The sequence below is a fragment of the Streptomyces sp. NPDC104371 genome, from assembly GCF_055583785.1.
Window position 1 is genome coordinate 56,210 of the sequence record NZ_JBVJNF010000009.1, and the last position, 111,408, is coordinate 167,617.

A 111,408-nucleotide genomic window follows, 5' to 3' on the forward strand; every position below is an offset into this window, starting at 1 on the left:
CGAACAGGACCTCCACGAGCTGTACGAGGGCGAAGTCCGCTACGCCCGCGACGCGTTCGAGGGTCTGCGGCTGATGGACGCCCTCATCGGGGTCAAGCGGGGCGTGCCCGGCGCCAAGCTGCCCGAGCTGAGAGAGCGCCGGGTCAGGGCGGCCACGCCCGTGATCGAGGAACGGCCCGAGGAAGGCCACGTCCGCTCCGACGTCGCCACCGACAACCCCGTGCCCACACCGCCCTTCTGGGGCACTCGCATCAGCAAGGGCATCCCGCTCGGGGACTACGCGAGCTGGCTGGACGAAGGCGCCCTGTTCAAGGGCCAGTGGGGCCTCAAGCAGGCCCGCACCGGCGACGGCCCCACCTACGAGGAACTCGTCGAGACCGAGGGCCGGCCCCGGTTGCGCGGCCTGCTGGAGCGCCTCCAGACCGACAACCTCCTCGAAGCCGCCGTCGTCCACGGCTACTTCCCCTGCGTCTCCAAGGACGACGACCTGATCGTCCTCGACGAACAGGGCAACGAACGCACCCGGTTCACCTTCCCGCGCCAGCGCCGCGGTCGCCGCCTGTGCCTCGCCGACTTCTTCCGCCCCGAGGAGTCCGGCGAGACGGACGTCGTCGGCTTCCAGGTCGTCACCGTCGGCTCCAGGATCGGCGAGGAGACCGCCCGGCTCTTCGCGGCGAACTCCTACCGCGACTACCTCGAACTGCACGGCCTGTCCGTCCAGTTGGCCGAGGCGCTCGCCGAGTACTGGCACGCGCGCGTCCGCGCCGAACTGGGCTTCGCCGGTGAGGACCCGGCCGCCGTCGAGGACATGTTCGCCCTCAAGTACCGCGGCGCCCGCTTCTCCCTCGGCTACGGCGCCTGCCCCGACCTCGAGGACCGCGCGAAGATCGCCCGGCTTCTGGAACCGGAGCGGATCGGCGTCCACCTCTCCGAGGAGTTCCAGCTCCACCCCGAGCAGTCCACCGACGCCATCGTGATCCACCACCCGGAGGCCAAGTACTTCAACGCCCGCTGACCCCGCCCGCCGGGCACCGCCCCGCGCCCGGCACCGGGCCGGGCCCGACGTCGGCGGGAAGCCCCTCCCGTAACCCTCGCGGGTGCTTCGCCTCGCTATCAGGAGGCATCGCGTCCACGACGGTCGTAGACTGATCGGTCCACCGCAGGCCGGTTCCCTGTCCGGGAACCGGCCTGGTCGTCCCTTCAAGGAGGTAGGCCCGGATGACCACCACGGTCCCCGCCCTCAGCACCCGCAGCGGCAAGGGCTCAGCCCTGCAGGCCGTGCTCCTCGACATGGACGGCACCCTCGTGGACACCGAGGGATTCTGGTGGGACGTCGAGACCGAGGTCTTCGCGGGCCTCGGCCACACCCTCGACCCGTCCTGGCGCGACGTCGTCGTCGGCGGCCCCATGCAGCGCAGCGCGGGCTTCCTCATCGAAGCCACCGGCGCCGACATCACCCTCGCCGAACTCAGCGTGCTGCTCAACGACGGCTTCGAGGACCGCATCGGCCACAGCCTGCCCCTGATGCCCGGCGCCGCCCGGCTGCTGGCCGAACTGGCCGTCCACGAGATCCCCACGGCCCTGGTCTCCGCCTCCCACCGGCGCATCATCGACCGCGTCCTGACCTCCATCGGCCCCCAGTACTTCGCGCTGACCGTCGCGGGCGACGAAGTGGAGCGCACCAAGCCGTTCCCCGACCCGTATCTGCTGGCCGCCTCGGGACTCGGCGCGGAACCGGGCCGCTGCGCCGTCATCGAGGACACCACCACCGGCGTCGCCGCCGCCGAGGCCGCGGGCTGCCGCGTCCTCGCCGTGCCCTCCGTCGCCCCCATCGCCCCCGCCACCGGCCGCACGGTCGTCACCTCGCTCGAACAGGTCGACCTGCCGTTCCTCCGCGGCATGATGACGGAGCTGCGCTAGTCGTTCACCCAGCGTGCACCGCGCATGGTGTGCACGCTGAGTGGGCAGACATCCGAGGACTGTCCCGGCCGAGGGGTCGATACCGGCCTGACGGCTGAATTCCGCTACCCCCTCACCGAGTTGACCGAGTGACGTTGATCACGTAGAGGAGTGTCGACAGCCACCCCGGCGTGTGGTGTACCCACTCAATTCGGACAACCCCGCTGCACCCTTGTGTCCCGATTGGTGAGAGGCTGCACGAATCCTTCCCTGACCGGTTGTTCGGTGCGTCCGCGGCCGGTTCCGCAGCGTGATGGGCGCTCAACTCCGCTGTATGTGAGCCCCTGTGCAGGTGCGGACTAATCTCGTCGCGAAGAACGTCACCACACCCCCGTGATCCGCCGCACCACCCATGCCTGCCGGGTTCACGGACGCGACAGCTCTGGAGAAACGCGAGCATGAACCGTAAGACTTTGGTGCTGCCGGCCGTCCTCGGTCTGCTCGCCCCCGTCCTCGCTGCCTGCGGCGGGTCCGACAGCGGGGGCCAGAGCGGAGACGCCATCGTCGTCGGCACCACCGACCGGTTCATCGCCACCAGCGAGGCCCCCGCGCCCCTCGACCCGGCGTACGCGTACGACGTCGGCCCCTGGAACGTCCTCCGCCAGGTCGTGCAGACGCTGATGTCCCAGCCCCGCGGCGGCGGTGACCCGGAACCCGACGCCGCCGAGAGCTGCGGCTTCACCGACAGCGGCAACGAGCGCTACGCCTGCAAGCTCCGCAAGGGCCTCAAGTTCGCCAACGGCGACGCGGTGACCGCGGCCGATGTGAAGTTCTCCATCGACCGCGCCCGTTCCATCAACGCCGACAGCGGTGTCGCCGGTCTGCTCTCCACGGTCGACACCGTCGAGACGCAAGGTGACAACGAAGTCATCTTCCATCTGAAGACCGCGGACGCCACCTTCCCGTTCAAGCTGTCGACGCCGGTCGCCGGCATCCTCAGTTCCAAGGACTACGAGAAGAACAAGCTGCGCGACGGCTTCCAGATCGACGGCTCCGGCCCGTACACGATGAAGGCCGACGTCAAGGGCGACGAGGTCGACCGCATCACGTTCAGCAAGAACCCCAACTACAAGGGTCTGCTCACCCTGAAGAACGACCAGGCGGTACTGGAGCCCTTCAAGGACCCCGACGCCATGAGCACCGCCCTCGACAAGGGCGACATCGACGTCGCGTCCCGCGGCATGACGCCGGATCAGGTCAACAAGCTCCAGGACAACCCCAACGGCAAGGTCAACCTGGTCGAGGTGCCGGGCCTCGTCACGCGCTACCTGGGCTTCAAGACCACCGCGCCGGTCGTGAAGAGCAAGGCCGTCCGCCAGGCCATGGCGCAGGTCATCGACCGCGACGAGCTGGTCTCCAAGGTGTACGGCTCCCAGGCCCAGAGCCTGTACTCGCTCGTCCCCGCCACCGTCACCGGCCACTCCAACTCGTTCTTCAACAAGTACGGGACCCCGAGCGTCGACAAGGCCCGCAACCTGCTGGCCAAGGAGGGCATCACCACCCCGGTGAAGCTCACGCTGAACTACACCACCGACCACTACGGCGAGACCACCGCCGCGGAGTTCAAGGTCCTCGAGAAGCAGCTCAACGACAGCGGGCTGTTCGACGTCGACATCAAGGGCACCTCCTGGGACAAGTACCGTCCGGCCGAACTGAAGGGCCAGTACGAGGTCTTCGGCATGGGCTGGTTCCCGGACTTCCCGGACGCCGACACCTTCATCGCGCCGGTCCTCGACAAGAAGAACTTCCTCAACTCGACGTACGTCAACAACGAGATCCGCAACACCCTGATCCCCCAGTCCCGGCGCGAGGCCGACCGGCTCGCCGCGTCGAAGAGCATCACCCAGATCCAGGACATCGTCGCCGAGGACGTCCCGGTCATCCCGCTGTGGCAGGGCAAGCAGTACGTCGCCATCCAGGACGACATCATGGGCGGCGAGTACGCGATGAGCACCTCGTCCACGCTGCAGCTCTGGGAGCTCAGCCGCGGCGTGAGCGGCTGACAGCCCCGTACAGGCTGACACCCCCGTACAACCGAAGGCCCCCGGAGCCACCGGACGCACCGCGTCCAGGCGGCCCCGGGGGCCTTCGCCGCTTCCGGCCAGGTCTCCAGGGGGCGCTCGCTACTGCGCGCCCGGACGCACCAACCCGCTCTCGTACGCGTACACCGCCGCCTGCACCCGGTCCCGCAACCCCAGCTTCGTCAGCACATGACCCACATGCGTCTTCACCGTGGTCTCGCTGACGAACAGATCAGCCGCGATCTCCGCGTTGGACAACCCGCGCGCCACCAGCTTCAACACCTCGACCTCACGATCGGTCAACGTGTGCAGCGTGTCCGGGACCGGCTCCTCCCCGGACGGCAGATGCACCGCGAACTTGTCCAGCAGCCGACGCGTGATACTCGGCGCCAACAACGCCTCACCCGCCGCGACCACCCGGATCGCCTGCACCAACTCATGGGCCGGAGCGTCCTTGAGAAGGAACCCGCTGGCACCCGCGCGCAACGCCTCCACCACATACTCGTCCAGATCGAAGGTCGTCAGCACCAGCACCTTCGCCGGACCGTCCCGCCCAGGGCCGGTGATCTGCCGAGTCGCCTCCACCCCGTCCATGCGAGGCATACGAATGTCCATCAGCACCACATCCGGCTGAAGAACACGCACCTGATCGAGGGCCTGGAGGCCGTCCCCGGCCTCGCCGACGACCGCGATGTCCTGCTCGGCCTCCAGAATCATCCGGAAGCCCGTCCGCAGCAGGGGCTGGTCATCGACCAGTAGGACACGGATGGCCACGTAAGTCTCCTTCGGCTAGTCCGGCCCCATTCTGCCCTGCTCACCACCCCCCGACGCCCGCGCCCTGACCCACACCCCCCGCGCCCGCCCAGGCCCGCGCCCCTAGACCGCCCGCACCGGCAGCGGATATGGCGGGGGAGTGCCCCCGAACTCCGGGCAGACCGCCTGATGATCACACCAACCGCACAACCGGGTAGGACGCGGACGCCAGTCACCCGACTCCGTCGCCGACCGGATCGCCTCCCACAACGCCAGCAGCTTGCGCTCCACCCGCTCCAGATCCGCGACCACCGGGTCGTACGTCAGCACATCACCACTGCCGAGATACACGAGCTGCAACCGCCGCGGCACCACCCGCTTCAGCCGCCACACCACCAACGCGTAGAACTTCATCTGGAACAGCGCGCCCTCCGCGTACTCGGGCCGAGGCGCCTTGCCCGTCTTGTAGTCCACGATCCGCACCTCACCCGTCGGCGCGACATCGACACGATCGATGATCCCCCGCAGCCTCAGCCCCGACTCCAGCTCCGCCTCGACGAACAACTCACGCTCCGCCGGCTCCAGCCGCGTCGGATCCTCCAGCGAGAACCACCGCTCGACCAGCCGCTCCGCCTCCCCGAGCCACCGCGCCAGCCGCTCACCACCCGGATCCTCCGCGAACAACTCCGCGACCTCGGGCCGACTCTCCCGCAACCGATCCCACTGACCCGGCACCAACGACCGGGCCCGCGGCGCCGTCCGCTCCCCGGCAGGCGCGTCGAACAGCCGCTCCAGCACCGCATGCACCAACGTGCCCCGCGTCGCCGCCTCACTCGGCTTCTCCGGCAACCTGTCGATCACCCGGAACCGGTACAACAGCGGGCACTGCATGAAATCGCTCGCCCGCGAAGGCGACAACGACGCCGGAGGCACGGCAGCCACAGCAGCCCCCTCCACCGCAGCAGACCCCTCCACAGCGCCGTCAGTACTGGTATCCATGACCACAGAGCCTACGGCCCACCACCGACAGTGACCCAGCCGCGCCCACCCCCGCGTGACGCCGCACACATCACAAGGGGTGCCGGGGCGGACCACGACACGAACGCCGCATACCATCGACCCACGGACCCTCCCACCCCGTACCACCGGGGCCGGGGAGACGCTTCGATCGAGGGGACAGCGTGGACGAGAGCGGCGAGAGCGGACAGCCGCGCCCCGACAACAACGGCGCGACCGCCCGCGAGGAAGCCCCCACGGCGCAGACCGCCGACCCCGCGGCCCACGAGGACCGGCGGACACCCACCCAAACCCCACCGTCACCGGCCGACGACAGCACACCGGACGCCAAGACCCCCACCCCGTCGGCGCCCCTCGCCGACAAGAGCGCCGACAAGAGCGCCGAGAACACCGAGAACGCCACACCCGCGGCCCCCCGGAACACCCCCGCCCCGCAGCGCCCCAAAGAACCCGGCGGCGGCATCCTCATGGGCCGCCCCTTCGGCGTACCCGTCTACGTCGCCCCGAGCTGGTTCCTCGTCGCCGCCCTCATCACCTGGATCTTCGGCGGCCAACTCGACCGCGTACTCCCCGAACTCGGCGCCGCCCGCTACCTCGTCTCCCTCTTCTTCGCCGTCGCCTTCTACGCCTCCGTCCTCATCCACGAACTCGCCCACACCATCGCCGCCCTCCGCTTCCACCTCCCCGTACGCCGCATCCAGCTCCAGTTCTTCGGCGGCGCCTCCGAAATCGAGAAGGAAGCCGAGACCCCCGGACGCGAATTCGTCCTCGCCTTCGTCGGCCCCCTCCTCTCCCTCGCCCTCGCCGGCCTCTTCTACCTCGCCCACCAGACCGTCCGCGCGGACACCGTCCCCGGCGTCCTCCTCGCCGGCCTCATGATCTCCAACCTCTTCGTGGCCGCCTTCAACCTCCTCCCCGGCCTCCCCCTCGACGGCGGACGCATGCTCCGCGCCGTCGTCTGGAAGATCACCGGCAAGCCCATGAGCGGCACCGTCGCCGCCGCCTGGATCGGCCGCGCCCTCGCCCTCTCCGTCCTCGTCGGCCTCCCCCTCCTCACCCAGTCCGGCGCCCTCGGCGCCCCCGCCGACGACAGCATCGGCATGGACACCCTCACCGACGCCCTGCTCGCCGCCATCCTCGCCGCGATCATCTGGACCGGCGCCGGAAACAGCCTGCGCATGGCCCGCCTGCGCGAACACCTCCCCGAACTGCGCGCCCGCGCCCTCACCCGCCGCGCCGTCCCCGTCCAGGCCGACACCCCCCTCTCCGAAGCCCTGCGCCGAGCCAACGACGTCGGCGCCCGCGCCCTCGTCGTCGTCGACCCCCACGGCCAGCCCCTCTCCCTCGTCCGCGAAGCCGCCATCGTCGGCGTACCCGAACACCGCCGCCCCTGGGTCGCCGTCAGCAGCCTCGCCCACGACCTCACCGACGGCATGCGCGTCTCCGCCGAACTCACCGGCGAAGACCTCCTCGACGCCCTCCGCGCCACCCCCGCCACCGAATACCTCGTCATCGAGGAGACCGGCGAGATCTACGGCGTCCTGTCCGCCACCGACGTCGAACGCGCCTTCGTCAAAGCCATGGCCCGCCCGAGCTGACCACCGACTGGTCAGCGGCCCCCTCCGCTGCCGGTAGGCTGGTCACATGTCCGAACCGACCGGTGCCGCCCGCAGGCGCGGGCCCTTCAAGGTCGGGGACCAGGTACAGCTGACCGACCCCAAGGGCCGTCACTACACGTTCACGCTCGAAGCAGGAAAGAACTTCCACACCCACAAGGGTTCCTTCCCGCACGATGAACTGATCGGCGCCCCCGAGGGCAGCGTTGTCCGCACCACCGGGAACGTCGCCTACCTCGCGCTGCGCCCCCTGCTCCCCGACTACGTCCTGTCCATGCCCCGCGGGGCCGCCGTCGTCTACCCCAAGGACGCCGGACAGATCCTCGCCTTCGCCGACATCTTCCCCGGCGCACGCGTCGTCGAAGCCGGCGTCGGCTCCGGCTCGCTCAGCAGCTTCCTGCTGCGCGCCATCGGCGACCAGGGCATGCTGCACAGCTACGAGCGCCGCGCCGACTTCGCCGAGATCGCCCAGGCGAACGTCGAGCGCTACTTCGGCGGCCCTCACCCCGCCTGGCAGCTCACCGTCGGCGACCTCCAGGACAACCTGAGCGACACCGACGTCGACCGCGTCATCCTCGACATGCTCGCCCCCTGGGAATGCCTGGAGGCCGTCTCCAAGGCGCTCGTCCCCGGCGGCATCCTGTGCTGCTACGTGGCCACCACCACCCAGCTCGCCCGGACCGTCGAGTCCATCCGCGAGATCGGCTGCTTCAACGAGCCGACCGCCTGGGAGACGATGATCCGCAACTGGCACATCGAAGGCCTCGCCGTCCGCCCCGACCACCGGATGATCGGGCACACGGGCTTCCTGCTCACCGCCCGCCGCCTCGCCGACGGCGTCGAGCCCCCCATGCGCCGCCGCCGCCCCGCCAAGGGCGCCTACGGCGAGGACTACAGCGGCCCCAACGCCGACGCGGGCACCGGCCGCTGACCCGGCCCACGCCCCGCCAACTCACGAGCGCCGTGGCCGAGTTCCCCCCGACAACCGGGAACTCGACCACGGCGCTCACGCGTTGAACCACCGGCACGCGATCACATGTGACGCACCGCCAGCAGCACGGACCCCACCGTTCCGCCGCCCTGTGACGTGTGGCACGATGCGGGACACCCCACCGGCACAGCCCTCACAGGAGACATCTCTCTCGTGCAGCACCCCGTTGTCCCGGAACTGGCCCACGCCACCACCCGGCCCCTCCACTGGATCATCACGGCCGCCGCCGTCTCCGGCGTGATCGCCCTCTCCTCGCTGTTCCAGCCCGGCCCGGCCACCGCCGCCCAGCCCTCCCACGGGGCCAAGACGCCCCCCGTCACCGCGGCGGCCCCCGACCCCGCCGACGCCGACTTCCCCCTCCAGTGCGGCACCACCGAGCCCGTCGTGAAGCAGCAGGCCAAAGGCGACCTCGACGGCGACGGCCGCCCCGAGACCGTGGCCGTGGTCCACTGCGACGCCGGCATGGGCACCCCACCCGACGGCATCTACGTCCTCACGCGCGCCGCCGACTCCCCGAAGCCCCGCGTCGTCGCCACCCTCGTCGACCCCAAGGACCGCCTCACGGTCACCGACTTCGCCCTCCGCGACGCGGCGGTCACCGCCACCCTCGTCGGCTACTCCTCGCCCGACGTACCGAGTTGCTGCCCCGACCGGAAGACCCCCGCCAAGTGGCATTGGAACGACGGCGCGTTCATCCGCTCCACGCCCTCCGAAGCCCGGAGCGTATGACCCCCCGCCCCACCCACCTCAGCGGCCCCGCACACCAGATGCGCCAAATCCAGCCACACATGGCGCGCCGTGGTCGTACGATCACTCCACGTCGGGACCGTACAGCTCCACCCCGTCCGCGACCCGACGCACATGAATGCACTCCCCGGGACACTCCCGCGCCGAGTCGACCACATCCGTGAGAAGCGGCAGCGGTACGGGCGTTGTGGCACCCCTGGCCTGGAGAAGCTCCTCCTCCGGGCCCTTCACGTACGCCAAGCCGTCGATGTCCAGCTCGAAAACCTCGGGCGCGTACTGGGCACAGATGCCGTCGCCGGTACACAGATCCTGGTCGATCCAGACCTCCAGCGCCTCGCCGTCCACTGAGGCCTGCTGCTGCACGGTCATCTCTCCTGCCGATTCCTGCGCGGAGCCGCCCGGGAATCAGGCCAGCTCTGACGGGTGTTGAACACTCCGACCCTACCTTCGGCCGCTTCCCAATCATGTTCGGTGGGTATTCCCCTGGCGTGAGGGAGAGCGCAAGGGTGAAGATCGGACACACCCCACAGTCTTTGTGATCTAGGGGTTTCAATCGCCACCCACCCAGGTAGGGTCTGGAAGCGTCCAGCTCCCCTAAGAGGAGGTGAGGACCGTGGCAGCCCACGACGACGACATGAACCGCGGCATCCGCCCGGGACGAGGGTCCGACGACCCGGCCGGGCAGATCGCCTACCTTGAGCAGGAGATCGCCGTCCTGCGACGCAAGCTCGCCGACTCTCCGCGACACACGAGGATTCTCGAAGAGCGGATCGTCGAGCTGCAGACCAACCTGGCCGGCGTGTCCGCCCAGAACGAACGACTCGCCAACACACTCCGTGAGGCCCGCGACCAGATCGTGGCCCTCAAGGAAGAAGTCGACCGCCTCGCACAGCCGCCCGCCGGCTTCGGCGTCTTCCTCCAGGCGAACGAGGACGGCACGGCCGACATCTTCACCGGAGGCCGCAAGCTCAGGGTGAACGTCAGCCCCGGCGTAGAGGTCGACGAACTGCGCCGCGGCCAGGAAGTGATGCTCAACGAAGCGCTCAACGTGGTCGAGGCCATGGAGTACGAGCGCATCGGCGACATCGTCACCCTCAAGGAGATCCTCGAGGACGGCGAACGCGCCCTCGTCCTCGGCCACACCGACGAGGAACGGGTGGTACGGCTCGCCGAGCCGCTGCTGGACGTCACCATCCGCCCCGGCGACGCCCTCCTGCTCGAGTCCCGCTCCGGCTACGTCTACGAAGTCGTACCCAAGAGCGAAGTCGAGGAGCTGGTCCTCGAAGAGGTACCCGACATCGGCTACGAAGCGATCGGCGGCCTCGCCGGCCAGATCGAAGCCATCCGCGACGCGGTCGAACTCCCGTACCTCTACCCCGACCTGTTCAAGGAGCACGAACTGCGCCCGCCCAAGGGCGTCCTGCTCTACGGGCCCCCTGGATGCGGCAAGACGCTCATCGCCAAGGCCGTCGCCAACTCCCTGGCCAAGAAGGTCGCCGAGGTGACCGGCCAGGCCGCCGGCAAGAGCTTCTTCCTCAACATCAAGGGCCCCGAGCTCCTCAACAAGTACGTCGGCGAGACCGAACGGCAGATCCGCCTCGTCTTCCAGCGCGCCCGTGAGAAGGCCGGCGAGGGAACCCCCGTCATCGTCTTCTTCGACGAGATGGAATCCCTCTTCCGCACCCGCGGCTCCGGCGTCAGCTCCGACGTCGAGAACACCATCGTTCCTCAGCTCCTCGCCGAGATCGACGGTGTCGAAGGCCTGCAGAACGTCGTGGTCATCGGTGCCTCCAACCGTGAGGACATGATCGACCCCGCCATCCTGCGGCCCGGCCGCCTCGACGTGAAGATCAAGATCGAACGTCCGGACGCCGAAGCGGCCAAGGACATCTTCGGGAAGTACCTCACGGAGAACCTCCCCCTGCACGCCGACGACGTCAGCGAACACGGAGGAGACAGGGGCGCCACCATCCACGGCATGATCCAGACCGCCGTGGAACAGATGTACGCCGAATCCGACGAGAACCGCTTCCTCGAAGTCACCTACGCCAACGGCGACAAGGAAGTCCTCTACTTCAAGGACTTCAACTCCGGCGCCATGATCGAGAACATCGTCGGACGCGCCAAGAAGATGGCGATCAAGGACTTCCTGGAACACAGCCAAAAGGGCCTCAGGGTCTCCCACATCCTCCAGGCATGCGTGGACGAGTTCAAGGAGAACGAGGACCTGCCCAACACCACCAACCCCGACGACTGGGCCCGCATCTCCGGAAAGAAGGGCGAACGGATCGTCTACATCCGTACCCTCATCACCGGAAAGCAAGGCGCAGACACCGGGCGCTCCATCGACACGGTGGCAAACACCGGTCAATACCTGTAAAACACAGGGCGGCTGCGGGTGGCCCCACCGGGCACCCGCAGCCACCTGCATTTCAGGGCGCATCACTACAGGACAAACAACCAAATTGATCTCCCCACCACCGCAAAGGCGTTCTAGGCTCGTTCGTACCGCCACGTCGCGCCGTGCGGGGACGGGCACCGCACGCGCACCGGAACACCAGCGGTAACGGAGCGCCGCCCCGACCAAGGGCGCCGCCTGGCAAGGAGGGCCGCATGACCGTACGGCGAGTAATGGGCATCGAGACGGAGTACGGCATCTCCGTCCCCGGCCACCCCAACGCCAATGCCATGCTCACCTCATCCCAGATCGTCAACGCCTACGCCGCGGCGATGCACCGGGCCCGCCGGGCCCGCTGGGACTTCGAGGAAGAGAACCCGCTACGGGACGCGCGAGGCTTCGACCTCGCCCGCGAGGCCGCCGACTCCAGCCAGCTCACCGACGAGGACATCGGCCTCGCCAACGTCATCCTCACCAACGGGGCACGCCTCTACGTCGACCACGCCCACCCCGAATACAGCGCCCCCGAAGTCACCAACCCCCGCGACGCCGTCCTCTGGGACAAGGCCGGCGAACGCATCATGGCCGAGGCCGCCGAACGAGCCGCCCAGCTCCCCGGCGCCCAGCCCATCCACCTCTACAAGAACAACACCGACAACAAGGGCGCCTCCTACGGCACGCACGAGAACTACCTGATGAAGCGGGACACCCCCTTCTCGGACATCGTGCGCCACCTCACCCCCTTCTTCGTCTCCCGCCCCGTCTTCGCCGGAGCGGGCCGCGTCGGCATCGGCCAGGACGGCAACGAACACGGCTTCCAGCTCAGCCAGCGCGCCGACTACTTCGAGGTCGAGGTAGGCCTCGAGACCACCCTCAAGCGCCCCATCATCAACACCCGCGACGAGCCCCACGCCGACGCCGAGAAGTACCGCCGCCTCCATGTGATCATCGGCGACGCCAACCTCTCCGAGATCTCGACCTATCTCAAGCTGGGCACCACCGCGCTCGTCCTCTCCATGATCGAAGACGGCTTCATCGCCGTCGACCTCGCCGTCGACCAGCCCGTACGCACGCTCCACCAGGTCTCCCACGACCCCAGCCTCAAGCACCTGATCACCCTCCGCAGCGGCCGGACACTCACCGCCGTCCAACTCCAGATGGAGTACTACGAGCTCTCGCGCAAATACGTCGAGGAGCGCTACGGCGCCGACGCCGACGAGCAGACCAAGGACGTCCTGTCCCGCTGGGAGGACACCCTCAACCGCCTCGAGCGCGACCCCATGAGCCTCGCCGGCGAACTCGACTGGGTCGCCAAACGCGAACTCATGGAGGGCTACCGGCGCCGAGACAACCTCGACTGGGACGCCGCCCGGCTGCATCTCGTCGACCTCCAGTACGCCGACGTACGCGCCGAGAAGGGTCTCTACAACCGCCTGGTCGCCCGTGGCCGCATGAAGCGCCTCCTGACCGACGACGACATCGAGCGGGCCCGTACGAAGCCCCCGGAGGACACCCGCGCGTACTTCCGCGGTCGCTGCCTCGAGCAGTACGCGGACGACGTCGCGGCGGCGTCCTGGGACTCGGTGATCTTCGACCTGCCCGGCCGGGACTCGCTGCAGCGCGTCCCCACCCTGGAACCGCTTCGCGGAACGCGCAATCACGTCAAGGCACTCCTCGACCGCTGCCGCACGGCGGAGGATCTGGTCAGGGTCCTCTCGGGCGGATGAGCGAGGGTGGAAATCGCGGCGACCGGGAATCATCGAGATGGTCCCCGTACGTTGGAGTAACTGCGGGGCCGATGTCGGACCTGGCGAGTAGGGTCTGATCATCACCGATCGACGGAATGCCGACCATGTCGGGCGAACTGAGCGGGGTGAGGGTTATGGCGACCAAGGACACCGGCGGCGGCCAGCAGAAGGCGACGCGCTCCACGGAAGAGGTCGAGGAACAGACACAGGACGCGCAGGGCTCCGAGGACCTCCAGGAGCGGCACGAGAAATTGTCGGATGACGTGGACTCGGTGCTCGATGAAATCGATGACGTACTCGAGGAAAACGCAGAGGACTTCGTTCGGTCATTTGTTCAAAAGGGCGGCGAATAGGGATTCAGTCGGGCGGAACACCTTTGAATCCAAGGTGGGGGCTGTGAGTGTCAGGAACTGAACTGGGGAAGTGCTGCGCGCGGTGCGGCGAGTACAAGCCGCGCGCAGCCTTCGGTCGTAAGCGGTCGAACCTCGATGGGTTGCAGCGGCATTGCCGGGACTGCTCCATGAACTACCGGGGGGAGCTTCCGGTCCTCGGTCCGGAAGACCAGATCCCTGCGGGGCACAAACGTTGCCGAGGGTGCGGTGAGGTCAAGCCACGCAGCGAGTGGCATCGAAAGCGTGGCGTTACCGACGGCTTGGCCAGTCGCTGCAAGGCTTGTCGAGCGGCTGCGGCGCCCGCACAGCGCCTACTGCGTAAGTACGGCATGACCGAGGCCGAGCGGGACGAGCTGATCGCTTCTCAGGGCGGTGTCTGCTGCATCTGTCTGTCGGCTCCTGCCACTCAGGTGGACCACTGCCACAAGACGGGTAGGGTCCGTGGCGTACTGTGCTTCAACTGCAATTCCGGCCTCGGGCTGTTGCGGGACAACCCCGAAGCGATGTACCGAGCTGCCGATTACCTGGAAGGAAACGCGTGGAAGCCAACCCTCGTAGCACCGGGCGTCTACCGGCTGCCTTCCTGACGCCTGGGTCGTCGTCCTTCATGGACTTCCTCGCCGAGCATCAGCCCGAGCTGCTGCCCGGCAAGCGACAGTTGCCCGCCCAGGGTGTGATCGAGGCCCCGCACGGCACCACGATCGTGGCCGCGACGTTCCCGGGGGGCGTCGTGCTCGCGGGTGACCGGCGGGCGACCATGGGCAATCTGATCTCGCAGCGGGACATGGAGAAGGTGTTCCCGGCGGACGAGTACTCGGCGGTGGGTATCGCCGGCACGGCGGGTCTCGCCGTGGAGATGGTGAAGCTGTTCCAGCTCGAGCTGGAGCACTTCGAGAAGGTCGAAGGCGTGCAGCTCTCCCTGGAGGGCAAGGCGAACCGCCTGTCGACGATGATCCGTTCCAACCTCGGTATGGCCATGCAGGGTCTGGCCGTGGTGCCGCTCTTCGCGGGCTATGACCTGGACCGTGACAAGGGCCGTATCTTCTCCTACGACGTGACGGGTGGCCGCTTCGAGGAGCGTGCCTTCGCGGCCACGGGCTCCGGTTCGCTCTTCGCGCGGGGTGCGATGAAGAAGCTGTTCCGTGAGGACCTGTCCGAGGAGCAGGCCATGACCCTGGTGGTCCAGGCCTTGTACGACGCGGCGGACGACGACTCGGCGACGGGTGGTCCGGATGTCGCGCGCCGGATCTATCCGCTGGTCACGGTGATCACCGAGGAGGGGTGCCGTCGGCTCACCGACGGGGAGTCCTCCGAGATCGCCCGCGCGGTCCTGGAGCGGCGCCTGGAGCAGCCCGACGGTCCGAGTGCCGCGTTGCTCTGATGACGGTGCTCCGATGACTTCGACAGAAAGGGACGGGTAACCGGTGTCGACGCCGTTCTATGTCTCCCCCCAGCAGGCCATGGCCGACCGGGCGGAGTACGCCCGTAAGGGCATCGCGCGCGGCCGCAGTCTGGTCGTGATGCAGTACGCCGACGGCATCGTGTTCGTCGGTGAGAATCCGTCTCGTGCGTTGCACAAGTTCAGTGAGATCTATGACCGGATCGGTTTCGCGGCCGCCGGTAAGTACAACGAGTACGAGAATCTGCGGATCGGTGGTGTGCGCTACGCGGATCTGCGGGGGTACACGTACGACCGTGATGATGTGACCGCGCGGGGTCTTGCGAACGTGTATGCGCAGACGCTGGGCACGATCTTCTCGAGTGCGGCGGAGAAGCCGTACGAGGTGGAGCTGGTGGTGGCCGAGGTGGGGGAGACCCCGGAGGGCGACCAGATCTATCGGCTGCCGCATGACGGGTCGATCGTGGATGAGCACGGTTCGGTCGCGGTGGGCGGTAACGCGGAGCAGATCAGCGGGTTCCTGGATCAGCGTCATCGGGACGGTATGACGTTGACGGAGGCGTTGACGCTGGCGGTGCAGGCGCTGTCGCGGGACACGAACGGCAGTGAGCGGGAGATTCCGGCGGAGCGGCTGGAGGTCGCGGTGCTGGATCGTACGCGGCCGCAGCAGCGTAAGTTCAAGCGGATCGTGGGTCGTCAGCTCGCCCGGTTGCTGGCGGGTGACGGTTCGGCTGCCGCGGAGTCCGAGGAGGAGGCCTCGGGGGATTCGGAGTCCTCGGGGTCGGAGAAGTGATCACTCGTTCGGGTGGGTGAGGAGCGCGTCCTCGCCTGTTGTGTGTGCGCCCCGGCCGTTCTCGGTCGGGGCGCACGCGTGTGTGGGGCCGGTGGTCAGCGGGGTGGGGCGGTGGAGCCGCGGACGACCAGGTGGACGGGGATGTCGGTCTGGTCGGGGGTGTGGCCGTCGAGGAGGGCGAGGAGGGCTTGCATGCCGCGTCGGCCGAAGAGTTCGGCGTCGAGGTGGACGGTGGTGAGTTCGGGGTCGACGGCGGTGGCGAGGGTGAGGTCGTCGAGGCCGGTGACGGAGAGGTCGTCGGGGATGCGGAGGCCGAGGCGGCGGGCGGCCTTGTAGGCGCCGATGGCGAGCTTGTCGTCGTCGCAGACGAGGGCGGTGGGGCGGGGGCCGGGGGTGGTGAGGGCGGCTTCGGTGGCGGTGCGGGCGCCTTCGATGGTGAGGGGGGCGCGGGTGGTGCGGAGGGTGGTGCCGGGGGCGGCGGTGAGGCGGGTGGCCAGTTCGTGGGCTCGGGTGGTGAAGGTCCAGGAGGGGATGTCGGCCGCGAGGTGGAGGAAGTGGCGGTGGCCGAGGGCCAGGAGGTGGTCGGCGGTCTGGCGCATGCCGTCGGGGATGTCGAGGTTGACGGTCGCGGCGCCCGGGGTGGCGTGGGGGTCGCTGTCGAGCATGACGAGGGGGAGCGGGGCGTCGCGGAGGGCGGTGAGGGCGTCCGCGGCCATGGAGGAGGCGATGATGCCGTCGAGTGCGGCGCGGGCGGAGTGGAAGGGGTTCTTGGCGGGGCCGGTGCCTTCGGGGGAGGGGTAGAGGACGACGCCGAAGCCGTGTTCGGCGGCGACGGTGGCGGCGCCGGTGTAGACGCCTCCGAAGAATTCGCTCGTCAGGGCGGGTACGACGAGGAGGATGGTGCGGGTGTGGCCGAGGCGTAGGTTGCGTGCGGCGAGGTTGGGGCGGTAGCCGAGTTCTTGTGCGGCTTGCCGGATGCGTTCGGCGGTGGTCTCGGAGACGCGTCCGCGCCATTTGTCGCCGAGGACCAGGGAGACGGCGGCTTGGGAGACGCCGACGGCTTGGGCGACGTCGCGGCTGGTGGGTCGCGTGCTCCCTCGTGCCACCGTTGACCTGCTCTTTCGTCTGGACGTGCGGTTAGCGCTCATGGTACGTATGGCGGGTTGGTTATACGTAAAACTTCTTAAGGATGGGGTATGGCCGCCGGGTACCTGGAGATCCTCAGGGCGAGGCATGCGGCTCGTCTGCTGGTCGGGACGTTGGTGGGGCGGCTGCCGAACGCCATCGCGGCGATCGCGGTGGTGCTGTTCGTCCGGGCCGAGGGGGGCACCTACAGTCTCGCCGGGGCGCTGGCCGCGGTGTACGGGGTGGCCAATGCGGTGGGGCAGCCGTTGCTGGGCCGGCTGGTGGATCTGCACGGCCAGCCGCGGGTGCAGTTGCCCGCGGCGATCGTGTCCGCGCTGGCCATGACGGTGTTCGCGCTCTCGGGTGTCGAGCCGCCGGCCCTGGCGTACGGGGCGATGGTGGTCTCCGGGCTGTTCACGCCGCCGCTGGAGGGCGGTCTGCGGGCGCTGTGGCCGGATGTGCTGCGCCGGGAGGAGCAGGTGCACACGGCGTACGCGATGGACGCGGTGGCGCAGGAGGTGATGTTCACCCTCGGCCCGCTGCTGGTGACGGTGTGCGTGTCCTGGTGGTCGGCGCAGGCCGCGCTGATCGCGCTCAACGTCGTGGGGGTGCTCGGCGCGCTCGTCGTGGTGGTGTCGCCGCCGTCGCGGGCGTGGCGTTCGGCGCCGCGTGAGGCGCACTGGCTCGGTGCGTTGCGTTCGCCGGGGCTGCTCGTGCTGCTCGGTTCGTTCCTGTTCGTCGGGATCGCGCTCGGTTCGATCGAGGTGTCGGCGGTGGCGTACGCCGACGACCACGGCGGGAACGCGGTGTACGGCTGGCTGATGGCGGCGTTGGGGCTGGGCGCGCTGGCCGGTGGGTCGGTGTACGGGGCGCGGCGGTGGAGCGGTGTGCCGGAGCGGCGGTTGCAGGTGCTGGTGGGGCTGTTGGCGTTGTGTTATCTGCCGTTGACGCTGTTGCCGGGGGTGGTGGCGATGGTGTTGCTCACGGTGGTGGCGGGGGTGTTCCTGGCGCCGTGTATCGCGTGTGCGTTCATCATCGTGGACCGGCATGCGCCGAGCGGTACGGTCACGGAGGCGTTCTCCTGGTTGGTGACGACGTTCACGGTGGGGGCGTCGGTGGGGACGGGGCTGGCGGGGCCGGTGATCGAGCGGGGTGGCACGGTGTGGGGTTTCGCGGTGCCGGGTGCCGCGGGGGTTGTGGCGTTGGTGGTGTTGTTGGCCACGGGGCGGGTGCTGGTGGCTCCTGTGGCGGTGGGGGCGGTTGCGGCTTCCTCGGAAAATGGTCCGAACCGTGCTGTCGAACCCCGTTTCAGCTCGGGAGATCGGGCGTAATGTTCAGTCATGGACCGCCGCATTTTCGGGCTGGAGAACGAGTACGGCGTCACGTGCACGTTCAGGGGACAGCGCCGCCTGTCGCCTGACGAGGTGGCGCGGTACCTCTTCCGCCGTGTCGTGTCATGGGGCCGTAGCAGCAATGTGTTTCTGCGCAATGGCGCCCGTCTGTATCTCGATGTGGGTTCGCATCCTGAATACGCGACACCCGAGTGTGACAACGTGACGGAGCTTGTCACGCATGACAAGTCGGGTGAGCGCATTCTCGAGGGGCTGTTGGTCGACGCGGAGCGTCGGCTGCATGAGGAGGGGATCGCGGGAGACGTCTACCTCTTCAAGAACAACACGGATTCGGCGGGCAACTCCTACGGGTGTCACGAGAACTATCTGGTGGCTCGTCATGGGGAGTTCTCCCGGCTCGCGGACATCCTGATTCCGTTCCTGGTCACCCGGCAGTTGCTGTGTGGTGCGGGCAAGGTGCTCCAGACGCCGCGGGGTGCCGTCTACTGCGTCAGTCAGCGGGCGGAGCACATCTGGGAGGGCGTCAGTTCGGCGACGACGCGCTCCCGGCCGATCATCAACACGCGCGACGAGCCGCATGCGGACGCGGAGCGCTATCGCCGGCTGCATGTGATCGTGGGCGACTCGAACATGTCGGAGACGACGATGTTGCTCAAGGTCGGGGCGACCGATCTGGTGCTGCGGATGATCGAGGCGGGGACGGTGATGCGGGATCTGACGCTGGAGAACCCGATCCGGGCGATCCGCGAGGTCAGCCATGACATCACGGGCCGCCGCAAGGTGCGGCTGGCGAGCGGTCGTGAGGCCTCGGCGTTGGAGGTGCAGCGGGAGTACTTCGAGAAGGCGGTGGACTTCTGCGAGCGCCGGGGTATTCGTACCGGCACGGTGGAGCGGGTTCTGGAGTTGTGGGGTCGCACGTTGGAGGCGATCGAGTCCGAGGATCTGGACCGGGTGGCGACCGAGATCGACTGGGTGATGAAGTACAAGCTCATCGAGCGGTATCGGGCCAAGAACAACATGACGATGTCGCATCCGCGGGTCGCGCAGATAGATCTCGCTTACCACGACATTCATCGGCGTCGTGGGCTGTACTACCTGTTGGAGAAGAAGGGGCAGGCCGCTCGGATCTGCAACGATGTGAAGATCTTCGAGGGCAAGTCGGTTCCGCCGCAGACGACTCGGGCGCGGTTGCGTGGTGACTTCATTCGGCGTGCGCAGGAGCAGCGGCGTGATTTCACGGTCGACTGGGTGCATCTGAAGCTCAATGACCAGGCGCAGCGCACGGTGTTGTGCAAGGACCCGTTCCGTTCGGTGGACGACCGGGTGGAGAAGCTGATCGCGGGGATGTGAGGCAGGGGTTCGTGGCCTTCGTGGCCGGAACGCGTGGTGGGCGTCGCACGGTGGTGCGGCGCCCTTCGCGTGCCGGTTCGTTCGGGGGGTGGGTGGCGGTGGGGCTCCTGGTGAAGATGTAACCCTTGCGGGGATGTGAGAGTGTCGGTGTTGCCGCTGTGGCCCCAACACGACTAGCAGGAGCTTTTGACGTGAGCATCGAGAAGCCCGAGATCGACTTCCCGGGCGGCGAGCCCCCGGCCGACCTCGAGATCAAGGACATCTGGGAGGGGGACGGCCCGGTGGCCAAGGCGGGTGACACCGTCTCGGTTCACTACGTGGGTGTGGCGTTCTCCACGGGTGAGGAGTTCGACGCGTCCTGGAACCGGGGCACGCCGCTGCAGTTCCAGTTGGGTGTCGGTCAGGTCATCCAGGGCTGGGACAAGGGTGTGCAGGGCATGAAGGTGGGCGGCCGTCGTCAGCTCACCATTCCCGCGCACCTCGCCTACGGTGACCGTGGCGCGGGTGGTGGCCGGATCAAGCCGGGCGAGACGCTGATCTTCGTCTGCGATCTGGTCGCGGTCTGAGCGGTCCGCGAGGCCTGATCGGAGACGATCGTGTGGGGCCCATGCCCGGCCGGGCATGGGCCCTCGGCTTTTGCCACGACACCTGTGGGGGGTACGGTCATCGGTCGTAAGCACCATAGGGAAGGCGAAGGGCGTCGATGGCCATTGCCAAGGCCGAGCGGCTGATGAACCTGGCGCTGTGTCTGCTCGGGACGCGTCGGCCGCTCAGCAAGCGCGAGCTGCGCGAGTCCATCGAGGCCTATATGGAGGCCTTCGGGGCGGAGAAGGGTGCCGCCGCGTCCGATGACTCGTTCAATCGGATGTTCGAGCGGGACAAGGACGATCTGCGCGAGCTGGGTCTGGTCATCGAGACCGTGGAGAACCTGGACGGCGAGGTCGGCTATCTGGCGCGGCGTGACAGCAATCGTCTTCCGCCGATCACGTTGGACGCGGAGGAGGCGGCTGCTCTCGGGCTGGCCGCGAAGGTGTGGCAGCAGGCGCGGCTGGCGGGTGCCGCGAGTGGCGCGTTGCAGAAGCTGCGTGCGGCGGGGCTGCCGGAGGACGTCGATCCGTACGAGGCGCACGGTGCGCTGGAGCCGCGTATCCCGGTGCACGAGGTCGCGTTCGAGCCGTTGATGCTGGCGTGCCGGGACCGTCGTCCTGTCGTCTTCGACTATCGCAAGGCGACCGCCGCGCGACCTGAGCCGCGGCAGGTGGAGCCGTGGGCGCTGGAGTGCTGGCGTGGCCACTGGTATCTGGCGGGCTGGGACCGGGACCGGGGTGCCGAGCGGGTGTTCCGGCTCTCGCGGATCACCGGCCGGGTGCGGACGCGTCCGGGGAAGTTCACGGCGGAGGTGCCCGATGTGGTGACGGTCCGTGAGACCGTCGCGGGTTGGGCGGGTGAGGGCGCGGACCGTTCGGCGCGGATCCGGTTGCGTACGGGTGCGGGGTACCCCTTGCGGGCGAAGGCCACGGCCGTGCGGGAACGGGGCGACGGCTGGGACGAGTTGGAGATTCCGTACGGGCACGGCCTGGATGCCTGGCTGGTCGAGTTCGGGCCCGATGTGGTGGTGCTGGAGCCCGCGGAGCTGCGTGCCGACGTGGTGGACCGGCTGCGTGCCGTGGCCAAGGGCTGAGCGGGGAGAGGGACGACAGTGGCAGCTAGACCGGCCAGGCCGGCGAACGCCATCGATCAGACCCGGCGGATGCTGTCCTTGGTGACGTATCTGCGGGAGCGCCCCGGTGCGCGGGTGGAGGATGTGGCGCGGGCCTTCGGGATCAGTGAGGACGAGCTGGTCTCGGATCTCGATGTGCTGCCCATGTGCGGGACGAGCTTCCGCGGTGGGGATCTGCTGGACATCGACACCGATGGTGAGCACATCTGGTGGCACAACCCGGCCGCGCTGGGCGCGGACGCGGCCGAGCCGTTGCGGCTGGCGGCCGATGAGGCCACGGCGCTGCTGGTGGCGGCGCGGGCGGTGGCCACGCTGCCGGGGCTGCGGGAGGGCGACCGGCAGGCGCTGCTGCGGGCCACGGCGAAGGTGGAGACCGCTGCCGGGGAGGCGGCGGGTGCCAGCTCTCGTCTCTCGGTGAGCTTCGAGTCCGAGGGCGGTGTCTTCGCGGACGTCGACCGGGCGATCTCCGAGCGCCGTCGTCTGTGGATCCGCTACTACTCGCCGGCCCGTGACGAGGTGACGGAGCGGGAGATCGATCCGATCCGTCTGGTCAGCGTCGGGCACACGTATGTGGAGGCGTGGTGCCGCCGGTCCGAGGCGCGCCGTACGTTCCGGCTGGACCGGGTCGCCGAGATTCGGGTCCTTGAGGAGCCGTCGGCGCCGCCGGAGGTCGAGCTGCGGGATCTGTCCGAGGGGCTGGTCCAGCCCGCGGCGGAGGATCCCGAGGTGGTGGTCGAGGTGGGTCCGGCCGGGCGCTGGGTCGCCGAGTACTACCCGCATGACAGTGCGGACGAGCTGCCGGACGGTGGCTTGCGGATCACCTTGCGGACGCCTGATCCGGCTTCGCTGCGGCGGCTGGCGTTGCGGCTGGGCCGGGACGGGCGGATCGTCGCGCCGTGTGAGCTGGCCGACAGTGCCCGGCGTGCGGCGGCCGAGGCCTTGGCGGCGTACGAGGAGCTGGGGCCCGCGGAGTCCGAGGCCGGGCGGGAGCAGGGGCGGTGAGCGAGTCGGTGGCGGCCGGGGTGCAGGAGATGTCGGTGGCGACGGCGTTCGCCGGGATGCGCAATGTGGTCCCGGTGGTGTTCCGGGCGGGCTGTCCCGACTGCCGGGCCCGTTTCGAGCTGGGGGCGAGCGCGCTGCGGCTGGCCATCGGGGCGAGCAGCCGGACGACGTTCTACTCCTTCACGTGCCCCGAGTGCGGTGCCGTGGTGCGCAAGCCGGCCGGTGAGCGGATCGTGGAGCTGCTCACGGGCGGTGGGGTCAGGACGCTGCGGCTCCACTCGACCGTCTAACCTCGGGGCATGTTCTGGCCGATGTTCGCGGTTGCCGCGGGGTTCCTGGGTCTTGCTGTGCTCGGTGTGTTCGCCGTGCGGGTCTTCGTGGAGGCGCGGCGCCTCGGGGTGCAGGTCTCGGAGTCGGCCCGGCGGATCAACCGGGCCGCGGAGGATCTGGAGCGGGCGGCCGTGAGTACGGCCCGTTCGGTGGAATCGCTGTGAATGCGGGCGAACTGCCCGGTATGCCCCTCGGTTGCGTGATGTGCGGAACCTCGCCCTGTCATCTGCCCGAGCCTGCCAGGTACGCTTCTGGTCGCGGCCCGGAATGAAGGCGCGGTCCGCAGGGCAGCAGTTCGCGCGGGGATTGTCTCGCATTCATCCCTGGGCGTTACCATCGCTGCCAGCACGATGGCCAACACGATGGTCAGACAACCGTCCGATCGGTCAGACCTGGCCCGCCGCCCCGCCTCAGTGAGAAGGTGAAGACTTATGTTCCGCAACGCACTTGAGCCGTGGCACCTGGTGCTCCTGGTTCTGGTGATCGTCCTCGTGTTCGGCTCGAAGAAGCTTCCGGACATGGCTCGATCGCTCGGCAAGTCCGCGCGGATCCTCAAGAGCGAGGCCAAGGCGATGAAGGACGAGGCCAAGTCCGCCGCGTCCGCTCCGGCCGACGAGCAGGCGCAGGCCCAGCGCACGATCCAGGCCTCCCCGGGCGACGTGACCAGCTCCCGGCCGGTCAACGAGCAGACGGACAAGACCCAGCGCTGACGCGAGGACCCGGGGCATCTCCGGGCCGCTGCACGAGATGAGGATGTGGGTTGCCCAAGTCTGCCCGCAAGAAGGAGAGAGACCCCGAGGGGCGTATGCCGCTCGTGGATCATCTGCGTGAGCTGCGCAACCGGCTCGCGAAGGCCGTGCTGGCGATCCTCGTCGTCACGATCGTGGCCGCCTTCTTCTACCAGCACATCATCAACTTCATCACCAAGCCGCTGCTGGACGCGGTCGGCTGTGCGCAGTCCTTCGGGGAGCTGGCGAAGAAGAAGGAAGGGCACTGCGCGCACGTCACGGTCAGCGGCCTGCTGACGCCCTTCACTCTGGCGCTGAAGGCCTCGCTGACCGCGGGTGTGGTGGTGTCGGCACCGATCTGGCTGTACCAGCTCTGGGCGTTCGTCGCGCCGGGTCTGCACCGTAACGAGAAGAAGTACGCCTACGCGTTCGTCGCGGCCGGCTTCCCGCTCTTCCTCGGCGGCGGCTATCTCGCCTACAACGTGCTGCCCACCACGGCGAAGGTCATGATCGACCTCACGCCCCAGGGTGCGGAGAACCTGCTCGAGCTGGACAAGATCCTCGACCTGGTCACGCGCATGGTGGTGGTCTTCGGTCTCTCCTTCGAGATGCCGCTGCTGCTGATCATGCTCAACCTCACCGGGATCCTGTCCGGACGCCGCATGCTCGGCTGGTGGCGCGGCATGGTCGTCGGCATCGCCGCCTTCGCGGCCGTGGCGACGCCCGGCGCCGACCCGATGTCGATGCTGGCGCTGGCGGCGCCGATCTGGGCGCTGTTCTTCGTGGCGGTGGCCTTCTCGATGCTCAACGACCGCCGCCGGGCCCGGCGCGAGGCGCAGGGGCCGTCGGACGACGAGGCCTCCGAGCTGGACCTCACGCCCGAGGAGATCGGTGAGGTCGAGGCGGTGAGCGCGAGCCGCGCCTCCGAGCTGCCGCCGCCGGACCATGTGAACGGCTATGACGACGTGACCTGAGGGTCCGGGCCGTGAGGCCGTAGTGACAACGAGAGGTGGTCGTGTCCCCCAGGGGGCACGACCACCTCTCGTTCGCGTCCGGAGGGGTGCGGATAATGATCGTCCTGTTGTCAGTGCGGCCCGGTACGCTCGAAAGCACGATGACAGAGGACCTCTCACCGGCCGAGCGGTACGCGGCGGCGCGCAAGCGCGCTGTCGAGCAGGCCACCGCGCTCGCCCCCTTCCGCGAGATGTACGACTTCGGCCTCGACCCCTTCCAGATCGAGGCCTGCCAGGCACTCGAAGCGGGGAAGGGCGTACTGGTGGCCGCGCCCACCGGCTCCGGCAAGACGATCGTCGGCGAGTTCGCCGTCCACCTCGCCCTGCAGCAGGGCAAGAAGTGCTTCTACACGACGCCGATCAAGGCGCTGTCGAACCAGAAGTACTCCGACCTGTGCCGCCGTTACGGCGCCGCCAAGGTCGGCCTGCTCACCGGCGACAACAGCATCAACGCCGACGCCCCGGTGGTCGTGATGACCACCGAGGTCCTGCGCAACATGCTGTACGCGGGCTCCCAGACCCTCCTCGGCCTCGGCTATGTGGTCATGGACGAGGTGCACTACCTCTCCGACCGCTTCCGCGGCGCCGTCTGGGAGGAAGTGATCATCCATCTGCCCGCGTCGGTGACGCTGGTGTCCCTGTCGGCGACCGTGTCGAACGCGGAGGAGTTCGGCGACTGGCTCGACACCGTCCGCGGGGACACGGAGGTGATCGTCTCCGAGCACCGCCCCGTGCCGCTGTTCCAGCACGTCCTGGCCGGGCGCCGGATGTACGACCTCTTCGAGGAGGGCGAGGGCAGCCGCAAGGCGGTCAACCCCGACCTGACCCGGCTGGCGCGCATGGAGGCCAGCCGCCCCTCGTATCCGGACCGCAGACGGGGCCGCGCGATGCGCGAGGCAGACCGCGAGCGGGAGCGCCGCCAGCGCTCCCGGGTGTGGACGCCGGGCAGGCCCGAGGTCATCGAGCGGCTCGACGCCGAGGGCCTGCTGCCCGCGATCACGTTCATCTTCAGCCGGGCCGCCTGCGAGGCCGCCGTCCAGCAGTGCCTGTACGCGGGCCTGCGGCTCAACGACGAGGAGGCGCGGGACCGGGTGCGCGCCCTGGTCGAGGAGCGTACGGCCGCCATCCCCACCGAGGATCTGCACGTCCTCGGCTACTACGAGTGGCTGGAAGGCCTGGAGCGCGGCATCGCGGCCCACCACGCGGGCATGCTGCCCACGTTCAAGGAGGTCGTCGAGGAGCTGTTCGTCCGCGGCCTGGTGAAGGCCGTGTTCGCCACCGAGACCCTCGCGCTGGGCATCAACATGCCCGCCCGGTCGGTGGTGTTGGAGAAGCTCGTCAAGTGGAACGGCGAGCAGCACGCCGACATCACCCCCGGCGAGTACACCCAGTTGACCGGCCGCGCCGGCCGCCGCGGCATCGACGTCGAGGGTCATGCGGTCGTGCTGTGGCAGCGCGGTACGAACCCCGAGCATCTCGCGGGCCTCGCGGGCACGCGTACGTACCCGCTGCGCTCCAGCTTCAAGCCGTCGTACAACATGGCGGTCAACCTCGTGGAGCAGTTCGGGCGGCATCGCTCGCGTGAGCTGCTCGAGACCTCCTTCGCCCAGTTCCAGGCCGACAAGTCGGTCGTCGGGATCTCGCGGCAGGTCCAGCGCAACGAAGAGGGCCTCTCCGGCTACAAGGAGGCCATGACCTGCCACCTCGGCGACTTCGAGGAGTACGCCCGGCTGCGCCGCGAGCTGAAGGACCGCGAGACGGACCTGGCCCGCCAGGGTGCGGCGCAGCGCCGTGCCGAGGCCGCCGTCGCCCTGGAGAAGCTCAGAGCCGGTGATGTCATCCACGTCCCCACGGGCAAGTACGCGGGGCTGGCGCTCGTCCTCGACCCCGGGGTGCCCGCGGGCCGGGCGGGCGGTCACCGCGGCTTCGATCACCACGACGGCCCGCGCCCGCTGGTCCTGACCGCGGAGCGGCAGGTCAAGCGGCTGGCGTCGATCGACTTCCCGGTGCCCGTCGAGGCGCTGGAGCGGATGCGTATCCCCAAGTCGTTCAACCCGCGCTCGCCGCAGTCGCGCCGCGACCTCGCCTCCGCGCTGCGTACGAAGGCCGGGCACATCCCGCACGACCGGCATCGCAAGAAGCGGTCGGGGGCCGCCGACGACCGGGAGATCGCCCGGCTGCGTACGGCCCTGCGCGCCCACCCCTGTCATGGGTGCGACGACCGTGAGGACCACGCCCGTTGGTCCGAGCGCTACCACCGCCTGCTGCGGGACACCTCGCAGTTGGAGCGCCGTATCGAGGGCCGTACGAACACCATCGCCCGCACGTTCGACCGCATCGTGGCGCTGCTCACGGAGCTGGACTATCTGCGCGGCGACGAGGTGACGGAGCACGGCAAGCGGCTGGCGCGGTTGTACGGAGAGCTGGATCTGCTGGCCAGTGAATGCCTGCGCGAGGGCGTCTGGGAGGGCCTCGGTCCGGCCGAACTGGCCGCGTGCGCCTCGGCGTTGGTGTACGAGGCCCGGGTCGGCGACGACGCGATGGAGCCGAAGGTTCCCTCGGGCATGGCCAAGGCCTCGCTCCGCGAGATGGTGCGCATCTGGGGTCGGCTCGACGCCCTGGAGGAGGACTTCCGTATCCGGCAGACCGAGGGCGTGGGCCAGCGCGAGCCGGACCTGGGCTTCGCCTGGGCCGCGTACATGTGGGCCAGCGGCAAGGGTCTGGACGAGGTGCTGCGGGAGACGGAGATGCCGGCCGGTGACTTCGTCCGCTGGTGCAAGCAGATCATCGACGTCCTCGGCCAGATCGCTGCCGCCGCCCCCACCGAGGGGTCGACGGTCGCGAAGAGCGCCCGCAAGGCGGTCGACGGTCTGCTGCGCGGGGTGGTGGCCTACTCGTCGGTGGGCTGAGTCCCGCCGGGCCGGTGAGTGTCCTCACCGGCCCATGCGCCGTAGGCCGACCAGGCCGTGAGGGCGCGCCCGCTGGTGAAGCGGTGGGCGCGGCCCGTGACCGGGTCGGTGAACTCCAGTGCCCGCGCGAGCAGTTGGAGCGGGCGCCCGAAGTCACCGGCCGGTCCGGCGGCGGCCACCACCGGATAGAGCCGGTCGCCGAGGATCGGCAGCCCCAACGCGTTCATATGGACGCGCAGTTGATGGGTCTGCCCGGTGCGCGGGAGCAGCCGGTAGCGCCCGCGGCCCTCGTGGTGCGCGAGGAGTTCGATCCGGCTGACCGCGTTGGGCTCGCCCGCCACCTCGTGGGCCGTCAGGACCCCGCGCTCCTTCACGATCCGGCTGCGTACGGTGCGCGGCAGGGCCACCGCGGGGTCGTACGCGGCGATGGCCTCGTACTCCTTGGTGACCCGCTTGTCGCGGAACAGCGACTGGTAGGCGCCGCGTTCCTCGGGCCGTACGGTGAACAGCACGAGCCCGGCGGTGAGCCGGTCCAGCCGGTGGGCGGCGGTCAGCGACGGGATGCCGAGGTCGCGGCGGAGCCGGGCCAGGGCGGTCTCGGCGACATGGCTGCCGCGCGGGGTGGTGGCGAGGAAGTGCGGCTTGTCGGCGACGACGATGTGCTCGTCGCGGTACACCACCTCGACGGGGTAGGGCACGCGCTCCTCGGCGGGCAGTTCGCGATGGAACCAGACGTACAGGCCCGGTACGTACGCGGCGTCGCGCGTGAGGGGCCGCCCGTCGGCGCCGACGATCTGCCCGGCGTCGATCATCTGGTCGATCACCCCGTGTCCGGCCGCGAGCCGCGCCACGAGATGGTCGCGCACGGTGGCCCACCCCTCGGTGAACGGCAGCCGCACCCGCACGGGGTCGACCCCGTCGCGCTGCGGCAGGGGAGAGGGCGGGATACGGGGGCGTCGTCTCATGGGGCTCCAGCGTACGAGGCGGGCGGCGCGGGGCCGATATTCGGTTGCCCGGTGAACTGGACCGCCTGAGAGCATGCGCGGCATGCCTCTTCTGATCAGTGATGTCGTCACGCCCGGCACCCTTGCCCGGCAGCCGCAGCCCGTGATCCCCGCCGCGGGCGGTCTGGTGCTCCGCCCGTGGAAGGACGAGGACGCCCCGGCCGTCCATGAGGTGTTCCAGGACCCGCTGATGCGTCGGTGGCACCACTACACGACCGAGTCGGTGACGGAGGCCCTCGGCATGATCGAGAGCTGGCGGGCCGCCTGGGCGGGGGAGGACAACGCGTACTGGGCGGTCGCGGACGAGGGCACGGACCAGTTGTTCGGGCGCGCGGCCCTGCGCCATGTCGAACCGGCCGACGGGACCGCCGAAATCGCGTACTGGACCGCGTCCGCGGCGCGCGGCCGGGGGGTCGCCCCGCGTGCGGTGACGGCCCTGACCGGCTGGGCGTTCGAGAGCATCGGCTTCCACCGCCTGGAGCTGACGCACGCAGTGCACAACGAGGCGTCGTGCCGCGTCGCGGAGAAGACGGGCTTCGCGCTGGAGGGCACCAAGCGCAGCGCCCTCCTCCACCCCGACGGCTGGCATGACATGCACCTGCACGCGCGGATCGCCGTGTGAGGTGCGTCGTCGGCGGCGGCCGTCAGGGGCTACGCGGTGGGTGTGCCCTCCTGCTCCGCCTCCACGCGGGCGTTCCACTCGCGCTTCGAGGACTGCCAGCCGTCCTCGTTGTGGCCGAGGCGCCAGTAGCCGGAGATCGAGAGATGCTCGCGGGGGATCTGACGCTCGACGCGCAGCAGCCGTCGCAGGTCCTTGACGAAGCCGGCCTCGCCGTGGACGAACGCGTGCATCCTGCCCTCGGGGAACTCCAGGGCGCGGACCGCCTCCACCAGGGCCTCGCCGACCGGTCGGCCGCCGCGGTGCAGCCAGACGACCTCCGTGTCGGAGTCGATCTTCTGCTCCTCCGCGGCGGAGGCGACCTCGACGAAGGCGCGGGCCTCGGCACCGTCGGGCAGCGCCTCCAGGGCCGCCGCGATCGCGGGCAGCGCGCTCTCGTCCCCGGCGAGCAGATGCCAGTCGGCGGTCGGGTCCGGCGCGTAGGCGCCACCGGGGCCCATGAAGCGCACGGTCTCGTCGGGCCGTACGCGCACCGCCCACGGTCCGGCGAGGCCCTCGTCGCCATGGATCACGAAGTCCAGCGTCAGCTCGCGGTGGACGGGGTCGAAGGCACGCACCGTGTAGGTCCGGGTCGTCGGCCACTGCTCGCGCGGGAACTCCTCGCGGACGCGCTGGAGATCGAACGGCTCGGGGTAGGTGACGCCCGCGGCCGGGAACAGCAGCTTCACATAGTGGTCGGTGCAGGTCTCCGCCCGGAAGTCGGCCAGTCCCGCACCGCCGAGCACCACGCGCTGCATGTGCGGGGTCAGCCGCTCCGTGCGGATCACCTGCGCGGAGTGAGTCCTGCGTGCCCTGCCTGCCGGGCGCTCTGCCATGTCGACCTCCCAGATGTACATGGTGAGGTTTACCTAAGTTAGCAGCTTGATCCGGCCACGGCAGCCTGTTGACGACAGCATGACCGGCGGGTGGTCCACGCCGTCACACGGCCAGCGTGCTCAGCAGCCGCCGCAGCGATCCGCCCAGGCCCCAGCGGTCCCCCAGCGCCTCCAGCGCGGCCGGGTCGCGGGGGGTGCGCGGCAGCGCCGTATCGACATCCGGCAGAGGGACGTCGCGGGCGACCCGTACGACCTCGGGGGCGACACTTACATACGCGCGCGCCTCGTCGAGCCGCTTGCGCTGCGAAGGGGTGAGCCTGGCCGCGGGGTCGTCGACGGCGGCCATGATGCCCGCCAGGTCACCGAACTCGGCGAGCAGCTTCGCGGCCGTCTTCTCCCCGATGCCCGGCACGCCCGGCAGGCCGTCGCTCGGGTCACCGCGCAGCAGCGCCAGGTCCGCGTACCCCCGGCCGTCGACGCCGTACTTCTCGCGCAGCACCGCCTCGTCGGTGAGCCGGAGCGTGCCGACCCCCTTGAGCGGGTAGAGCACGCGCACCCCGCGGGCGTCGTCGACCAGTTGATACAGGTCGCGGTCGCCGGTGACGATGTCGACCGGGCCCGCGGCGCGCGCGGTGAACGTGCCGATCACGTCGTCCGCCTCGTAGCGCGCGACGCCCACGCGCGCGATGCCGAGCGCGTCCAGAACCTCCTCGATGACCGGGACCTGCGGCGTCAGGGTGTCCGGCACCTCTTCCTCGTCGGGGCCCGGCTCGTGCTCCTCGGCCACGCGGTGCGCCTTGTAGGTGGGGATCAGCTCGACGCGCCAGTGCGGGCGCCAGTCCGCGTCCATGCAGGCCACCAGGTCGTCCGGGCGGTGGTCGCGGACCAGGCGCTCGATGAACTCGAGCAGCCCGCGCACGGCGTTCACGGGGGTGCCGTCCGGGGCGCGGACGGAGTCCGGGACGCCGTAGTAGGCGCGGAAGTACAGCGAGGCGGTGTCGAGGAGCATCAGACGTCGGGTCACGCTTCGCATCATGCCGTACGGCACTGACAGCGGATCGGCCGCGCAGCGTAGTCAAGCCTGTGACCTGCGTGAAGTGCCTGTGAACTGGGCCACGGAAGGTTTGCCCTGCCCGACTCCGGGCAGGCGCGCCTCGAAGTGATGCCAGTTGCAATGTCAACCGTTTGCAGCGGCTCGGAGGCTTCCGATCGAGAGGTACCTGTGTCATCCAGGCTAGAAGCCGAACATCTGTACAAGGTGTTCGGCAGACGACAGAACGAGGCGGTGGAACGGCTCCGGAACGGAGCGGACCGGGAGGAACTGCGCGCTGACGGCACCACCGCCGCCGTGATCGACGCGTCCTTCACGGTGGAGCCAGGCCAGATCTTCGTCGTCATGGGCCTGTCCGGCTCGGGTAAGTCGACGCTGTTGCGCATGCTCAACGGTCTGCTGGAGCCGACCGCGGGGCACGTGCGCTTCGACGGCCAGGACCTCACCGAACTCGGCGCCGCCGAGCTGCGCGCGGTCCGGTCCCGGAAGATCAGCATGGTCTTCCAGCACTTCGCGCTCTTCCCGCACCGCAGCGTGCGCGAGAACGCCGCCTATGGCCTGGAAGTGCAGGGCGTGCCCCGCGCCGAGCGCGAGAAGCGCGCCGACGAGGCGCTCGCCCTGTGCGGCCTGGCCGGGTGGGAGAAGTCCTGGCCCGACGAGCTGTCCGGCGGTATGCAGCAGCGCGTCGGCCTCGCGCGGGCGCTGGCCACGGACGCCGACCTGCTGCTGATGGACGAGTCCTTCAGCGCGCTGGACCCGCTGATCCGCCGCGATATGCAGGACCAGCTTCTGGAGCTCCAGAAGACCCTGAAGAAGACGATCGTGTTCATCACGCACGACCTCAACGAGGCCATGCGTCTTGGCGACAGCATCGCGGTGATGCGTGACGGCCGCATCGTGCAGATCGGCAGCGCCGAGGACATCCTCATGCGCCCCGCCGACGACTACGTGGCCTCCTTCACCCAGGACGTCGACCGCTCGCGCGTGCTGACCGCGGGCGCCGTCATGGACACCGCCGTACGCGGCGACGAGGCGGACTGCGGCTGTGAGACCGCGACGCCCGGCACGCCGTTCGTGGAGCTGTGCGCGCTCAGCGCCCGCCTCACGCACCCGGTGGCAGTCCTCGACGAGCAGCGCGAACTGGTGGGCGTCGTACCCCGCCAGCGCGTCCTCGACTTCCTCGCCGACGGGGCCAGTGATGCCGTCCCCTGCGACGCCCCGCGTGACGGGCAGGTGATCGCCCATGCCTAGAGTTCCGTTCGGCGACTGGATCAACTCCGCGGTCGACTGGCTGACCAACCACATGGCCTGGCTGTTCGACCTCTGCAAGACCGTCTTCCAGGGCACCTACGACGGCATCGACACCGTTCTCCAGGCCCCGCAACCCCTGCTGCTCGCGGGCATCTTCGCGGTGATCGCGTTCTGGCTGCGCGGCACGTCCGCCGGTGTCCTCGCCTTCCTGGGCTTCGCGTTCATCGACTCCCTCGGGCTGTGGGAGAACGCGATGGTCACGCTCTCGCTCGTCCTGGTGGCGACGATCATCGCGCTGGTCATCTCCGTGCCCGTGGGCATCTGGGCGGCGCGCTCCAGCCGCGTGAGCGGAGTGGTCCGGCCGGTCCTCGACTTCATGCAGACGCTGCCCGCGATGATCTACCTCATCCCGGCGATCCTGTTCTTCGGCACCGGCGCCCCCGCGGGCATCGTGGCCACCTTGATCTTCGCCCTCGCACCCGGCGTCCGCATGACCGAGCTGGGCATCCGCCAGGTCGACAAGGAACTGGTCGAGGCCGCCGAGGCGTTCGGCACCACCCCGCGCAACACGCTGCTGCGCGTCCAGCTCCCGCTCGCCCTGCCCACCGTCATGGCCGGTGTCAACCAGGTCATCATGCTGGGTCTGTCCATGGCCGCGATCGCGGGCATGGTGGGCACCGGCGGCCTCGGCGGTGACGTGAACGAGGCCATCGGCCAGCTCGATGTGGGCCTCGGCTCCGAAGCCGGTATCGCCATCGTCATCCTGGCGATCTACCTGGACCGGATGACCAGCGCCCTCGGCACCCAGGTCTCCCCGCTCGGCCGTCGCGCCGCCGCCCGGCTGCGTGCCGCGCAGGGCCTGAAGATCTGGTCCTACCGCCCCCGGCCCGCCGTGGCCGTGATCGGTGTCGTCGTGCTCGCGCTCGTCGCGGGCGGCATGGGGGTCTTCGGCGGCACCAAGAACAGCGGCGACACCACCGCCGACGCGCAGAACGTCGGCCAGGGCAAGCGGATCAGCATCGGCTACATCCCGTGGGACGAGGGCGTCGCCTCCACCTTCCTCTGGAAGGAGATCCTGGAGCAGCGCGGCTACAAGGTCGACGCGAGGCAGTTCGACGCCGGGCCGCTCTACACCTCGCTCGCCCAGGGCGACATCGACTTCGAGACCGACTCCTGGCTGCCCATCACGCACGAGTCGTACTGGAAGAAGTGGGGGAGCCGACTGGACGACCTGGGCTCCTGGTACGGCCCGACGTCGCTGGAGCTGAGCGTGCCCTCGTACATGAAGGGCATCGACTCGCTGGAGGACCTCAAGGGCAAGGCCGGTCTGTTCGGCGGGAAGATCACCGGCATCGAGTCGAGCGCCGGTGAGATGGCCCTGCTCAAGAGCAAGGTCCTCAAGGCGTACGGCCTGGACAAGGAGTACAAGGTCGTCGACAGCTCCACGCCCGCGATGATGGCCGAGCTGAAGCGCGCCTACGCCAAGAAGAAGCCCGTCGTCGTGACGCTCTGGTCGCCGCACTGGGCGTACAGCGACTACGACCTGAAGAAGCTCAAGGACCCCAAGGGTGCCTGGGGCAAGGGCGACGGCGTGCACACGCTCGCCCGCAAGGGGTTCGCGAAGGACAACCCCGTGGTCGGCAAGTGGCTGAAGGACTTCCGGCTGGAGGAGCAGCAGCTCACCGGCCTGGAGGCGGAGATCAACAAGGCGGGCAAGGGCCATCAGCAGGAGGCCGTGCGCGCCTGGCTGGCCAAGAACCCCGGCCTCGTCGACAAGCTCGCCCCGGTCCAGAAGAGTGCCGCCACTCCGGCCGAGGCCAAGCGCGCGGTGAACGTCGCCTGGTTCCCCTGGGACGAGGACGTCGCCGTCACCTACCTGTGGAAGAACGTCCTGGAGCGGCGCGGCTACAAGCTGAACCTGAAGCAGATGGACGTCGGCCCCGTCTACACGGGCCTGGCCGGTGGTGACCTCGACCTCAACTTCGACGCGTGGCTGCCGTACGCGCAGAAGAACTACTGGGACAAGAGCAAGGCCCACCTCAAGGACCTGGGGACCTGGTACCAGCCGACCTCGCTGGAGGTCGCGGTCCCCTCGTACGTGAAGGACGTCAAGTCCCTGGCGGACCTCAAGGGCAAGGCGAAGACCTTCGGCGGCCGGATCATCGGCATCGAGCCGGGCACCGGGGAGATGACCCTGCTCAAGGACAAGGTCCTGCCCGGCTACGGCCTGGACAAGGAGTACAAGGTCGTCGACGGCTCCACGCCCGCGATGCTGGCCGAGCTGAAGCGCGCCTACGCCAAGAAGAAGCCCGTCGCCGTCGTGCTGTGGTCGCCGCACTGGGCCTACAGCGAGTACCAGCTCACCAAGCTGAAGGACGACAAGAAGCTCTTCGGCGAGGGCAACACGATCCGCACCATCTCCAGCAGCGCCTTCCCGGAGCGGTACCCGCAGCTCACCGAGTGGATCAAGAACTTCACGATGAGCGAGAAGGAGCTGGGCAGCCTGGAGGCCGAGATCAAGAAGCGGGGGCACGGCCATGAGGAGGACGCCGTGGCCGCCTGGCTGGAGGAGCACCCGGACATGGTGGAGCGGATGACTCCGCAGTAGCCGCCGCGCCGCTGGTCACGGGACGGATCCGGTCAACCCCGTCCGTGCCGCGGCCACCCCCTTCCGCGCACCCTGCCGACGCCGTACCGAATGCTTGTTCGGTACAGGTCGTCGGCAGGGTGCGCTGCTCCGGGGGTGTGCCCGCCCCCGCCCCTGGGTACCGGGACGCCGACGGGAGGCCCTGAGGGACCTGCCGCCGCGCGCTGCCGCGAGAGCCCGCCCCGGACCTCACACGGCAGCACTGACCAGCCCTTTCGCCAGCGACGGGGACGGTACTCAAGGGACGGCGGGGCGACTTGTCCGGTGGCGCGAATAGTGACCTCCGCCACTCTGGTACGGGGCGGTGATGTGACGGGCCCATGAAACGGTTTGCCGAACATGCGTAGGGTGCAGAGAGCGCACCTTGGACCGACGAGGACGGGAGGGAGCGGGAGCGATGGGCGACCACAAGGAGCAGCCCCTTCGGGTCGGCGCGGCCATCCGGCGCCGCCGCCGGGCACTGGAGCTCACCCTCGCCGTCGTGTCCGAGCGCAGCGGACTGTCGGTCCCCTTCCTGAGCCAGGTCGAGAACGAGCGGGCGCGCCCCAGCAAGCCCTCCCTGGAGCGGATCGCCGACGCCCTCGGCACCACCGCCCCCGATCTGCTCGCCGCGGCCGACCCGGCGTGCAGTGTGGACGTCCTGCGCGCCGACGACGAGGCGCTCGAACCGGGACAGGCGCGGCTGCGCCCGCTGGTGCGCGGACACCATCAACTGCACGCGATGGAGTTCATCGGGGATCACGACGAGCGGCGTGAATTCCAGCACCGCAACGACGAGTTGATGTACGTCGTCGAGGGCGCCGTCGAGGTCGAGGCGGAGGGCCGCGCGCATCGGCTGGGGCGCGGCGACACGCTGTACCTCAGCGGGGGAGTGCGGCACCGCTGGCGGGCGACCGTGCCGGACACCCGCGTGATCGTGGTCGCGGTCGCCGACCACATCGAGGCGATCGAGGACCGCCCGCGCCGCCGCTGACCCGGTGGGCCGCCGGTGACCCGATCGGGGGAGCGGTGACGAAGTATCCGCGTACGTGTCCGCCCGCGCCCGCGTCCCGTATCCGCGCCTGCATCCCGTATCCGCGTACGTCAGCGGCGAGGTGCCGCGAGGAGCTTGCCGCCGACGACGCCCCGGCCGGTGTGGACCGCCGCGACGGCCCAGGCGGTGAGGAGCAGCAGATACAGGCCGACGGCGAGCGCGTCGAAGGCGGCGAGCCCGGTGCGCCGGGCCAGTGCCTCCGCGCCGGTCACACAGGTGCCGACCGGGAACGTGAACGCCCACCAGGTCATCGCGAACCCCATGCCCTGCCGCCGGGCGCGTACCACCAGCGCGGCGGCCAGGCTCAGCCACAGCAGGGCGAAGCCCATGACGGGGACGCCGTAGAGGAGGGCGAGGACGCCGAGGCCACCGGCATAGGGGGCCGGTACGACGTCCGGGGCGGCGGTCGCGATCGCGCCGACGGCGGTGGTGGACTGGCCCAGCGGGCCGAGGACCAGGAACAGGGTCGGGGTCAGCACGAGCGGCAGCGGGCCCGCGGTGATCAGCCGCCCGAGCACCAGCGGCAGCGTCACCAGCGTGGCCAGCAGGCTCAGGCCGAACATCGCGAGGCAGGCGAGCAGCAGGGTCTGCCGGGGCTCACCGGCGGGCAGATGCGGGACCAGCAACGGGCCCAGGGCCGCGGAGACCATGGGCGCGACCAGCGGCAGCAGCCACACGGGGGAGGCCTGGTCCGGCTCGATGCGGTGCCGGGCGACCATCAGATACGGGACGGCGACGGCGGCGACGAGACCGATGACCGTACCGGCCGTGAACAGCACCGCGTTCACGGCGACGGCCGGGCCCGTGCCGATCCAGTCCCGGCCGACCGCCATGGTGCCGCCGCCGACGGCCAGCAGGGCCATCGCCAGACAGCCGTAGAACGGGGCCATCGCGGGATCGAGGAGATGGGCGCGGGCCTGGTCGCGGTGGTGGACCCAGTGCAGGGTCCGGGCGGCGAGCAGGGTGCCGAGCAGGGCCGCGGACAGCGCCCAGACGGCCGCGGCGACCGTCCGCAGGCCGGGCAGGTGCGCGGCGCCGGGCAGGTGGACACCGGCCGTGGCCACGATCGCGGTGCCCATCACGGCGGCGTACCAGTTCGGTCCGAGATGCCGTACGGCGGCGGCGCGGGGACGGCGGGCGGGCGGGGCGAGGGGCTCGACTGTGACGACCATACGGACACGCTCGCGCCGGGCCGGGTTCCTCACCAGGGGGTATGGCTCTATGAGGGCATAACCTGGGCTTATGAGCAAGGGTGGTGACGGCGGGCCGCCGGTGGCCGGTCTGGCGCACCGGGTCCCGGATCTGGGTGCGCTGGAGCTGCTGCTGGCCGTGGCGCGGCTGGGCAGCTTCGGGCGGGCCGCGCGGGAGCTGGGGATCACCCAGCCCGCGGTGAGCAGCCGGATCCGGTCGATGGAGCGGCAGCTCGGCGTGGCGCTGGTGGAGCGCTCGCCGCGGGGTTCGCGACTGACCGACGCGGGGGCGCTGGTCACCGACTGGGCGCGGCGGATCGTGGAGGCGGCGGAGGCGTTCGACGCGGGGGCGCAGGCGCTCCGGGGGCGCCGGGACTCCCGGCTGCGGGTGGCCGCGAGCATGACGATCGCCGAGTATCTGCTGCCGGGCTGGCTGATGGCGCTGCGCGCCGAGCGGCCCGATACGGCGGTGTCGCTGCTCGCGGGGAACTCGGCGACGGTCGCCGAGCGGCTGCTCGCCGGTGAGGCGGACCTCGGGTTCGTGGAGGGGCTGGCCGTGCCGCCGGGCTTCGACTCGGCCGTCGTCGGCCATGACCGGCTGGTCGTGGTGACCGCGCCGGGGCACCCCTGGGCGCGCCGCCGCAGCCCGCTCCCGGCCGAGGAGCTGGCGTCGACCCCGCTGATCCTCCGCGAGGAGGGCTCGGGCACCCGGCAGGTCCTGGACACGGCCCTCGGCGGTCTGGCCCGCCCGCTGCTCGAACTGTCCTCGACCACGGCGGTCAAGTCCTCGGCGGTCAGCGGCGCGGGCCCGGCCGTGCTGAGCGAACTCGCCGTCGGGGAGGAGCTGTCGGCCCGCCGCCTGGTGAGCATCCCCGTCGCGGGCGTACGCCTGGACCGGACCCTGCGCGCGGTGTGGCGCACGGGCCACCGTCCGACGGGGCCGGGCCGCGACCTGCTCGGGCTGACACGGGGGTAGGGCCCGGCGTGTGAACGGCCCTCGCAGACCCGGGAGATGGTGGGCCCTGCCCAGCACCGCATAGAGTGATCAGAGTGAGCAGTGCGCCCCCACCCGGCTGGTACCGCGACCCCTCCTACCCGCTCACCGAACGCTGGTGGGACGGAGCGGCGTGGAGTGACCACCGACGCCAGCCCCAGACACCCGAGCAGCCCCTGGCCTCCCCGCCGCCCCCCGAGCGCGGCAACTCCCGGCGTACGAAGGTGATCGCGCTCGCCACGGCCGGTGTCGTCCTGGTCGCGGGCGTCGTCGTCGGCGCGGTCGTCCTCGGGCGCGGCGGAGGAGACGACGCGCATGCCGCGTCCTCGCCCACGCCCCCGCCGCCGGCCCCCACCGACACCACGGACTCGCCGTCCCCGTCCCCCTCCGGCAGCGGGGATCCGCATGTCGTCGTGGACCAACTCAACGGTGTCACCTACCCCGTGCTCAAGGGCTGGGGCCTTCCCAAGGACCCCGTGGACGACACCACCGTGCTGACCACGGACCCGGAGACGTTCGACTGCCCCGGCGACGCCGGTCTCTGCTACCACGGCCTCGTGTACTCGCGTACGGGCGCCACCGGCACGTCCCTGGAGAACCTCGTCAAGGACGACATCAAGGACGCGGCGGACGTGGCGTACGGCCGCAACGGGATGGACGCGCGGCCCTACGGCGACATCACCTCCCACCAGGTGGTGAAGTCCGGGCAGGTCGCGGTCGCGGGCCGCGCCGGGTACTTCGTGCGCTGGCGCGTCAACACCACGAAGGGGTCCGGAGGTTACGTCGAGTCGATGGCCTTCGCGTCCAGCACGGGCTCGCAGGCGCCCGTGCTCGTCCGCTTCGTCTTCCAGGCGGGCCCCGACGGGCCGCCGCTCACCGACATGGACCGGATCACCCAGGGGATCCGCTCGGTCGACGGCTCGGGGACGGGCGGGGGTGTGGGCAGCAGCATCGGCACCGGTCAGTGACGGTCCCGGCCAGTGACCGCACGGTCATTCGGTCACTCGGGCACTCGGTCATTCGGGCACTCGGTCAGAGGAAGGTCCGCCCCTCACCGCGGTACGTCGGCACCGTCGCCGTGACCGTGTCGCCCTCGACCAGGTGCAGCGCGTCGAAGCGTTCGCACAGCTCGCCCGCCTTGGCGTGCCGGAACCACACCTTGTCGCCGATGAGCAGGTCGTCGGCCGGTGCGCCCAGCAACGGCGTCTGCACCTCGCCGGGACCCTCCTGCGGGTCGTAGACCAGGCCTTCGGGCAGATACGGGACGGGCAGCCGGTCACGGCCCGCGGCCCCCGACGCCGGATAGCCGCCGCCCAGTACGGTCACCACCCCGACCCCCGGCCTGCGGACGACCGGCAGGGCGAACAGGGCGGCCGGACGGCCCCTGAACGACGTGTAGTTGTCGAACAGCCGCGGTACGTACAGCCCCGAGCCCGCCGCGACCTCCGTCACCGCGTCCTCGGCAGCCGTGTGCTGCACACTGCCCGTGCCGCCGCCGTTGACGAACTCGAGTCGCGGGGCCACGGCCCGTACGGCCCGCACCACCTCGGCACGCCGCCGCGCCAACTCCCGGCGCGCGGTGGCCTGCATCAAGCGGACGGCCCGTGACCGCAGCGGCTGTCCGGCCACCGAGTCCCCGACCCCGGCGACATGACCCTCGTACGCCATGAGCCCCACCAGTTCGAAGCCGGGCGTCCGCGCGACCAGGCGGGCCAACTCCACGATCTGGGCCGGGGAATGGAGCGGGGAGCGCCGCGCGCCGATCCGTACGCGTCCGCCGAGCAGCTTCAGCGAGGTGTCCAACTCCAGGCAGATACGGACGACTTCGGTACCGCCCTGGCGGGCGCCGTCGATCAGGCGGAGCTGGGCCGGGTCGTCGATCATCACGGTGACGGCGGCGGCGAGCTTGGGGTCGGCGGTCAGTTCGGCGAAGCCCTGCCGGTCGGCCGACGGGTAGGCGAGCAGGACGTCCTCGACGCCGGAGCGGGCCAGCCACAGGGACTCGGCGAGGGTGAAGGACATCACGCCCGCGAAGCCCTCGCGGGCCAGGACGCGTTCGAGCAGAGCACGGCAGCGGACGGACTTGCTGGCGACCCGGATCGGCTTGCCGCCCGCCCGGCGCCGGAGGTCGTCGGCGTTCGCGTCGAACGCCGCCAGGTCCACGATCGCGAGCGGGGCGTCGAGGTGGGCGGTGGCCCGGTCGTAGCGGGTCCGGTCCGAGGCACGGGCAGTCATGAACGAAGCCTGCCAGATGCGAATACCGCAGGGTAGAGGGATGTTCCGGGCAGATGCCCCGGCGCCGCGGACCGGGGTCCCGTTTCCCGCGGTTCTCCCCGTAGAGTGACGCGCACGCGAGGAGCGGGGGCTCGGCCCGGTGCGGACACCTGGGATGGGCGTCCGCCGCCACGGGTATGCCTGCCCGAAACGGGCGGCACGTCCCGACCGCGCCGGATCCGGGGTGGCCCGGCCACACGACGAAACGGGGGGTGCATGAGCACGGAAGCACGCCGCCCCTCCATCCCCCCACACCCCTCAGCCCCCCCACGCCCCACGACCCCACCACCACCGCCGGACGAGGAGACCACCGACCCGGCGCCGTCAACTCCTCGCGGCGAAGCCGCTGGTCCGGCCCCCTCAACTCCCCGCAGCGAAGCCGCCGATCCGGTTCCCTCGGTTCCCCGAAGTCGTCTCGGTGGCCCAGTCCCGCCCCCTCCCCAGCGTCCGCCCGTACCGGCGGGTGGGTCCGGGCCGCCGCCTCCTGTGGCCTCTGCGCGGTTTCCTGATGTGCCGCCGGTTGCGGGAGGGGCGCCCGAGGAGGCCGTGGAGACCACCGTGCGGCTGCGGGTGCGGGCCGCTGTGGTGGCTCGGCCTCGGGTGACTCTCGCGCAGCCCGATACCTCCGATGTCGACACCGCGCGTCCGCGGCGCTTCGGTGCGCGGTCCAGGGTGGTCGCGGCAGCCGCCTGTCTGGTGCTCGGGCTCGGGCTCATCGGTGGTGCCGCGGCCGGGAGTTGGCTCACCGAGGAGTCCGACGGCGGAACCCGGGACGCGTACGCCGTGACCGGCGCCCTGTGGCACAGCGTGCCCGTCGACCAGCTCTTCCCGCCCACCCTCCACGGACCCGGCGCGGGCCCCGGCGGCGCCGACCGCACCTGGACGCGGATCGCCGTCGCCCCCGACAGCGGCTGCAAGGACGCCTTCGACCCCCTCCTGAGCACGGCCCTCGCCCCCGCCGGCTGCCTGCGCCTGCTGCGCGCCACCTACCTGGACGCGACCCGCAGCCATGTCACCACCGTCGGGCTGCTGTTCACCCGCGCCGACGCCGCCGCCATGCGCGCCCTGCACCACCGCTTCAAGGACGAGGGCCTCGACCGGCGCACCGATCTGATGCCCCGCCCCTACGCCGTACCGGACACCGCCGCCGCCGACTTCGGCGACGCCCAGCGCGCCTCCTGGGCGATCTCGGTGCGCACGGACGCCCCCGTCGTCGTCTACACCGTCTCCGGCTTCGCCGACGGCCGCCCCGTCAGCGAACCGCAGCCCGCCGCGCAGGCCAGGAAGACCGGCGCCACCACGGCCCCCGCCCAGGCGGGCCTCGGCCACGAGGCGGCGGGCGTCGCCGACCGTATCGAGGCGCGCCTGAAGCGAACCGTCACCTCGGCCACGGAGAAGCCGTCATGACCCGCACGGCCGGTGCCCGGCTCCTCGCCGCCCTCCTCGTCGGCTTCCTCGCCCTGGTGCCCTCCACCGCCGCGCACGCCGACGGGATACGCGCCCAGCAGTGGGCCCTGGACGCCCTGCACGTCCGGGAGGCCTGGCGCACCACCGAGGGCCAGGGCGTCACCGTCGCCGTCCTCGACACCGGGGTCGACACCGGCCATCCCGACCTGGCGGGCAACGTCCTCGAGGGCAAGGACATGGTCGGCTTCGGCGCCCACAGCGGTGACCGCGCCTGGGCCCGGCACGGCACCGCGATGGCCGGCATCATCGCCGGGCACGGCCACGGCATCGGCGACGCCGACGGGGTCATGGGCATCGCCCCGAAGGCGAAGATCCTCCCCGTCCGCGTCATCCTGGAGGACGGCGACCCGGCCCGCGTCAGGGCCCGCACCAGCCGCGGCAACGCCCTGGCCGCGGGCATCCGCTGGGCCGCCGACCACGGCGCGGACGTCATCAACCTCTCCCTGGGCGACGACTCCGCCTCCGCGCACCCCGAAGCGGCCGAGGACGAGGCCGTGCAGTACGCCCTGAAGAAGGGCGCCGTGGTTGTCGCCTCGGCCGGCAACGGCGGCGAGAAGGGCGACCACGTCTCGTACCCGGCGGCCTACCCCGGCGTCATCGCCGTGACCGCCGTCGACCGCTACGGCACCCGCGCCTCCTTCTCCACCCGCCGCTGGTACGCCACGGTCAGCGCGCCCGGCGTCGACGTCGTCATCGCCGACCCGGACCGCAAGTACTACGAGGGCTGGGGCACGAGCGCGGCGTCCGCGTTCGTCTCGGGTGCCGTCGCGCTGGTCAAGGCGGCGCATCCGGATCTGTCCCCGGCGCAGCTCAAGCAGCTCCTGGAGAAGACGGCCCGGAACGCCCCGACCGGTGGCCGCGACGACTCCCGCGGATTCGGCTTCGTCGACCCCGCGGCGGCCGTCAAGGAAGCGGCGCACCTGCACCCGGAGGACCTGCGGACGACGGCGTACGGCCGGGAGTACTTCGGCCGGGGACCGGACCGGACCGACGGCCCGCGCTCCCTCGGCTGGGCGGGCCCGCTCGCGGGCGCCCTCGGCGTGGTGCTGCTGGCCTCGGCGGTGCTGCTGTGGCGCAGGCGCCCGGACAGGGGCGGCGCACGCCTGGTGGACCCGCCCCGCTAGGCTCGGTCACCGTGGCGAACTTGAACATTCCCGACCCCGGCTTCTCCGACGACGACGGCTCCGCCGACCCCCGGCTGAGCGCGGCGCTCGCCGCCTGGGCCGAGGACAGGACCGCCGTGGGGCCGGTCCTGGAGGCCCTGAAGGGCACGCGCGTCCTCGTCCCCGTCGTCGCGGTGCTCGGTGAGGTCTTCGGCGAGTCCGAGGACGGGCACCACTGCAAGGGCGCCGGGCTGCGCCGCGCGAAGACCAGCGAGATGGCCGTCCCGAGCCTCAAGGCGGGCGACCGCACGGCCCTGCCCGCCTTCACGTCCACCGACGCCCTGACCCTGTGGGACCCGGCGGCCCGCCCCGTCGCCGTCCCTCTGGAGCAGGCCATCCACGCGGCCATCCACGAGAAGGCCGACACGCTCCTGCTGGACATGTCCGGGCCCGTGCCCTTCGAACTGACCGGCACCGCGCTGCTCGCCCTCGCCGAGGGCCGCACCACGACCGACCCGCTCGCCGACCCGGCCGTCACCGACGCCGTACGCGCCGCGGTGGCCGCCGAGCCCGCCGTCCTGCGCGCCCACCTGGGGCCGGGCGAGGCGGACGGCATCCTGGCGCTCGTCCTGGACCCCGCCGCGACGGCGGCCGAGGCCGTCCGCGCGGTGGCGGGCCGCATGGCCGCCGACGACACACTGAGGGCCCGCCTGGTGCGCGGCCTCGACCTGGCAGTCCTGCCGGCCGAGGCGACGCCGCCGGGCGAGCCCCTGTTCGTACGCGCGTGACCCGGTGCCCCTTGCCGGGGCACCGGACGACGTCCTAGCCGTAGACCGGGCCGGTGTACTTCTCACCAGGGCCCTGGCCCGGCTCGTCCGGGACGATCGACGCCTCACGGAAGGCCAGTTGGAGCGACTTCAGGCCGTCCCGCAGCGGGGCCGCGTGGAAGGAGCTGATCTCCGTCGCGCTCGCGTCCAGCAGCCCGGCCAGCGCGTGCACCAGCTTGCGGGCCTCGTCCAGGTCCTTGTGCGCGTCGCCCTCCTCGGTCAGACCGAGCTTCACGGCGGCGGCGCTCATCAGGTTCACGGCGACCGTCACGATCACCTCGACCGCGGGGACCTCGGCGATGTCGCGGGTCATGCTGTCGAAGTCGGTGCTGTCGGGGGCGGCCGTCGCGGCCGGGCCCTGCGCGGGGGAGGTGTCACTCATGCTCCCCACGATAGGCCCCGGTGCGCGGCGCCCCGCGCCCAGGAGGCCGCGTGAGCACGCGGTACGAGCACCGGCGGACACCGGTTCGCACCAGCCCCGGTGAGCTGCTAGCCTTGTGTGACGACCGGCCGGACACGGCAGTGTTCCGGCCCACAAGTGGAGGCTCCGATCTCCCACCTGACCGTCCCCAGGACGGCGGGTCACCGGTCAGACGAACGTCACCTCTCCGTACGGACGGTGAAGTCGTCCGAAAGCGCGCCCCGCGGCTCACCGCGGCGGTGCTCCGGAAATCTCGGAGTCCCGCCTGTGTTCCGTCCGGGGCATTTTTCATGCGCCGAGATGGTTGGTCCCCATGTCAACCGGACATACGCGGCTGTCCAGCCAGGCGGCCGTATGGTGCTACCGAGGAGGATCCATCAGCGCCGAGCCCCGCATCAACGACCGGATTCGCGTTCCCGAGGTGCGACTTGTCGGTCCCAGTGGCGAGCAGGTCGGCATTGTGCCGCTTGCCAAGGCCCTGGAGCTTGCGCAGGAGTACGACCTGGACCTGGTCGAGGTCGCGGCGAACGCCCGTCCGCCCGTGTGCAAGCTCATGGACTACGGGAAGTTCAAGTACGAGTCGGCCATGAAGGCCCGTGAGGCGCGCAAGAACCAGGCGCACACGGTCATCAAGGAGATGAAGCTCCGGCCGAAGATCGACCCGCACGACTATGACACCAAGAAGGGTCACGTCGTCCGGTTCCTCAAGCAGGGCGACAAGGTCAAGATCACGATCATGTTCCGTGGTCGCGAGCAGTCCCGGCCCGAGCTGGGCTACCGACTGCTGCAGCGTCTCGCGGAGGACGTCCAGGACCTCGGTTTCGTCGAGTCGAACCCGAAGCAGGACGGCCGGAACATGATCATGGTTCTCGGTCCGCACAAGAAGAAGACCGAGGCGATGGCCGAGGCCCGTCAGGCGCAGGAGGCCCGCAGGGCGGAAGCGAAGGCCAACCCTGGTCGCTCGCAGAATGCCGCTGACGCCGAGATCGCCGAGGCAGAGACCACCGAGGCCGAGACGGCCGAGGCTTCCGCAGAGGCCTGATCCCGGGGCGAAGCCCCGGGGGAACGCCGGACGTACGGACGTACGACCGCCGCACAGCGGACGTACGCACCCCGGAAAGCCCGGGACGCCAGTCCCAGGTTGTAACCGAAACAAGAGCGACGCTCCATCGTGCCCGGTTCTCGTGACCGGGCACCGGAGCGCCACCGACGAGGAGAGAACGGCGCTATGCCGAAGAACAAGTCGCACAGCGGTGCCAGCAAGCGCTTCAAGGTCACCGGCTCCGGCAAGGTGCTCCGTGAGCGCGCCGGCAAGCGCCACCTGCTCGAGCACAAGTCGTCTCGTCTGACGCGTCGCCTCACCGGCAACGCCGAGATGGCCCCGGGCGACGCCAAGAAGATCAAGAAGCTTCTCGGCAAGTGACGCGGCGGCGCGTGAGCGCCCTGCGTCCGGACCGGGACCCAATCGTTTCCGGGCCGCGTGAGTACCCCCGCGGCCCCGCTACAAGGAGTTAACAAGTGGCACGCGTCAAGCGGGCAGTCAACGCCCACAAGAAGCGCCGGGCGATCCTCGAGCAGGCCTCCGGCTACCGCGGTCAGCGTTCGCGCCTGTACCGCAAGGCCAAGGAGCAGGTCACCCACTCGCTGGTCTACAACTACAACGACCGCAAGAAGCGCAAGGGCGACTTCCGTCAGCTGTGGATCCAGCGCATCAATGCCGCTGCCCGCGCCAACGGCATGACCTACAACCGCTTCATCCAGGGTCTGAAGGCCGCGAACGTCGAGATCGACCGCAAGATCCTCGCCGAGCTCGCCGTCAACGACGCGGGTGCGTTCGCCGCGCTCGTCGAGGTCGCGCAGAAGGCGCTGCCGTCGGACGTGAACGCGCCGAAGGCGGCGTGACGTCGCGCCGGCGCTCGCCGGACAGGAACGGACCCGCAGGCTTACGCGGCCTGCGGGTCCGTTCGCGTGAGACCCCAGATCCGTACGTTTCGAAGGTGACCCCCATGCCCCCCGCCACCCCCGAGCTGATCTCCCCCCGCTCACCCCGCGTCCAGGCCGCGCGCAAGCTGGCCAAGCGGAACGTCCGGGGCAAGGAGCGACTGTTCCTCGCGGAGGGGCCGCAGGCCGTACGGGAGGCCGCCGGGCACCGCGCCGACGGCGGGGCCACGCTGGTCGAGCTGTTCACCACCCCCGAGGCCGCGGAGCGGTACGCCGACATCATCGGCGAGGCACGCACCGCGGGCGCGCGCGTCCACCTCGCCGCCGAGGAGGTGATCGCCGACATCTCCACGACCGTCACCCCGCAGGGCCTCGTCGGTGTCTGCCGCTTCCTCGACACCCCCTTCGACGCGATCCTCGCCGCCCGCCCGAAGCTCGTCGCCGTCCTCGCCCACGTCCGTGACCCCGGCAACGCCGGGACCGTACTGCGCTGCGCCGACGCGGCCGGGGCCGAAGCCGTGATCCTCACCGATGCCTCCGTCGACCTGTACAACCCCAAGGCCGTCCGCGCCTCCGTGGGCTCCCTCTTCCACCTGCCCGTCGCCGTCGGCGTCCCCGTCGAGCGCGCCGTGGCCGGGCTCAAGGACGCGGGCGTACGGATCCTGGCCGCCGACGGAGCGGGCGAGCACGACCTGGACGAGGAGCTGGACAAGGGCACCATGGGCGGCCCCAGCGCCTGGGTGTTCGGCAACGAGGCCTGGGGACTGCCGGAGGAGACCCGGGCGCTGGCCGACGCCGTCGTGCGCGTGCCCATCCACGGGAAGGCGGAGAGCCTGAACCTCGCCACCGCCGCCGCCGTATGCCTCTATGCTTCCGCCCGTGCACAGCGCGCCACCGGCGGGTGCCGTTCCCATACCCACGGCTAGTAGGGTGGCGGGCTCGGGCGGCGGGGACCCCAGGAGCGCAGTGACGCAGTCCCACGCCAGCAGAGAGGTGGGATACGGGGATGAGGGTCGGCACGAGCAGGGCACCGGGCACACGGGACGCGTACCCTCCACCCGCGTCCTCGTACGGTGATCCCGCCGCACCCGGTACCGCCGGACCCGGTGTCAGCGAAGCCGGTGTCGACCCGGACGAACTCCCCGACGGGCTCGTGATCGCCGACGAGCAGGGCCGGGTGATCCGCTTCAACGCCGCCGCCGAACGCGTCACCGCCGTCCGCGCCGCCGACGCCCTCGGGCAACCGTTAGCGAACGCCCTGCCGTTGGAGGATCTGGAGGGGCGCCGCTGGTGGCAGCTCACCGACCCCTACGGAGGGCTCGCCATCCGGGTGCGCCAGCCCGAGCGCAATCTGCTGCTGCCCGGCGGCCGGGAAGTACTCGTCTCGGCCCGCTACGTCCGCGCCCGCCCCACCGGACCGGTCCGCCGGGTCGTCGTCTGCCTGCGCGACACCGAGGCGCGGCGCCGCACCGAACGCAGCCACGCCGAACTGATCGCCACCGTGGCCCATGAGCTGCGCTCGCCCCTCACCTCCGTCAAGGGCTTCACCGCCACGCTGCTCGCCAAGTGGGAGCGCTTCACCGACGACCAGAAGCGGCTGATGCTGGAGACCGTCGACGCCGACGCCGACCGGGTCACCCGGCTCATCGCCGAGCTGCTGGACATCTCCCGGATCGACTCCGGGCGCCTTGAGGTGCGCCGCCAGCCCGTCGACCTCGGCGCCGCCGTCGGACGGCACATCCAGGCCTACGTCACCGCAGGTCAGCCCGTCGACCGGTTCCTGCTGCGCACCGAGCGGCCGCTGCCCGCGCTCTGGGCCGACCCCGACAAGATCGACCAGGTGCTGGGCAATCTGCTGGAAAATGCGGTGCGGCACGGGGAGGGAACCGTCACGATCGATGTCACGCCCTCGGCGTCCCCCCGCGAAGGGGCGGACCCGGGCAGCGACGACAACACCGCCACGTCGGTCACGGTGAGCGACGAGGGCCCCGGCATCCCGGAGGAATCCATGAACCGCGTCTTCACCCGCTTCTGGCGGGGCAGCAAGCGCGGTGGCACCGGGCTCGGGCTCTATATCGTCAAGGGCATCGTGGAGGCCCACGGCGGCACCATCACGGTCGGGCGCGCCCGTGGCGGCGGCGCCCAGTTCCGATTTACGTTGCCCGTGGGCACCCCGGCGCATCTCCAGTAGGAGCGGTCCGAGCACCCACGGGCGCATTTCCTCACCTCAGCCCCGTTAGACTCGGCCTTTGGCACCTTTGCGTCCCGAAGTCGGCGACGATCAGTCATCGGACGAGTGACGGGGACCTATCAGCCAGCCAATCGGAAGCACGGGAAGAGATGTCGGCACCCAATAAGTCGTACGACCCTGTCGAGGTCGAGGCCTTGAAACCGGAAGAGATCGAGCGCATGCGGGACGAGGCGCTCGCCGCCTTCGCCGCCGCGGACTCCCTCGACGCCCTTCACGAGGCCAAGGTCGCCCACACCGGCCCCGCCTCGCCGCTGTCCCTGGCCAACCGCGAGATCGGCGCCCTGCCCCCGCATGCCAAGGCCGAGGCCGGCAAGCGCGTCGGCATGGCCCGCGGCGCGGTGAACAAGGCGCTCGCCGCCCGCCAGACGGAACTGGAGGCCGAGCGGGACGCCCGCGTGCTGGTCGAGGAGTCGGTGGACGTCACGCTGCCCTACGACCGCGTACCGGCGGGCGCCCGGCACCCGCTGACCACGTTCATGGAGCGCGTCGCGGACGTCTTCGTGTCCATGGGGTACGAGGTCGCGGAGGGCCCCGAGGTCGAGGCGGAGTGGTTCAACTTCGACGCCCTGAACTTCACGCCCGACCACCCGGCCCGGCAGATGCAGGACACGTTCTTCGTCGAGGGCCCGAAGGGCGATCACGGCGAGTCCGGTGTCGTGCTGCGCACCCACACCTCGCCCGTGCAGGCCCGCTCCCTGCTCGACCGCGAGCCGCCCGTCTACATCGTCTGCCCCGGCCGGGTGTACCGCACCGACGAGCTGGACGCCACGCACACCCCGGTCTTCCACCAGATCGAGCTGCTGGCCATCGACGAGGGCCTGACCATGGCGGACCTCAAGGGCACCCTGGACCACATGGTCAAGTCGCTCTTCGGCCCGGAGATGAAGACGCGGCTGCGCCCGAACTACTTCCCCTTCACCGAGCCGTCCGCCGAGATGGACATGCTCTGCTACGTCTGCAAGGGCGCCTCCGTCGGCAACCCCGACCGTCCCTGCCGTACCTGCTCCAGCGAGGGCTGGATCGAGCTGGGCGGCTGCGGCATGGTCAACCCCCGGGTGCTCACCGCCTGCGGTGTGGACCCCGAGAAGTACAGCGGATTCGCCTTCGGGTTCGGCATCGAGCGGATGCTGATGTTCCGCCACAACGTCGAAGACATGCGAGACATGGTCGAGGGTGACGTCCGGTTCACCCGGCCGTTCGGGATGGAGATCTGATGCGGATCCCGCTTTCTTGGCTGCGGGAGTACGTCGACCTGCCGGCGACGGAGACCGGGCGCGACGTCCAGGCCAAGCTCATTTCGGTCGGCCTCGAGGTCGAGACCGTCGAGCAGCTCGGCGCCGATCTCAAGGGCCCCCTGGTCGTCGGCCAGGTGCTCACCATCGAGGAGCTGGAGGGCTTCAAGAAGCCGATCCGGTTCTGCACGGTCGACGTCGGCCAGGCCAACGGCACGGGTGAGCCGCAGGAGATCGTCTGCGGCGCCCGCAACTTCGCCGTCGGCGACAAGGTCGTCGTGGTCCTGCCGGGCGCCGTGCTGCCCGGCGGCTTCGCGATCTCCGCCCGCAAGACCTACGGCAAGAAGTCGCACGGCATGATCTGCTCGACCGACGAGCTGGGCATGGGCGACGACGGCACCAAGGGCATCATCGTCCTGCCGCCGGAGTACGAGGTCGGCACCGACGCGATCGAGCTGCTCGAGCTGGTCGACGAGGTCCTCGACATCGCGGTCACCCCCGACCGCGGCTACTGCCTCTCGCTGCGCGGCATCGCCCGCGAGGCCGCCATCGCCTACGGTCTGCCGCTGCGCGACCCGGCGCTGCTCGACGTCCCGGCGCCGAACGCCTTCGGCTACCCGGTGAAGATCTCCGAGCCGCACGGCTGTGACCGCTTCGTCGCCCGTACGGTCTCCGGCCTCGACCCGGAGGCGCGCTCCCCGATCTGGCTGAAGCGTCGGCTTCAGAAGGCCGGTATGCGCCCGATCTCGCTGGCCGTCGACGTCACCAACTACGTGATGCTGGAGCTGGGCCAGCCCCTGCACGCCTACGACCGCGCCCGCGTCCAGGGACCGATCGGGGTGCGCCGGGCCGAGCCGGGCGAGAAGATCGGCACCCTCGACGGCGTCTCGCGCACGCTGGACGCCGAGGACCTCGTGATCACCGACGACCGCGGCCCCATCGGCCTCGCGGGCGTCATGGGCGGCGCCAACACGGAGATCGCGGACGACGACCACGAGACCGGTGGCACCACCGACGTCGTGATCGAGGCCGCCCACTTCGACGCGGTCACGATCGCGCGCACGGCCCGCCGCCACAAGCTGTCCTCCGAGGCGTCGCGCCGCTTCGAGCGCGGTGTCGACCCGCAGGCCGCCTCCGCCGCCGCCCAGCGCACGGTCGATCTGCTGGTGCTGCTCGCGGGCGGCACCGCCGACGCGGGCGTCACCGAGGTCGTCGCCCCGTCCGCGCCGCGCACGATCACCATCCCGGCCGACCACCCCGACAAGGTGGCGGGTGTGGCGTACGGCCGCGAGACCGTCGTCCGCAGGCTCCAGGAGGTCGGCTGCGCCGTCTCCGGTCAGGACGAGCTGGTCGTCACCGTCCCGTCCTGGCGGCCCGACCTGAACGACCCCAATGACCTGGCCGAAGAGGTCATCCGGCTGGAGGGCTACGAGAACCTGCCCGCCACGCTGCCGAAGCCCCCGGCCGGTCTCGGGCTGACCGACCGCCAGCGGCTGCAGCGCCGTATCGGGCGGGCGCTGGCCGGTGCCGGGTATGTCGAGGCGCTGAACTACCCGTTCCTCGGTGCGCAGGTCTTCGACCAGTTCGGCCTGGCCGACGACGACGCCCGCCGTACGGTCGTCAAGCTGGTCAACCCGCTCTCCGACGAGGAGCCCGCCCTTCGTACGACGCTGCTGCCGGGCCTGCTCGGCGCGCTGCGCCGCAACGACGGCCGCGGCTCGCACGACCTCGCGCTGTTCGAGACGGGGCTGGTCTTCCAGCCGCGTACGGAGCGGTGTGTCGCCGTACGCCTGCCCGTCGACCGTCGGCCGACCGACGAGGAGGTCGCGTCCCTGACCGCGGCGCTCCCCGAGCAGCCGCGGCATGCCGCGGTGGTCCTCGCGGGCGCCCGTGAGCAGACCGGCTGGTGGGGCAAGGGCCGCCCGGCCGACTGGGCCGACGCCGTCGAGGCCGCGCGTACCCTCGCCCACGAGACCGGGACCGAACTGATCGTCCGCAAGGGCCAGTTCGCTCCCTGGCACCCCGGCCGCTGCGCCGAGCTGGCCGTGCTGGTCGACGGGGCCGAGAAGGTCATCGGGTACGCGGGCGAGCTGCACCCGGGCGTCGTGAAGACCCTGGGCCTGCCCGCGCGCACCTGCGCGATGGAGCTGGACCTGGACGTGCTGGAGGAGGCGGGCGCGGGTCTTGTGAAGGGCCCGCGGATCGCCACCTTCCCGGTCGCCACCCAGGACGTCGCGCTGGTCGTGGACGCGGCCGTGCCGCACGCGGACGTCGAGGCGGCGCTGCGCGAGGGCGCCGGTGAACTGCTGGAGTCCGTCCGGCTGTTCGACGTCTACGAGAGCGAGCAGCTCGGCGCGGGCCGGAAGTCGCTGGCGTACGCGCTGCGCTTCCGCGCCGCCGACCGCACGCTGACCGTGGACGAGGCGTCCGCGGCCCGCGACGCGGCGGTCGCCCTGGCCGCCGAGCGCACCGGGGCCGTACTCCGCGGCTGACCCCCGCTGTCGCGCGGTTCCCCACGCCCCTGCACGGGGTCGTGGGGAACCGCGCGACTGTTTCCACCGAACCCGCACCCGCCGGGCCGACCGCATGGCCCGGCCCTTTCGGCGGAGTGCCGTCGCCGACATGCCGTCCGCCCGGCCACGGAGTGCCGGGCAGGCGGCCGGGCGGACGGCTCGGAACGGGCCGTCGCACTGGAACGAGGGGGAGCCGACGGCCCGGTCGGCCTCTTGCGAGGTCTCTCAGTGAACCGGCCCTCGCCCCGGCGCGACAGCGCGCGTACGGCCCGGATGCTCGCATTTGGTTCACACCCCGTGTGAACCGGGGCGCACTACGCTGTCCCCACCGAGCCGACGGGGGGCCTTCCATGCAGCCCAACACACTGCTCGACGCGATTCTCGACGAGGCCGGGGTCTCCCATGCGGGCCTGGCCGCCCATGTCAACCAGGCGGGACGGGCCCGCGGACTCGCGCTGAGGTACGAACACACCGCCGTGGCGCGGTGGTTGAAGGGTCAGCGGCCCCGCGGCCAGGTGCCCGACCTGATCTGCGAGGTGCTCGCCGTCCGGCTGCACCGCCCGGTGACCCTGGACGACATCGGCCTCGGCGTCCCCGGCGAACCGGCCGCCTCGCACGGCGCCGGTCTGTCCGGCTTCGTGGAGCGGGCCACCGCGCTGTGGCGCTCGGACGAACAGCAACGCCCCCATCTCCTGGGCGCCCCGGCCGTCACGGGCACCCCCGCCGTCATGCCGGTATGGGAGTGGGAGAACCCGCCCGAGGACGTCGACGTCTCCCGGGGCGGCCGGCAGCGGGTCACCGTGGCCGACATAGACATGCTGCGCGCGGCCCGCGCCCACTACGAGCAGATGTACCGCAAGGCCGGTGGCATCGCGACCCGCAGCCGGGTCGTCGGCTTCCTCAACACCGAGACGGCGCCCCTGCTGCGCGGCGGCTACACCGACGCGCTCGGCCGCCAACTGCACCGCGCCACAGGCGGGTTGGTGGCGATCGCGGGCATCTGCGCCTATGACTCGGACGCCCACGGCCTCGCCCAGCGCTACTTCCACCAGGCGCTGCGCCTGGCGAAGGCCAGCGGAGACCGGCGGCTCGGCGCGTATGTGATAGCCCTGCTGGTCAACCAGTCGCTGTTCATGAGGGAGTACCGGCAGGCCGTCGCGTTCGCCGAGGCCGCGCTGCGCACCGCGGGCCGGCACATCACCCCGGCGCTCGCCTCCGACCTGTACGCGATGCAGGCGAAGGCGTACGCGCATCTCGGCGACGCGACGAGCGCCCTGTCCTGCATCCGGCAGGCCGAGTCGGCCGCCGAGCGCATCCGGCGCGGCCATGAACCGGACGAGACCGGCTACGTCCAGCCCGGCCTCGTCAACGTCCAGGTCGCGGAGGCGCTGCTCAGCCTCGGGGACGTGGCGGCGGCGGGGGAGCACGCGGCGGCGGCCGTGGACACGCCCGCGCACGACCGCGGCCGGGTGCACCGCCTCGCCATGCTCACCCAGATCGAACTGCGCCAGGGCAACGCGGACAAGGCGGCGGCCACGGCGGTCGAGATGACCGAGCAGGCGCGGGGCGTGGAGTCCATGCGGCTGCGCGACAGACTCCGGGCGGTGCGGGAACACCTCGTACGCAACGGCAGTGCCGGAACGGCCGAAGCGGCCGAACTCATCGACGCGGCCCTGCGCGTACCGCTGTAACCACCGCCCCACCCCCCCCCGGCCGAAGAGCCGTGCTCCCTGACCGGTGCGCGTGACGACTGCGCCCGCGCCTGCGCCGAGTGTGCGCCGCTGTGAGTCTTCCGAGCCGACGCTCCCGCTGCCTGAGATGACAGTCGAACTGCGATATTGCCACTTCACTCAGCGGAAGGTGGCATTACCGTGCAGTGGACGAAACTGAACGAACAGACTGTGTACGCAAATCGCTGGTTCAGCGTCAATCTCGCAGATGTCGCGTTGCCCGACGGCCGTCATCTCGACCACTTCCTCATACGGATGCGGCCCGTGGCCGTGGCCACGGTCGTGAACGAGGCCAATGAGGTCCTGCTGCTGTGGCGGCACCGCTTCATCACCGACAGCTGGGGATGGGAGCTGGCGGCGGGCGTCGTCGAGGACGGCGAGGACATCGCCGCGGCGGCGGCCCGTGAGCTGGAGGAGGAGACGGGCTGGCGGCCGGGACCCCTGCGGCACCTGATGAGTGTCGAGCCGTCCAACGGACTGACCGACGCCCGGCATCACATCTACTGGGCCGACGAGGGCGAGTACGTCGGACATCCCGTGGACGACTTCGAGTCGGACCGCCGGGAATGGGTGCCCCTCAAGCTCGTCCCCGACATGGTCGCCCGCGGCGAGGTCCCGGCCGCCAACATGGCAGCCGCGCTGCTGCTGTTGCACCACCTCAGGCTCGGGCAGGACATCCATCCCTGATCCCCGCCACCGGGGCCTGCGTGGAGTTCGGGTCCCGCACGGGCCCTGGGGCGGCCGGTGCCTTGCGTGGCACTAGCGCCCCAGGGCCTGCCATATGGTCACGGCGAGCGCGCCCACGGACGTGAGGGCCGCGACCGCGGGCAACGGCCAGCGGGTGTGTTCCAGTTGGACGATCCGCCCACTCAGATCGTCCAGATCCTTGGCTGTCTCTTCGGCACGATGGCTGAGCAGCGCCAGCCCTCCCTCGACATGGGCGTTGCCCACATCGAGGCGACGGCGTAACTCTGCGAGTTCCCCCTGAAGAACAGGATGCTCGGGGTCGGCGGGCACGAGTCCGCTCCTTTCCGTAGTCGGCACATCCCTTGCATACGCATGGAGAGTCAACTCGCCTGGTGGGCGCGTGGGGAGAGTGCGCGAGGGGCATATGCGAGTCCGCCGCGCACACGGTGTGTGAATGCCGCGGACCCGGCACCGGCCAAGGGTGCCGGGTCCGCGGGGAGTTGACGGTGACAGTCCGTCACGAGTTGTACGTCTCCGTCGCGCCCTCCGAGCGCACCCCGCAACGGGCTGGCTCTTTGGTGCCGTTGGCGCAAGTGCGCCGCCGCCTTCCCTTCTTCGCCTCCCTGTCTCACGGATAGCTTTCGGCTCGCACCCCTTGGCGATCACACGGGACGCCCCACCCGGCCGTTCCGTGCTGCTCGCTGACCTCCGGGGTGACGATCCGTTCAGCTAGGAGAGGCAGATGCCGAATTCCGCACGCGGGAGATCTCGGAGACGACTGCTCAGTACGTCTGTGGCGGTCGCGCTCGGGACGATGATCGCGGGCCTGCCGGCCGCGGGCGCCGTCCAGGCGGCGACCGGTACGCCGTCGGGCACCGCGTCCCAGCTCGTCGGCGCCACCGAGCAGCACAAGCCCCGGTCCGTGACGCTCATCACCGGCGACAAGGTGACGCTCACTCAGGGACCGGACGGCAAGCGCGCCGTCACCGTGACCCCCGCCCCCGGTACCGCCAAGACCTACCGCACCCTCACCACTCCCGACGGCGATCTGTACGTCTACCCGTCGGACTCCGTGGCCGGTATCGCCGCTCAGACGCTCGACCGGAACCTGTTCAACGTCACACGGCTGCTGGCCGACGGCCAGGCGGACGGCTCCACCGACCGGGTCCCGGTCATCGTCGAGTACGCCGACAAGGCCTCCCGTGCCACCCTCACCCGCCGTGCGAAGGACCTGCCGTCCGGCAAGCCGGGCGTGGTGCTCGACCGGCTCGACATGGCGGCGGTCCGGGTCGAGAAGAAGGGCGCCGCGGGCTTCTGGCACGCCGTCACCCCCGCGCTGACGAAGAAGAACGCCGCCGCGCGGTCCTCGTCCGCCACCGGCCCCGTCGCGAAGATCTGGTACGACGCGAAGGCCAAGGTCGCCCTCGACCAGAGCGTGCCGCAGATCGGGGCACCCGCGGCCTGGGCGGCGGGACTCGACGGCAAGGGCACCAAGGTCGCCGTCCTCGACACCGGCGTCGACACCACCCACCCCGACCTCAAGAACCGGATCGGCGCGACCAGGAGCTTCCTGACCGGAGTCGACACCGTCACCGACGGCCATGGCCACGGCACCCATGTCGCGTCGACCGTGGCGGGCACCGGCGCGGCGTCCGACGGCCGCCTCAAGGGCGTCGCCCCCGGGGCGGAGCTGATGATCGGCAAGGTTCTCGACGACGCGGGCAGCGGACCCATCTCCGGGATCATCGCCGGTATGGAGTGGGCCGTCGACCAGGGCGCGGACGTCGTCAGCATGAGCCTGGGCTCAGCGGCCTCGACCGGCGGTGACCCGACCCGGGAGGCCGTGGACCGGCTCAGCGCCTCCAGCGACACCCTCTTCGTGGTCGCCGCGGGCAACAGCGGACCCGGCGAGTCGACCTTGGACTCCCCGGGCACCGCCGACTCCGCCCTCACCGTGGGCGCGGTCGACAAGTCGGACCACATGGCGGAGTTCTCCAGCCGAGGTCCCCGCGTCGGCGACAGCGGCCTCAAGCCCGATCTGACCGCTCCCGGCGTCGGCATCGTCGCCGCACGCGCCGCGGGCACCGCCATGGGCACGGTCGTCGACGAGCACTACACCTCGGCCAACGGCACCTCGATGGCCACCCCGCACGTAGCGGGCGCGGCGGCGCTGCTCAAGGAGCGCTACCCGGACTGGACCGGCGAGCAGCTCAAGGCGGCGCTCGTCTCCCACACCCAGCAGGGTGACACCACCGTCTACGACCAGGGCAGCGGTCGCACCGCGGTCGACGCCAGCCTGGACGCGTCCGTGGACATCGAGGGCAACGTCGACTTCGGCTTCCTCGACTTCGACCCCAAGAACGCCCCGGAGCCGCGCACGCTGACCCTGCGCAACCGTTCCGACAAGGCCGTGACGGTCTCCCTGGCCGCCGAGGCCACGAGCGGGTCCGGCAAGGCACTGCCGGCGGGCGCGCTGACGTTCGCCGCGCCCGAGGTCACCGTCGCGGCGCACGGCACCGCCCAGGCGAAGGTCACGCTCGACCCGGCCGAGGCCGAACCCGGTGTCTACTCCGGCGCGGTGACCGCCTCGGCCGACGGCGCCGCCGTGGCGCACACGGCCGTGGGCTTCACCCGTGACACCGAGCGGTTCGACCTGACCGTACGTCTGAAGGACCGGCACGGCGGGACCGCGAGTTCGGCCGACGTCCTCGTCATGGGTCTCGACAACGACACCTTCGAGCCGCGCACGGTCAGCGGGGTCACCAGCGAGACCTTCCGCGTGCCGAGCGGCCGTTACGCCGTCCTCGGCTCCGTCGCCACCGGCACGAGCGGCTTCCCGCTCGACTACGAGTTCTACCGGACACACGAAGCGACGGACCTCTACGACCTCGACGACGTCACCGTGGCCAGAGCGGCCACCGCGGTGAGCGTGGACGCTTCCAAGGCCGTCGACGTCAAGGCGAAGGTCGCGGACGAGAAGCGGCCCCTCGAGCGGTCCGCCCTCGACTACGAGGTGACCCGGATCAACGAGAAGCGCATGGGCACGACCTACAGCGTGATGGCCTACCCCTCGTCCTCGGACGAGGTGTTCGGCGTGATCCCCAGCGCCGCGCCCCGCAGCGGCACCTCGGCCGTCTCGTTCTTCGAGCGCAACACCCAGCCCGTCCTGACGGCGGACGTCAAGGGAGCCCACGGGTTCCCGCTGACCGTGCGGACCGCGCCCGATCTGGCCCGGTTCAGCGGCACCAAGAACCTCGCCGTGGTCGACGCGGGGACGGCGTCCCCCGCGGACCTCGCCAAGGTGGACGTCAAGGGCAAGGCCGCTCTGGTCCGCCACGACGACCCCGTGCACATCGGGAACCGGCTCGAGGCACTGAAGGACGCGGGCGCCGCGGCCGTCGTCCTGCTGCCCGTGCCCGACGCCCCGTACAACGTGTACACGGCGACCTCCTCGCTCCCGGTCTTCGCCACCGGCGCCTCCGACGGCGCCGCGCTCGCCCAGCGCGTCTCGCAGGGCGCGACCACCATCACCCTGCACGGCCGGGAACACTCCGCGTACGCGTACTCGGGGCAGTGGAGCTTCGAGAAGGGGATACCGGAGAACCCCTCCCTCACAGCGCACAAGCGGGACTTCGCCACACTCCACAACAGCGTGTACGGCGACGACGGCCCGTCGAAGGCCTGGTACTCCCTCAGCTCCTGGAGCCCGCTGTTCCCCTTGTCGATCCGTCCGTGGCAGCAGGTGCGGCGCGGCGTCACGTATGACGAGTACGTCTACGCCGCCGATTCCCGCCAGCAGTTCCTGCAGATGATGGCGCCGGGCGAGGAACCCTGGCTGTTCGAGCTGGAGACGCCGAAGACGTACCGGCCCGGTCAGGTCGTCGACGGGACCTGGTTCGCTGGGCCTCTGACACCGGCCCCGCTGGGGTCCCGCACCCCGTGCGTCTTCTGCCGCACCGGTGACACCTTCCTGCTGTACACGGCGCCGCACGACTCCGAGCCGGACCACGTGCTGTCGGACTCCTTCTCCAGCGGCACCTGGGAGGCGTACCGCGACGGCGAGCCCATCGACGTCTTCATGGGAATCGCCGACGGCGTGCCGGAGAAGGCCGACTACCGGTTCGTGACGAAGTTCGCCTACGACAGTGCGAACGCGGTCGAGGGCATCCGGCACAGCACCGACATCACGACCGACTACCGCTTCACCTCGCAGGCCCCGACCGACCAGGCCGCTGACTGCGGTATCAGCGACATGGAGTACTGCGCCTACGAAGCGGTGATCAACCCCGGGTACGACCTGCGACTCGACCTCCTCAACCGGGCCCAGGCCAACAAGCCGTACTCCTTCACCCTCGACGCGGATCGCCCGGAGGGCTGGAAGGGCTCCACGGCGACCTCCGGGGCGAAGGTGTCCGTCAGCTACGACGGCGGGACCACGTGGCAGCGGACCGAGGTGAAGCGGCTGGACCAGGACTCCTTCCGGGTCTCCTACCGTCACCCGAAGCTCGCGTCCACCGACGGCTATGTCGCGGTCAAGGTCGAGCTATGGGACGACCACGGCAGCCGCACCTTGCAGAGCATCGAGAAGGCCTATGCGCTGCGCTGACGGCGGGCGGGTGAGAGGCACGGCATGAACACAGGGGCCGGGTACGGGTGTTGCCGCCCGCGCCCGGCCCCTGTACGTCATCGGACCACCCGGCTCGGGCGGCATCAACCCTGTGTCTCGGCGACCCGGACCCAGCCGCGCTGCGCCGCGTACCAGCCGAGTTGCATACGGGTCGCGACACCGGCGCGGTTCATCAGGCCACGCGCGCGGCGCAGTACGGTGCGACGACCGACGCCGAGGTGGCGGGCGACCGCCTCGTCGGTCAGCCCGCTCAGGAGCAGGGTGAGCAACCGGGTGTCGTCGACGTCGAGTTCCGCGCGTGCCTGGGTGGACACCGAGGCACGGTCGAGGGGCACGCTGTCGGCCCAGACCCGTTCGAACAGCTCGATCAGCCCGTCGAGCAGCGGGCTCGGTCTGATGATCGCGGAGGCGCCGGGGAACGTCACGTCGCCCCAGAGCGCGGGCAGGACCGCCACCTCGCGGTCGACGATCATCACCTTCATCGGCAGCCGGGCCGTCACCCTGGCCTGTTCGCCCGCCTCGACGCACTGATCGATGCGGGCCATCGCGCCGGGGTAGGCGACGGCCTGCCGGTCGTAGACGGTCCGGTAGGACACGCCCGTGGACTGCTGCTGGAGCTGGACATCGTTGTCTACCGACCAGTAGGGAGGGGTGTCGAAGTAGAGCACCTCGCGGCGGGCGTCGCGCCGTATCTGGTCGGCGCGGCGCGCGACCGCGCTCTCCGGCGTGTACTCCACCGGCACCTTGCCGCGCTCCTGGTGGCCGGTGCTGTGGTACTCCTCGGCCAGGCGTGCCAACTCGGCCTGTGCGACGGCCAGTTCCTGCATCCGGTGGCGGACCAGGACCTCCCCGGCCACGTCGGGCGGCAGCGCCTCGAAACGCCCGTCCTTCTCGGCGACCACCAGGCTCCGGACGATCAGCCTCCGCAGGGCCGCCACCACCTCCTCGGCGGGCACGCCGAGCGCCGCGGCCACCTTCCCGGAACTGCGGGCCCCGCCGTGGATCAGCTCTGTGTAGACACGCGTCTCGATGTCCGACAGCCCCAGAACTTCCAGCATCGCGTTCCCTTTCCCGCCCCGGCCGTCGGTGTCGGCCATGGCTCCGGAACGCATGCCGAACGGCCGGTGCCGTCCCGAGTGCGACCGGCGTGATGATCGTTCAGATCATCTTGCCCGGCGGGGCCAAGTCGACACCTGGCCGTCCGGCCTGAACGGACCTGTCTCCGAAGCCGGAGCCGGGTCACGGCGCCCGGTGTGTGTCGCGGTCGCGCGCCGCGGACTGGATGGCCTCGACGTACGGTATGTCCTGACGCTGCGTGGGCTTGTCCAGCAACTCGAAGGGAACCAGGGCCGGATGACGCGGATTCCGGGTCTCCATCCAGGCCGCCCAGGCGTCGTGCACGTCGACCTCCGTGACATGCACGCCTTTCGCTCGCATGAGGACGGCGTACATGAGGAACAGGGCGTCCGCGTCCTCCGGCGGGCAGGCGTACGTGGGCAGATGGGATCTGATGAGCCGGGCGTCGTCCCGCAGATAGGTCATGCGAGCAGCCTGCCCAGACACAGCAGCCCGTGCAACAGAGCGAAGACCCACGGGATCATCCGTTCACTGAAACCCAGTTCGATGTACCGGGTCCGTGAACGGGCCGAGGGCGCCCGGACCAGGAGCTGCCATTCGTCCGTGAAGATCTTGACCGGGAGCCGTGTCTCGATCGCGTTGATGACCTCGAACTTCGCCCGGTTGAGGTCCCGATAGCTGCGCAGTTGCAGCCACCAGGTCGTCGAGATCGCGATCCCCGTCAGGGCGATGACCGGCGCGGTCCACAACGGTCTCTGCTCGGCATCAGCCAGGGAGATGCCGATCGCACCGACGAAGGCCGTCTGCACGGACAGGAAGAACGCGTTGGCCAGACCCCGTCACGCGGAGACCCGGTCGGCCATCTCCACAGCCAGCGTGTACAGCTCCAGCACCGACGGCGATAACTCCGGTACCCCGGCGGCGGAGCCCTCCTCGTCCTTGGCCGAACCTTCGGTTCCATCCGCGGCCGGGGCGGGCACCGGGGCGTTGCGTGGCTCAGGCATCATGGCCACCATCATGACGTGCGGGCCGTCACACGTGGCCGCATTGCCACAACCGGCCACGCCCACTTCGTGATCCCTTCGCCCACCGATCCCGCCCGAAGGCCGGCCGCTCTGCGGCACCTTGATCCGACCGCGCATCCGGCAGGCCGCCTCATTCGGCCTCGGTAATTGTGTCCCGATTGCCCGCCGGGCCAGGGTGCGCCCGGGTACTCTCGACAAGCTCGTGGCCCGAGTTCGGCCGTTCATCCCCCCGCAGCCCGCAGCCCGCAGCCCGCAGCCCGCACATCGCCGACGACGGCGAAACCTCCGAGTGTGCCCCGACCCAGTCCTTGCTTCCGCGTCGAGGAGCGGCATGGATCATCAGTTACCGGAACAGCGTCGGATGCGCGGGTACACCGCGGAAGCGACAGGACGCACCGTGCGCTGGACCGGCTTCGCCCTCGCTGTCGGGGTCAGCGGTGTTCTTGCCCGACACATGTTCTTCGAGCCGACATCTGAGTTTGCGCAACTGCACCTCGCCGTGCGCATCGTCATCTACGCGGCGGTCCTTCTGGGCGGCTGGGGCGCCTACTCCGCAGGCCGAAGAGTCGCGGTGTGGGGCAAGCGACACCGCGCTCCGCTGGTTCACCCGTTGGAAGGCCTGCTCGGGGAGCAATACCTGCTGTATCTACGGCCGTTCACCGTGGACCGCGAGCTTGCGCAGGCGCCGCCGGAGGCCCCAGGCTTGTGGGGCAACAGGGTCCCCGAGGTGCCGGGCCTCACCTCGGAGGAATTCCTGATCAAGCAGTTCACCGGCTGCGGCAGGGTGGTGGCCATCGGCCGACCCGGCGAACGGTTGCCGCTGTTGGGCGCGGAGCGCGGCTATCTTCCGCTGCATCACTGGCAGCACACCGTGAGCAAGTTGATCCAGGGCGCGCACGGTGTGCTGATGTTCGTGGCACCGGGGCCCGGAACGGTCTGGGAATACACGGAGGCCCTGCGTACTGCCTCCCCCGAGCGGCTGGTGCTGATGGTCGGTTGCAGTACGGAGGAGTTCGACGCGTTCCGCGCGGCGGCCAGGAAGAGGTATGCCGAGCGCACGGCCGCGGAGCCTGGCGAGTCCTGGGCGCCGCTGCCCGACCTGCCGGAATGTCCGCGAGAGCCCCGGGTGTCCAGACGGGAATGGGAGATGCCGCTCCGGGCTTTCATCACCTTCGACGTGAACTGGCGCCCCCAGGTACACCCGTTCAAGGTCACGGCGAAGCCGCTGCGCCACTTCAGGACGGTACGACGCGTGGTCAGCGGCCAGGTGCATCCCGTCCTCGGCCCGCTGGCCGCGCTGCCGCGCCGTCCGTGGCCGCCGGACCAACACATTGCTCTTCCCCTTGAGGATGAGCCTCCCGTCGAGGCCGTACCGGAGCCTCTCCGCCAGCCGCTGCTCGGCAGTGTTCACTCGCAGCAGGGGTTCGGACGTAGAGGGCGGCGGCCGAGGCGGCCCTGAGGACGTGGCGGCCTGGTTCCGCGTCCGTCACGGACGACTGCGGGCCTGACACGGAAGTTCCCGTGTCAGGCCCGCAGTTGAGGCGTTGAGTGCCGTCAGGCGTACGAGTAGAACCCCGACCCCGACTTACGCCCGAGCCGCCCGGCCTCCACCATGCGCTGGAGCAGCGGGGGAGCGGCGTACAGGGGCTCCTTGTACTCCTCGTACATGGAGTTGGCGATGGAGACGATGGTGTCCAGGCCGATCAGGTCGGCGAGCCGCAGCGGGCCCATCGGGTGGGCGCAGCCCAGTTCCATGCCGTTGTCGATGTCCTCGCGGCCCGCGATGCCCGACTCGAACATCCGGATGGCGGAGAGGAGATAGGGCACGAGCAGGGCGTTGACCACGAAGCCCGAGCGGTCCTGGGCGCGGATCGCGTGCTTGCCGAGGGCCTTCTCGGCGAACAACTGGGCGCGGCTCAGGGTGCCTTCGGAGGTGGTGAGCGCCGGGATCAGCTCGACGAGCTTCTGCACGGGGGCCGGGTTGAAGAAGTGGATGCCGACCACGTGGTCCGGGCGCGAGGTGGCGACCGCGAGCTTGACCAGCGGGATGGAGGAGGTGTTGGAGGCGAGGATGGCGTCCGGGCGGGTCACCACCTGGTCGAGGACCTGGAAGATCTCCGTCTTCACCTGCTCGTTCTCCACGACGGCCTCGATGACCAGGTCGCGGTCCGCGAACTCGCCGAGGTCGGTGGTGAAGCGCAGCCGGTCCTGCGTGGCCTGACGCTCCTCCTCGGAGATCTTGCCGCGTTCGGCCGCCTTGGACAGGGAGTTGAACAGCCGGGTCCGGCCGATCTCCAGGGCTTCGCCGGTGGTCTCGGCGACCACCACATCCAGTCCGGCGCGGGCGCACACCTCCGCGATGCCCGCTCCCATCTGGCCGCAGCCCACCACTCCGACGCGCTCGATGTCGGTCACATCGTCCCTTTCGCTGATCTACGGCTGTGGGCAGGACCTCCGGGGTGCGGCGCCTGCTCCGATCGTGCACGTTACCTCCAAGTATCGATGATCGATCGTTCGGGTGGGGTGCATTCTTGGGCCCAATGACGATCCGTGAGGGAGCGGATCCGGAGCGTAGGGAGTGATGGATGGGGCCCTTGTCGCGTCGCGCGTTCACGGTCGCCGGGCTGTCGTTGCTCACGGCGGGGGCGGCGGCCCCCCGCCGCCGCGAGGAGGCGCGAGGAGAGGGACGGGAGGAAGAACGAGAGAGGGAACGGGAGGACGGGACCGAGGAGATGCGGGGCATGTGGCTGGCGACCGTGGCCAACCGCGACTGGCCCTCCCGCCCCGGCCTCACGGCCGCCACGCAGCGCGCCGAGTTGCGCGCCCATCTCGACATGGCGGTCAGGCGTCGGCTCAACACCGTGTTCCTCCAGGTCCGTCCCACGGCCGACGCGCTGTGGCCCTCCCCGTACGAGCCGTGGTCGCAGTGTCTGACGGGTACCCAGGGCAAGAACCCCGGCTGGGACCCGCTCGGCACCGCCGTGGAGGAGGCGCACGCGCGCGGGCTCGAACTGCACGCGTGGTTCAACCCGTTCCGCGTCGCGAACCACGCCGACCCGAAGCGGCTCGCCGCCGCGCATCCCGCCCGTAAGCACCCTGACTGGGTCGTGTCCTACGGCGGCAAGCTCTACTACGACCCGGGGCTGCCGCAGGTACGGGCCTTCGTGGAGAAGGCGATCCTCGACGCCGTACGCCGCTATGCCGTGGACGGCGTCCACTTCGACGACTACTTCTATCCGTATCCCGTCAAGGGCCACACCTTCGACGACGCCAAGACGTACGCGGCCCACGGTGGCGGCTTCCGGGACCGGGCCGCCTGGCGCCGCCACAACATCGACCTGCTGATCCGGGAGACCGGGGCGCAGGTCCGGCAGGCGCGGCCCGAGGCCCGCTTCGGGGTCAGCCCCTTCGGGGTGTGGCGCAACGCCGCGAAGGACTCCCGCGGTTCGGACACCCGCGCCGGAGTGCAGACGTACGACGACCTGTACGCGGACACGCGCGGCTGGGTCAGGTCCGGGTGGCTGGACTACATCTGCCCGCAGCTCTACTGGAACATCGGCTTCGCGGCGGCGGACTACGCCGAACTCGTGGACTGGTGGGCCAAGGTCACCGAGGGCACCGCGGTGCGGCTCTATCTGGGGGAGGCGCTGTACAAGGCCGGTGACCCGGCGCAGCCCGCCCCCTGGCGGGACCCGGCGGAACTGTCCCGGCATCTCGCCCTCGCCGCGTCCTACCCGCAGGCGCGCGGGCATGTCTTCTTCGCCGCCAAGGAGGTTGCGGCGGATCCGGTCGGCGCGATGACGCGCGTGGTCGCCGACCACTACCCGTGGCCGGTGGACCCGCCGCGCTGAGCACGCCGACCGCTCTCCTGGCGACCGCTCTACTGCCGGACCTGCCGGGAGGCCTCCTCGTGGCGGATCTCGGAGTCGGGGCCCGGAGAGCACACCGCCTCGTGCCCGTCCTGGAAGCGGACGCGGTACGGAGGTGTGCCTTCCGTACCCATCACCTCGACGATCTCGGCGACCTTGTCGTGCTGGCCGACGACCCTGCCGTGCTGTACCAGCTTGTCGCCCACAGTTGCGCGCATCTTTGAGGCGCCTCCTCGTCACGTACGGGAGTATCGGTCCGTGGCCACGAGCCTGCGGCCGGGGCGCCGGTCGACCCGGCCCGTGCGCCTCGCCTCGGGTCAGCTCCGCGCCCGCTGCGTGGCCGCGATACAGGCCAGGACGGCGGCGGCCGTGAGCGGTACGGCCGGGGTGAGGTGCTCGCCGAGGAGCAGTACCGACCACACCAGTGTGAGCAGCGGCTGTGCGAGCTGCAACTGGCTGGCCTTCGGGACGCCGATCGCCGCCATGCCCCGGTACCAGACGATCAGACCGAGGAACTGCGAACCGGCCGCGACCCACAGCACCCCGGTCACGCCGTGCGCCGTGAGGTGGATCGGCTCGTACGACAGGGCCAGGAGCGCCCCGGGCACGGCGAGCGGCAGGCACAGCACCAGCGCCCAGCCGATGACCTGCCGGCCGGGCATGATCCGGGCCAGTCGGCCGCCCTCGGTGTAGCCGGCCGCGCAGATCAGCAGGGCGCCGAAGAGGTAGGCGTCCGCGCCGGTCAGCGCGCCCCCGCTCTGCTGGACGGTGAACGCGATGACCGCGGCGGCGCCCCCGACGGCGGCGCCCCAGAACGTCCGGGAGGGGCGGGCGCCCGTGCGCAGCGCCGAGAAGAGGGCCGTGGTGAGCGGGAGCAGTCCGACGACCACGGCGGCGTGCGCGGTGGTCGAGGTCCGCAGGGCGAGGGTGGTCAGCAGCGGGAAGCCGAGCACGACGCCTGCCGCGACGACCGCGAGTCCCGCCCAGTGCGCTCGTACGGGCAGGGGTGTCCGCCGCGCGAGCAGGCACCCGCCCGCGATGAGGGCGGCCAGCACGCTGCGCACGGCCACGAGCGACCAGGGCCCGAAGCTCTCGAGCCCCCAGGCGGTGGCGGGGAACGTGAGGGAGAAGGCGACGACCCCGAGGGCGGCCTGGAGGGTGCCGACCCGGCTCGGATGTCCTGTCCCGGCTTCCGGCGTCGCGCCTGTGGTCGGGGCCGAGGCCGTGGTGACCGCTATCGGGGCCGGTGCGGTAGCGCTATTCTGTGCTCTCATGCAAGAGCGTAGCAGTGTCATGAACCTCGCGCAGAAGCTGCGGTTGGAGCTGAACCGCTACTCTCCCGGTGAGAAGCTGCCGTCCAGTCGTGTGCTCGTCGAGCGGTTCCGGGTCAGCCCGGTGACCGTGTCGCGGGCGCTGGCGCAGTTGGCCGCGGAGGGGCTCGTGGTCACCCGGCCGGGGGCCGGGGCGTTCCGCGCCGAGCCGCGCGCCGTGACCCCGGCGGCGGGGGACACCGCCTGGCAGGAGGTCGCGCTCAGCGCGGACGCCTCCGTCGAACTCGTGCCGCGTACCGTCGACGCCTCCGGTGTGCTGGCCTCCCTGGCCGCGCCACCCGCCGAGGTCGTCGAGTTCAACGGCGGCTATCTGCACCCGTCGTTGCAGCCCGAGCGGGCGATGGGGGCCGCGCTGGCGCGGGCCGGACGCCGCCCCGGTGTCTGGGCGAAGCCGCCCGTGGAGGGGATCACCGAGCTGCGCGCGTGGTTCGCGCGGGGCATCGGCGGCGCGATCACCGCGTCCGACGTGCTGATCACGGCCGCCGGTCAGTCCGCGCTGACCATCGCGCTGCGGGCCCTGGCGCCTCCGGGCGCCCCGGTCCTGGTCGAGTCGCCCGGCTACCCCGGCATGCTGGCGATCGCCCGCGCGGCGGGGCTCAGGCCCGTGCCCGTGCCGGTCGACGCGGACGGGGTGAAGCCGTCGCTGCTCGCCGACGCGTTCCGGGCGACGGGTGCCCGCGTGTTCGTCTGCCAGCCGCTGTTCCAGAACCCGACCGGTGCCGTTCTCGCGCCCGAGCGGCGACGCGAGGTGCTGCGGATCGCGCGGGACGCCGGGGCGTTCGTGATCGAGGACGACTTCGCGCGGCGACTGGCCCACGAGGACGCCGGGCCGCTGCCCGCTCCGCTCGCCGCCGAGGACCCCGACGGCGTCGTCGTGCACGTCTGCTCGCTCACCAAGGCGACCTCGCCCAGCTTCCGGGTCGGTGCGCTGGCCGCCCGCGGGCCGGTGCTGGAGCGGCTGCGGGCCATCCACATCGTCGACACGTTCTTCGTGCCCCGCCCCTTGCAGGAGGCCGCGCTGGAACTCGTCGGCTCGCCCGCCTGGCCGCGTCATCTGCGCGCCGTGGCCGCCGAGTTGAGGCACCGCCGCGACACGATGACCGCGGCCCTGCGGCTGCGGCTGCCCGAACTCACCGTGCCGCACGTCCCGTACGGCGGCCACCACCTGTGGGTACGCCTGCCCGAAGGCTGCGACGAGTCCGTCTTCGTCGCGGGTGCCCTGCGCGCGGGCGTGGCCGTCGCCCCCGGCAGGCCCTACTTCAGCGCCGAGCCGCCCGCCGCGCAGGTGCGCCTGAGCTTCGCGGCCGTCGCGGGGGCCGAGGAGATCATGGAGGGCGTCCGCAGGCTGCGCACCGCGGTGGACGAGCTGCCGCGCCCTCGGTGAACAGCCGTGCGAGGGCCCTGGCTCCCAAACCCTCGACAGCGCGGTCCCCGGCCTGGAAGTCTCCGGTCATGACCGACACACCCCGCTTCCCCGACGGCTACGAGTTCTCCGCCGACACCGCCCGCATCGACGTCGACCGCACCCACCGCTGGCTCGCGACCGACGCGTACTGGGCGCTGGACCGCCCCCGCGACAAGCATGAGCGCGCGGTGGCGAACTCCCTCAACTTCGGTGCGTACGACCTCAGTTCGGGCGAGCAGGTGGGGTACGCGCGCGTGGTGACCGACGGGGAGCTGTTCGCCTGGCTCTGTGACGTCTACGTCGACCGCTCGGTACGGGGCAAGGGGGTCGGCACGGCGCTGACCCGCGCGGTCCGCGACCACCTCGCCGCGCTCGGGGTACGCCGCGTCCTGCTGGCCACGAACGACGCCCACGGCGTCTACGCGAAGCTCGGCTTCGAGCCACTGGAGAAGCCGGACCAGTGGATGGCGCTGTGGTTCGACCGGCCGAACGGCTCCACCGACACGCAGGTCGCCCCCTGAGCCACTTGTGACCCCTGGGTCACCTCTCTTGACCGGCCGGGCGGCGCAGGGCGCCGGACCCTCCGTCCGGAGGCTGTCTCGCCGAAAGCCCGTACGCGCACGTCCTCCCGGGCGCGCCGCAGCGTGCGTCGGCTGTTCTCGTTGGGCATCGTGAATCCGTCCCGGTAGGCGGGCGCGTCATGGCGGAACTGGATTGCATAAACGTACAGCGGATCGTATAGTCATGCCATCGGAGGAGGATTCCATGGCGGTAACTGCGGCGGTGGCGGGAGCGAGTGGGTATGCGGGCGGGGAGCTGCTGCGCCTGTTGCTCGTACACCCCGAGGTCGAGATCGGCACCCTGACCGGCAACTCCAACGCGGGGCAGCGGATCGGCGCGTTGCAGCCGCATCTGCTCCCGCTCGCGGACCGGATCCTGGAGGAGACGACCGCCGAGACCCTCGCCGGGCACGACGTCGTCTTCCTGGCCCTGCCCCACGGGCAGTCCGCCGCCGTCGCCGAGCAGCTCGGCCCGGATGTCCTCGTGATCGACATGGGCGCCGACTTCCGGCTCCAGAACCCGGCGGACTGGGAGCGGTTCTACGGCACCGCGCACGCCGGGACCTGGCCCTACGGCCTGCCCGAGCTGCCGGGCGCGCGCGCCGCGCTCAAGGGCACCAAGCGCATCGCGGTGCCGGGCTGCTACCCGACCGCCGCCTCGCTCGCGCTCTTCCCCGCGTACACCGCGGGCCTGGTCGAGAACGAGGCCGTGATCGTCGCCGCCTCCGGCACCTCCGGAGCGGGCAAGGCGCCCAAGCCCCATCTGCTCGGCTCCGAGGTCATGGGCGCCATGTCCCCGTACGGCGTCGGCGGCGTCCACCGCCACACCCCCGAGATGGTCCAGAACCTCAGCGCGGCGGCCGGTGAGAAGGTCACCGTCTCCTTCACCCCGACCCTCGCGCCGATGGCCCGCGGCATCCTCGCCACGTGCAGCGCGAAGGCGACGTCCGAGGCCACCGCCGAGTCGGTCCGCGCGGCGTACGAGAAGGCCTGCGCCGACGAGCCGTTCCTCCACCTCCTTCCGGAGGGGCAGTGGCCCAGCACCGCGTCCGTCCACGGGTCCAACGCCGTTCAGGTACAGGTCGCCTACGACGCCGCCGCGCACCGCGTCATCGCGATCAGCGCCATCGACAATCTGGCCAAGGGCACCGCGGGCGGCGCCGTCCAGAGCATGAACATCGCCCTCGGGCTCGACGAGACCACCGGGCTGTCCACGATCGGGGTCGCACCGTGACACGCGCGCGTGCGACCACCCGGCCGCGGACGACCGAGAGCACCTTCCGGGCCGTCCGGGCACCGGGAGAGCAGACCGCGCCAGGGCACCGCGCGGGCGGAGAGAACACCAAGGAGACGCAGTGAGTGTCACGGCAGCACAGGGGTTCACGGCGGCGGGTATCGCCGCCGGGATCAAGAAGAGCGGTAACCCGGACCTCGCCCTCGTGGTCAACAACGGGCCCCGCCGAGCCGCCGCGGGCGTCTTCACCTCCAACCGTGTGAAGGCGGCCCCGGTGCTGTGGTCCGAGCAGGTCCTCAAGAGCGGGCAGCTCTCCGCCGTCGTCCTCAACTCCGGTGGCGCGAACGCCTGCACCGGACCCCAGGGCTTCCAGGACACCCACGCCACCGCCGAGAAGGCCGCGGAGGTGCTGGGTGTCGGCGCGGGCGAGGTGGCCGTCTGCTCCACCGGACTCATCGGCGAACTCCTCCCGATGGACAAGATCCTGCCGGGCGTCGAGACGGCGGCCGCCGCGCTGAGCGAGCACGGCGGCGAGAAGGCGGCCATCGCCATCAAGACCACCGACACCGTCCACAAGACGTGCGTCGTCACGAAGGACGGCTGGACCGTCGGCGGGATGGCCAAGGGCGCGGGCATGCTCGCGCCGGGCCTCGCCACGATGCTCGTCGTGCTCACCACCGACGCCGACGTCGACAGCGCGACGCTTCAGGCGGCCCTGCGCTCCGCCACCCAGGTCACCTTCGACCGCGTCGACTCCGACGGCTGCATGTCCACCAACGACACCGTGCTGCTGCTGGCCTCGGGCGCCGCCGGGATCACCCCCGGCGCCGAGGACTTCGCCGAGGCCGTCCGGGCCGTGTGCGCCGACCTGGCCCGGCAGCTCATCGGGGACGCCGAGGGCGCGAGCAAGGACATCAAGGTCGAGGTGATCAACGCGGCGACCGAGGACGACGCCGTCGAGGTGGGCCGGGTCATCGCCCGCAACAACCTCCTCAAGTGCGCCATACACGGTGAGGACCCCAACTGGGGCCGTGTCCTGTCCGCCATCGGCACCACGCAGGCGGCCTTCGACCCGGACCAGCTCAACGTCGCCATCAACGGCGTCTGGGTCTGCAAGAACGGCGGCGTCGGCGAGGACCGCGCCCTGGTCGACATGCGCTACCGCGAGGTCCACATCGTCGCCGACCTGGCCGCGGGCCCCGCGACCGCCACCATCTGGACCAACGACCTCACCGCGGACTACGTCCACGAGAACAGCGCCTACTCCTCATGAGCCGGCCGATCACCAAGCCCAGCAGCATGCGCAAGCACACCGCTCTGCCCAAGGCCCGGATCCTCGTCGAGGCGCTGCCCTGGCTGACCCGCCATCACGGCAAGACGGTCGTCATCAAGTTCGGCGGAAACGCCATGGTGAACGACGAGTTGAAGGCCGCCTTCGCGCAGGACGTCGTCTTCCTGCGCCACGCGGGCCTCCGGCCGGTCGTCGTGCACGGCGGCGGCCCCCAGATCAGCGCCGCCCTCGACAGGCACGGCATCGCCAGCGAGTTCAAGGCGGGCCTGCGCGTCACCTCCGAGGACGCCATGGACGTCGTCCGCATGGTGCTCGTCGGCCAGGTGCAGCGCGAACTGGTCGGGCTGCTCAACCAGCACGGCCCGCTCGCCGTCGGCATCACCGGCGAGGACGCGCACACCATCACCGCCACCAAGCACCGGCCCGAGATCGACGGCCAGTTGGTCGACATCGGGCGGGTGGGAGAGATCACCGAGATCGACACAGGCGCGATCGAGGCGCTGCTCGCCGACGGCCGCATCCCGGTCGTGTCCTCGATCGCCCGGAGCCAGGACGACGGACATGTCTACAACGTCAATGCTGATACGGCGGCTGCGGCACTCGCTGCGGCGCTGGGCGCCGAGATCCTCATGGTCCTCACCGATGTCGAGGGCCTCTACGAGGACTGGCCCCACTCCGACGAGGTGATCAGCCGCCTCACGGCCGCCCAGCTCGAGCGGCTCCTGCCGGAGTTGTCCTCGGGCATGGTGCCGAAGATGGAGGGCTGTCTGCACGCCGTACGCAACGGCGTCAGCACCGCCCGCGTGATCGACGGCCGCGTCCAGCACTCGATCCTGCTGGAGATCTTCACGGATGACGGAATCGGCACGATGGTCGTGCCCGACGGACACAGCCTGGACGACGGCGCGTCCGACGCGTCCGACCCGGGTGACAAGGGGGACGCGGCATGACCGCCAACGACGAGCTGACCCAGCGCTGGCAGGGCGCGCTCATGAACAACTACGGCACCCCCCGGCTGCCCCTCGTCCGCGGTGCGGGCGCACGGCTGTGGGACGCCGACGGCAAGGAGTACGTCGACTTCGTCGGCGGGATCGCGGTCAACGCGCTCGGCCACGCCCACCCCGCGATCGTCGAGGCCGTCAGCACGCAGATCGCGTCCCTCGGCCATGTCTCCAACCTGTTCATCGCCGAACCGCCCGTCGCGCTCGCCGAGCGGCTGCTCCAGCTCTTCGGCCGGGACGGCAAGGTCTACTTCTGCAACTCCGGGGCCGAGGCCAACGAGGGCGCCTTCAAGATCGGCCGACTGACCGGGCGCGCCCATGTCGTCGCCACCGAGGGCGGCTTCCACGGCCGCACCATGGGCGCCCTCGCGCTCACCGGCCAGCCCGGCAAGCAGGAGCCGTTCCTGCCGCTGCCCGGTGAGGTCACCCATGTCCCGTACGGCGACGCCCAGGCGCTGGCCGCCGCGGTCACCGAGGAGACCGCCCTGGTCGTGATCGAGCCGATCCAGGGCGAGAACGGCGTCGTGGTCCCGCCCGCCGGCTACCTCAAGGCGGCGCGTGCGATCACCGCCGCCACCGGGGCGCTGCTCGTCCTCGACGAGGTGCAGACCGGTATCGGCCGCACCGGGCACTGGTTCGCGTACCAGGCCCACGAGGGCGTCCTGCCCGACATCGTCACCCTCGCCAAGGGCGTCGGCGGCGGCCTGCCGCTCGGTGCCACCGTCGCCTTCGGCCGGGCCGCCGAGCTGCTCCGCCCCGGCCAGCACGGCACGACCTTCGGCGGCAACCCCGTCGCCTGCGCCGCCGGACTCGCGGTCCTCGGCGCCATCGAGGACGAGGGCCTGCTGGAGAACGTGCGGCGGCAGAGCAAGCGGCTGAGGGACGGAATCGAGTCGCTCGGCCACCCGATGATCAGCCACGTCCGTGGCGAAGGCCTTCTCCTGGGTATCGTGCTCACCGAGCCGCTCGCGCAGCAGGCGCAGCAGGCGGCTGAGGATGCCGGCTTCCTGGTGAACGCACCCGCCCCGAACGTCGTACGGCTGATGCCGCCGCTGAACCTCGGCGATGACGAAGCGGACGCGTTCGTCCGCGCACTGCCGGGCATCCTCGACGCTGTGAACGGGGACGGACGATCCGGAGAATGAGACGACGATGAGTCAGGCGCAGGACCACGACAACACGGGGCCCGCCGTGCCGCAGACCCGTACCGCACGCCACCGACGGATCGTGGACATCCTCAACCGGCAACCGGTGCGCTCCCAGAGCCAGTTGGCGAAGCTGCTCGCCGACGACGGGCTGAGCGTCACGCAGGCGACGCTCTCCCGGGACCTGGACGAGCTGAACGCGGTGAAGATCCGCAACAACGACGGCGACCTCATCTACGCGGTCCCGAGCGAGGGCGGCTTCCGCACCCCGCGCGCTCCGCTCGGCGAGTCGGCCAAGGAGGAGCGGATGCGGCGGCTGTCCCAGGAGCTGCTGATCTCGGCGGAGGCCTCCGCCAACCTCGTGGTCCTGCGCACCCCGCCCGGTGCGGCGCAGTTCCTCGCCTCGGCGATCGACCAGGCCGAACTGCACGACATCCTCGGCACGATCGCGGGCGACGACACGCTCCTGCTCATCAGCCGCGACCCGAGCGGCGGCCAGGCCCTGGCGGACCATCTGCTGCGGCTGGCACAGAACGGCCAGTGACGCAGAACGGCCGGTGACCCCTGCGGGGACGGCGGTACGGCAGAGCCCGTACGCCGTCCCCGCGGGCGTTCAGCCCAGCCAGGCCGCCAGCCCGCGCGTGCACCGCGCCTCGCCCCGCGCCGTGATCAGCAGGGCCTCCACCTCCGGCAGGGACTCCAGCCAGTCCAGCGCCCGCCGCGCGCCCATCGCGAAGGCGGCCGTCGCCCAGGCGTCCGCCCACGTCAGCCGGGGACCCACCGTGGTCACGGCCACCAGGTCGGTGACCGCGGGCCTGCCGGTGCGGGGATCCATGATGTGCGCGCCGCGCTCCGCGGTCCCGGAGGTGGCCACGGCCAGCCCGGCGGCACCCGCCGCGGACACCACCGCGGCCAGCCCGCCCGCGCGCAGGGGATCCGCCACTCCGACCCGCCAGGAGCGGTGCGGACCGGGCGCTCCGTACATCTGCACGTCCCCGCCGCCGTTGACGCTCACCCCGGTCGCGCCCGCCGCCGCCAGCCGCCGGGCCGCCCGTTCGACCGCCCAGCCCTTCACGATGCCGGTCGGGTCGGTCCGTCCCGCGTACCGGGTGCTGAACCAGCCCTCGCTGAGCCGCTCCGCCGCCTCGCCCAGGGCGAGCACCTCGGCCACCTCCGGGGCGCAGTCCGCCACGGTCAGCTCGCCGCGGGAGAGCCGCGAGAGCTGGCTGTGCTCCCGGTAGGTGGTGAACACCTCGTCCACCCGGTGGAGTCCGTCGATCGCCTCCGCCAGCGCGCGCCGTACGGTCGCGGGCTCGCCGCCGCGCACGTCGAAGGAGAAGACGGTGCCCATCACCTCTTCCGCGTGCCGCAGCGTCAACGCGGGACCGGTCGTCCGGGCGGTCATTCAGCCACCCGCCTTGTCCAGGGCCGACTGGAGAGACCGCCGGTATCCGGCACTGGTGTAACTCGCGCCGGAGACCGCGTCGATGCTCGCGCTCTGCGCGGCCAGCGCCTCCCGGGTGAGCTGCGGGACGGCGTAGCCGCTGATCGACCGGTCCCTCGGGTTGTCCTGGGGGGTGGCGATCGCCGTGACATCGGTGAGCCTGCCGTCCGTCACCGTGATCCGGACCTGGACGGGGCCGTAGCGGGTCGGGACCGTGTCACCGGTGACGGTCCGCGTCCCGGCCGGGGCCGACCCGCCCGACGGGTGTCCGCCCGACGGGGCGGACGAGGGCGCGGCCAGGGCGAGACCGGGTGCGGTGTGCGGCTTGAGCGACAGCAGTAGCACCACCCCGGAGACGGTGGCGGCGCTCGCCAGGACGACCCGGCGCAGCGGGTTCTTCCTCTTCAACGGATGCATGCGGGCCTCACAGTGCGAACGACTCGTGGTGGATACGGCGATCGGGGACCCCGGCCGCCCGCAGCACCTCGTACATGGCCTCAGCGAATCCGGGCGGACCGCACAGGTAGACGTCGTGTCCGGCGAGGTCGGGCACCGCGGAGCGCAGATGTCCGGGCGTGAGGTACGGGCGCGAGCCGTCCGGGCCGTTGAGGGCGTACAGCACGCGGGCGCCGCGCTCGCGCGCTATGGCCTCCAACTCGGCGCCCAGGGCAAGGTCCTGGGCCGAGCGCGCCCGGTACAGCAGCGTCACCTCGCCCGGCAGCGTCTCGAACAGGGCGCGGATCGGGGTGACTCCGACGCCGCCCGCGATCAACAGCGCCCGGCCGCCGGTCCGCCGGTCCGCGGTCAGTGATCCGTACGGTCCCTCCGCCCACACCTTCGTGCCCGGCCGCAGCCGAGCCACCGACGCGCTGTGGCCGCCGAGCGCCTTCACGGTGATGCGCAGCCGGGTCCGGCGGGGCGGTGCCGACAGCGAGTACGGCGTGGACGTCCAGCGCAGGCCGTCCGTGAGGAACCGCCAGCGCAGGAACTGCCCCGGCCGGGCGCCCAGTTGCTCCAGCCGCCGACCGCTCATCACCACGGACCACACGCCCGGTGCCTCGGGATACACCGACTCCACCCGCAGCCGGTGGCGCCGGTTGAGCCGTACCGGCGTCAGGATCCGGAACCACACCACCAGGGCCGCGACGCCGAGGTACAGCGCGTACCAGGCGGCCCGAGCGACCGCGCTCCCGGTGAACTGCGCGCCGAGCGCGAGCTGGTGGCCGAAGGCGAGGAAGACCGCGCCGTAGGTCAGGAGATGCGCGTAGTACCAGAACTCATGGGTGACCCTGCGGCGCACGGCCCGCGCCGAGACGACGCCCACGGCGACCAGGACGGCCGCGCCGAGCGTGCCCTTGAGCATCTCCGGGTAGTGCAGGACCACGGTGACCAGCTCGCCCACCGGCGAGATCCGGTCCTGGGCCGCGTACCCGCAGCCGATCAGGACGACGTGCGCGACCAGCAGACAGACCGTGTACCGCCCGGCCGTCGCGTGCCAGCGCGTCACCCGGTCCGAGCCGACGCCCCGCTCCAGGAGCGGCACACGGGCCATCAGCCCGACGAGCACGGCGCAGGCGTATCCGCACAGCAGCCCGGTGAGCCGCCCGGCCCCGGTCAGCCAGCCCGCCGCGCCCACGACCGAGTCGGTGTCCCGCCACCACAGCGCGACCACGGCCGCGGCCCCGGCCCACAGGAGCGCCGGAAGCAGGCCCGCGGGCAAGCGCCGGACGAGCGGCGGCGCCTGCCGCTGATACACCGTGGCCATGTGCGTTCCCTTCGGACGAGGCCGCCGGTACGACCCGTACGCCACTGTGCAGGCCGAACCTCAGAGTCCGCTCTGAAACCCCGGCCCAGGCGCTCATAGGGAACTCAGAGGCGCCCGCGGCACCGGGCGCTCTCCGGCGTGCGGGATGCTGGTAAGCGCGATGAACACCTTCCGCCCCGGCCGCCCTGCCCTCGCCCGTCCCGACGGCACACCTGTGCACGTGCTCGTCGTCGACGACGACCCGGACCTCGCCGAGGTGCTGTCCGGGGCCCTGCGCTACGAGGGCTGGGACGTCCGCACGGCCGGGGACGGCGCCACGGCCGTCGCCGAGGCCCGCACGCTGCTGCCCGACGCCGTCGTCCTGGACGTGCTGCTCCCGGACGCCGACGGCTTCGCCGTCCTCGGGTCCCTGCGCGCGGTGAAGCCGGATGTCTGTGTGCTCTTCCTCACCGCGCGGGACGCCGTCGAGGACCGCATCGCGGGGATCACCGCGGGCGGCGACGACTATGTGACCAAGCCGTTCAGTCTGGAGGAGGTCGTCGCCCGGCTGCGCGGGCTGCTGCGCCGCGCGGGCATGGCCCGGCAGATCGTGGACGGACCCCGGCTGACCGTGGGGGACCTGGTCATGGACGAGGAGGCCCGTGAGGTGACCCGGGCGGGCGAGCTGATCGAGCTGTCGCCCACCGAGTTCGAGCTGCTGCGCTTCCTGATGCTCAACCCGCGGCGCGTGCTCAGCAAGCCACAGATCCTCGACCGGGTGTGGTCCTACGACTTCGGCGGCAAGGCCCATGTCGTCGAGCTGTACATCTCCTATCTGCGCAAGAAGGTGGACGCGGGCCGCGCGCCCATGATCCACACGGTGCGCGGGTCCGGATACGTACTCAAGCCGGTGGCCCGGTGAGGGCGCGGTCCGTAGCGCGGTGGGTGCGACGCCTGCCCCGGCCGCGCACCCTGCGCGCCCGGCTCACCGCCGGGCTCGTCGTGCTGCTCGCGCTGAGCTGCGCCGCCGTCGGCCTAGCCGCCGTGGTCGAGCTGAACGGCTTCCTCACCGGCCGCCTCGACCAGCAGTTGCGCGAGGTGGGCCCGCGCTTCCCGGCGAGCCTGGAGCACCGCGTCGAACCGTCCGACCACGACGGCGACGAGCACGGCGACACGCGCAGGCAGTCCACCGGTACCTTCGGCGCCCGGCTGGTCGGGGGCACGGTCACCAACGCCGCCGTGGTGCGCCCCGGCAGCGACACCACCGGTCTGCGGGCCCCGCTGAGCGCGGCGGACGCACACACGCTCGCGGCGGTCGCCGTGGACGGCAGGGGCCATGGCGTACGTCTGTCGTCGCTCGGGGAGTACCGGCTGATGGCGGTCGAGGGCGCGGACGGCGACGTACTGATCACCGGACTGCCGCTGGAGCCGGTGGCGGCCGCGGTGCACCGGCTGGAACTCGTCTGCGCCGTCGTCTTCGGCGCGGCTCTCACGGTCACCGGCGTCGCGGGTGCCCTCTGGGTGCGCCGCCCTCTTCGGCCGCTCAGCCGGGTCGCCGCGACCGCGACCCAGGTCAGCGAGCTTCCGCTGGCCAGTGGCGAGGTCACGCTGCCGCCGCGCGTCCCGGAGGTCGATCCGCGCAGCGAGGTGGGCCAGGTGGGCGCCGCCTTCAACCGCATGCTCGGCCATGTCGAGAACGCGCTGACCAAGCGGCACGCGAGCGAGGAGCGGCTGCGCCGCTTCGCCGCCGACGCCAGCCACGAACTGCGCACCCCGGTCGCCTCGGTCCGCGGCCACGCCGAGCTGGCTCTGCTGCACCCCGGACCCGTCCCGCCGGAGGTGAGCCGGGCCCTGGAGCGGATCGCCGCCGAGTCGGCGCGCATGGGCGAGATGGTCGACGATCTGCTGCTGCTGGCCCGGCTGGACGCGGGCCGCCCGCTGGAACGGCTCCCCGTCGACGTCACCCGGCTCGTGCTCGACGCGGTCACGGACGCACGGGCCGCGGGCCCCGGCCACCACTGGAGGATGGAGCTGCCCGAGGAGCCGGTGAAGGTGACCGGGGACGGCCACCGGCTCCACCAGTTGCTGGCCAACCTGCTGGCCAACGCGCGTCTGCACACGCCGCCGGGCACGAAGGTGACCGTCTCGCTGGAGACGGAGGCCGACCTGGTCGTCCTCGCGGTCCACGACGACGGTCCCGGCGTCCCCGAGTCGGTGCGGCCCGGCGTCTTCGAGCGCTTCACCCGGGCCGACCACCGCCGTCGCCCGGAGCCGCGGGGCGGCGGCGCGGGCCTCGGCCTGTCGATCGTGGCGGCGGTGGCGGAGGCGCACGAGGGGAGCGTGGGACTGATGAGCGGTCCGGGGTCGACGACCTTCACCGTGCGCCTTCCCGTACGAGCGAACGGGCCGGGGGACGGCCCGATCAGTAGCGGGTGAGCGCCGTCGCCCCGCCCGTCGTCCCGATCGCGATATGGGGCCGCCGTGCCGGGTCGGCCCACGCCAGGATCCGGCGCATCGCGGCCTCGGGCACCGACACACAACCGGCCGTCGCCCCCTTGCCGTTGACGTGCAGGAAGATGCCCGCGCCGCGCCCCGGCACCGGCCGCCGGTAGTTGAAGCCGACGACGAGGGCGTAGCCGTACTGCGACCCATAGTCGATCAGATGCTCCGACTCGGCGGCGCGGCAGTCGGCCGGGAGCGGCCGGGTCCAGCGGTTGTAGGAGCGCGACCGCGTGTCCTGGCACCACCAGGTGTCCCGGTGCACCCGGCGGTAGGGCGTCCTCGTGCCGGTGGGCGCGGGGCGGACGCCGAACGCGTACGGCAGTGAGTACAGGCCCGTCGGGGTCGTGTTCGTGCCCTGTCTGCGGGAGGCGCCCTCGGCGAGGCCCTGCGCGCCGAAGCGGGCCGGTGCGGAGCCGGTCCTCGACCAGCGCCCGCCGCGCCGGTCCCACCAGGTGACCGTGCCGGTGGTGGCATCAGGGTTGGGTGCTTGCGCGGTGATCAACTGGCTGCCGCCGCCGGTGTCCACCATCCGCTCGGGCAGGGGGACCCTCGCGGGGGTGGCGGGCATCACCAGGGCGGCGGAGACGAGGGCGGCGACGACACCGGGGCGCATGCCTCAGACCGTAGAGGGCGGCAGGGGCAACGGCAGCCCCGGCAGGCCGTCCAGGCTCCGTTCGACGTGCTCCTTCCGCCGGAAGTACTCATCGAGGGAGGCGTCGTCCTCGCGCGCGAACCGCCTGCCGTGCAGATCGCGGTCCTCCTCGTACGTCATCAGGGGCACCGCGTAGCCGCAGGTGTCCCGGATGTGCTCGGCGGTCACGACGATGACCGCGCGCAGCCCGTGCGCCGCCGGGTCGATGTCCGGGAAGCGGGCGAGCAGTTCCCTGAAGCGGGGGTCGTCGCGGAAGACCGGCTCGCCGCGGCCGTGCACGCGGACGATGTTCGGCGGGCCCTGGAAGGCGCACCACATCAGGGTGATCCGGCCGTTCTCCCGCAGATGGGCGATGGTCTCGGCGTTGCTTCCCGCGAAGTCCAGATACGCCACGGTCCGCTCGTCGAGCACGGCGAAGGACCCCTTGAGGCCCTTCGGGGAGAGGTTGACCGTGCCGTCGCCGGACAGCGGAGCGGTCGCGGTGAAGAAGAGGGGCTGGGACTCGATGAACGTACGCAGCCTGCCGTCCAGGCGCTCATGACTCTTTCCCATGGTCACCGAGTATCCCCGCGGAGCCCCCGTTCGGGTGAGGAACGGGCGACACACCCGTCTCGGATTGACGAATCATGCAGGACCCTGCATACTCATGCATATCAGCGAATGCACTGTGAGGGAGAAACCCGTGACCGAGCGCGTCGTACTCGCCTATTCCGGCGGTCTGGACACCTCCGTCGCCATCGGCTGGATCGCCGAGGAGACGGGCGCCGAGGTCATCGCCGTTGCGGTCGACGTCGGCCAGGGCGGCGAGGACCTGGATGTCATCCGTAAGCGCGCCCTCGCCTGCGGCGCCGTCGAGGCCGAGGTCGCCGACGCCAAGGACGAGTTCGCCGAGGGGTACTGCCTCCCGGCGATCAAGGCCAACGCCCTCTACATGGACCGCTATCCGCTGGTCTCCGCCCTCTCGCGGCCGACCATCGTCAAGCACCTCGTGGCCGCCGCGCAGAAGCACGGCGCCACCACCGTCGCCCACGGCTGCACGGGCAAGGGCAACGACCAGGTCCGCTTCGAGGCCGGCATCGTCGCCCTCGCCCCCGACCTCAAGTGCATCGCCCCGGTCCGTGACTACGCGATGACCCGCGACAAGGCGATCGCGTTCTGCGAGGCGAAGAACCTCCCGATCGCGACCACGAAGAAGTCCCCGTACTCCATCGACCAGAACGTCTTCGGCCGCGCCGTCGAGACCGGCTTCCTCGAGGACATCTGGAACGCGCCGATCGAGGACATCTACGAGTACACCTCCAACCCGGCCGAGCACCGCGAGGCCGACGAGGTCGTCATCACCTTCAAGGAGGGCGTCCCGGTCGCCGTCGACGGCCGCCCCGTCACCGTCCTCCAGGCGATCCAGCAGCTCAACGAGCGCGCGGGCGCCCAGGGCATCGGCCGGATCGACATGGTCGAGGACCGGCTCGTGGGCATCAAGTCCCGCGAGGTGTACGAGGCGCCGGGCGCGATCGCCCTGATCACCGCCCACCAGGAGCTGGAGAACGTCACCGTCGAGCGCGAACTGGCCCGCTACAAGCGCCAGGTCGAGCAGCGCTGGGGCGAACTGGTCTACGACGGCCAGTGGTTCTCCCCGCTCAAGCGCGCCCTGGACGGCTTCATCAACGAGGCCAACCAGCAGGTCTCCGGCGACATCCGGATGACCCTGCACGGCGGTCGCGCGGTCGTCACCGGCCGGCGCTCCGACCAGTCGCTGTACGACTTCAACCTCGCGACCTACGACACCGGCGACACGTTCGACCAGTCCGCCGCCAAGGGCTTCATCGACATCTACAGCCTGTCGTCGAAGATCGCCGCGCAGCGCGACCTGGCGGGCTGAGCCCGAGCGGTGCCCGTACGGGTCACCTCGTCCACAACAGCCTGACAGCCGCCTCCTCACCTGCAAGGGTGGGGAGGCGGTCGCACAGAGACATCTTCCGAGGAGCAACGCAAGTGAGCAGCAACAGCGGTGACGTACGGCTCTGGGGCGGCCGTTTCGCCGACGGTCCCGCCGAGGCCCTGGCCAAGCTGTCCGCGTCCGTCCACTTCGACTGGCGTCTCGCGCCCTACGACATCGCCGGTTCCCGCGCCCACGCGCGCGTGCTCCACAAGGCGGGGCTCCTCGACGACGACGAGCTGACGCAGATGATCGCCGGACTCGACCGGCTGGAGGCGGACGTGGCGTCGGGCGCCTTCACCGGCACCATCGCCGACGAGGACGTCCACACCGCCCTGGAGCGCGGCCTCCTGGAGCGCCTCGGCGCCGACCTCGGCGGCAAGCTGCGCGCCGGACGCTCCCGCAACGACCAGGTCGCGACGCTCTTCCGGATGTATCTGCGCGACCACGCGCGGACCGTCGGCGGTCTGATCGCCGACCTCCAGGACGCGCTGGTCGGCCTCGCCGAGGCCCACCCCGACGTCGCGATGCCCGGCCGTACGCATCTCCAGCACGCCCAGCCGGTGCTCTTCGCGCACCATGTCCTCGCCCATGTCCAGGCGCTGTCCCGGGACGCCGAGCGGCTGCGCCAGTGGGACGAGCGCACGGCCGTGTCCCCGTACGGCTCGGGCGCGCTCGCCGGAAGCAGCCTCGGCCTCGACCCGGAGGCCGTCGCGCAGGACCTCGGCTTCGAGCACGGCAGCTCGGCCAACTCCATCGACGGCACGGCCTCGCGTGACTTCGTCGCCGAGTTCGCCTTCATCACCGCGATGATCGGCGTCAACCTCTCCCGGATCGCCGAGGAGGTCATCATCTGGAACACGAAGGAGTTCTCCTTCGTCACGCTCCACGACGCCTTCTCCACCGGCTCCTCGATCATGCCGCAGAAGAAGAACCCCGACATCGCGGAGCTGGCCCGCGGCAAGAGCGGCCGGCTGATCGGCAATCTGACGGGCCTGCTCGCCACCCTCAAGGCGCTTCCGCTCGCGTACAACCGCGACCTCCAGGAGGACAAGGAGCCGGTCTTCGACTCCATCGACCAACTGGAGATCCTGCTCCCGGCGTTCACCGGCATGATGGCCACGCTCACCGTGCACCGCGAGCGCATGGAGGAGCTGGCCCCGGCCGGGTTCTCCCTCGCCACCGACATCGCCGAGTGGCTGGTCAAGCAGGGCGTGCCGTTCCGGGTGGCGCATGAGGTCGCCGGTGAGTGCGTGAAGGTCGCCGAGGCCGAGGGCAAGGAACTGGACGAGCTGACGGACGACCAGTTCGCGAAGATCTCCGCGCATCTGACGCCCGAGGTCCGCTCGGTCCTCAACGTCCCCGGCGCCCTCGCCTCCCGCGACGGCCGCGGCGGTACGGCCCCCGAGGCGGTCGCCGTCCAGCTCGCCGAGGTCAAGGAGAACGTGGCGGCCCAGCACGCGTGGGCCACCGCGAAGCGGAAGTAGCGGGCGCGTATGCGTGGGGCGGCGCGGGTTACGTTGGTCGGCAGTCCAAGCAGCCGACCGAACGGAACCCGCGATGCCCTTCGCCAGACTGGCCTCGGCGACGACCCCCACCTGCCACCTCGGACTGGGCCTCGCCGCCGTCGGCCGCCCCGGCTACATCAACCTCGGCCGCGAGCGCGACCTTCCGGCCGTGCGCAGCGTCGAGGCCCTGCGCGAGCGCACCCATGAACTCCTCGACGCCGCCTACGCGCAGGGCGTGCGCTACATCGACGCGGCCCGCTCGTACGGCCGCGCCGAGGAGTTCCTCGCCGACTGGCTCGGCGCCCACCCCGACCTCGACGACCTCGTCGTGGGCAGCAAGTGGGGCTACACCTACACCGCGGACTGGCGCACCGACGCCGAGCGGCACGAGGTCAAGGACCACAGCGTGGCCACGTACGAGCGGCAGCGCGCCGAGACGGCGGCCCTGCTCGGCGACCGGCTGGACCTCTACCAGATCCACTCCCTCACCCCGGACAGCCCGGCCCTCACCGACAGGGCCCTGCACGCCGAACTGGCCGAGGCCGCGGCCGGGGGCGTCACGATCGGCTTCTCCACCAGCGGCCCGGCCCAGGCCGACGCGATCCGCGCCGCGCTCGCGGTGACGGTCGACGGCGCGCCCCTGTTCCGTGCCGTGCAGTCCACGTACAACGTGCTGGAGACCTCGGCCGCCCCCGCGCTCGCCGAGGCCCATGACGCCGGGCTCACGGTGATCGTCAAGGAGGGCATGGCCAACGGGCGGCTCGCCGATCCCGTGGCGCCGGACGCCGTGCGGGCGGTGGCCGAGGAGACGTCCCTCGGCTCCGACGCGGTCGCCCTCGCCTTCGTGCTGCGGCAGCCCTGGGTCTCGGTCGTCCTCTCGGGCGCGGCGACGACCGGTCAGCTCGCCTCGAACCTGCACGCCCCCGTGGTCGACCTCACCGAGGACCGGCTCGCCCGCCTCGACGCACTGGCCGAGGACCCGCGGGCCTACTGGGAGCGGCGCGCGCGGCTGCCCTGGCAGTGAGTGGGGCACGCGCGCGGGGAGGTCTGCGGTTACGCGGCCTTCGCCTTGGTCGCGTACATGTCGACGTACTCCTGACCCGACAACTGCATGACCTCGGTCATCACGGAGTCGGTCACCGCGCGCAGCACGTACCGGTCGCGGTCCATGCCCTCGTAGCGGGAGAACTCCATCGGCTCGCCGAAGCGGACCGTGACCCGGCCGGGCCGCGGCATGCCCTTGCCGCCCGGCTGGAGCTTGTCCGTGCCGATCACCGCGAAGGGGACGACGGGGGCGCCGGTCATCAGGGTGAGCCGGGCGATCCCCGTACGGCCGCGGTACAGACGGCCGTCGGGGGAGCGGGTGCCCTCGGGGTAGATACCGAAGACCTTGCCCTCCTCGAGAATCCGGCGGCCGGTCATCAGCGCGGCCACGCCGCCGTTCGCGCCGTCCCGGTCCACCGGGATCATGCCGACGCCCGTGAAGAACCACGCCATCAGACGGCCCTTGAGACCCTTGCCGGTGACGTACTCGTCCTTGCCGATGAAGAACACCTGGCGCTTGGTCACCACCGGCAGCACGATCGAGTCGATGAACGTCAGGTGGTTGCCGGCCATGATGACGGGGCCGTCGGCCGGGATGTGCTCCAAGCCCTCCACCCGTGGGCGGAACATCAGGCGCATGATCGGTGCGAGCACTGCCTTGATGAGCGTGAAGCGGGACAACGGACCCTCCGATGTCAAGGGAAGCGGTATGAGTCTGTGCAGGTGAGGACGATACTCGCGGTGCCCGGCAAGTCGCACATCGGGTTCACACAGCGGACACGTGTCATGGACGAGTGTTTACCTGCGACGGCACCCCGTTCACACGGGTGTCACGCGCGAGGTCGTGGTGACGCACATCACGTACGCCGCATGACGGACCGTCACCCTGCCCCGAGGCGCAGGCCGTTGTCCGATCCCTGACGGACGGGCCACGTCCGCCGCGCGTTCCGTTGTATGTCTTCCGGCCGTCACCCGGACGCACCTACCATCGAGCCGCTTCGAACACGTGTGAGGGAAGGAGCCCGATGGGTTCGCAGGAGACGCAGGAGTCGTACGGGCAGGGACGAGGGGCGGGCCGCCGGGCGTTGCTCGGGGCCGCGGTGCTCGGCGCGAGCGGAGCGCTGCTCGGGCTGCCCGGTACCGCGCAGGCGGACCCGCGGCAGAAGGGGCCGAAGGGCGGCGGCCTGGCGGGCCTGCCCGTGCCGACGATCGTCGGGCACCGGGGGACCAGCGGCTACCGGCCCGAGCACACCTTCGGCTCCTACGACCTGGCCCTCGACATGGGGGCCGACATCGTGGAGGCCGGTGACCTGGTGCCCACCAAGGACGGCCACCTCGTGTGCCGGCACGAGCCGGAGATCGGCGGCACCACCGATGTCGCCGACCACCCCGAGTTCGCCGACCGCAAGACCACCAAGCTCCTGGACGGCGTCTCCACGACCGGCTGGTTCACCGAGGACTTCACGCTCGCCGAGCTGAAGACCCTGCGCGCGATCGAGCGCATCCCGGCCACCCGCCCGCGCAACACCCTCTACGACGGCCGCTGGGAGATCCCCACCTTCGAAGAGGTGCTCCGGTGGCAGGACGAGCAGACCCGCAAGCGCGGCAAGCAGGTGTGGATCTACCCCGAGCTCAAGCACCCCACCTACTTCCGTGAGCAGGGCCTCGGCCTGGAGGAGCGGCTCGCGAAGATCCTGCGCAGGCACGGCAAGCACAAGAAGAACTCGCCGGTCGTCGTCCAGTCCTTCGAGCCGACCAGCATCCAGCGGATGAACAAGCTCGTGGACAACCCGCTCGTCGTGCTGCTGTCGGACGCGGGCTCCCGTCCCTGGGACTTCGAGACGACGGGCGACCGGCGCACGGTCGCCGACCTCGTCACCCGCAAGGGCCTCAAGGAGATCGCGTCGTACGCCCAGGGCATCGGCCCGACGCTCGACCTCGTCATCCCGAAGGACGCGAAGGGCAACCTCGCCGCGCCGACCACGCTCGTCGCCGACGCGCACGCCGCCGGGCTGATCCTGCACCCGTACACGATGCGCAACGAGAACACCTTCCTGCCGGCGAACTTCCGCAAGGGCACGGACCCGGCCGCGTACGGGGACGCCTTCGGCGCCTTCGCGGCGTACTTCGCCACCGGGATCGACGGTGTCTTCACCGACAACGCCGACACCGGCCTGCTCGCCCGCGAGGACTTCCTGCGCCGCCGCTGAGGCGTCAACGCGCGTCCTCGCGGCCCGGATCGGGCTGACACGCGACCGCTCCGGCAACTCGCCGCCGGGGCGGTCGCCTTCCGTCCCGTGGCGGCTCTGCTCGACCCCATGCACCTGAAGTACCGGGAATTCACAGGCGAGTTGGGTATCTCACAGGGCGGTCTTGGGGTGGAACATGCCAAATGCCTGGGATGTCTTCGTCGTTTGCCCGCGGCGGAGGTTGCGGCCCTCGCGGCGCGGGGAAAGGTGAGGGGGAACGACCGGTGATCAGGTGAGCGAGAGGCGTGCGCACATGGGCATGAGCGTGACCATCTCTGCGGCGGCCGAGCAGGACGCCGAGCAGATCTTCAGGTTGCAGTACCTGTGCTTCCAGGGCGAGGCCGCGCTGTACGGCAACTACCGCATCGCCCCGCTCGTCCAGACCCTGGACTCGGTCCGCGAGGAGGTCGCCGCGCACTGCGTGTTCGTGGCCCGGCTGGGCGACGAAGTGGTCGGCTCCGTGCGCGGCAGGGTGGCCGAGGACGGCGCGGCGGTCATCGGCAGGCTGTGCGTGCACCCGCGGCTGCAGGGCCATGGCATCGGCGCCCGCCTGCTGCGCGCGGTGGAGGCGGCGCTGGTGGAGCTGGGCCCCCAGCGGTTCCGGATCAGCACGGGCCACCGCAGCGAGGGCAACCTCCGGCTGTACCGCCGCGTCGGCTACGAGACGATCGGTACGTCCCAGGGCGAGGACGGCGTCCAGTTGATCGTCCTGGAGAAGCAGGTCCCGGCGGGGACGTACGCGACCACGGCGTGAGCGGACCGACGGCCGGACCTCGGCGGGCCCGGCCGTCGCCGCTCAGGACTCCTGGCGCGGCGCGTGCGACGTGCGCAGCCAGTACAGGGCCGACAGCGGCAGCAGTACGGGGATGAAGAGGTACCCCCTGCCGTAGTCGGACCACACGGTCGTGTCGGGGAACGCGGACGGCTCGACCAGGGTCCAGGTGCCCACGATCAGCACGCCCGCCAGCTCGACGGCGCAGCACAGCCGCGCCGCCCTGCGCGCCGTCTCCCCGCCGCGCACCAGGGAGTAGGTGATGAAGCCGTAGACGACACCGGCCACCGCCGAGAGGGAGTACGCCAGCGGGGCCTTGCCGAACTCCGTCGAGATCTGCACCGCCGAGCGGGACACCGCCCCGACCACCATCACGCCGTACAGCCAGACGAGCAGCATGCCGGGCCCGCTGATGAGCCGCGTCCGTGCCGGCTTCTCCTGCGTGGCCGTCATCTCAGCCTCCCCAGATGTCATAGAGCCGCACCTGCAGCACGGCGAGGACCACACCGCCGGCCGCGACCGTCACCGAACCCCAACGCGTGCGCTCGGCCAGCGACATGAAGCCGGCCACCGGAACGCACGCGAACGCCCCGAGCAGATACGCCACGAAGATCGTCGTGCCCTGCGCGGGCTTCTCGCCGCGCGCCAACTGGACGATGCCGACGACCAACTGGATCACGGTCAGCAGCGTCACCACGGCCATGCCGATGAAGTGCCAGTCCTTGGTGGGCCGATCACGGTAGGCCGCCCAGCCGCACCAGGCGGCGAGAAGCAGCGCGGCGACACCGGTCACCAGCGTCAGGGCATCAAGCATGCCGCGACCCTATTACGGGCCAAAGGGCCCCACGCGCCCGGCCCCGGCCGTGCCCGCCCGGCGTGCGACCCCGGGCGCCCCGCCCCCGTACGGTCTTCGTGGCGTTGGCCACAGCCCGCCTGTCCACGGGTTGGACGCCCGTCCGGCGGTGAGAGGCTTGTCGCCCTTGCCCTCCCTGGTCACCGGGGTGTCGAAGGGCGCGTCGGCACCGCCCGCGACTGTCCACGGCCGTCCAGTATGCGGACAAGGGTGGCGACTCCCACCCGCCCGTCTGCTTTACTGCTCCCATGACCACGACGAGCAGCCGCACCCTTGCGACCGAGGCGACCATGACGCCCGGTGCTCGTTGTATGCGTCCTGTGCGTCGAATGTGCGCCTTCTAGAGGGCCCCTGCACCATCTGAGCCTCGCGCCCCGAAGCGAGAGCCCGCTCACCTCCGCGTCCGCGCCCGTACCCCTGGCGCCCGCGGCCGAGCCCCTTCCCGCGCGCACGTTTCTCCCCCGCCACCGGCGCCCCGGTGAGAACCGTGCTGCGTTCTGGCTGTACCCGACCATGAACGCCGTGCCCGGCGCCCGCTCGCGCCGCGCACTCGACAGTGACGGAAACCCCCACGTGATCACCACATCGGGCCTCACCAAGGTCTACCGCTCGCGAGGCCGCGAGGTCACCGCCCTCGACGGTGTCGACCTGCATGTCCGCGAAGGCGAGGTGTACGGCGTCATCGGCCAGTCGGGCGCCGGCAAGTCCTCACTCATCCGCTGCGTCAATCTGCTGGAGCGCCCCACCTCCGGCACGGTCACCGTCGACGGGCAGGACCTCACCGCCCTCGCCGGTCGCGGGCCGCGCGCCGGCAAGGAGCTGCGGCGGGCGCGCTCCCGGATCGGCATGGTCTTCCAGCACTTCAACCTGCTGTCCTCGCGCACGGTGCGGGACAACGTCGAGCTTCCGCTGGAGATCCTCGGCCTGTCCGGGAGGGAACGTTCCCGCAGGGCGCTCGAACTGCTCGACCTGGTCGGCCTCGCCGACAAGGCGGGCGCCTACCCCGCCCAGCTCTCCGGCGGCCAGAAGCAGCGCGTCGGCATCGCCCGCTCGCTGGCCGGTGACCCCAAGGTGCTGCTCTCCGACGAGGCCACCAGCGCCCTGGACCCGGAGACCACCCGCTCCATCCTCCAGCTCCTGCGCGACCTGAACCGCACGCTCGGCCTGACCGTCCTGCTCATCACGCACGAGATGGACGTCGTGAAGTCGATCTGCGACTCGGCGGCGCTCATGGAGAAGGGCCGCGTCGTCGAGTCCGGCACGGTCGGCGAGCTGCTCGCCACGCCGGGCTCGGAGCTGGCCGCCGCGCTCTTCCCGGTCGGCGGCGACCCCTCGGGCCCGGACCGGACCGTCATCGACGTCACCTTCCAGGGCGAGGCCGCCACCCAGCCCGTCATCTCGCAGCTCTCCCGCACCTACAACATCGACATCTCGATCCTCGGCGCCGCCCTCGACACCGTCGGCGGCCTTCAGGTCGGCCGGATGCGCATCGAACTGCCCGGCCGCTACGAGGACAACGTCGTGCCCATCGGCTTCCTGCGCGAGCAGGGCCTCCAGATCGACGTCGCCGGGCCGCAGGCCTCGCTGGTGAAGGACGGTGCCAAGTGACCTGGTCCGAGATGCAGCCCCTGCTGTCCCAGGCGTGTTGGGACACCCTCTACATGGTCGGCTGGTCCACGGTCATCGCCGTCGCCGCCGGACTGCCGCTCGGCCTGCTGCTGGTCCTCACCGACCGGGGCGGCCTGCTGCAGAACATCGTCGCCAACAAGCTGCTCGGGCAGGTGGTGAACATCGCCCGCTCGATGCCGTTCATCATCCTGATGGTCGCCCTGATGAGCTTCACCCGCTGGGTCACGGGCAACACCATCGGCCGCGAGGCCGCCATCGTGCCGCTCGCCATCGGTGCCATCCCGTTCTTCGCCCGCCTCGTCGAGACGGCCGTACGGGAAGTGGACGGCGGGCTCGTCGAAGCCGTGCAGTCGATGGGCGGCAACACCTGGACCGTCGTCCGCAAGGTCCTCGTCCCCGAGTCGCTGCCCTCGCTGATCGCCGGCACCACCACCACGATCGTCACTCTCATCGGCTACTCGGCGATGGCCGGCACGGTCGGCGCCGGAGGCCTCGGCGACATCGCCATCCGCTACGGCTACCAGCGCTTCGACACCCAGCTCATGTGGATCACCGTGGCGATCCTCGCCGTGGTCATCTCCGTCATCCAGTTCATCGGCGACTTCGCCGCCCGCTCCCTGCACCGCCGCGGCGGAGGCCGCTCCGGCCCGGGGCCGAGGCTGCGGCTGCTGAAGGACAGGAAGCAGAAGACGGCCGACGTCTCCAAGGCCGCCTGAGGCCCGGGGCCTCACCCCAGACTCCCCCGCTCGTGAAGCGGGGGCGCACCACCCCAAGGAAAGGCACTTTTCGTGCGTAACACCGCCAAGATCACCGCCGCTGTCCTGACCGCCGGAGCCCTCACGCTCGGGCTCACCGCCTGCGGCTCGGACTCCGACTCCGGCAAGGGCGACCCCGACGCCGCCCTGACGGTCGCCGCCACCCCCAACCCCCAGGGCGAGATCCTCACCTATGTGAAGGACCACCTGGCGAAGAAGGCCGGCCTCAAGCTGGAGGTCAAGGAGTTCACCGACTACGTGACCCCCAACACGGCCGTGCAGCAGGGCCAGGTCGGCGCCAACTACTTCCAGCACAAGCCGTACCTCGACGACTTCAACAAGAAGAACGGCACCGACCTCGTGCCGGCGCCCGGCGGCGCCGTGCACCTGGAGCCGCTCGGCGTCTACTCCCACAGCGTCAAGAAGCTCGCGGACCTCAAGAAGGGCGCCAGTGTCGCCGTCCCCAACGACACGACCAACGAGGCCCGCGCCCTGAAGCTGCTGGAGGCCAACGGCCTGATCAAGCTGAAGGCGGGCGCCGGTTACGAGGCGACCCCCAAGGACATCACCGAGAACCCGAGGAACCTGTCTTTCAAGGAGCTGGAGGCACCCCAACTGCCGCGCTCCCTCGCTGATGTCGACGCCGCGGTGATCAACGGCAACTACGCGCTGGAGGGCCACCTCAACCCGGCCAAGGACGCGATCGCCGCCGAGTCCGCCAAGGACAACCCGTACGCGAACATCCTCGTGGTGAAGAAGGGCGACGAGAACGACCCGCGCGTCAAGAAGCTGGTCAAGCTGCTGACGTCGCCCGAGGTGAAGAAGTTCATCGAGGACAAGTACGACGGCGCGGTCGTCCCCGCGTTCTGATCGAGGCACCGACCCGCCTGCCGCCACGCACGGGGTCCTCTTCCGCCCAGGGTGGGGGAGAGGACCCCGTGGTGCGTGCGAGGGCCGGGATGCTGCATGCTGGGCAACTCAGCGGGCCCTGTCGGCGTTGTGGGCCTGACGGTACTTCCGAGCTACGGAGCGGCGCATGACTGGCACCTTCCCCAACATCTCCCTCAGCACGGAGCGGTTGGTGCTGCGTCCTCTGGACGAGGCCGACGCCCCCGCGCTCGCCGAGATGATGAACGACGAACAGGTCGGGGCCTGGACCCACGTCCCCCAGCCGTTCACCGAGGAGCGCGCCCGCTCCTGGATCACCGACTACGCCCCGACCGAGCGCGCGGCGGGCCACGGCATCGACTTCGCGGTCACCGAGTTCCTCACCCAGCGCCTGGTCGGCATCGTCCAGCTCTCCAAGACCAACTGGCACGTCCGCGCCACCGAGCTGTCGTACATCATCGCCCCCTGGGCCCGCGGCGAGGGCTACGCCTCCGAGGCGGCCGTGGCCGTCGCCCAATGGCTCTTCGGGGACCAGAAGTTCGAGCGGATCGAGCTGCGCACGGCGGCCGACAACACCGCCTCCCAGCAGGTCGCCCAGAAGATCGGCTGCATCAGCGAGGGCGTCCTGCGCAACGCGTGCATAGCGCACGTCCGCGCCGAGGACGGCACCTGGACCGACGTACGCACCGATTTCATCGTCTGGAGCCTGCTCCCGGAGGATCTCGACGGTGTCAGCGAGGAGTTGGCCGACACCGGCGGTTTCACGTCGTTCTCGAACTGGAACTGACCCAAGAGGGACCCGCGATCAGCGGCCGGGCCCGCGCGGGCGCACGCGGCCGGACCGGGTACCCTCACGGAGCCCGCGCGTGCGGGCCACTCCCTGACGACCTGCGTGAACCCCCTGGAGACTGACGACGATGGCCGACCGGGTCACGGTGATCGGCTGGGACGGCTCGCCGCTGACCGCCGCGGCACGCTCCGCCCTCGGCGCCGCCACCCTGGTCGCCGGCGCGGCCCACCATCTCGCCCTCCCCGAAGTACCGGGGGCGGCCGAGCGCATCCGCCTCGGCAGCGTCGCCCTCGCCGCCCGCCGTATCGCCGCCCACCGCGGCACCGCCGTGGTCCTCGCCGACGGCGACCCGGGCTTCTTCGGCGTCGTACGCACCCTGCGCGCCCCCGAGTTCGGTCTGGAGGTCGAGGTCGTACCGGCCGTCTCCTCGGTGGCCGCCGCTTTCGCGCGCGCGGGCATGCCCTGGGACGACGCACAGGTGGTCGTCGCACACCGCCGCACCCTGCGCCGCGCGGTGAACGTATGCCGCGCCCACACCAAGGTCGCCGTACTCACCTCACCCGGCGCCGGACCCGCCGAACTCGGCCTGCTCCTCGAGGGAGTCCACCGCACCTTCGTCATCTGCGAGGAACTCGGCACCGAACGCGAACAGGTCTCCGTCGTCACCTCCGAGCGGGCCGTCGACCACGCCTGGCGCGACCCCAACGTCGTCATCGTCATCGGCGGAGCCGTGACCGCGGCCGACGGCGGCTGGATCGCGGGCCGCGACCCCGGCGCCGGGCCGCGCGGCTGGGCCCTGCCCGCCGAGGAGTACGGCGGCGGACTCGGCGAAGGCGAGACGGAACCGCTGCGCGCCGCCCAACTCGCCAAGCTGGGCCCCCGGGTGGGCGACCTGGTGTGGGACATCGGCTCGGGCAGCGGGGCCTTCGCCGTGGAGGCCGCCCGCTGCGGGGCCGCCGTCCTCGCCGTCGACCGCGACGCGGACGCCTGCGGCCGTACGGTGGCCGCCGCGCGCCGCTTCGGAGTTCAGCTCCAGGTCGTGCACGGCACCGCCCCGCACATCCTGGAGAACCTGCCCGAACCGGACGTCGTACGGATCGGGGGCGGGGGAGCCGCAGTCGTCTCGGCCGTCGCCGACCGCCGCCCGCAGCGCATCGTCGCGCACGCCGGGACCCGGGACGCGGCCGAGCTGATGGGCAGGGATCTGTCGGAGCACGGCTACGACGTCACGTGCGCGCTGCTCCAGTCCGTCGAACTCGACACCCGGGCCTGGACGGAGACGGAGCGGAGCGTCGCGTTCCTGCTCAGCGGCCGATTGCCCGAACGCTCCCGTTGATCCCCAGGCCCCGCCGGCGCGGTAGGCTGGCGGATTGTTGTACCTCACTCGGGTGATCCGGCGCTTCGTCAGTCAATGTCCGGAAAGCAGCTCCCTTTTGGGGCGGGTGTGGTACCGCAGAACCGGAGGGCGCGCAGTGTGGCGCAGTCCACAGCGGGCCGTGGCGGAATCAAGCTGCCACGACGGTGGAACGGCCGCGAGAATGCCAGTTGATGGCTCGGCAGTCATCGTCGGCGGGTCGTTCGTGCCGCTGGGCACGCACGCTCGTTCTCCACTGCGGGCGGTCGGCGCGCCGTTCCGGGCGAGCTGGTCGTGGAAGCACTAATCGATGGGCGAGGGATACGCATGACCGACACCGGCCAGGTCCCGGGCGAGGGACAGCCGGAGAACGCAGGCATGGTGGAGCAGCCGGGCGTCCTCGCGCCGGGCGCGTACGCCTACCTCGACCCCTCCGACACCCCTGCCGATGACGACGACCTGCTCCTGATGCCCGGCCAGAACGGCGCCTGGGGCAACGAGGTGCACCAGCCCGCCCCGGCCCCGCTCGGCCACGAGCCCGGCCCGCACGAGACGGCCGGGCGCGACAGCGGCTCGGTCGACCTCGGCGCGGTCCGTACGCCCCCCGCGCCGACCGTGTCGCACCCGACCCCGCCGCGCCCGCTGCACCTCGGCCCGCCCACGCCGAGCACGTCCTTCAGCCCGGTGCGTTCGCTGTCCGACCGCGGCCCGGCGGACGCCCCGATGCGGCCCTCGGGTCCGCCGACCCTCGGCCCCGAGTACCTCGACGTCCCGCAGTTCGCGGAGCAGACCTCGCAGGGGGCGGCGCCGTGGGGTACGCAGGGCGCCGCGGCGCCGGTGGCCGAGCAGCCGCCCGCGGCTGCCGCGCCGGTCGCCGCTCCGGCGCCCGCGGTCGAGCCGACGCCTGTGGCTGAGCCTGCGCCCGCGCCGACGGCCGAGCCCGTGGTGGTGGCCGAGCCGCCCGCGCCGGTCGCCGCGACGCCTCCTCCTGCGGCCGAGCCGGTCGCGGCGCCTGTCGCGCCCGAGGCCGCCCCGGCTCCCGAGGCCGTCGTGCCGCAGGCCGTCGCCGCTGAGCCTGTCGTGTCCGAGCCTGTCGTGGCCGAGCCTCAGGTCCAGGAGCAGGCGGCCCCGGCCGTCGTCGAGCCGGTCGCGGAGACGGCTGAGTCGTCCGCAGCGCCGGTCGCCGCGGCGGAGGCGCCGCAGCCGACCGTGCCGCCCGTGGCCGCCGCCCCGGCCGTGCCGGTACCCGAGCCCACCCCGGCCCCCGAGGCCGTACCGGCGGCGGTGGAGACGCCCGCCCCGGCAGAGGTGCCCGCCCCGGTCGCCCCTCAGGAGCCGGAAGCCGCGCCCGCGGCGGAAGCGCAGGTGCCGGACGCCGCGCCGCCCGCCCCCGTACCGGACGCACCGCAGCCGGTGGACGTCACGCCGCCGCAGGCCGAAGCGCCCGCGCCCCCCGTCGAAGCGGCCGTCCCCGCGCCGGAAGCCGTGGTCCCCGCGGCCCCCGAGGTCACGGTGCCGCCCGCGTCCGAGCCCGCCCCGGCCCCCGAGGCCGTCACCCCCGTACCGGACCCGCAGCCTGTCCCCGAGGCCGCGGCCCAAGTCCCGGACGCCGCACAGCAGTTCACCGTAGAGGCCGCGCAGCCCGAGGAAGTCGTACCGGCGGAGACGGCCCAGCCCGTGCCGGACGCCGTGGCGGCCCCGCCCGTCGCACCCGAGGCGTCCGCCGAGCAGGCGTCCGTCGAGCAGCCCGAGCCCGCCGAGCCGGTCGCCGCCCCGATGGAGCCCGAGGCGGCCCAGCCGATGGTCGTGGAGGAGGCCGCCCCGAGCGCGCCGTCCGCTCCCGCCGAGGAGCAGGCCGCCGCGCAGGAGCCCGCTGTGCAGGAGCCCGCCGAGGAGCAGCCCGCCGCGCAGGAGCCCGCGCCGGTCGCCGCCGACGAGCAGGAGCCCGTGGCCGCCGCCCCGGTCGTCGCCGAAGTGCCCGTGGCCGTCGCCCCGGCCGCCGTCGAAGAGGTCGCGGAGGTCGCCGAGCAGGAGCCCGTGGCCGTCGCCGAAGCGCCCGTCGCCCCGGCCGCCGTAGCGGATCCCGCGCCCGTCGCCCCGGCCGCCGTAGCGGAGCCCGCGCCCGAGCCCGCCCCGGCCCCCCAGCAGCCCGTCCCCACCGTCCCGGCCCCCCGCGACGGCGACGCCCCTGCGCCCGGCCACCCCGTCCCGGACCCCGCGGTCGCCCAGCAGGCGGAGGATCTGGACACCAGGGTCGCGGACGACGAGGAGGACGTACACGAGTCCGCCGGACCCGCCGCTCCCGGATACGCCGACGCCGAGCGCGAGGCGGTGCTGCGCGTGATGCGCGAGCGCCGCGACATCCGCAACGGCTTCCGCAGCGACCCGATCCCGCACGAGGTGCTGCTGCGCGTCCTGGAGGCGGCCCACACGGCGCCGTCCGTCGGGCACTCCCAGCCCTGGGACTTCGTCGTCATCCGCTCCGCCGAGACCCGTCGCACGATGCACGAACTGGCCGAGCGTCAGCGCGAGGCCTACGCCAAGTCGCTGCCCAAGGGCCGGGCGAAGCAGTTCAAGGAACTGAAGATCGAGGCCATCCTCGACACCCCGGTGAACATCGTGGTCACGGCCGACCCCACCCGTGGCGGTCGGCACACCCTCGGTCGCCACACCCAGCCGCAGATGGCCCCGTATTCCTCCGCGCTGGCCGTCCAGAACCTGTGGCTCGCCGCCCGCGCCGAGGGCCTCGGCGTCGGCTGGGTCAGCTTCTTCGACGAGCGGGAGATGGTCCGCGCCCTCGGCCTGCCCGAGCATCTGGAGGTCGTGGCCTACCTCTGCATGGGCTATGTCGACGAGTTCCCGAAGGAGCCCGAGTTGACGCAGGCGGGCTGGTCCAAGCGCCGCCCGCTGTCCTGGGTCGTGCACGAGGAGACGTACGGCCGTCGCGCGCTGCCCGGCGAGGAGCCGCACGACCTGCTCGCCGAGACCGTGGCGGGCATCCGTCCGCTGGACGCGAAGGCCCTCGGCGAGGCCTGGGAGCGGCAGAAGCGGATGACCAAGCCCGCGGGCGCGCTCGGCATGCTGGAGATCATCTCCGCGCAGTTGTCCGGCCTGTCCCGGCAGTGCCCGCCGCCGATCCCGGAGCCCGCGGCCGTCGCGATCTTCGCCGGGGACCACGGGGTGCACGCCCAGGGCGTCACCCCCTGGCCCCAGGAGGTCACCGGCCAGATGGTCGCCAACTTCCTGCGCGGCGGCGCGGTGTGCAACGCCTTCGCGACCCAGGTGGGCGCCGAGGTCTGCGTAGTCGACGTCGGCGTGGCCGCCGACCTGCCCGCCACCCCGGGCCTGCTGCCGCGCAAGGTGCGCGCGGGCACGGCGGACATGACGGCCGGTCCCGCGCTCACCCGCGAGGAGGTCAAGCAGGCGATCGAGGTCGGCATCGAGACGGCCCGCGACCTCGTGGCGGCGGGCAACAAGGCGCTGCTCACCGGCGAGATGGGCATCGCGAACACCACGGCCTCGGCCGCCCTGATCTCGGTCTTCACCGGCACCGACCCCGCCGAGGTGACGGGCCGTGGCACGGGCGTCAGCGACGAGACGCTGGCGCACAAGACAGAGGTCGTACGGCGTGCGATCGCCCTGCACCAGCCGGATCCGGCCGATCCGATCGGCGTCCTGGCGGCGTTCGGCGGGCTGGAGCACGCGGCCATGGTGGGTCTGCTGCTGGGCGGTGCGTCCCTGCGGACCCCGGTGATCCTGGACGGTGTCAGCGCGGGCGCCGCCGCCCTGGTGGCCCGCGCGATCGCCCCCGAGGTCCTCGCCGCCTGCATCGCCGGGCACCGCAGCGCGGAGCCGGGCCATGTCGCCGCCCTCAACAAGCTGGGCCTGCGCCCCCTGGTCGACCTGGATCTGCGCCTCGGCGAAGGCACGGGCGCGATCCTGGCCCTGCCGCTGGTCCAGAGCGCGGCCAGGGCGATGCACGAGGTGGCGACGTTCGACACGGCGGGAGTCACCGAGAAGTAGGGCTCCAGCGGGCCCACGACACCCGGTGCTCGGCCCCCACCCGGCCGAGCACCGGCGCGGCCCGCATAGGATCCCCACGTCAGGGCCCTTCACTGCCGCAGAGGCCCGGTACCGCATCGCCGCAAGAGGAGCCGCACCTCCATGGCCGCACATCCCCCTTACCCCGTAGGGCTCCGCCTCGGTGGTCGCCGTGTCGTCGTGCTCGGCGGCGGCCAGGTCGCCCAGCGCCGTCTGCCCGCGCTGATCGCGGCCGGCGCGGACGTCCACCTGGTGTCCCCCGAGGCGACCCCCTCCGTCGAGGCCATGGCGGACACCGGGGAGATCACCTGGCTGAAGCGCCCGTACCGGCCCGGTGACCTGGCGGACGCCTGGTACGCCCTCATCGCCACCGACGACCCCGAGGCGAACTCCCTGGCCTCCGCGGAGGCCGAGGCGCACCGGGTGTGGTGCGTGCGCTCCGACGACGCCGACGCGGCCACCGCCTGGACCCCCGCGACCGGCCGCAGCGAAGGCGTCACGGTCGCCGTGCTCACCACCGACGCCGAGGGCCGCGACCCCCGGCACACCGCGGCCGTCCGTGACGCGGTGGTGGAGGGCCTGCGCGACGGCACCCTCGTCGCCCCGCACCACCGCACCCGCACCCCCGGTGTCGCCCTGGTCGGCGGCGGCCCCGGCGACCCCGACCTGATCACCGTCCGCGGCCGACGCCTGCTCGCCGAGGCCGACGTGGTCATCGCGGACCGCCTCGGCCCCCGCGACCTGCTCGCCGAACTCCCGCCGCAGGTCGAGGTGATCGACGCGGCGAAGATCCCGTACGGCCGGTTCATGGCCCAGGAGGCCATCAACAACGCGCTGATCGAACACGCGCGGCAGGGCAAGTCGGTCGTCCGGCTCAAGGGCGGCGACCCCTTCGTCTTCGGCCGGGGCATGGAGGAGGCCCAGGCGCTGGCCGAGGCGGGCATACCCTGCACGGTGGTCCCGGGCATCTCCAGCGCGATCTCGGTGCCGGGCGCCGCCGGGATCCCCGTCACCCACCGCGGTGTCGCCCATGAGTTCACGGTGGTCAGCGGCCATGTCGCCCCGGACGACGCGCGCTCGCTGGTCGACTGGCCGTCCCTGGCGAAGCTGACCGGCACCCTGGTCGTCCTCATGGGCGTCGACAAGATCGGGAAGATCGCCGAGACGCTCGTCGCCCACGGCAAGGCGCCCGACACCCCCGTCGCCCTGGTCCAGGAGGGCACGACGGCCGCCCAGCGCCGCGTCGACGCGACACTCGCGACGGTCGAGGAGACCGTACGGGCCGAGGGCGTGAAGCCCCCCGCGGTCATCGTCATCGGCGCGGTCGTCACCGTGGGCCCCGCCCGGTAACCCGGGCCACCCGCCCTCCCGTCCAGCCGCCCGCACCCCCTTCACGACAAGGCAGTAACACCCCGTGGCCGAACTCATCACCATCGAGGACCCCGACGACCCGCGCCTGCACGACTACACCGGCCTGACCGACGTGGAGCTGCGCCGCAGGCGCGAACCCGCCGAGGGGCTGTTCATCGCGGAGGGCGAGAAGGTCATCCGGCGGGCCAGGAGCGCCGGTTACGAGACGCGGTCCATGCTGCTGTCCGCGAAGTGGGTCGATGTCATGCGGGACGTCATCGACGAACTCCCGGCCCCGGTCTACGTGGTCACCCCGGACCTCGCCGAGCAGGTCACCGGCTACCACGTGCACCGCGGCGCGCTCGCCTCCCTACAGCGCAAGCCGCTGCCCACGGCGGACGAACTCCTGGCCACCACCCGCCGGGTCGTGATCATGGAGTCGGTGAACGACCACACCAACATCGGGGCCATATTCCGCTCGGCGGCGGCCCTCGGCATGGACGCGGTCCTGCTCTCCCCCGACTGCGCCGACCCGCTCTACCGCCGCAGCGTGAAGGTCTCCATGGGCGCGGTCTTCTCGGTGCCGTACGCGCGCCTCGACACCTGGCCCAGGGGTCTGGAGTCGGTCCGTGAGGCAGGCTTCACGCTCCTCGCGCTGACCCCCGACGAGCGGGCCAAGACCCTTGAGGAGACGGCACCGCACACGAAGGAGCGCGTCGCCCTGATGCTCGGCGCGGAGGGCAGCGGCCTGACCGGCCGGGCACTGGCCGCCGCGGACGAATGGGTCCGTATCCCCATGGCCCACGGTGTCGACTCCCTCAACGTGGGCGCGGCAGCCGCGGTCGCCTTCTACGCGGTGGCCACCGGACGCCCCGGCTCCTGACGTACGAAGCCCTGAACTACGGCCCGTAGCTCAGTCGTTCCCGTCCCGCGCGGCCGTCGGGTCGCCGGGCAGGGGAGCGGACGACTGCCGTACGTCCGCGCGGTGGCCGTCGCCGCCCAGTCCGCGGCTCGGCCCCTGGCAGCCCTGGGCCGCCGCGATACCCAGCGCCACCAGCAGCGTCACCACGACGAACACGAACAGCCGTTGCCGCAGCAGCCGCGGGTTGGCCGGGCGCAGCCTGGTCCCGGTGGTGCGAGGCGCCGGACGTCCGGTTCCGCTGCGCGGCGCGGGCCGGGCACCGGAGCGGGGCGAGGCGCGCTGCGCGGGCGTCGGACGCGCCCCGGACCGGGGGTTGTTGCCGCGCGGCGGCGGAGTGGTACCGGGGCCCGGCCGCCGTACCGTGCGCTGCTCGGCGTACTGCTCGGCCAGCCGCCCCGACGGCCGGTCCGGATCGCCCCGCCGCTCGGGCGGCCGTACGTCCGAGATCCCCTGGGCCTCCCGGGCCGCGATCTCCTTGAGCCGCAGCGAGAGCTGGAGGGTGCTCGGCCGTTCCTCGGGGTCCTTGGCCAGACAGGCGTGGACCAGCGGGGCCAGCGCGTCCGGTACGCCGTGCAGTTGGGGCGACTCGTGCACCACGCGGTAGAGCATCACCTCGGAGCTGCCGTGCCCGAAGGGCGAGTCACCGGTCGCCGCGTACGCCAGCGTGGCGCCCAGCGAGAACACGTCCGTGGCCGGGGTGACGGCGGCCCCGCGCACCTGCTCGGGGGCGAGGAAGCCGGGCGATCCGACGGCCGTGCCGACGTGCGTGAGCGTGGAGGCACCGGTCGCCCAGGCGATGCCGAAGTCGATGATCCGCGGGCCCTTCGGGGACAGCAGGATGTTGGACGGCTTCAGATCGCGGTGGACGACCCCCGCCTCGTGCACCGCCACCAGCCCCTCGGAGAGCGCGGCGCCCACGGCGGCCACCTCGGCGGCCGTGAGCGGCCCCTCCTCGGCGACCTTGTCGTGCAGGGAGGGCCCGGGGACGTACTGCGTGGCGAACCACGGGCGGTCCGTGTCCAGATCGGCGGCGACGAGCCGTGCCGTACAGCCGCCGCGGATCCGGCGTGCCGCCGCGACCTCACGCGCGAACCGCGACCGGAACTCCTGATCCTCCGCGAGGTCCGGCCGGATCACCTTCAGCGCGACCCGCTGGCCCCGCTTGTCGGAACCGAGGTAGACGACGCCCATCCCGCCCGCGCCGAGCCGCCGGTGAAGTCTGAACGAGCCGACGACACGCGGGTCCTCACGCCTCAGGCGCATCATCGCCATGTCCATCCCCGCTGCCCGGTCCGTCTGCCGTGCCACAGCTTACGTTTCCACGGCCGGGTGCGCGCAGAGGCCGCGCCCTCTCGTCCCGATCGATTGTCGTTACGGGGGAAGCGACTTGACAGACGGTCAGCGTGACGGCGAACCGGACGGCCCTGTCTCACGTCCGGTCCCAACCCCCGGCTCTGGAAGGGAGGTTGAGGTGCTCACCAAGGAACGTGCGGAGGTTGCGGCAGTGGCCGAGGACAGGACGCCGGGACAGGCGGCGGTGGTGGGCGGCGCGGCTCAGGAGGCGGAGAGACCGCCGCGCGACGGCGTCATGGAAGTGAGTGAAGTCACCCGACGGTGGGTCCCGACGGTGGGCCCGAAGTCCTTCCGGCCGGTGGGGAAGGGCTGTTGCGCGCACGGCGCGCCTCGGGGGAGCCGGGGCGCCGCCTTCCGGGCACAAGGGGCACGTCAGACGTCCCCTCCGGGAGGACCCCGAGATCCGGGCGCGCGTCTCCACCCAGAGGAGTACACCCCGGCGCGGGGCTCATCCTCCGGGAGGCCAGGCAATCGGTACGAGGGCATGACGACCCCCACCCGGCCCGGCGCCTAGGTTTGAGGTCAAGCGGCGGGTGCGGTACTCGTCCCCCGAGGTCGGACACTCGCCGCTGCCAAGGACAACAGAACCACGGTCAGGAGAGGGACCATGGCCCAGACGGCACCGCGGACGATGGTCCGCACGCAGGGGCGCAGGGCGTACGGCGCCGCGTTCGGCACCCGCCGCTCCGGCCGTCGCCACCCGCTGGTGGCGACGGCGATGGTCCTCCCCCTGGCGACCCTGCTGGTGTACGTGTTCGGCGGCTGGGACGCAGTGGTCACACAAGCGTCGTCCGTGGGAGTGATGCTGGGGCGCTGAGCGGCGCCCCGGGCCCGGAAGAGCGGTCCGGGCGGGGACATCCACCCATGAAACCCCGTGGGGACGGGGGTGCGGCGGACGGCACAGACGCCCGCGTAGCTGGGGAGCTGCGCGGGCGTTGCCTTTGCCCGTACCTAAGGGCTGTCCCAGCCCCCCGTACGCTTCCGGGCACAGCCCCGGACCCACTCAGGGAAGCCCGTGAACGCCCTTCTGCCCGCGCTCACCGCGACGGCACGCGCCGCAGCGCACGCGAACCCCGGCACCGACTGCCGCTGCCCGGACCCCGGCACGGTCCTCGCCGACCGCGCGGACGACGCCGTCGTCGTCCGCCACGGCGGCATCGTCGCCAAGGCCCACGACCCCGGCACCGATCCCGCCGGGCTCTCGCTCCGCCTGACCGTCGCGGCCCGCCTGCCCGGCGTCCTCCTCGCCCCGCTCGACCCCGCACCCGTCACCGTGCACGGCCGCCTCGTGACCCGCTGGCCGTACGGCACCCCCGTGGACCCGGATACTCCTTGGGACGCCCCCTGGGAGGCGGCGGCCTCCCTCCTCGCCCGGCTGCACCGGGCCCCGGCCCCCGCGGGCCTGCCCGCCATGCGCGGCCCCGCCAAGGCCGCCCGCGCGATCGGGCGCCTGCGCGCGCTGGGCCCCCACCCCGCCGCGGGGCCCGTGCTCCGCGCCTGGTCCGCCCTGCCGGCCTGGGCCCGCGCCGAGGCGCCCCCGCCCTCCGCACAGCACCTCTGCCACGGCGACCTCCACCTCGGCCAGCTCGTACGCCATCCCGCGGACACCGGCCCCTGGCGCCTCATCGACGTGGACGACCTGGGGGTGGGCGACCCGGCCTGGGACCTGGCCCGCCCGGCGGCCTGGTACGCCTGCGGGCTGCTCCCGCCCGACGAGTGGACCCGCTTCCTCGCCGCGTACCGGCGGGAGGGCGGCCCGGCCGTCCCCGCCGAGGGCGACCCCTGGCCCGCTCTCGACGTCCCCGCCCGCGCCCTCACCGTGCAGACGGCGGCCCTGGCCGTCGTCAAGTCCCATGCGGGGGAGCGGCAGTTGGACGAGGTGGAGCAGGCCGTGGTCGACGCGTGTGTCCGAATGGGCGCCGTCGCACCGGAGTTGACGCACGGATGCGCGATATAGGCTGCAACCGGCCAGGACCGGAGCGAGTCTCTACCTGGCGAAGCACCACCGACCGGCGAGGAGTTGAGCCGACCATGCAGTGTCCGAAGTGTCATGCACCGATGCACACGTACAACCGGAACGGCGTCCAGATCGAGCAGTGCAGCGGGTGCCGCGGCATTTTCCTGGACTACGGGGAGCTGGAAGCCCTGACGCGCGTGGAGGCCCAGTGGGGGCAGCCCGCTCCGCAGGCGTATCCGCAGCAGCCCGCCCCGCCGGCCTATCCGGCGGCTCCCGCCTGGGGCGCCCCGCAGGGTGGCCACTACGGCCACCACCGCCACAAGAGCTTCGGCCACATGCTGTTCTCGAGCTGAGATGACGAAGAAGCCCCCGACCACAAGGCCGGGGGCTTCGAAGTGTGGACGATACTGGGATTGAACCAGTGACCTCTTCCGTGTCAGGGAAGCGCTCTCCCGCTGAGCTAATCGTCCTCGGGATCATGACCACTCCGTAGAGACGGTCATGTGTACCGCGTGCGCGATACTGGGATTGAACCAGTGACCTCTTCCGTGTCAGGGAAGCGCTCTCCCGCTGAGCTAATCGCGCGGGGATCCTCGCGGATCGGGGTCCTTGCGGACCAGTGGACGATACTGGGATTGAACCAGTGACCTCTTCCGTGTCAGGGAAGCGCTCTCCCGCTGAGCTAATCGTCCTTGGAGGTGGAGACGGGATTTGAACCCGTGTAGACGGCTTTGCAGGCCGTTGCCTCGCCTCTCGGCCACTCCACCAGGAGTACAAGGGATCGGGATCCCCTGCTTCCTACGAGCGGACGACGAGGCTCGAACTCGCGACCTCAACCTTGGCAAGGTTGCGCTCTACCAACTGAGCTACGTCCGCCTGTCGTTTCGGTCCGCTTCCGCGTCCCGGCGACGTGTTGAACTCTAGCGGATTCCCGGGCCAGTACAAAAACGCGTTTGCGCAGGGTGCCGCGTTGCCCCTGCTCGAGGACGTGGTCAGGGCATCTGAGCGGATCCTCCGGACCTCGCGCGAGGGCCCCGTCCCTAGACTCGACAGTGTGCTGGATCTACCCCCTCTCGCCCGTTTCGGCGACCGTGTCGCCACCGGTCTCCTCGATGTCACCCACGACCCCGCGGCGCTCGACTCCACCGGCTTCTGGGCCGTCTGCGCGGACTACGAGGGGCGGCTGACCTGCGCCCGCTTCCGCGAGGTGCGCGAGGCGCCGGTCCCCGCCCCCGTACCGGGAAGCTGGCGGGGCCCGGCGGCCGACGACTGGACGTCCTCCCTCGACCACGCCGCGTACACGGCGGGCGTACGGCGCATCCGCGAGCACATCGCGGCCGGCGAGGTCTACCAGGTGAACCTCTGCCGGGTGCTCTCCGCCCCGATCGCACCCGACGCCGACGTGGACGCCCTGACCGCCGTGCTGGCGCGCGGCAACCCGGCGCCGTACGCGGGCACGATCCGCCTGCCGGAGCACGGCGTGGAGATCGCCACCGCCTCCCCCGAGCTGTTCCTGCGCCGCGCCGGCCGCGCCGTGGAGTCCGGGCCGATCAAGGGCACCGGGCGCACCGAGGCGGACCTCACGGAGAAGGACCACGCCGAGAACGTGATGATCGCGGACCTGGTCCGCAACGACCTCGGGCGCGTCTGTGTCACCGGCAGCGTGACCGTCCCCGATCTGTGCGCCGTCGAGAAGCACCCCGGCCTGGTCCACCTCGTCTCCACGATCGCCGGTGAACTGCGCGCGGAGGCGGGCTGGCCGGAGCTGCTCGCGGCCACCTTCCCGGCGGGCTCGATCACCGGAGCCCCCAAGTCCAGCGCCCTGAAGATCATCGACGCCCTGGAGACCGCGCCGCGCGGCCCCTACTGCGGCGGCATCGGCTGGGTCGACGCGGACCGGGGGACGGGCGAGCTGGCCGTCGGCATCCGCACCTTCTGGATCGACCGGGACGCGGGCGCCCTGCGCTTCGGCGCGGGCGCGGGCATCACCTGGGGCTCCGACCCCGAGGGGGAGTGGCGCGAGACGGAGCTGAAGGCCGAGCGGCTGCTCGCGATAGCGTCGGGGGAGCACCAGGACAGCGGACCGTGGTGAGCCCTCTCACCTGCCGCTCCGACCAGCGAGGGAAAGACCAGTGAAGCTCTGGCTCGACGGCAGGCTGGAGGACCTCGAGTCCGCCCGTGTCTCCGTCTTCGATCACGGACTGACCGTCGGCGACGGCGTCTTCGAGACCGTCAAGGCCGTGGACGGCCGGCCGTTCGCGCTGACCCGCCACCTCGACCGGCTCACCCGCTCGGCGCGCGGCCTCGGCCTCGCGGACCCCGACCTCGACGAGGTCCGTGCGGCGTGCGCCGCCGTGCTGGCGGCCAACCCGATGCCGCTCGGCCGCCTGCGGATCACCTACACCGGCGGCGAGGGCCCGCTCGGCTCCGGCCGCGGCGAGGCCGGTCCGACCCTCGTGGTCGCCCTCGGCGAGATCGCCCCGCGCCCCGACTCCACCGCCGTGGTCACGGTGCCGTGGACCCGTAACGAACGGGGCGCGCTCACGGGACTGAAGACCACGTCGTACGCCGAGAACGTCGTCGCGCTCGCGAGGGCCGCCCAACAGGGCGCGTCCGAGGCGCTGTTCGCCAACACGGTCGGCCAACTCTGCGAGGGCACCGGGTCGAACGTCTTCGTCGTTCTCGACGGCGAGATCCACACCCCGCCGACGGCCTCCGGCTGTCTCGCGGGCATCACGCGCGCGCTCGCCGTCGAGTGGACCGGGGCCAGGGAGAGCGACCTCCCGCTGGACGTCCTGGAGCGCGCGGACGAGATCTTCCTCACGTCCACGACCCGCGATGTGCAGGCCGTGCACCGCGTCGACGACCGTGAACTGCCGGGCGCGCCAGGCCCGGTGACCGCCAAGGCCATGCGGATCTTCACGGAGCGCTCCGGTGACGACCTCGATCCGTGAGAGCCGCGGAAATTCGGCTGACGGCGGTCTTCGCGCGGGGTAGAACACCCTTGATGACCACCACCCTGCGGCCGACCGAGCCGCTTCAGCGCACCCCGGACGGCACGCGATCACGGCACTACGAGGTGTGTGTGAACGGCCGTCCGGTCGGCGCACTCCACCTCGGTACGGCCCCAGGCCTCGGCGACGCAATGGCGCAACTCCTCGACCTGCGCGTCGAGGAGCCGGACCGGCGGCGCGGCCGGGCCACGGTGGCCGCGCTCGCCGCGGAGGAGGTGGCGCGGGGCTGGGGCTGCGGCCAGATCGAGGCCGTGGTCCCCGCGGGTGCCGAGGCGGCCCTGCGGCTCGCCGAGGCGCTCGGCTACGTCCTGCGCAGCCGCAACATGGCGAAGCGGCTGGGCGACATACCCCCCGAACTGCCCGCCGGGAGCCGCGCACGGCCCATGACGGACGCCGAGTTCGACCAGTGGTACGCGCAGGAGTCGGAGCACTACGCGCGCAGTTGGATCGAGCGGGGCGTCCCCGAGGCCGAGGCGTACGCCAAGGCGCGGCGCGACCACGCACGGGTCCTGCCGGACGGCCTGCGCAGCGAGAACGTGATGTTCAGCGTTCTGGAGCACGAGGGCGTGCCCGTGGGCAGCCTGTGGCTGGGGCTCCGCGAGGACGAGGCGTACGTCTACGACGTGCGGACCGAGCCGGCCCACCGCGGGCGAGGGCACGGACGCACGCTCATGCTCCTCGCCGAGGCCCAGGCGCTGGCCGCCGACCGGCGTCTCCTCGGACTGCACGTGTTCGCGGGCAACACTCCGGCCGAGCGCCTGTACGCGTCACTCGGCCATGAGACGACGCTGTACGTCTTCGCCAAGCCCCTGGTGTAGGACGGCGACGACGGCCCGGCCGGGGGTCGGGCAGGGGTCAGTCCTGCGGCTGGTCCGCGAGCAGCCGGTCCGCGATCTCCTCGATGCGCGCGCGCAGCCCCTCCTGGCTCTTGCCGCCGTCGAGCCGCTCGCCGCCGATGACATACGTCGGCGTACCGGTCACCCCGATCGCCTTGCCCTCGGCCTGGTCGGCGTCGACGATCAGGATGTGCCGTCCGTCGATCAGCGCGGTGTCGAACTCCTCGGCGTCCAGGCCGAGTTCGCGGGCCAGCTCGACGAGGAAGGACTCTCCCGCGCGGTTCAGTTCCTCGATCCGGCCGAGCAGCGCCTCGACATACGGCCAGCACTGCCCCTGCTCCAGGGCCTCCTCGGCGGCCTGCGCGGCGGCGAAGGCGTGCCGGTTCTTCTCCAGCGGGAAGTGCCGCAGCCGAAGCTCCAGCCGGTCCCCGTAGCGGGCGCGCAGGGCACGCAGGTCGTCGAGCGCGCGGTGGCAGTCGGGGCACTGGAGATCGGTCCAGAAGTCCAGAACGGGAGCGGCGGCGGGTGCGGCGGGGGAGTCACTCATGGTCATCAGTCTTCCAGCACCCCGGCCCCCGCCCCACACCGGTCGCGGCGAGGTGCTTTCGGCCCTGAGGAGGAGCCGACCCGGAGATCTCCCTGAGGTCTCGCCGGATCATGGCATCCGGGCCGCCGGACGGTGCAGGATGGAAGAGATGCACCACCTTGCCCGATCGATGCACCGCCTTGCCCGACCGATTCCCGCCTGGAGGACCGGATGATTGCCGAGACCGTCTGTTCCGCCGTCTCCGCGGCCGGCCTGGGCATCGCCGCGGTCATGGCCTACCGCAAGCGCTTCCACCGCGCGGGCCGTATCGCCGCGTACGCGCTCGTCCCGCTCGGCCTGGTGATGACGGGAGCCGTCGGCTGGCTCGCCCACACGGCGTTCAGCATCATGGCCTGGGCAGGCTTCGGTGTGCTGGGTCTCGCCTGGCTGCTGTTCATGAGCACCCGCGCCGTGGAGCGCCGGAGCGGTGGAACGCGCAAGGAACGCAAGACCGCGCGGGCTGCCCAGGGCGACGCGGTGGCGCCGTCCGCCTCCACGCCGACGCTGGGCGCGGCGAACCGCCCGGCCCCCACGCGCCGCGGCTCCGACTCCGCCTCGGACGACTTCTCGGACATCGAGGCCATCCTCAAGAAGCACGGCATATGACGGGCCGACGCACGGCCTGTGACGTGCGGGAACGGCTGACGGGCCGAACGGCCAAGTGATCAGCTCGGGGCGCGCGATGATCACAACAGCGCACGCCGAGAACACTCCCGGGCGTGCATCACGGATATTCGCGAACTCGCAGTCATTCCGGGCGTGTTGATCGCTCAGTGGGTCGCCACTACGCCATGATCGCCGCGAGATGCTGGACAGAACCCAGAGCGACACCGCCGCTCCTCCCGAGGAGCGCCGGGGCTGTCTCTTCGCGCTTTCCCAGCCACCGCTGATGATCTTCCTTGCGGTGATCGGCTGCCTGCTGCTCATGGCATCACTGCACGACCTGCTGATGCTCTGAGCCGTATGCGGAGCCCCTGGCGTCACCCGCCGCGGGCTCCGTCAGCCCCGCCGATCCGCCGGCGCGCGACAAGGGGAGGTCCCGTCCGCCGCTCTCGTCAGCCCGCCGCTTCCTTCCGCCGTGCCCGGTACGCGGCCACGTGGAGGCGGTTGCCGCAGGTACGGCTGTCGCAGTAGCGCCGGGAGCGGTTACGCGAGAGGTCCACGAAGGCCCGTCGGCAGTCGGGAGCCTCGCAGCGGCGCAGTCGCTCCTGCTCCCCGGCCACGACGAAGAACGCCAGCGCCATCCCGCAGTCCGCGGCGATGTGATCGGCGACGGAGGCGCCGGGCGCGAAGTAGTGCACATGCCAGTCGTAGCCGTCGTGGTCGGTCAGCCGGGGCGTGGTCCCCGCCGCCGCGACCAGCTCGTTGATCACAGCGGCCGCGGTCCGGCCGTCGGTCGTGGCGAAGACGGCGGCGAACCGCCCGCGGATCGCGCGCACCGCCGCGAGGTCGGACTCCGTGAGCACACCGACATCGCTGAGGTCGTGCTCGCGCGCGAAGTCGACCAGGGCGGCGACATCCGGGAGCCCCTCCGCGTCGTCGCCCTCGGGTGCGGTGTTCACCAGATCCACCACGAGGTCGAGCGCGCACCGGGTGTCATGGGTGATCAGCACGTGTCGCTCCCTGGCCTGGGGGTCGGGGTCGGGCGTGCGCCCGCCGGTGCTGGCCGAGCCTAGCGGTAACGCGCGGAGGTCGTCGTGACACGTGGTGATGTCACCGGTCCGCGGACCCGTGGCGGCGGCCCCACGGCAAGAGCGTTCCTCGTCACCTTCGTGCCCCGCGCACCGGAGCGCCGCCTCCACGAGATTCCGTGGAGGCGGCGCCCGGTGTGCCGTATGCGGTTGTCCCGGCCCGAGCCGTCTCCCCGAGTGGACGGCGCCGGGCGGCTTGAGGATCTCGCGCTAGCTCTCCGCCAGGATGTGGGAGAGCTCGGTGTCGAGATCGAAATGGCGGTGTTCCGTACCGGGTGGCACGGCCGCGTCCGTCCGCTTCAGAAACGACTCGAGGGCCCGCGCCGGGGCCTCGAGCAGAGCCTCACCTTCCGGAGAACTCAGGGCGATGCAAACAACGCCCTGACCGTGGCTACGGGACGGCCAGACGCGGACGTCGCCGGTTCCTGTGGGCCGGTGCAGGCCCTCCGCGAGGAGGTCGCGGGCGAACACCCACTCGACGGTCTCCTCGGCTCCGGTATGGAAGGTGGCGTGCACGGCATAGGGATCGGCCGTGTCATACCGCAGTCCTGCGGGAACAGGCAGTGAGGACTCGCTCGACACAACGAGGCGCAGGTGCAGCTCGCAGCTGACCGTGGTGTTCATAAGCGCCAGGGCCTTTCGCTCAGTGTGCGCTCGGGGATTCGCACGTCGGCGAAATCGACATGCCACCTACGGTGCCGTTGTAAACCCCTCTGCGTGTTTTGCCTGGCTTTACGTAGCTCATCCGGCCGAGACATCGTTCGCGTGATGCGTCCATTCCGGTGACCGGATTCTCACGGGCGGCGTTCGACGGTTCGAATACGAAGAGTGACGGTCGCGGGAGAAGGTGTCATGGCCGCGACCATCCCGCGGCGCGCCGAGGTCCGGAGGTTTGGCCTCGCCGACCTCCGGGAACGCGGGTGCGCGGCGAGCGGGGGTCGATGGCCGGGAAGGTGGTCGGGGGCACTCCCTGACATGGGGTAATGTTCTTCCTGCACCCGGGCGATTAGCTCAGCGGGAGAGCGCTTCGTTCACACCGAAGAGGTCACTGGTTCGATCCCAGTATCGCCCACAAGATCGAGGGCGGCGTGTGCTCGGCGAAAGCCGGGCCGCGCCGCCCTTGTCGTATGCCGTCAGGTATGCCGCCGTGGAATTCGAAATCCCCGGGCGCATTCCGGAACGCCGTCATCGGATTCCGTCGCGAGCGTTCTGCTCGGCCTCAAGTCGCCGGTGGGTATCCGGAATTGGTCCGGCCGTTCCCCGTCGGCCGCGAGGGCGGCGCGCCGGACGGGGCGAGGGCTGCTCGGTCAGGGGTCGCCGGGGAGCCGCAGCAGGGGCCGTACCGAAGCGGTTTGAACGGACCCCGTCCCGACATGTATTGTTCAGTGCGTTCCCGGGCGATTAGCTCAGCGGGAGAGCGCTTCGTTCACACCGAAGAGGTCACTGGTTCGATCCCAGTATCGCCCACAAGATCGAGGGTGACGTCTGCACGCGGAGAGCGCGAGCGACGTCACCTTCGTCGTTTCGTTCCGCGTGTGTTCACGCCGCCGCCGACAGCTCCGGGCGCAGCGGCCACGCCGTATCCACCTGTTCGTCCGAGCCGCTGCGCGCGAACCACGCCTGAAGTCCGCGGGCCTGGGCCGCGTGCCATCCCGTCTGCAAGGTGTGCAGTTCGGCCGGCGTCAGCCGCTCCAGACGGGTCGCGAACCGGCGCCCCACCGCCCGTACGACCTCCATCGCCGCCAGCGCGTCCGCCGCCGCGTCGTGGGCGTCCTCCAGCGTGACCTCGTAGTGCGCGCACAGATCGGTGAGGGTGCGGCGGCCCTTGCGGTAGCGGTCCAGGTGCTTGTCCAGGACCCGCGGATCGAGCACGCACAGCGGCGCCGACGGGAACCAGCGGTCCAGCGAGGAGGCGCGATGGCGGCGCAACTCCCGGTCCAGGAGCGTCAGATCGAAGGGGGCGTTCATCACCACCAGCGGTCGGCCCCGCAGGGCCTGTTCCGCCAGCTCCCGGGCCAGTTCCTCCATCACCGGTGACGGCCAACGGCCGTTGCGCTGGAGGTACTCCTCCGTCAGGCCGTGCACCGCCGTCGCCGCCGCGGGCACCGGCACCCCCGGGTTCACCAGCCAGCGGTTCACCCGCGGTCGGGTGTCCGGTGCGTCCTGGACGACGAGGGCGGCCGACACGATGCGGTCGGTCTCGACGTCCACGCCCGTGGTCTCCGTGTCGAACGCGGCCAGGGGGCCCTCGTACCAGCACGTCATGCGCACGCAACTCCTCTGTCCAGCCGGGCAGTTGACGTACGGTCGGCTGCCCGGTCCGGTGATACCCGGGCCGTTTGCGCGCTACGCCCGAAGGAGACAACAGGAGTACGGGTCTTTGCAGTTCACAGGCCCGTGGCAGCGATTCACCGAATTGGGAAGGCTGTTGATCATGGCGATCGCGCAGCCCGAGCGGGGCGGGCTGCTGCCCGAGCGGACGTCACCCTCTCGCGGCGCA

Annotated in this window: 104 protein-coding genes, 7 tRNA genes and 1 pseudogene (2 of these 112 only partly in view); 76 read left to right on the plus strand and 36 right to left on the minus strand. The window is 71.3% G+C overall.

The window, feature by feature from the left end; translation table 11 throughout:
- From metH to ACZ60T_RS25420, 3 genes are all read left to right on the plus strand, one after another.
- Window positions 1-1,015: the 3' portion of a methionine synthase gene (metH, locus tag ACZ60T_RS25410; protein ID WP_469668007.1), read on the plus strand. The gene continues 2,510 nt to the left of window position 1, outside the view; the window shows 1,015 of its 3,525 coding nt (coding positions 2,511-3,525); its start codon lies beyond the left edge, outside the window; its stop codon occupies window positions 1,013-1,015.
- 203 nt (window positions 1,016-1,218) lie between these two features.
- A complete protein-coding gene (locus tag ACZ60T_RS25415; protein WP_365632977.1) occupies window positions 1,219-1,920 on the plus strand; it encodes an HAD family hydrolase in 702 nt (233 codons plus the stop codon).
- 437 nt (window positions 1,921-2,357) lie between these two features.
- Window positions 2,358-3,962, plus strand: a complete 1,605-nt coding sequence (locus tag ACZ60T_RS25420) for an ABC transporter substrate-binding protein (protein WP_365632974.1) — start codon at window positions 2,358-2,360, stop codon at window positions 3,960-3,962.
- A 120-nt stretch (window positions 3,963-4,082) separates the two neighbouring features.
- On the opposite strand, the gene ACZ60T_RS25425 is transcribed toward ACZ60T_RS25420, so the two are convergent.
- Together ACZ60T_RS25425 and ACZ60T_RS25430 are read right to left on the minus strand one after the other, a co-directional pair.
- Window positions 4,083-4,754, minus strand: coding sequence for a response regulator transcription factor (locus ACZ60T_RS25425; RefSeq protein ID WP_365634581.1), 672 nt, complete (start codon window positions 4,752-4,754; stop codon window positions 4,083-4,085).
- 15 nt (window positions 4,755-4,769) lie between these two features.
- Window positions 4,770-5,732, minus strand: a pseudogene (locus ACZ60T_RS25430) (RecB family exonuclease).
- Between the two features lie 182 nt (window positions 5,733-5,914).
- Here ACZ60T_RS25430 and ACZ60T_RS25435 point away from each other — a divergent pair.
- From ACZ60T_RS25435 to ACZ60T_RS25445, 3 genes are all read left to right on the plus strand, one after another.
- Entirely contained in the window at window positions 5,915-7,348 is a 1,434-nt protein-coding gene (locus ACZ60T_RS25435; protein WP_469668008.1) for a site-2 protease family protein, read from the plus strand.
- A gap of 46 nt (window positions 7,349-7,394) precedes the next feature.
- Entirely contained in the window at window positions 7,395-8,297 is a 903-nt protein-coding gene (locus ACZ60T_RS25440; RefSeq protein ID WP_252423809.1) for a tRNA (adenine-N1)-methyltransferase, read from the plus strand.
- Window positions 8,298-8,510: 213 nt separating this feature from the next.
- Window positions 8,511-9,086 carry a hypothetical protein gene (locus tag ACZ60T_RS25445; protein WP_469668009.1) on the plus strand — a complete coding sequence of 192 codons (576 nt, stop codon included), beginning with the start codon at window positions 8,511-8,513 and terminating at the stop codon, window positions 9,084-9,086.
- 81 nt (window positions 9,087-9,167) lie between these two features.
- Here the strand turns inward: ACZ60T_RS25445 and ACZ60T_RS25450 are convergent, their stop codons facing one another.
- Window positions 9,168-9,473 carry a ferredoxin gene (locus ACZ60T_RS25450; protein ID WP_252423806.1) on the minus strand — a complete coding sequence of 102 codons (306 nt, stop codon included), beginning with the start codon at window positions 9,471-9,473 and terminating at the stop codon, window positions 9,168-9,170.
- A gap of 244 nt (window positions 9,474-9,717) precedes the next feature.
- Here ACZ60T_RS25450 and arc point away from each other — a divergent pair, with 244 nt between their 5' ends.
- The 6 genes from arc (at window position 9,718) to prcA (ending at window position 15,834) form a co-directional block, all read left to right on the plus strand.
- Entirely contained in the window at window positions 9,718-11,484 is a 1,767-nt protein-coding gene (gene arc / locus ACZ60T_RS25455) for a proteasome ATPase (RefSeq protein ID WP_365634595.1), read from the plus strand.
- A 233-nt stretch (window positions 11,485-11,717) separates the two neighbouring features.
- Window positions 11,718-13,229 carry a depupylase/deamidase Dop gene (gene dop / locus ACZ60T_RS25460; RefSeq protein WP_365634598.1) on the plus strand — a complete coding sequence of 504 codons (1,512 nt, stop codon included), beginning with the start codon at window positions 11,718-11,720 and terminating at the stop codon, window positions 13,227-13,229.
- A gap of 155 nt (window positions 13,230-13,384) precedes the next feature.
- Window positions 13,385-13,603: a ubiquitin-like protein Pup gene (locus tag ACZ60T_RS25465; protein WP_365634665.1), complete on the plus strand. Its 219-nt coding sequence runs from the start codon at window positions 13,385-13,387 to the stop codon at window positions 13,601-13,603.
- Window positions 13,604-13,971: 368 nt separating this feature from the next.
- On the plus strand, window positions 13,972-14,229 hold the full coding sequence (locus ACZ60T_RS25470; protein WP_469668010.1) for an endonuclease VII domain-containing protein: 258 nt from the start codon (window positions 13,972-13,974) through the stop codon (window positions 14,227-14,229).
- Entirely contained in the window at window positions 14,181-15,023 is an 843-nt protein-coding gene (gene prcB, locus ACZ60T_RS25475; protein WP_365634604.1) for a proteasome subunit beta, read from the plus strand. Before ACZ60T_RS25470 ends, prcB begins: the two co-directional genes overlap by 49 nt.
- Before the next feature lie 43 nt (window positions 15,024-15,066).
- A complete protein-coding gene (prcA, locus tag ACZ60T_RS25480; protein ID WP_365634608.1) occupies window positions 15,067-15,834 on the plus strand; it encodes a proteasome subunit alpha in 768 nt (255 codons plus the stop codon).
- Window positions 15,835-15,929: 95 nt separating this feature from the next.
- Here the strand turns inward: prcA and ACZ60T_RS25485 are convergent, their stop codons facing one another.
- Window positions 15,930-16,940: a LacI family DNA-binding transcriptional regulator gene (locus ACZ60T_RS25485; protein ID WP_469668011.1), complete on the minus strand. Its 1,011-nt coding sequence runs from the start codon at window positions 16,938-16,940 to the stop codon at window positions 15,930-15,932.
- A 90-nt stretch (window positions 16,941-17,030) separates the two neighbouring features.
- Here ACZ60T_RS25485 and ACZ60T_RS25490 point away from each other — a divergent pair, with 90 nt between their 5' ends.
- The 10 genes from ACZ60T_RS25490 to ACZ60T_RS25535 all read left to right on the plus strand — a co-directional run bounded on the left by ACZ60T_RS25490 (window position 17,031) and on the right by ACZ60T_RS25535 (window position 27,363).
- Window positions 17,031-18,290, plus strand: coding sequence for an MFS transporter (locus ACZ60T_RS25490; protein ID WP_365634614.1), 1,260 nt, complete (start codon window positions 17,031-17,033; stop codon window positions 18,288-18,290).
- A gap of 9 nt (window positions 18,291-18,299) precedes the next feature.
- Window positions 18,300-19,661 (plus strand): Pup--protein ligase, encoded by a 1,362-nt coding sequence (gene pafA, locus ACZ60T_RS25495; protein WP_365634617.1) that lies wholly within the window; start codon window positions 18,300-18,302, stop codon window positions 19,659-19,661.
- A gap of 191 nt (window positions 19,662-19,852) precedes the next feature.
- On the plus strand, window positions 19,853-20,227 hold the full coding sequence (locus ACZ60T_RS25500) for an FKBP-type peptidyl-prolyl cis-trans isomerase (protein ID WP_252423785.1): 375 nt from the start codon (window positions 19,853-19,855) through the stop codon (window positions 20,225-20,227).
- Between the two features lie 137 nt (window positions 20,228-20,364).
- Window positions 20,365-21,342, plus strand: a complete 978-nt coding sequence (locus ACZ60T_RS25505; protein ID WP_469668012.1) for a helix-turn-helix transcriptional regulator — start codon at window positions 20,365-20,367, stop codon at window positions 21,340-21,342.
- Between the two features lie 18 nt (window positions 21,343-21,360).
- The gene (locus ACZ60T_RS25510; protein ID WP_365634625.1) at window positions 21,361-22,383 is read left to right on the plus strand and encodes a helix-turn-helix transcriptional regulator; all 1,023 of its coding nucleotides are present in this window, start codon (window positions 21,361-21,363) and stop codon (window positions 22,381-22,383) included.
- Window positions 22,380-22,673: a phage terminase large subunit family protein gene (locus tag ACZ60T_RS25515; protein WP_252423779.1), complete on the plus strand. Its 294-nt coding sequence runs from the start codon at window positions 22,380-22,382 to the stop codon at window positions 22,671-22,673. The genes ACZ60T_RS25510 and ACZ60T_RS25515 overlap by 4 nt, the downstream gene beginning before the upstream one ends.
- Before the next feature lie 9 nt (window positions 22,674-22,682).
- Window positions 22,683-22,877 carry a hypothetical protein gene (locus ACZ60T_RS25520; protein WP_365634630.1) on the plus strand — a complete coding sequence of 65 codons (195 nt, stop codon included), beginning with the start codon at window positions 22,683-22,685 and terminating at the stop codon, window positions 22,875-22,877.
- A 267-nt stretch (window positions 22,878-23,144) separates the two neighbouring features.
- Window positions 23,145-23,423 carry a Sec-independent protein translocase subunit TatA gene (tatA, locus tag ACZ60T_RS25525; RefSeq protein ID WP_252423775.1) on the plus strand — a complete coding sequence of 93 codons (279 nt, stop codon included), beginning with the start codon at window positions 23,145-23,147 and terminating at the stop codon, window positions 23,421-23,423.
- 50 nt (window positions 23,424-23,473) lie between these two features.
- Window positions 23,474-24,415 carry a twin-arginine translocase subunit TatC gene (gene tatC, locus ACZ60T_RS25530; protein ID WP_365634634.1) on the plus strand — a complete coding sequence of 314 codons (942 nt, stop codon included), beginning with the start codon at window positions 23,474-23,476 and terminating at the stop codon, window positions 24,413-24,415.
- 95 nt (window positions 24,416-24,510) lie between these two features.
- On the plus strand, window positions 24,511-27,363 hold the full coding sequence (locus tag ACZ60T_RS25535; RefSeq protein ID WP_365634637.1) for a DEAD/DEAH box helicase: 2,853 nt from the start codon (window positions 24,511-24,513) through the stop codon (window positions 27,361-27,363).
- Here the strand turns inward: ACZ60T_RS25535 and ACZ60T_RS25540 are convergent.
- A complete protein-coding gene (locus tag ACZ60T_RS25540) occupies window positions 27,345-28,328 on the minus strand; it encodes an RluA family pseudouridine synthase (RefSeq protein ID WP_469668014.1) in 984 nt (327 codons plus the stop codon). The two genes, ACZ60T_RS25535 and ACZ60T_RS25540, sit on opposite strands and share 19 nt — an antisense overlap.
- 82 nt (window positions 28,329-28,410) lie before the next feature.
- On the opposite strand from ACZ60T_RS25540, the gene ACZ60T_RS25545 reads away from it, so the two are divergent.
- Window positions 28,411-28,989, plus strand: coding sequence for a GNAT family N-acetyltransferase (locus tag ACZ60T_RS25545; protein ID WP_469668016.1), 579 nt, complete (start codon window positions 28,411-28,413; stop codon window positions 28,987-28,989).
- A 29-nt stretch (window positions 28,990-29,018) separates the two neighbouring features.
- On the opposite strand, the gene ACZ60T_RS25550 is transcribed toward ACZ60T_RS25545, so the two are convergent.
- Window positions 29,019-29,861 (minus strand): siderophore-interacting protein, encoded by an 843-nt coding sequence (locus ACZ60T_RS25550; protein WP_469668017.1) that lies wholly within the window; start codon window positions 29,859-29,861, stop codon window positions 29,019-29,021.
- Window positions 29,862-29,964: 103 nt separating this feature from the next.
- Window positions 29,965-30,894: a 5'-3' exonuclease gene (locus tag ACZ60T_RS25555; RefSeq protein ID WP_469668134.1), complete on the minus strand. Its 930-nt coding sequence runs from the start codon at window positions 30,892-30,894 to the stop codon at window positions 29,965-29,967.
- Window positions 30,895-31,083: 189 nt separating this feature from the next.
- Between ACZ60T_RS25555 and ACZ60T_RS25560 the strand changes: the two genes are divergently transcribed.
- The 3 genes from ACZ60T_RS25560 to ACZ60T_RS25570 all read left to right on the plus strand — a co-directional run bounded on the left by ACZ60T_RS25560 (window position 31,084) and on the right by ACZ60T_RS25570 (window position 35,783).
- Entirely contained in the window at window positions 31,084-32,163 is a 1,080-nt protein-coding gene (locus ACZ60T_RS25560; protein ID WP_365634652.1) for a quaternary amine ABC transporter ATP-binding protein, read from the plus strand.
- Window positions 32,156-34,771, plus strand: a complete 2,616-nt coding sequence (locus tag ACZ60T_RS25565) for an ABC transporter permease/substrate binding protein (protein ID WP_469668018.1) — start codon at window positions 32,156-32,158, stop codon at window positions 34,769-34,771. Before ACZ60T_RS25560 ends, ACZ60T_RS25565 begins: the two co-directional genes overlap by 8 nt.
- A gap of 436 nt (window positions 34,772-35,207) precedes the next feature.
- Entirely contained in the window at window positions 35,208-35,783 is a 576-nt protein-coding gene (locus tag ACZ60T_RS25570) for a helix-turn-helix domain-containing protein (protein WP_469668019.1), read from the plus strand.
- A gap of 110 nt (window positions 35,784-35,893) precedes the next feature.
- On the opposite strand, the gene ACZ60T_RS25575 is transcribed toward ACZ60T_RS25570, so the two are convergent.
- Window positions 35,894-37,015: a TDT family transporter gene (locus ACZ60T_RS25575; protein ID WP_469668020.1), complete on the minus strand. Its 1,122-nt coding sequence runs from the start codon at window positions 37,013-37,015 to the stop codon at window positions 35,894-35,896.
- A gap of 70 nt (window positions 37,016-37,085) precedes the next feature.
- Between ACZ60T_RS25575 and ACZ60T_RS25580 the strand changes: the two genes are divergently transcribed.
- Window positions 37,086-38,009 carry a LysR family transcriptional regulator gene (locus ACZ60T_RS25580; RefSeq protein ID WP_469668021.1) on the plus strand — a complete coding sequence of 308 codons (924 nt, stop codon included), beginning with the start codon at window positions 37,086-37,088 and terminating at the stop codon, window positions 38,007-38,009.
- A 74-nt stretch (window positions 38,010-38,083) separates the two neighbouring features.
- Complete coding sequence (locus tag ACZ60T_RS25585; RefSeq protein ID WP_469668022.1) at window positions 38,084-38,995, plus strand: DUF2510 domain-containing protein; 912 nt, start codon at window positions 38,084-38,086, stop codon at window positions 38,993-38,995.
- A gap of 64 nt (window positions 38,996-39,059) precedes the next feature.
- On the opposite strand, the gene ACZ60T_RS25590 is transcribed toward ACZ60T_RS25585, so the two are convergent.
- Window positions 39,060-40,262, minus strand: a complete 1,203-nt coding sequence (locus tag ACZ60T_RS25590; protein WP_469668023.1) for an amino acid deaminase/aldolase — start codon at window positions 40,260-40,262, stop codon at window positions 39,060-39,062.
- Between the two features lie 585 nt (window positions 40,263-40,847).
- Here ACZ60T_RS25590 and ACZ60T_RS25595 point away from each other — a divergent pair.
- From ACZ60T_RS25595 to ACZ60T_RS25605, 3 genes are read left to right on the plus strand one after another with little or no spacing between them, the layout of a single operon-like run.
- Entirely contained in the window at window positions 40,848-41,708 is an 861-nt protein-coding gene (locus tag ACZ60T_RS25595) for a hypothetical protein (protein ID WP_469668024.1), read from the plus strand.
- On the plus strand, window positions 41,705-42,892 hold the full coding sequence (gene mycP / locus ACZ60T_RS25600; RefSeq protein ID WP_469668025.1) for a type VII secretion-associated serine protease mycosin: 1,188 nt from the start codon (window positions 41,705-41,707) through the stop codon (window positions 42,890-42,892). Before ACZ60T_RS25595 ends, mycP begins: the two co-directional genes overlap by 4 nt.
- Window positions 42,893-42,903: 11 nt before the next feature.
- The gene (locus ACZ60T_RS25605; protein WP_469668026.1) at window positions 42,904-43,659 is read left to right on the plus strand and encodes an SseB family protein; all 756 of its coding nucleotides are present in this window, start codon (window positions 42,904-42,906) and stop codon (window positions 43,657-43,659) included.
- A 34-nt stretch (window positions 43,660-43,693) separates the two neighbouring features.
- Here the strand turns inward: ACZ60T_RS25605 and ACZ60T_RS25610 are convergent, their stop codons facing one another.
- The gene (locus ACZ60T_RS25610; RefSeq protein WP_252423748.1) at window positions 43,694-44,080 is read right to left on the minus strand and encodes a DUF1844 domain-containing protein; all 387 of its coding nucleotides are present in this window, start codon (window positions 44,078-44,080) and stop codon (window positions 43,694-43,696) included.
- 352 nt (window positions 44,081-44,432) lie between these two features.
- Here ACZ60T_RS25610 and infC point away from each other — a divergent pair, with 352 nt between their 5' ends.
- The 9 genes from infC to ACZ60T_RS25655 all read left to right on the plus strand — a co-directional run bounded on the left by infC (window position 44,433) and on the right by ACZ60T_RS25655 (window position 54,473).
- Window positions 44,433-45,161 (plus strand): translation initiation factor IF-3, encoded by a 729-nt coding sequence (gene infC, locus ACZ60T_RS25615; protein WP_365635197.1) that lies wholly within the window; start codon window positions 44,433-44,435, stop codon window positions 45,159-45,161.
- Window positions 45,162-45,347: 186 nt separating this feature from the next.
- Window positions 45,348-45,542, plus strand: a complete 195-nt coding sequence (gene rpmI, locus ACZ60T_RS25620; protein ID WP_007829094.1) for a 50S ribosomal protein L35 — start codon at window positions 45,348-45,350, stop codon at window positions 45,540-45,542.
- Window positions 45,543-45,637: 95 nt separating this feature from the next.
- Window positions 45,638-46,021, plus strand: a complete 384-nt coding sequence (rplT, locus tag ACZ60T_RS25625; RefSeq protein WP_252423736.1) for a 50S ribosomal protein L20 — start codon at window positions 45,638-45,640, stop codon at window positions 46,019-46,021.
- A 104-nt stretch (window positions 46,022-46,125) separates the two neighbouring features.
- On the plus strand, window positions 46,126-46,986 hold the full coding sequence (locus tag ACZ60T_RS25630; RefSeq protein WP_365635194.1) for a TrmH family RNA methyltransferase: 861 nt from the start codon (window positions 46,126-46,128) through the stop codon (window positions 46,984-46,986).
- A gap of 80 nt (window positions 46,987-47,066) precedes the next feature.
- Window positions 47,067-48,251: a sensor histidine kinase gene (locus ACZ60T_RS25635; protein WP_365635191.1), complete on the plus strand. Its 1,185-nt coding sequence runs from the start codon at window positions 47,067-47,069 to the stop codon at window positions 48,249-48,251.
- 149 nt (window positions 48,252-48,400) lie between these two features.
- Entirely contained in the window at window positions 48,401-49,525 is a 1,125-nt protein-coding gene (gene pheS, locus ACZ60T_RS25640) for a phenylalanine--tRNA ligase subunit alpha (protein ID WP_365635188.1), read from the plus strand.
- A complete protein-coding gene (pheT, locus tag ACZ60T_RS25645) occupies window positions 49,525-52,035 on the plus strand; it encodes a phenylalanine--tRNA ligase subunit beta (RefSeq protein ID WP_469668027.1) in 2,511 nt (836 codons plus the stop codon). The genes pheS and pheT overlap by 1 nt, the downstream gene beginning before the upstream one ends.
- 371 nt (window positions 52,036-52,406) lie before the next feature.
- Window positions 52,407-53,747 (plus strand): transcriptional regulator, encoded by a 1,341-nt coding sequence (locus ACZ60T_RS25650; protein WP_469668028.1) that lies wholly within the window; start codon window positions 52,407-52,409, stop codon window positions 53,745-53,747.
- 180 nt (window positions 53,748-53,927) lie between these two features.
- The gene (locus ACZ60T_RS25655; RefSeq protein WP_252423724.1) at window positions 53,928-54,473 is read left to right on the plus strand and encodes an NUDIX domain-containing protein; all 546 of its coding nucleotides are present in this window, start codon (window positions 53,928-53,930) and stop codon (window positions 54,471-54,473) included.
- A gap of 72 nt (window positions 54,474-54,545) precedes the next feature.
- On the opposite strand, the gene ACZ60T_RS25660 is transcribed toward ACZ60T_RS25655, so the two are convergent.
- Window positions 54,546-54,803, minus strand: a complete 258-nt coding sequence (locus ACZ60T_RS25660; protein WP_365631350.1) for a hypothetical protein — start codon at window positions 54,801-54,803, stop codon at window positions 54,546-54,548.
- Window positions 54,804-55,266: 463 nt separating this feature from the next.
- On the opposite strand from ACZ60T_RS25660, the gene ACZ60T_RS25665 reads away from it, so the two are divergent.
- Complete coding sequence (locus ACZ60T_RS25665) at window positions 55,267-59,079, plus strand: S8 family peptidase (protein WP_469668029.1); 3,813 nt, start codon at window positions 55,267-55,269, stop codon at window positions 59,077-59,079.
- A gap of 104 nt (window positions 59,080-59,183) precedes the next feature.
- Here the strand turns inward: ACZ60T_RS25665 and ACZ60T_RS25670 are convergent, their stop codons facing one another.
- The 4 genes from ACZ60T_RS25670 to ACZ60T_RS25685 form a co-directional block, all read right to left on the minus strand.
- On the minus strand, window positions 59,184-60,158 hold the full coding sequence (locus tag ACZ60T_RS25670; RefSeq protein WP_469668030.1) for a TrmB family transcriptional regulator: 975 nt from the start codon (window positions 60,156-60,158) through the stop codon (window positions 59,184-59,186).
- A 181-nt stretch (window positions 60,159-60,339) separates the two neighbouring features.
- Window positions 60,340-60,642: a DUF7701 domain-containing protein gene (locus ACZ60T_RS25675; RefSeq protein WP_365631041.1), complete on the minus strand. Its 303-nt coding sequence runs from the start codon at window positions 60,640-60,642 to the stop codon at window positions 60,340-60,342.
- A complete protein-coding gene (locus ACZ60T_RS25680) occupies window positions 60,639-61,010 on the minus strand; it encodes a RipA family octameric membrane protein (RefSeq protein ID WP_469668135.1) in 372 nt (123 codons plus the stop codon). Before ACZ60T_RS25680 ends, ACZ60T_RS25675 begins: the two co-directional genes overlap by 4 nt.
- 6 nt (window positions 61,011-61,016) lie before the next feature.
- Window positions 61,017-61,184 (minus strand): hypothetical protein, encoded by a 168-nt coding sequence (locus ACZ60T_RS25685; protein ID WP_469668031.1) that lies wholly within the window; start codon window positions 61,182-61,184, stop codon window positions 61,017-61,019.
- 415 nt (window positions 61,185-61,599) lie between these two features.
- Here ACZ60T_RS25685 and ACZ60T_RS25690 point away from each other — a divergent pair, with 415 nt between their 5' ends.
- Entirely contained in the window at window positions 61,600-62,661 is a 1,062-nt protein-coding gene (locus tag ACZ60T_RS25690; RefSeq protein ID WP_469668033.1) for a hypothetical protein, read from the plus strand.
- Window positions 62,662-62,756: 95 nt separating this feature from the next.
- Here ACZ60T_RS25690 and ACZ60T_RS25695 read toward each other — a convergent pair whose 3' ends face one another.
- The gene (locus ACZ60T_RS25695) at window positions 62,757-63,617 is read right to left on the minus strand and encodes a 3-hydroxybutyryl-CoA dehydrogenase (RefSeq protein ID WP_365631047.1); all 861 of its coding nucleotides are present in this window, start codon (window positions 63,615-63,617) and stop codon (window positions 62,757-62,759) included.
- A 170-nt stretch (window positions 63,618-63,787) separates the two neighbouring features.
- Between ACZ60T_RS25695 and ACZ60T_RS25700 the strand changes: the two genes are divergently transcribed.
- Window positions 63,788-65,053, plus strand: a complete 1,266-nt coding sequence (locus ACZ60T_RS25700) for a glycoside hydrolase family 10-like protein (protein ID WP_469668034.1) — start codon at window positions 63,788-63,790, stop codon at window positions 65,051-65,053.
- 29 nt (window positions 65,054-65,082) lie between these two features.
- On the opposite strand, the gene ACZ60T_RS25705 is transcribed toward ACZ60T_RS25700, so the two are convergent.
- Both ACZ60T_RS25705 and ACZ60T_RS25710 read right to left on the minus strand, forming a co-directional pair.
- Entirely contained in the window at window positions 65,083-65,289 is a 207-nt protein-coding gene (locus ACZ60T_RS25705) for a DUF1918 domain-containing protein (protein WP_365631051.1), read from the minus strand.
- Window positions 65,290-65,388: 99 nt separating this feature from the next.
- On the minus strand, window positions 65,389-66,345 hold the full coding sequence (locus ACZ60T_RS25710; RefSeq protein WP_469668035.1) for a DMT family transporter: 957 nt from the start codon (window positions 66,343-66,345) through the stop codon (window positions 65,389-65,391).
- On the opposite strand from ACZ60T_RS25710, the gene ACZ60T_RS25715 reads away from it, so the two are divergent.
- The 7 genes from ACZ60T_RS25715 (at window position 66,344) to ACZ60T_RS25745 (ending at window position 73,582) form a co-directional block, all read left to right on the plus strand.
- Window positions 66,344-67,786, plus strand: a complete 1,443-nt coding sequence (locus ACZ60T_RS25715) for an aminotransferase-like domain-containing protein (protein WP_469668036.1) — start codon at window positions 66,344-66,346, stop codon at window positions 67,784-67,786. The genes ACZ60T_RS25710 and ACZ60T_RS25715 overlap by 2 nt on opposite strands.
- 68 nt (window positions 67,787-67,854) lie before the next feature.
- Window positions 67,855-68,328 carry a GNAT family N-acetyltransferase gene (locus ACZ60T_RS25720; RefSeq protein WP_469668037.1) on the plus strand — a complete coding sequence of 158 codons (474 nt, stop codon included), beginning with the start codon at window positions 67,855-67,857 and terminating at the stop codon, window positions 68,326-68,328.
- A 244-nt stretch (window positions 68,329-68,572) separates the two neighbouring features.
- Window positions 68,573-69,601, plus strand: a complete 1,029-nt coding sequence (gene argC, locus ACZ60T_RS25725; protein WP_365631060.1) for an N-acetyl-gamma-glutamyl-phosphate reductase — start codon at window positions 68,573-68,575, stop codon at window positions 69,599-69,601.
- 121 nt (window positions 69,602-69,722) lie between these two features.
- Window positions 69,723-70,874, plus strand: coding sequence for a bifunctional glutamate N-acetyltransferase/amino-acid acetyltransferase ArgJ (gene argJ, locus ACZ60T_RS25730; protein WP_469668038.1), 1,152 nt, complete (start codon window positions 69,723-69,725; stop codon window positions 70,872-70,874).
- Window positions 70,871-71,842 (plus strand): acetylglutamate kinase, encoded by a 972-nt coding sequence (gene argB, locus ACZ60T_RS25735; protein ID WP_469668039.1) that lies wholly within the window; start codon window positions 70,871-70,873, stop codon window positions 71,840-71,842. Before argJ ends, argB begins: the two co-directional genes overlap by 4 nt.
- Window positions 71,839-73,038 (plus strand): acetylornithine transaminase, encoded by a 1,200-nt coding sequence (locus ACZ60T_RS25740; RefSeq protein WP_469668040.1) that lies wholly within the window; start codon window positions 71,839-71,841, stop codon window positions 73,036-73,038. Before argB ends, ACZ60T_RS25740 begins: the two co-directional genes overlap by 4 nt.
- A 7-nt stretch (window positions 73,039-73,045) precedes the next feature.
- On the plus strand, window positions 73,046-73,582 hold the full coding sequence (locus tag ACZ60T_RS25745; protein WP_365631068.1) for an arginine repressor: 537 nt from the start codon (window positions 73,046-73,048) through the stop codon (window positions 73,580-73,582).
- A gap of 69 nt (window positions 73,583-73,651) precedes the next feature.
- Here ACZ60T_RS25745 and ACZ60T_RS25750 read toward each other — a convergent pair whose 3' ends face one another.
- The 3 genes from ACZ60T_RS25750 to ACZ60T_RS25760 are packed head-to-tail and all read right to left on the minus strand — an operon-like array spanning window position 73,652 to window position 76,247.
- The gene (locus tag ACZ60T_RS25750; protein ID WP_469668042.1) at window positions 73,652-74,443 is read right to left on the minus strand and encodes an FAD:protein FMN transferase; all 792 of its coding nucleotides are present in this window, start codon (window positions 74,441-74,443) and stop codon (window positions 73,652-73,654) included.
- A complete protein-coding gene (locus ACZ60T_RS25755; RefSeq protein ID WP_365631072.1) occupies window positions 74,444-74,899 on the minus strand; it encodes an FMN-binding protein in 456 nt (151 codons plus the stop codon). It abuts the gene before it with no gap.
- A gap of 7 nt (window positions 74,900-74,906) precedes the next feature.
- Complete coding sequence (locus ACZ60T_RS25760; protein WP_469668044.1) at window positions 74,907-76,247, minus strand: ferredoxin reductase family protein; 1,341 nt, start codon at window positions 76,245-76,247, stop codon at window positions 74,907-74,909.
- Window positions 76,248-76,407: 160 nt separating this feature from the next.
- On the opposite strand from ACZ60T_RS25760, the gene ACZ60T_RS25765 reads away from it, so the two are divergent.
- Both ACZ60T_RS25765 and ACZ60T_RS25770 read left to right on the plus strand, forming a co-directional pair.
- The gene (locus ACZ60T_RS25765) at window positions 76,408-77,148 is read left to right on the plus strand and encodes a response regulator transcription factor (protein WP_469668045.1); all 741 of its coding nucleotides are present in this window, start codon (window positions 76,408-76,410) and stop codon (window positions 77,146-77,148) included.
- Between the two features lie 23 nt (window positions 77,149-77,171).
- Window positions 77,172-78,662, plus strand: coding sequence for a sensor histidine kinase (locus tag ACZ60T_RS25770; RefSeq protein ID WP_469668046.1), 1,491 nt, complete (start codon window positions 77,172-77,174; stop codon window positions 78,660-78,662).
- Here the strand turns inward: ACZ60T_RS25770 and ACZ60T_RS25775 are convergent.
- Both ACZ60T_RS25775 and ACZ60T_RS25780 read right to left on the minus strand, forming a co-directional pair.
- Window positions 78,649-79,341 (minus strand): L,D-transpeptidase family protein, encoded by a 693-nt coding sequence (locus ACZ60T_RS25775; RefSeq protein ID WP_469668047.1) that lies wholly within the window; start codon window positions 79,339-79,341, stop codon window positions 78,649-78,651. The two genes, ACZ60T_RS25770 and ACZ60T_RS25775, sit on opposite strands and share 14 nt — an antisense overlap.
- Before the next feature lie 3 nt (window positions 79,342-79,344).
- Entirely contained in the window at window positions 79,345-79,932 is a 588-nt protein-coding gene (locus ACZ60T_RS25780) for a pyridoxamine 5'-phosphate oxidase family protein (RefSeq protein WP_469668048.1), read from the minus strand.
- Window positions 79,933-80,062: 130 nt separating this feature from the next.
- Between ACZ60T_RS25780 and ACZ60T_RS25785 the strand changes: the two genes are divergently transcribed.
- The 3 genes from ACZ60T_RS25785 (at window position 80,063) to ACZ60T_RS25795 (ending at window position 83,848) form a co-directional block, all read left to right on the plus strand.
- On the plus strand, window positions 80,063-81,259 hold the full coding sequence (locus tag ACZ60T_RS25785; RefSeq protein ID WP_469668050.1) for an argininosuccinate synthase: 1,197 nt from the start codon (window positions 80,063-80,065) through the stop codon (window positions 81,257-81,259).
- A gap of 113 nt (window positions 81,260-81,372) precedes the next feature.
- Entirely contained in the window at window positions 81,373-82,803 is a 1,431-nt protein-coding gene (argH, locus tag ACZ60T_RS25790; RefSeq protein WP_365631086.1) for an argininosuccinate lyase, read from the plus strand.
- A 73-nt stretch (window positions 82,804-82,876) separates the two neighbouring features.
- Window positions 82,877-83,848 carry an aldo/keto reductase gene (locus tag ACZ60T_RS25795; RefSeq protein WP_469668051.1) on the plus strand — a complete coding sequence of 324 codons (972 nt, stop codon included), beginning with the start codon at window positions 82,877-82,879 and terminating at the stop codon, window positions 83,846-83,848.
- A gap of 29 nt (window positions 83,849-83,877) precedes the next feature.
- On the opposite strand, the gene ACZ60T_RS25800 is transcribed toward ACZ60T_RS25795, so the two are convergent.
- Window positions 83,878-84,507 (minus strand): lysophospholipid acyltransferase family protein, encoded by a 630-nt coding sequence (locus ACZ60T_RS25800; RefSeq protein WP_365631352.1) that lies wholly within the window; start codon window positions 84,505-84,507, stop codon window positions 83,878-83,880.
- Between the two features lie 386 nt (window positions 84,508-84,893).
- Between ACZ60T_RS25800 and ACZ60T_RS25805 the strand changes: the two genes are divergently transcribed.
- The gene (locus ACZ60T_RS25805; RefSeq protein WP_469668052.1) at window positions 84,894-86,078 is read left to right on the plus strand and encodes a glycerophosphodiester phosphodiesterase; all 1,185 of its coding nucleotides are present in this window, start codon (window positions 84,894-84,896) and stop codon (window positions 86,076-86,078) included.
- Window positions 86,079-86,370: 292 nt separating this feature from the next.
- Window positions 86,371-86,871: a GNAT family N-acetyltransferase gene (locus ACZ60T_RS25810; RefSeq protein ID WP_469668136.1), complete on the plus strand. Its 501-nt coding sequence runs from the start codon at window positions 86,371-86,373 to the stop codon at window positions 86,869-86,871.
- Between the two features lie 42 nt (window positions 86,872-86,913).
- On the opposite strand, the gene ACZ60T_RS25815 is transcribed toward ACZ60T_RS25810, so the two are convergent.
- Window positions 86,914-87,342, minus strand: a complete 429-nt coding sequence (locus ACZ60T_RS25815) for a hypothetical protein (RefSeq protein WP_365631092.1) — start codon at window positions 87,340-87,342, stop codon at window positions 86,914-86,916.
- Between the two features lies 1 nt (window position 87,343).
- Window positions 87,344-87,703, minus strand: coding sequence for a hypothetical protein (locus tag ACZ60T_RS25820; protein ID WP_469668054.1), 360 nt, complete (start codon window positions 87,701-87,703; stop codon window positions 87,344-87,346).
- 612 nt (window positions 87,704-88,315) lie between these two features.
- Between ACZ60T_RS25820 and ACZ60T_RS25825 the strand changes: the two genes are divergently transcribed.
- From ACZ60T_RS25825 to ACZ60T_RS25860, 8 genes are all read left to right on the plus strand, one after another.
- The gene (locus ACZ60T_RS25825) at window positions 88,316-89,350 is read left to right on the plus strand and encodes a methionine ABC transporter ATP-binding protein (RefSeq protein WP_365631096.1); all 1,035 of its coding nucleotides are present in this window, start codon (window positions 88,316-88,318) and stop codon (window positions 89,348-89,350) included.
- A complete protein-coding gene (locus tag ACZ60T_RS25830) occupies window positions 89,347-90,087 on the plus strand; it encodes a methionine ABC transporter permease (RefSeq protein ID WP_365631098.1) in 741 nt (246 codons plus the stop codon). Before ACZ60T_RS25825 ends, ACZ60T_RS25830 begins: the two co-directional genes overlap by 4 nt.
- Window positions 90,088-90,159: 72 nt before the next feature.
- Entirely contained in the window at window positions 90,160-90,996 is an 837-nt protein-coding gene (locus ACZ60T_RS25835) for a MetQ/NlpA family ABC transporter substrate-binding protein (protein ID WP_365631100.1), read from the plus strand.
- A 166-nt stretch (window positions 90,997-91,162) separates the two neighbouring features.
- A complete protein-coding gene (locus ACZ60T_RS25840; protein WP_365631102.1) occupies window positions 91,163-91,801 on the plus strand; it encodes a GNAT family N-acetyltransferase in 639 nt (212 codons plus the stop codon).
- A gap of 130 nt (window positions 91,802-91,931) precedes the next feature.
- A complete protein-coding gene (gene cbiE, locus ACZ60T_RS25845) occupies window positions 91,932-93,140 on the plus strand; it encodes a precorrin-6y C5,15-methyltransferase (decarboxylating) subunit CbiE (protein WP_365631104.1) in 1,209 nt (402 codons plus the stop codon).
- A gap of 345 nt (window positions 93,141-93,485) precedes the next feature.
- Complete coding sequence (gene cobT, locus ACZ60T_RS25850; protein WP_469668056.1) at window positions 93,486-97,181, plus strand: nicotinate-nucleotide--dimethylbenzimidazole phosphoribosyltransferase; 3,696 nt, start codon at window positions 93,486-93,488, stop codon at window positions 97,179-97,181.
- A 141-nt stretch (window positions 97,182-97,322) separates the two neighbouring features.
- Window positions 97,323-98,549, plus strand: coding sequence for a uroporphyrinogen-III C-methyltransferase (cobA, locus tag ACZ60T_RS25855; protein ID WP_365631108.1), 1,227 nt, complete (start codon window positions 97,323-97,325; stop codon window positions 98,547-98,549).
- 64 nt (window positions 98,550-98,613) lie between these two features.
- Window positions 98,614-99,432 carry a TrmH family RNA methyltransferase gene (locus tag ACZ60T_RS25860; protein WP_469668057.1) on the plus strand — a complete coding sequence of 273 codons (819 nt, stop codon included), beginning with the start codon at window positions 98,614-98,616 and terminating at the stop codon, window positions 99,430-99,432.
- Between the two features lie 30 nt (window positions 99,433-99,462).
- Here ACZ60T_RS25860 and ACZ60T_RS25865 read toward each other — a convergent pair whose 3' ends face one another.
- Window positions 99,463-100,749 (minus strand): serine/threonine-protein kinase, encoded by a 1,287-nt coding sequence (locus ACZ60T_RS25865; RefSeq protein WP_365631356.1) that lies wholly within the window; start codon window positions 100,747-100,749, stop codon window positions 99,463-99,465.
- A gap of 682 nt (window positions 100,750-101,431) precedes the next feature.
- Here ACZ60T_RS25865 and ACZ60T_RS25870 point away from each other — a divergent pair.
- From ACZ60T_RS25870 to ACZ60T_RS25880, 3 genes are all read left to right on the plus strand, one after another.
- A complete protein-coding gene (locus tag ACZ60T_RS25870) occupies window positions 101,432-101,641 on the plus strand; it encodes a hypothetical protein (protein ID WP_365631112.1) in 210 nt (69 codons plus the stop codon).
- Window positions 101,642-101,839: 198 nt separating this feature from the next.
- Entirely contained in the window at window positions 101,840-102,781 is a 942-nt protein-coding gene (locus ACZ60T_RS25875) for a phosphotransferase family protein (RefSeq protein ID WP_469668059.1), read from the plus strand.
- Between the two features lie 74 nt (window positions 102,782-102,855).
- Window positions 102,856-103,134 carry a TFIIB-type zinc ribbon-containing protein gene (locus ACZ60T_RS25880; protein WP_365631116.1) on the plus strand — a complete coding sequence of 93 codons (279 nt, stop codon included), beginning with the start codon at window positions 102,856-102,858 and terminating at the stop codon, window positions 103,132-103,134.
- Window positions 103,135-103,179: 45 nt separating this feature from the next.
- Here ACZ60T_RS25880 and ACZ60T_RS25885 read toward each other — a convergent pair.
- The 5 genes from ACZ60T_RS25885 to ACZ60T_RS25905 form a co-directional block, all read right to left on the minus strand.
- A tRNA-Val gene (locus ACZ60T_RS25885) sits at window positions 103,180-103,251 on the minus strand.
- A 43-nt stretch (window positions 103,252-103,294) separates the two neighbouring features.
- Window positions 103,295-103,366 (minus strand) — tRNA-Val (locus ACZ60T_RS25890).
- A 35-nt stretch (window positions 103,367-103,401) separates the two neighbouring features.
- Window positions 103,402-103,473, minus strand: a tRNA-Val gene (locus ACZ60T_RS25895).
- A 1-nt stretch (window position 103,474) separates the two neighbouring features.
- Window positions 103,475-103,548: transfer RNA gene (locus ACZ60T_RS25900), tRNA-Cys, on the minus strand.
- 36 nt (window positions 103,549-103,584) lie between these two features.
- Window positions 103,585-103,657 (minus strand) — tRNA-Gly (locus ACZ60T_RS25905).
- 178 nt (window positions 103,658-103,835) lie between these two features.
- On the opposite strand from ACZ60T_RS25905, the gene ACZ60T_RS25910 reads away from it, so the two are divergent.
- From ACZ60T_RS25910 to ACZ60T_RS25920, 3 genes are read left to right on the plus strand one after another with little or no spacing between them, the layout of a single operon-like run.
- Window positions 103,836-104,873: a chorismate-binding protein gene (locus tag ACZ60T_RS25910; RefSeq protein WP_469668060.1), complete on the plus strand. Its 1,038-nt coding sequence runs from the start codon at window positions 103,836-103,838 to the stop codon at window positions 104,871-104,873.
- 40 nt (window positions 104,874-104,913) lie between these two features.
- The gene (locus ACZ60T_RS25915; RefSeq protein WP_365631120.1) at window positions 104,914-105,735 is read left to right on the plus strand and encodes an aminotransferase class IV; all 822 of its coding nucleotides are present in this window, start codon (window positions 104,914-104,916) and stop codon (window positions 105,733-105,735) included.
- 53 nt (window positions 105,736-105,788) lie between these two features.
- A complete protein-coding gene (locus ACZ60T_RS25920) occupies window positions 105,789-106,613 on the plus strand; it encodes a GNAT family N-acetyltransferase (RefSeq protein ID WP_469668062.1) in 825 nt (274 codons plus the stop codon).
- Window positions 106,614-106,650: 37 nt separating this feature from the next.
- Here the strand turns inward: ACZ60T_RS25920 and ACZ60T_RS25925 are convergent, their stop codons facing one another.
- Window positions 106,651-107,178 carry a DsbA family protein gene (locus tag ACZ60T_RS25925; protein ID WP_469668063.1) on the minus strand — a complete coding sequence of 176 codons (528 nt, stop codon included), beginning with the start codon at window positions 107,176-107,178 and terminating at the stop codon, window positions 106,651-106,653.
- 210 nt (window positions 107,179-107,388) lie between these two features.
- Here ACZ60T_RS25925 and ACZ60T_RS25930 point away from each other — a divergent pair, with 210 nt between their 5' ends.
- The gene (locus ACZ60T_RS25930) at window positions 107,389-107,823 is read left to right on the plus strand and encodes a hypothetical protein (RefSeq protein WP_469668064.1); all 435 of its coding nucleotides are present in this window, start codon (window positions 107,389-107,391) and stop codon (window positions 107,821-107,823) included.
- A 199-nt stretch (window positions 107,824-108,022) separates the two neighbouring features.
- Window positions 108,023-108,175 carry a hypothetical protein gene (locus tag ACZ60T_RS25935; RefSeq protein ID WP_252423638.1) on the plus strand — a complete coding sequence of 51 codons (153 nt, stop codon included), beginning with the start codon at window positions 108,023-108,025 and terminating at the stop codon, window positions 108,173-108,175.
- A 97-nt stretch (window positions 108,176-108,272) separates the two neighbouring features.
- Here the strand turns inward: ACZ60T_RS25935 and ACZ60T_RS25940 are convergent, their stop codons facing one another.
- Together ACZ60T_RS25940 and ACZ60T_RS25945 are read right to left on the minus strand one after the other, a co-directional pair.
- A complete protein-coding gene (locus ACZ60T_RS25940; protein WP_469668065.1) occupies window positions 108,273-108,830 on the minus strand; it encodes a CGNR zinc finger domain-containing protein in 558 nt (185 codons plus the stop codon).
- Window positions 108,831-109,118: 288 nt separating this feature from the next.
- A complete protein-coding gene (locus tag ACZ60T_RS25945) occupies window positions 109,119-109,532 on the minus strand; it encodes an SsgA family sporulation/cell division regulator (protein WP_003959770.1) in 414 nt (137 codons plus the stop codon).
- Between the two features lie 376 nt (window positions 109,533-109,908).
- On the opposite strand from ACZ60T_RS25945, the gene ACZ60T_RS25950 reads away from it, so the two are divergent.
- A tRNA-Val gene (locus ACZ60T_RS25950) sits at window positions 109,909-109,980 on the plus strand.
- Window positions 109,981-110,303: 323 nt separating this feature from the next.
- Window positions 110,304-110,375: transfer RNA gene (locus tag ACZ60T_RS25955), tRNA-Val, on the plus strand.
- 72 nt (window positions 110,376-110,447) lie between these two features.
- Here ACZ60T_RS25955 and ACZ60T_RS25960 read toward each other — a convergent pair.
- Window positions 110,448-111,173: a 3'-5' exonuclease gene (locus tag ACZ60T_RS25960; protein WP_365631130.1), complete on the minus strand. Its 726-nt coding sequence runs from the start codon at window positions 111,171-111,173 to the stop codon at window positions 110,448-110,450.
- Window positions 111,174-111,342: 169 nt separating this feature from the next.
- Between ACZ60T_RS25960 and ACZ60T_RS25965 the strand changes: the two genes are divergently transcribed.
- Window positions 111,343-111,408 carry the 5' portion of a DUF4365 domain-containing protein gene (locus ACZ60T_RS25965; protein WP_365631132.1) on the plus strand. It continues 504 nt past the right edge of the window, so only the first 66 of its 570 coding nucleotides appear in the window; its start codon is at window positions 111,343-111,345; its stop codon lies beyond the right edge, outside the window.

What these genes read in the sequence shown, in the direction of transcription:
- ACZ60T_RS25550 (WP_469668017.1), bottom strand. Translation starts at nt 29,861, where the DNA reads ATGGCAGAGCGCCCGGCAGGCAGGGCACGCAGGACTCACTCCGCGCAG.
- ACZ60T_RS25465 (WP_365634665.1), top strand. Translation starts at nt 13,385, where the DNA reads ATGGCGACCAAGGACACCGGCGGCGGCCAGCAGAAGGCGACGCGCTCC.
- ACZ60T_RS25810 (WP_469668136.1), top strand. Translation starts at nt 86,371, where the DNA reads ATGGGCATGAGCGTGACCATCTCTGCGGCGGCCGAGCAGGACGCCGAG.
- pafA (WP_365634617.1), top strand. Translation starts at nt 18,300, where the DNA reads ATGGACCGCCGCATTTTCGGGCTGGAGAACGAGTACGGCGTCACGTGC.
- ACZ60T_RS25815 (WP_365631092.1), bottom strand. Translation starts at nt 87,342, where the DNA reads ATGACGGCCACGCAGGAGAAGCCGGCACGGACGCGGCTCATCAGCGGG.
- rpmI (WP_007829094.1), top strand. Translation starts at nt 45,348, where the DNA reads ATGCCGAAGAACAAGTCGCACAGCGGTGCCAGCAAGCGCTTCAAGGTC.
- ACZ60T_RS25420 (WP_365632974.1), top strand. Translation starts at nt 2,358, where the DNA reads ATGAACCGTAAGACTTTGGTGCTGCCGGCCGTCCTCGGTCTGCTCGCC.
- ACZ60T_RS25720 (WP_469668037.1), top strand. Translation starts at nt 67,855, where the DNA reads ATGACCGACACACCCCGCTTCCCCGACGGCTACGAGTTCTCCGCCGAC.
- ACZ60T_RS25740 (WP_469668040.1), top strand. Translation starts at nt 71,839, where the DNA reads ATGACCGCCAACGACGAGCTGACCCAGCGCTGGCAGGGCGCGCTCATG.
- ACZ60T_RS25565 (WP_469668018.1), top strand. Translation starts at nt 32,156, where the DNA reads ATGCCTAGAGTTCCGTTCGGCGACTGGATCAACTCCGCGGTCGACTGG.
- cobA (WP_365631108.1), top strand. Translation starts at nt 97,323, where the DNA reads ATGGCCGCACATCCCCCTTACCCCGTAGGGCTCCGCCTCGGTGGTCGC.
- dop (WP_365634598.1), top strand. Translation starts at nt 11,718, where the DNA reads ATGACCGTACGGCGAGTAATGGGCATCGAGACGGAGTACGGCATCTCC.
- ACZ60T_RS25935 (WP_252423638.1), top strand. Translation starts at nt 108,023, where the DNA reads ATGCTGGACAGAACCCAGAGCGACACCGCCGCTCCTCCCGAGGAGCGC.
- ACZ60T_RS25440 (WP_252423809.1), top strand. Translation starts at nt 7,395, where the DNA reads ATGTCCGAACCGACCGGTGCCGCCCGCAGGCGCGGGCCCTTCAAGGTC.
- ACZ60T_RS25715 (WP_469668036.1), top strand. Translation starts at nt 66,344, where the DNA reads ATGCAAGAGCGTAGCAGTGTCATGAACCTCGCGCAGAAGCTGCGGTTG.
- ACZ60T_RS25870 (WP_365631112.1), top strand. Translation starts at nt 101,432, where the DNA reads ATGGCCCAGACGGCACCGCGGACGATGGTCCGCACGCAGGGGCGCAGG.
- ACZ60T_RS25805 (WP_469668052.1), top strand. Translation starts at nt 84,894, where the DNA reads ATGGGTTCGCAGGAGACGCAGGAGTCGTACGGGCAGGGACGAGGGGCG.
- ACZ60T_RS25570 (WP_469668019.1), top strand. Translation starts at nt 35,208, where the DNA reads ATGGGCGACCACAAGGAGCAGCCCCTTCGGGTCGGCGCGGCCATCCGG.
- ACZ60T_RS25450 (WP_252423806.1), bottom strand. Translation starts at nt 9,473, where the DNA reads ATGACCGTGCAGCAGCAGGCCTCAGTGGACGGCGAGGCGCTGGAGGTC.
- ACZ60T_RS25685 (WP_469668031.1), bottom strand. Translation starts at nt 61,184, where the DNA reads ATGATGCCTGAGCCACGCAACGCCCCGGTGCCCGCCCCGGCCGCGGAT.
- ACZ60T_RS25755 (WP_365631072.1), bottom strand. Translation starts at nt 74,899, where the DNA reads ATGCATCCGTTGAAGAGGAAGAACCCGCTGCGCCGGGTCGTCCTGGCG.
- ACZ60T_RS25630 (WP_365635194.1), top strand. Translation starts at nt 46,126, where the DNA reads ATGCCCCCCGCCACCCCCGAGCTGATCTCCCCCCGCTCACCCCGCGTC.
- ACZ60T_RS25800 (WP_365631352.1), bottom strand. Translation starts at nt 84,507, where the DNA reads ATGCGCCTGATGTTCCGCCCACGGGTGGAGGGCTTGGAGCACATCCCG.
- ACZ60T_RS25505 (WP_469668012.1), top strand. Translation starts at nt 20,365, where the DNA reads ATGGCCATTGCCAAGGCCGAGCGGCTGATGAACCTGGCGCTGTGTCTG.
- ACZ60T_RS25635 (WP_365635191.1), top strand. Translation starts at nt 47,067, where the DNA reads ATGAGGGTCGGCACGAGCAGGGCACCGGGCACACGGGACGCGTACCCT.
- ACZ60T_RS25555 (WP_469668134.1), bottom strand. Translation starts at nt 30,894, where the DNA reads ATGCGAAGCGTGACCCGACGTCTGATGCTCCTCGACACCGCCTCGCTG.
- ACZ60T_RS25545 (WP_469668016.1), top strand. Translation starts at nt 28,411, where the DNA reads ATGCCTCTTCTGATCAGTGATGTCGTCACGCCCGGCACCCTTGCCCGG.
- ACZ60T_RS25580 (WP_469668021.1), top strand. Translation starts at nt 37,086, where the DNA reads ATGAGCAAGGGTGGTGACGGCGGGCCGCCGGTGGCCGGTCTGGCGCAC.
- ACZ60T_RS25930 (WP_469668064.1), top strand. Translation starts at nt 107,389, where the DNA reads ATGATTGCCGAGACCGTCTGTTCCGCCGTCTCCGCGGCCGGCCTGGGC.
- ACZ60T_RS25610 (WP_252423748.1), bottom strand. Translation starts at nt 44,080, where the DNA reads ATGAGTGACACCTCCCCCGCGCAGGGCCCGGCCGCGACGGCCGCCCCC.
- ACZ60T_RS25780 (WP_469668048.1), bottom strand. Translation starts at nt 79,932, where the DNA reads ATGGGAAAGAGTCATGAGCGCCTGGACGGCAGGCTGCGTACGTTCATC.
- ACZ60T_RS25920 (WP_469668062.1), top strand. Translation starts at nt 105,789, where the DNA reads ATGACCACCACCCTGCGGCCGACCGAGCCGCTTCAGCGCACCCCGGAC.
- ACZ60T_RS25925 (WP_469668063.1), bottom strand. Translation starts at nt 107,178, where the DNA reads ATGAGTGACTCCCCCGCCGCACCCGCCGCCGCTCCCGTTCTGGACTTC.
- ACZ60T_RS25575 (WP_469668020.1), bottom strand. Translation starts at nt 37,015, where the DNA reads ATGGTCGTCACAGTCGAGCCCCTCGCCCCGCCCGCCCGCCGTCCCCGC.
- ACZ60T_RS25765 (WP_469668045.1), top strand. Translation starts at nt 76,408, where the DNA reads ATGAACACCTTCCGCCCCGGCCGCCCTGCCCTCGCCCGTCCCGACGGC.
- ACZ60T_RS25540 (WP_469668014.1), bottom strand. Translation starts at nt 28,328, where the DNA reads ATGAGACGACGCCCCCGTATCCCGCCCTCTCCCCTGCCGCAGCGCGAC.
- pheS (WP_365635188.1), top strand. Translation starts at nt 48,401, where the DNA reads ATGTCGGCACCCAATAAGTCGTACGACCCTGTCGAGGTCGAGGCCTTG.
- ACZ60T_RS25880 (WP_365631116.1), top strand. Translation starts at nt 102,856, where the DNA reads ATGCAGTGTCCGAAGTGTCATGCACCGATGCACACGTACAACCGGAAC.
- ACZ60T_RS25710 (WP_469668035.1), bottom strand. Translation starts at nt 66,345, where the DNA reads ATGAGAGCACAGAATAGCGCTACCGCACCGGCCCCGATAGCGGTCACC.
- ACZ60T_RS25590 (WP_469668023.1), bottom strand. Translation starts at nt 40,262, where the DNA reads ATGACTGCCCGTGCCTCGGACCGGACCCGCTACGACCGGGCCACCGCC.
- pheT (WP_469668027.1), top strand. Translation starts at nt 49,525, where the DNA reads ATGCGGATCCCGCTTTCTTGGCTGCGGGAGTACGTCGACCTGCCGGCG.
- ACZ60T_RS25670 (WP_469668030.1), bottom strand. Translation starts at nt 60,158, where the DNA reads ATGCTGGAAGTTCTGGGGCTGTCGGACATCGAGACGCGTGTCTACACA.
- argB (WP_469668039.1), top strand. Translation starts at nt 70,871, where the DNA reads ATGAGCCGGCCGATCACCAAGCCCAGCAGCATGCGCAAGCACACCGCT.
- ACZ60T_RS25470 (WP_469668010.1), top strand. Translation starts at nt 13,972, where the DNA reads ATGACCGAGGCCGAGCGGGACGAGCTGATCGCTTCTCAGGGCGGTGTC.
- mycP (WP_469668025.1), top strand. Translation starts at nt 41,705, where the DNA reads ATGACCCGCACGGCCGGTGCCCGGCTCCTCGCCGCCCTCCTCGTCGGC.
- ACZ60T_RS25490 (WP_365634614.1), top strand. Translation starts at nt 17,031, where the DNA reads ATGGCCGCCGGGTACCTGGAGATCCTCAGGGCGAGGCATGCGGCTCGT.
- ACZ60T_RS25745 (WP_365631068.1), top strand. Translation starts at nt 73,046, where the DNA reads ATGAGTCAGGCGCAGGACCACGACAACACGGGGCCCGCCGTGCCGCAG.
- ACZ60T_RS25750 (WP_469668042.1), bottom strand. Translation starts at nt 74,443, where the DNA reads ATGACCGCCCGGACGACCGGTCCCGCGTTGACGCTGCGGCACGCGGAA.
- cobT (WP_469668056.1), top strand. Translation starts at nt 93,486, where the DNA reads ATGACCGACACCGGCCAGGTCCCGGGCGAGGGACAGCCGGAGAACGCA.
- ACZ60T_RS25945 (WP_003959770.1), bottom strand. Translation starts at nt 109,532, where the DNA reads ATGAACACCACGGTCAGCTGCGAGCTGCACCTGCGCCTCGTTGTGTCG.
- ACZ60T_RS25820 (WP_469668054.1), bottom strand. Translation starts at nt 87,703, where the DNA reads ATGCTTGATGCCCTGACGCTGGTGACCGGTGTCGCCGCGCTGCTTCTC.
- ACZ60T_RS25520 (WP_365634630.1), top strand. Translation starts at nt 22,683, where the DNA reads ATGTTCTGGCCGATGTTCGCGGTTGCCGCGGGGTTCCTGGGTCTTGCT.
- ACZ60T_RS25675 (WP_365631041.1), bottom strand. Translation starts at nt 60,642, where the DNA reads ATGACCTATCTGCGGGACGACGCCCGGCTCATCAGATCCCATCTGCCC.
- ACZ60T_RS25795 (WP_469668051.1), top strand. Translation starts at nt 82,877, where the DNA reads ATGCCCTTCGCCAGACTGGCCTCGGCGACGACCCCCACCTGCCACCTC.
- ACZ60T_RS25760 (WP_469668044.1), bottom strand. Translation starts at nt 76,247, where the DNA reads ATGGCCACGGTGTATCAGCGGCAGGCGCCGCCGCTCGTCCGGCGCTTG.
- argC (WP_365631060.1), top strand. Translation starts at nt 68,573, where the DNA reads ATGGCGGTAACTGCGGCGGTGGCGGGAGCGAGTGGGTATGCGGGCGGG.
- ACZ60T_RS25865 (WP_365631356.1), bottom strand. Translation starts at nt 100,749, where the DNA reads ATGGACATGGCGATGATGCGCCTGAGGCGTGAGGACCCGCGTGTCGTC.
- cbiE (WP_365631104.1), top strand. Translation starts at nt 91,932, where the DNA reads ATGGCCGACCGGGTCACGGTGATCGGCTGGGACGGCTCGCCGCTGACC.
- ACZ60T_RS25535 (WP_365634637.1), top strand. Translation starts at nt 24,511, where the DNA reads ATGATCGTCCTGTTGTCAGTGCGGCCCGGTACGCTCGAAAGCACGATG.
- tatA (WP_252423775.1), top strand. Translation starts at nt 23,145, where the DNA reads ATGTTCCGCAACGCACTTGAGCCGTGGCACCTGGTGCTCCTGGTTCTG.
- ACZ60T_RS25650 (WP_469668028.1), top strand. Translation starts at nt 52,407, where the DNA reads ATGCAGCCCAACACACTGCTCGACGCGATTCTCGACGAGGCCGGGGTC.
- ACZ60T_RS25960 (WP_365631130.1), bottom strand. Translation starts at nt 111,173, where the DNA reads ATGACGTGCTGGTACGAGGGCCCCCTGGCCGCGTTCGACACGGAGACC.
- ACZ60T_RS25775 (WP_469668047.1), bottom strand. Translation starts at nt 79,341, where the DNA reads ATGCGCCCCGGTGTCGTCGCCGCCCTCGTCTCCGCCGCCCTGGTGATG.
- ACZ60T_RS25700 (WP_469668034.1), top strand. Translation starts at nt 63,788, where the DNA reads ATGGGGCCCTTGTCGCGTCGCGCGTTCACGGTCGCCGGGCTGTCGTTG.
- ACZ60T_RS25840 (WP_365631102.1), top strand. Translation starts at nt 91,163, where the DNA reads ATGACTGGCACCTTCCCCAACATCTCCCTCAGCACGGAGCGGTTGGTG.
- ACZ60T_RS25705 (WP_365631051.1), bottom strand. Translation starts at nt 65,289, where the DNA reads ATGCGCGCAACTGTGGGCGACAAGCTGGTACAGCACGGCAGGGTCGTC.
- infC (WP_365635197.1), top strand. Translation starts at nt 44,433, where the DNA reads ATGTCAACCGGACATACGCGGCTGTCCAGCCAGGCGGCCGTATGGTGC.
- ACZ60T_RS25415 (WP_365632977.1), top strand. Translation starts at nt 1,219, where the DNA reads ATGACCACCACGGTCCCCGCCCTCAGCACCCGCAGCGGCAAGGGCTCA.